The organism is Allobosea sp., assembly GCF_030695125.1.
GTDB lineage: Bacteria > Pseudomonadota > Alphaproteobacteria > Rhizobiales > Beijerinckiaceae > Allobosea.
This window is the reverse complement of the sequence record NZ_JAUYTP010000032.1, coordinates 1-112,956: the sequence shown is the minus strand read 5'-3', so window position 1 is coordinate 112,956 and position 112,956 is coordinate 1. Positions and strand designations below refer to the sequence as shown.

Below are 112,956 nucleotides of genomic sequence, written 5' to 3'. Positions count from 1 at the left end.
TGCCGGCATGGGGAAAGGGCGAGGCGTCGTCGCGCGTCTCGGCGATGATGGCCGACAGCCGCGCCACGGTCTCGGCGCGCGCCGCGGCGACCGCGACGCCGAGCTCGGCGATCTCGCGCTCGATGGCGTCGAGCCATTGGGTCTGGCCCGGATTCTCCTCGAGGATGCGGTTGCGCGAGCGCAGCGCCTTTTCGAGCGCGTTGGAGCGCGTGCCATGCACGGGGTCGACCGCCAGAACCAGCCGGTCGAGGAAGCGGCGGCGGTCGCCGGCGGCGCCCCGAAACAGACCGTCGAGATCGGGCGTCAGCCAGACGACGCGTAAGTGCTCGCTGAAGGCAAGCGCCGAGCCGGCGGGCGCACCGTCGATCCGGGCGAGGCGGGCGCGCTTGCCGTCTGCGTCCGCAGGGCCCAGGCCGACACCGAGGCGGGCTCCGTCATCGTCCAGCGCGATCGAGACCGCGAAGGCGCCGTCGCCATCCTGCCTGGCCATCTCCGCCAGATCCGCGCGTCGCAGGCCGCGGCCAGGCGAGAACAGCGACAGCGCTTCGAGGATATTGGTCTTGCCGGCGCCGTTTTCGCCGACAAGCGCAATGATTTGGCCCCCGATCGGCAGATCGAGGGCCTGATAGGAGCGGAAATCCTGCAGGATCAGGCGCGCGACGGCGGCCACGGCGCGATGGCGCCTAGACGCGCATCGGCATCAGCACATAGAGCGCAGAGGCCCCCTCGCGATCCTGGATCACCGTCGGCGAACCCGGATCGGCCAGCTTGAGCAGGGCGGTGTCGCCGTCGAGCTGCTGGGCGATGTCCATCAGGTAGCGGGCGTTGAAGCCGATATCGAGCGGGCTCGATTCGTAGTCGACCTCGATCTCCTCGGTCGCCGAGCCGGAATCGGGATTGGTGACCGAGAGCGTCATCCGGCCATCGGCCATGGAGAGCTTCACGGCGCGGCCGCGCTCCGACGAGATCGTCGAGACGCGGTCGACGGACGCCGCAAAATCACCCTTGTCGACCGTCAGGCGCTTGTCGTTGCCGCTCGGGATGACGCGCTGATAGTCCGGGAAGGTGCCGTCGATCAGCTTCGAGGTCAAAACGACATCGGCAGTGGCGACACGGATCTTGGTGGCGGAGAGCTCGACCACGACCTCGCTCTGGCCATCCTCCAGCAGCTTCTGGATCTCGGCGACGGCCTTGCGGGGCACGATCACGCCGGGCATGCCGACCGAGCCCTGCGGCGCGGCAGTGTCGACGCGCGCAAGCCGGTGACCGTCGGTCGCCACGGCACGCAGCATCGGGCGGCCGTCGACATCGATGGTGTGGAGATAGATGCCGTTGAGATAGTAGCGCGTCTCCTCGGTCGAGATCGCGAACTGGGTCTTGTCGATCAGGCGCTTGAGTTCGCCGGCCGGCAGCTTGAAGCTGTGGGCCATCTCGCCGGCGGTGATGTCGGGAAAATCGCTCTCGGGCAGGGTCTGGAGCTGGAAGCGCGAACGCCCCGAGCGCAGCACGAGCCCGGTGTCGCCGGTCGTCTCGAGCGAAACCTGCGCGCCGTCGGGCAGTTTGCGCACGATGTCGTAGAGCGTATGCGCCGGAACGGTGGTCGCGCCAGGCTCGGCCACATCAGCCGCCACCGTCTCGACGACCTCGATGTCGAGATCGGTCGCCTTCAGCTTCAGCCCGGCATCGGTGCCGCTGAGCAACAGGTTCGACAGGATCGGGATCGTGTTGCGGCGCTCCACCACGCGATGGACGTGGCCCAGCGACTTCAGCAGGGTGGAGCGTTCGACAGTGACCTTCATCTTCAAGTCTTCTGGCGTGTCTGCGCCCGCAGCGAATGCACGGGCCTCATGAATGGCCGCCGACATTGCCGGAGGCCAGCGCGAGGCGCAAGGGCACCTTGGCTGCAACCACAACCAAAATGCCGCGCTGCGAAATGCGCCCGGCCGAACGCCGGCCGAGCACGCTCCCGCATGTCTTCACCGATCCCGCATGCCTTCACTCCTGCAGCATGCGCTTCAGGAGATCGACCTCGTCATGCAGCGAGCGATCCTCGGTGATCGCCTTTTCGATCTTGCGCACGGCGTGAAGCACCGTGGTGTGGTCGCGACCGCCGAAGCGCCGGCCGATCTCGGGCAGGGAACGCGGCGTCAGCGCCTTGGCGAGATACATCGCGATCTGGCGCGGCTTGACCACGGCTGCGGTGCGACGCTCCGAGAGGATGTCGGCGCGGCTGACATTGTAGCGGGTCGCGACCAGCTTCTGGATGTCCTCGATCTTGACGCGGCGCGGCTCGCGGGTGCGAACGAGGTCGCGAATGGCGGCTTCCGCCGTCTCCAGCGAGACGGGCTGGCCCGACAGCGTCGCGTGGGCGAGCAGACGGTTGGCGGCGCCGTCGAGATCGCGCCCATTGGTGGCGACGACGCGGGCGACATAGGTCACGACATCGGGATTGACCTGGAAATTCGGATGGGCCGCCTGCAGCGTCTCCAGCCGGTTGCCCAGGATCGTCGCCCGCAGCGCCTCGTCGAGATCGCCGACCTCGACCACGAGCCCGCCGCCGAGGCGCGAGCGGATGCGCTCGTCGAGCGCCTCCAGATCATTGGCCATGCGGTCGCCGGCAACGACGATCTGCTTGCCCGCGTCGATCAGCGCGTTGATCGTATGGCCGAACTCCTGCTGGATCGACTTGCCCTGGATGAACTGGACATCGTCGACGACGAGGAGATCGATGCCGCGCAGCTTCTCCTTGAAGGCCAGCGCCGTCTGCGACTTCAGCGCGGCGACGAAGCCGTACATGAAGCGGTCGGCGGTGAAATAGGCGACGCGCTTGCCCTGGCTGCGCGCCTCCTGCGCGATCGCCTGGAGCAGATGCGTCTTGCCCAGCCCAACCCCGGCATGGATGTAGAGCGGGTTATAGGGGGTGGTGCCGGCCGGCGCCGCCGCGATGCGCTCGGCGGCGGCGAAGGCGAGCTGGTTCGACTTGCCGACAATGAAGGCCTGGAAATTCATCCGCCGGTCGAGCAGCGTGCCGCAGGCATCGACCAGGTCGCGCTCGCCAAGCTCGGCGGCCGCGATGCCGGTCGCGGGGGCCGGCCTTGGCTCCGTGGGGGCGGCGACCGTCGCGCGGCCGCGAAGCGGCACGATCTCGGCGGGCGGCTGGCTCATGTCGCGCGAGACCTGGCGGACCGAGAGCATGACGCCGTTCAGGCCCGCCAGTTCGGCCATGCAGTTGACCCGCAGCCGCTCGGCATAGTGCGACTCGAGCCAGCTCTTCAGAAAGCGGGTCGGCACCGTCAGATAGGCGACGCCGTCGACGATGCTGCCGAGTTCGACACGGGCAAACCAGCTCGAGAACACATCCTCGCCGAGTTCCGCCCGCAGGCGCCGCCGCACACGGTCCCAGGCCTCTCCTGCCGAGGCCTGAATGACCACCGGCGCCTCATCGATCTGGCGAGCCTGCTCTGCGAAACCCTTTCCCACCGACGCCGACACAACCTCCACCGTATCGTCCATCCGCCGCCGTTCGAACATCATTTGCCCCATTTCTTCGACACTTCGCGCGCCAGATCCGGCCGCCTCCGAGAGGCTGCCGAACCGGTGCTGTTTTGACCGGTCATAGGACAGGGGTTCCTGCGGATGATGGCCCGCGGGTTTTCCGGTCCGTTCTGATCGATTACGCTGGAAAGGCTCGTCGCAGGACGAAGCCGCACTTCATCTCACGCTAGAAAAAGATAAAGAGCGTCATCCTCCAACCCCCGGGTTGCGAGCCAAGAACCGATAATCCTGTGGAAAGGCCGGGCGTCCATCGCTGTCCAACCGGCGTTGAAAAAGACCTTACAGGGCGCTCTCGAAGGCCTGCAATACGCCCATTGTTCGCTACCCGAGAGTCACCCCCCGGAAGGCCCGTCGTGACCCACCGGCAGCCGGCTCGCAATTGGTTGTGGGACTTAAGATTTTCTTCATGAAGGCGATGCCGGGGAGGGCGCGAATCTTTTTTTTCGCGCCGCGAGGCGCGGTGCCCCAGAGTCGCCGGGATTCCCCGCGGTCGAATCCTTTGCCCGCTAATGGCCTGAAAAATATGAGCTTTTGCTGCGCGGTCGCGGGGGCTCCGGAGAGCGTTTTTCCGCCCCGAAAGCCCTGGGGGAGTCAAGCCCGTAAAGGGTCGGAAAGATTGCGGAATCGCGCTTCGGGACGATCGTTTTCGATCATGTTTTCACTGTGGCGCAACGGCCACGAGCAGGCCCGGAACGACAAAAAGCCCGGCGTGAAGCCGGGCTTTTCAAACGTCTGATATACGATGCCGCAGCTGGCGATCAGGAGGCGAGAGCGCCGATCCGATGGGCCAGGCGCGAGACCTTCCGCGAGGCGGTGTTCTTGTGCACGATGCCCTTCTGAGCGGCGCGCATGATCTCGGGCTGGGCGGCCTTCAGGGCGTCGGAAGCGGCGCCCTTGTCGCCGGAGGCGATCGCCTCTTCGACCTTGCGCAGGAAAGTGCGCATCCGCGAACGGCGCGCCTTGTTGACCTCGGTGCGGCGCTCGATCTTGCGCGTCGCCTTTTTGGCCGACGTCGTATTGGCCATCGGATACGTCCTCGTCTTCTGCATCGCGACCGGGCGCCTGGCAATTGCCTGGCGGGACACGACCGCTACCGTGATGGAAATGCTGGAGCGACGACCGATGCTTTCGCGGGCCGTCGCGAGTGGGTGGCGTATAGTCTCAAGCCAGGTTCGCGTCAACGAGGAATTGCCGGCGCCACCGAAGAATCGCGCCGGGACCGACGCTCGATCAGCCAGCCGGCGCCAGGAAGCGGGCGAAGCTGCCCAGATCGACATTGCCGCCGCTGATGATCACGCCGACGCGCTTGCCTTCGACGGGCACGGCGCCGGTGAAGGCGGCCGCGGCGGCGAGGCAGCCGGTGGGCTCGACGACGAGCTTCATCCGCTCGGCGAAAAAGCGCATCGCCGAGACCAGGGCCTCGTCGCTGACGGTGACGATGTCCTCGACCAGCGCCTGGATGATCGGGAAGGTGTAGTCGCCCAGGAAGGGCGTCTGGGCGCCGTCGGCGATGGTCTTGGGCACGGCGATCTTGACGATCTTTCCCGAGCGCAGCGATTGCTGGCCATCATTGCCGGCCTCCGGCTCGACGCCGAAGACCCGGCAGGCGGGATTGAGCGCCTTGGCGGCGAGCGCGCAGCCGGCGAGCAGCCCGCCGCCGCCCAGGCAGACCAGCAGGATGTCGAGGGGCCCGGCATCCTCGATCAACTCCTTGGCCGCCGTGCCCTGCCCGGCGATGACGTCGGGATGGTCGTAAGGAGGGATCAGCGCAAGGCCGCGCGTCTGCGCAAGCTCGGCGCCGATCGCGAGCCGGTCCTGGGTGTAGCGGTCATAGGTGATGACTTCGGCGCCATAGCCGCGGGTGGCGGCGACCTTGGCCGCGGGAGCGTCGAGCGGCATGATGATGGTCGTCGGCACGCCGAGCAGCCGGCCAGCATAGGCGATCGCCTGGGCATGGTTGCCGGAGGAGAAGCTGACGACGCCGGCCTTCTTCTGCGCCGGCGACAGCGCCGCGATGGCGTTGTAGCCGCCGCGGAACTTGAAGGCGCCCATGCGCTGCAGGTTCTCGGGCTTGAAGACGAGATTGGCGCGCGTGCGCTCATTGGCGGTGCGCGAGGTCAGGGCCGGGGTGCGGTGGGCGACGCCCTGGAGGCGGCCAGCCGCGATTTCGACATCGGCATAGGTCGGGAGGACGAGACCGGTCTCGGTCGGCTTGAGGGCGGCGGTCATGGGCGATCCTGTGTGAGGGCTTCGGGCCATCGTGCGGCCGGCGCGATCCCGGCTCCAATCAAACTCTGTGACGCCAACCATGCCCGCGACAGGGCTGGACGGCTCGGGCGGTCAGCGGTTCTTGAAGTCGGGCTTCCGCTTCTCGGCGAAGGCACTCATGCCTTCCTTCTGGTCCTGCGTGGCGAAAAGCGACGAGAACAGCCGGCGCTCGAAGCGGACGCCTTCGGCCAGCGTGACCTCGAAAGCGCGGTTGACGCTCTCCTTGACCATCAGGGCCGAGGGCAGCGATTTGGCGGCGATGGCGTCGGCGGCCTTCATGACCTCGGTCATCAGATCAGCGAGCGGCACGATGCGGGCCACCAGCCCGGCGCGTTCGGCCTCGGCTGCATCCATCATCCGGCCGGTGAGGCAGAGATCCATCGCCTTGGCCTTGCCGATCGCGCGGGTCAGCCGCTGCGTGCCGCCGGCGCCGGGGATGACGCCGAGATTGATCTCGGGTTGGCCGAATTTCGCGTTGTCGGCGGCGATGATGAAATCGCACATCATGGCGAGCTCGCAGCCGCCGCCGAGCGCGAAGCCCGCGACACCGGCGATGATCGGCTTGCGGCGCTGGCCGACGCGGTCCCAATCGGCGAATTTGTCGTCGAGATAGGTCTCGGGGTAGGTTCGGCCCTGCATCTCCTTGATGTCGGCGCCGGCGGCGAAGGCCTTCTCCGAGCCGGTCAGCACGATGCAGCCGATGCCGGGGTCGCGCTCGAAGCCGTCGAGCGCCATGTTGATCTCGGCGATGAGCTGTCCGTTCAGCGCGTTCAGCGCCTGGGGCCGGTTCAGCGTGATGACGCCGACCTTGCCCTTCGTCTCGACGAGAATGGTCTCATAAGCCATGGCAGCCTCCCGGGATGGTCTCTTGCCGTCGAGCTTTAACGGGGCGGACTGCGGTGGTCCATGCGCGCCGGTGCAAGGCGGGCTGTGCTGCGACGGGGAGATGCAGCGGGACCGAATGGATCCGGCACAGGGGTCAGCGCGTATCCTCCACACGACCGCAAACCCCGCCGGAGGATATCCCTGATGCGCGCGCCGATCATCGCCCTCCTCGCCGGGCTCCTGCTCGCCGGCTGTGCCTCGGCCGGGCTCCAGAGCAGCAATGCGCCGCAGCCCGCCAAGCCGGTCGCGGTCGAGCGGCTCTATACCGGGCTCTGGCACGAATTCGCCCGGCGTCCGATGGCCATCACCGATGGCTGCGTCGCCGGCGCGACCGAGTACAAGCGCGACGCGCAGGGGCGGATCGAGGTGCTCGATTCCTGCCGGATGGGGACGCCCTCGGGCGAACTCAAGACGATCGGCGGGCCGGGCGAGATTCTCGATCCCGGCACCAATGCGAAGCTGCGCGTGACCTACACGCTCTTCGGCGTCGTGCCGATCGTGCGCGACTACTGGATCCTCGACCGCGCCCCGGACTACAGCTGGTTCATCTCGGCCGATCCGACCTTCACCGATCTCTATATCTTCGTGCGCGACCCGAAGATGAGCCCGGCGCTGCGCCGCCAGCTCGTCCAGCGCGCCGCCGCGCTCGGCTACGACGTGTCGAAGCTGGAATATCCGGAGCTGCCGCGGCGCTAAGGCAGGCCCCCACGCCCGGCGCGTCAGCGCCGCGGCGCGCGGGGCTGGCAGGTCTCGCAATAGAAGGTCGAGCGGCCGGACTGGACGAGCCTGCTGACGAGGTTGCCGCAGCCCGGTGCCGTGCAGGGCTGCCCCTCGCGGTCATAGACCTTGAAGCGGTGCTGGAAATAGCCGAGCGAGCCGTCGGCATGGGCGAAGTCGCGCAAGGTCGAGCCGCCCGACAGGATCGCCTCCTCCAGGACGTCGCGGATGATCTGCGCCAGCGCATGCGCCGCGGGGCGCGGCCGGCCGGTCGGCGTGGCGATCGAGCCGGCCTCGGCCTCGGGATGGAGGCCGGCGCGGAACAGCGCCTCGCAGACATAGATGTTGCCCAAGCCCGCCACGAGGCGCTGGTCGAGCAGCGCCGCCTTCAGCGGCGCGAATTTGCCCGCGAAGAGCCGCGCCAGCGTCTCGCCGGAGAGTTCGTTGCCGAGCGGCTCGATGCCCATGCCGGCAAAATGCTTGGAGGTCGCGAGCTCGGCACGCGGCACGAGGTCCATGAAGCCGAAGCGGCGGACGTCGTTATAGGTGATGCGGGCGCCCGACCCCATGTGGAAGACGACATGGTCGTGGATCAGGTGCCGGCCGATCTCGTTGTAATAGGCCCCCGGCTCCACGGAAGGGGTGCCGGGGGCCTCGACCACGAAGCGCCCGCTCATGCCGAGATGCATGATCAGCGCCTGGCCGTCGTCGAGATCGGCGATCAGATATTTCGCACGCCGCGACAGGGCCTCGACGCGCCGGCCGGTCAGGCGGGCGGCGAAGCGCTCCGGCAATGGAAAGCGCAAATCCGGCCGGTTCTGCTCGACCCGCTGCAGCGTCTCGCCCAGCATGGCCGGCTCCAGCCCGCGCCGCACCGTCTCGACCTCGGGAAGCTCGGGCATCTCACATACTCTCCGGTCGGCCTGCGTCGAGAGGGGCCGCGACAAGCCCTGCTGGTTTGGCTATGCATCGCCCCAGGCAAAGACAAGACAGATTGCACAGGATCGGACCGATCGTGACAGCAGCTTCGGACACCACCCATTTCGGTTTCGAGACCGTGCCGCTCGCCGAGAAGCAGGCCAAGGTCGACGACGTCTTCCACAAGGTCGCCGCCCGCTACGATGTGATGAACGATCTCATGTCGGCGGGCCTGCATCGGGCCTGGAAGAGTGCGCTGCTGACGGCGATCAACCCGCCGAAGGACCGGCCCTTCCGGCATCTCGACGTGGCCGGCGGCACGGGCGACATCGCCTTCTCGGTGCTGGAGGCGGGCGGACCGCAGACGCAGGTGACGGTGCTCGACATCAACGCGGAGATGCTGAGCGTCGGGCGCGATCGGGCGGCCAAGCGCTTCCCCGACGACGACCGCATCGCCTTCGTCCAGGGCAATGCCGAGGAACTCGGCCTGCCCGACAACCATTTCGACGCCTATACGATCGCCTTCGGCATCCGCAACGTGCCGCGCATCGACAAGGCCCTGTCGGAAGCCTACCGGGTGCTCAAGCGGGGCGGGCGGTTCCTGTGCCTCGAATTCAGCCATGTCGACGTGCCCCTACTGGACAAGGTCTACGAGGCCTATTCCTTCAACGTCATCCCGCCGATGGGGCGGATGGTGACCGGCGAGGCCGAGCCCTACCAGTATCTGGTCGAATCGATCCGCAAATTCCCGCGCCCGCAGGCCTTCGCCGGCATGATCGAGGCCGCCGGTTTCCGCCGCGCGAAGTTCACGCCGATGACCGGCGGCGTCGTGGCGCTGCATTCGGGCTGGAAGCTGTGAGGCGTACCTTTCATCGCGCCGTCGTCCCGGGCGACCGGAGGGAGACCCGGGACCCATTCCAGTACCGGTCCGGCATGGGTCCCGGGTCTGCGCGTCGCTCCGCCCGGGACGACGGCGCGCTTGGGTTCACAGATGAAGCCGAAGCGCCGACGGGCGTTCTCCCATGATCTCCTCCCTCTTCCATCTCGCACGCACCGCCCGCGTCGGCTTCGTGCTGGCGCGCGAGGGTGCGCTCGCCCTGGTCGACCCGTCCGTGCTGCCGCCGCTGGCGCGCGGACTGATCCGGCTTGGACGGCTGATCGAGCGGCGCGGCGCCGGGACGTCCGCGACGCGGCTGGCGGCGGCGCTGACGCGGCTCGGCCCTTCTTATGTCAAGTTCGGGCAGTTCCTGGCGACGCGGCCGGACGTGGTCGGCATGAAGATCGCCTCCGATCTCTCGGCCCTACAGGACCGGATGCCGCCCTTCCCCGTCGCCCAGGCGCGCGCCATCATTGAGGCGGCTCATGGCCGGCCGGTGGAGCAGGTCTTCGCGTCATTCGGCGAGCCCGTGGCTGCGGCCTCGATCGCGCAGGTGCACCGCGCCCGGCTGAACGACGGCCGCGAGGTCGCCGTGAAGATCCTGCGGCCGGGCATTCGCGACCGTTTCCAGCGCGATCTCGGCGCGATGCGCTTCGGCGCGGAACTCGCCGAGCGACGCTCCGCAGAGGCGCGCCGCCTGCGCATGACCGGCGTGGTCGAGACGCTGGCGCGCTCGGTGACGATGGAGATGGATCTGCGGCTGGAGGCCGCCGCGCTGTCGGAATTCGCCGAGAACACCAAGGACGACGCCGATTTCCGCGTGCCCCAGCCCGACTGGCAGCTGACCGCGCGCGAGATGCTGGTCGACGAGTGGATCGACGGGGTCCGCCTGTCGGACATCGAGGGCCTGCGTGCGGCCGGCCACGATTTGCCGACGCTGGGGCGCATCGTCATCCAGTCCTTCCTGAAGCACGCGATCCGCGACGGCTTCTTCCATGCCGACATGCATCCGGGAAACCTGTTCGTGGATGCGCAGGGCCGGCTGGTGGCGGTCGATGGCGGCATCATGGGGCGGCTCGGCCTGAAGGAACGGCGCTTCCTCGCCGAGATCCTGCTCGGCTTCATCACCCGCAACTATACCCGCGTCGCGGAGGTGCATTTCGAGGCCGGCTATGTACCGGTTCATCACGACGTCGCCGATTTCGCGCAGGCGATCCGCGCTGTCGGCGAGCCGATCCATGACAAGAGCGCCGACCAGATCTCGATGGCGAAGGTGCTGACGCTGCTCTTCGAGATCACCGGCATGTTCGACATGGCGACGCGCACCGAGCTCGTCATGCTGCAGAAGACCATGGTGGTGGTCGAGGGCGTGGCGCGCACGCTCGATCCGCATCTCGACATGTGGAGCACGGCCGAGCCGGTGGTGCGCGACTGGATCACGCAGAATCTCGGCCCGCTCGGCCGGGTTCAGGAGGCCGGGCGCGGGGCAGGGTCGCTGCTGGGCAGCCTGTCGCGCCTGCCCGAGACGGTCGCCCGCGCCGAACGCGTGCTCGGGCAGCTCGAGGACGCCTCGCGCCACGGTTTCTCGCTCGACGAGCGCAGCGTCGCCGCGATCGGCCGCGCCGAGGCGCAGCGCAACCGCTGGGGCAACTGGGCGCTCTGGGTGATCGCAGGCCTGCTCGCCTGGGCGGTGCTGGGGTAACCCTGTCATTCCGGGGCTTCGCGGAGCGAAGAACCCGGAATCCACGGCTTGGCGCAGCCCACCCAGCTTCCCGATCCGGAATTTCGAGAATGTATGCCCCTCGCCCGGTCGTGGGTTCCGGGTTCGCCGCTGTCGCGGCGCCCCGGAATGACAGGCGGCTCAGCCGCAATTGGCCCTGTCGGCCGGCATCTCGGCGCCGATCATCCAGTTCGTGCCGAAGCGGTCGCGCAGCATGCCGAAGCGGGGCGCCCAGAAGGTTTCCTCCATCGGCATCTGGGTGGTCGCGCCCTCGGAGAGGGCCGCGAAGAGGCGCTCGGCCTCGGCGATCTCCGGCACGTTGACCGACACCGAGACGCTGCGCATCGGGCCATCGCTGCGCTCGGGCGGGGCGTCGGAGGCCATTAGCATCTGGCCGTCGAGCTCGAGGCAGGCATGCATGATCTTGTCCAGCCATTCGGGCGGGACATGGGCTTCGGCCGGCGTGCCGCGATGGTCCATCATGGCGACGATCCGGCCGCCGAAGACGGTCTCATAGGTGGTGAAGGCCTCGCGGCAGTTGCCGTCGAACATCAGATAGGGGGCGATCTTCATCGGTCTCTCCTTCGGACGGACGCGGGTGATCAGGCCACGCGGCGGTATTGAGCCGTCATGAATTCGCTCCAGCCGCCTTTGCCGTCGGGCATGTAGGACGCCAGGATGCGGTGATCGGGCGAGCGGAGGGTGACGACGTCGCGATAGGGGATGATGGCGCCGTCGCCCATCATGTTCGGGCCCGAGGATTCGAGCGTCAGCACGTTGGCGGCTTCGTCGAGGGTACCCTCGTAGAGCCAGTGATGCGTCATCATCGAACCGATGAAGCTGCCGACGAAACGACCCTTCACGGGGTCGAAGCCCAGCGTCATCAGCGTCCTGCCGGTCGTGCCGTCGGGCAGCTCGCCCTCGCCTTCGCCGAGCGTCCAGAGCCCGCCGAGCGATCGCACGGTTTCCCTGCCCTTGGATTTCTGCCGCGGTTGGTCCGGCCCCATGGCGCAGTCCATTTCCGAGGTCCACTCGCCGACGAGCTGCTGCAGCCAGTCGTGTTCCTTCTGCGGTTTGGCGAACATCGGCATCTCCTCCTCGTAGTCTCGTTCTCGGGCTCAGCCTAAGTTAACTGATTGGTTTAGTAATTAGCGATGGTCATCGAGTCAAGGCGAGGCCCCTGTCAGCCGCCGGCAGTTGTCACGCGCGCGCGGCCGGGGCTAAAGCTCGTGCGAACGAAAGGACGCCCCCGCCCATGACGTTCGAGACAGCCGCAAATCCCGCCGCCGCGATCGACCGGCTCGAACGTCTCTATGGCGAGGCGCGGGCGGCGCTGCGCCGGGACCTGCAGCGCTTCTTCGACACAGGGCAGGCGCCGACGCCCGGCGAGCGCGCGGCTTATCGCTACCCGCTGCTGCGCGTGACCTATGAGCCGTCGAGGCTGCCGACGGCCACCCGGCGCGGCTATGCGAAGTTCGCGGCGCCGGGCATCTACTCGACCACCGTGACGCAACCGGCGGAGTTTCGTGCCTATCTGCTCGACCAGCTTCAGCCGCTGGTCGAGGAGTATGGCGCGACGATCGAGACCGGCGTCAGCGACCAGGAGATTCCCTACCCCTATGCGCTCGACGGCGGCGACGAGCTGGGGCGCGGCAAGATCACGGCGGCCGAGCTGGCGCGGTATTTCCCGACACCGCTGCTCTCGCTGGTCGGCGACGAGATCGCCGACGGCACCTTCGACATCGTCGAGGGGCAGCCACGGCCGCTCTCGCTGTTCGACGCGGTGCGGGTGGATTATTCGCTGCGCCGGCTGGTGCACTACACCGGCACCGACTGGCGCGCGGTGCAGCCCTGGGTGCTGCTGACCAACTACCACCGCTATGTCGACCAGTTCGTCCGGCTGGGGCTGGCCGAGATTGAAGCCGGCACGGCACAGGCGCTGGTGACGCCGGGCGGGGTGCGGATCGAGCGCGACGGTGTCGATGTCAGCGCGGCGGAACGGGTGATGTCGGCGCCCTGGCACCGCTTCCAGATGCCGGCCTATCACCTGCTGCGCAAGAACGGGCAGGGCGTGACCCTGATCAACATCGGCGTCGGCCCCTCCAACGCCAAGAACATCACCGACCATCTGGCCGTGCTGCGCCCGCATTGCTGGCTGATGGTCGGCCATTGCGGCGGCCTGCGGCAGACGCAGATCATCGGCGATTATGTCCTCGCCCATGCCTATCTCAGGCAGGACGGAATCCTCGACGAGCTGGTGCCGCCGGACGTGCCGGTGCCTGCGCTGGCGGAGGTGCAGGTGGCGTTGCAAGAGGCCGCCGCCGAGGTGACCGGCGAGAAGGGCGACCAGCTCAAGAACCGCCTGCGCACCGGAACCGTGGTGACGCAGGACGACCGCAACTGGGAGCTGCGCTGGACCAAGGAGCGTCGACGGATCAACCTGTCGCGCGCCATCGCTGTCGACATGGAGTCAGGCACGATCGCGGCGCAGGGCTACCGGCTGCGTGTGCCCTATGGCACGCTGCTCTGCGTTTCCGACAAGCCGCTGCATGGCGAGATCAAGCTGCCGGGTGCGGCGAACGCCTTTTACGAGCGCGCCGTCAGCGAGCATCTGCGGATCGGGCTCGCGGCGCTGGAGAAGCTCAAGAAAGCCGGCTCGACGATCCATTCGCGCAAGCTGCGCAGCTTCGACGAGCCGCCCTTCCGGTGAGCGGGCCGCGGAGCTCGCGCACCGTCATGCGGTGATGCGGTCGATCCCGGCGAGGTCGTCGGCGGTCAGCGCCCAGTCGGCCGCCTTCACATTGGCAGCGATCTGCTCCGGCTTGGTCGCGCCGGCGATGACGCTGGAGACGACCGGCTGGGCGGCAAGCCAGGAGAAGGCGAGCTCGACCAGCGTCTTGCCGCGCGCCTCACAGAAATCGGTCAGCGCCTCGATCTTCGTCCAGTTCGCGTCGCTGAAGATCTGGCCGGCGCGCTCGGGCAGCTTGGTCAGGCGTGCGCCGTCGGGCATCGGCGCGTTGCGCTTGTATTTGCCGGTGAGGGCGCCGTTGGCGAGCGGGAAATAGGGCAGCAGCCCCATGCCGTAATGGCTGAGCGCGGGGATCAAGTCCTTCTCGGCGCCGCGCTTGAGCAGGCTGTACTCGTCCTGCGCCGAGGCGAAGCCGGCGAGACGCAGATCGCGCGCAGTCCATTGCGCGTCCGCGACCTGCCAAGCCGGCATGTTGGAGCAGCCGGTGTAGCGGACCTTGCCCTGCGTCACGAGATCCTCGAGCGCGCGCAGCGTCTCGTCGATCGGGGTCAGCGGGTCGGGCGTGTGGAACTGATAGAGGTCGATCCAGTCGGTCTTCAGCCGCGAAAGCGACTCCTCGACGGCGCTGATGATGTAGCGGCGTGAACCGCCCTGCCCGCCATGGAACATCTTCATGCCGAACTTGGACGCCAGCACGATGTCCTTGCGGCGCGCGCCGAGCAACTCGCCGAGCACCCGTTCCGAACCCGCCTTCTCGCCATAGATGTCGGCGGTGTCGAACAGGGTGATGCCATGGTCGATCGCCGCATCGACGACCCTGGCCGCCGCCGCATCATCGATGCGTCCGCCAAAATTGTTGCAGCCGAGGCCGACAAGGGAGACGCGCAGGCCGGAGCGGCCGAGATTGCGGAACTGCATGGAAGAGGTCCTTCTGCCGGAAGGCCCACAGGACCAGAGCCGGGCCGCCGTCACAAGCACGGCAAGCGGCCAGCGCCGCTGCGCAGGACGCAAGGCGGATGGACGCAGCGCAGCCAGCCGTAATGAGCCGGCCCGCGCCTCAGTGCGACATCAGGCAGCAGACGGGCGTGGTCTCGATCAGATCCTGCGTGACGCCGCCGAAGATCCATTCGCGCAGGCGGCTGTGGCCATAGGCGCCGGCAACGATGAGGTCGGCTCCCTGCTGCGCGACCTGTCGGGTGATCTCGTCGACGATGTATTCGCCGCTGTCGGGGCGCAGCACCGCGCGCGCCGCGATCCCGAACTGGGCGAGATAGCCGCAGACATCCTGCGCGCCGTCGTCCTCGGGATCGGCCCCGACCGCAAGCACGCTGACCAGTTCGGCCCGGACCAGAAACGGCAGCGCATCCTGGACGGCGCGCCGCGCCTCGCGCGTGTCCTTCCATGCGACGATCACGCTCTTGGCGGTCAAGGTTTCGACGCCCGGCGGAACCAGCAGGATCGGTCGCCCGAGCTCCATGACGATGTCGCCCGGCGCGACGCCCATGCGCCCCAGCGCCTGATCGTCTGGCCCCTGCCTTGCCATCACCACCAGATCGGCCGCACGCGACTGCGTCAGCGCGAAGGCGCGGGGTTGCTCGATCGCGCAGCGCCAGTCGAGCGCGACGCCCTGCGCCGCCTGGCGAAACAGGGCCTCAGCCCTGGCGAGATCCTCGATGACCACGCCGCGGGCGTTCTCGACGAGGACGGCGTCGACCATGCCGGTGCCGTCGCCATAATAGGGCAGATCGATCTGATCGGCGCCGATGCCGATCAGCCGGCAGGACAGGGCCCTGGCCAGCCCAGCGGCGAAACGGATCGTCGCCTGCGCACCGGTGCCGAGATGAACGGGCGTGAGCAGCGCGCCAAAACCCAGAGGCTGGGCGGCGGATCGGGCAGTCGGCATGGCCATCGTCTCCGTCGGAGAGGGTTGCTATGGCGGTGGGGGTCAGGCCGCAGCCGGCTTGCCCACGGGATGAATGGCCACGACCTTGTAGGGCAGGAAGTCGCCATCCTGCTCGCGGATCGAGACATATTCGCCGATCGTGAAGCGGTGGCGGTCGAGCTTGTAGCCGACCTCGTCGTCGTCGCTGGAGGCATCGTTGTAATCGATTCCCCAATTCGCGCCGCCCTCGCCGCCGGCCCGGTGCAGCAGCCAGCCATAGCGGTCAGACTCACCGGGGCTGAAACGGCGAACGCGGCATTTGTCCCGCGCCGCCTGCCATTCCGCGGCCACCAGCCGGCCTTCGGCATCGAGCGGCGCGGTGATCTCGTAGCCGTCCCGGCTGTCGCCTTCAGGATGGGTGGGCGTGCGCCCCAGATGAAGCGAGATGCGCTGTAACATGGTGCCGTTCCTTCGGTCTTCCGTTCGCCGATCTACTGTTTCATCGATCGCCACAGGGTGGATTGATCCAGCGCAAGATGCCGCCTGCGCCTTCGGGGCAAGCTGCCGCAACAGAACAACAGCCTGGAGGCTCGCCATGCTCGCATCGATCAAGAGTGTTTTCATCGCCTTCACGGAAGAAGGGCGCGGGGAGCAGAGCTCGGCCCTCGCTTACGCGATGTCCCTGTCGCAGCAGGCGGGCGCGCATCTGACCCTGCAGGCCGCCTCGATGCGCTATGGCGTGCCCGGCTCTCTGGTCGGCGCCTTCGGGGCCGAACTGATCAACCGCGAGAACCGCCGCATCACCGAACTGGCCGATGCCTTCGCGGAGAAGGCCAGGGGCCGCGCCGATCTCGCCGGGGTGACCTGCACGATCGAGACGCCGTCGCTGATCTACGCCAATCTCTGCGACCAGCTGCTCGCCCATGCGCGGGTCCACGATGTCAGCATCCTCGATCTCGAGAAGGACCCGGTGCAGCGCGACCGCGGGTTGATCGAGGCGGCGTTGTTCGACAGCGGGCGGCCCGTCCTGATCGTTCCGCCCGGCTGCGAGACGTTTTCGGCGAAGCGGATCCTGATCGCCTGGGATGGCGGCGCCTCGGCGGCGCGGGCCGTCGGCGATGCGATGCCCTTCCTGAGCGAAGCCGACGAGGTCGAGATTCTCACGGTCAGCGGCGAAAAAGATCTGTCGAGCAGCCTCGGCGGCACCGATCTCGCGCCGCATCTGTCGCGGCACGGCATCAAGGTCACGGTTCGCAACGTGGCGTTGACGCAGCCCGACGTCGCCAGCGAGATCGCGCAGGCGGCGAAAGCCTTCGGCGCGGATCTGATCGTCTGCGGCGCTTACAAGCATTCCCGGCTGCGCGAGTGGCTGCTCGGCGGTGTGACGCAGTCGCTGCTGAAGGACAGCACGCTGCCGATCCTGATGAGCCACTGAGAGCCGCCGCGGCGCGCCGACCAGGCAACGCTCAGAACAATAAAAAAGGGCGCGCCGCGAGGCTCGCCCTTTTTGATTTCAATGGCTCGGAAGGAAGCCGATCAGGCCACTTCGGCCTTCATCTTCTGCGAGCGCTTGCGCTCGTTGGGGTCGAGAACGCCCTTGCGCAGGCGGATCGACTTCGGGGTGACCTCGACCAACTCGTCATCGTCGATCCAGGCCAGCGACCGCTCCAGCGTCATGCGGATCGGCGGGGTCAGGCGCACGGCCTCGTCCTTCGAGGTGGTACGGATGTTGGTGAGCTTCTTGCCCTTGAGCACGTTCACCTCGAGATCGTTCTCGCGGGTGTGCTCGCCGACGATCATGCCCTGATAGACCTTCCAGCCGGGCTCGATCATCATCGGGCCGCGATCCTCGAGGTTCCAGAGCGCATAGGCCACGGCCTCGCCGGTCTCCATCGCGATCAGCACGCCGTTACGGCGGCCGCCGATCTCGCCCTTGTAGGGGAGATAGGCATGGAACAGCCGGTTCATGATCGCGGTGCCGCGCGTGTCGGTCAGCAATTCGCCCTGGTAGCCGATCAGGCCGCGCGTCGGGGCATGGAAGACCAGGCGCAGGCGATTGCCGCCGGAGGGCCGCATCTCCAGCATGTCGGCCTTGCGCTCGGACATCTTCTGCACGACGACGCCGGAATGCTCCTCGTCGACGTCGATGATGACCTCCTCGATCGGCTCGAGCAGCTGGCCAGCCTCGTCGCGCTTGAGCACGACGCGGGGACGCGAAACGCCGAGCTCGAAGCCCTCGCGGCGCATCTGCTCGATCAGGATCGCGAGCTGGAGTTCGCCGCGGCCCGAGACGATGTAGCTGTCCTTGTCCTTGGCTTCCTCGATCTTCAGCGCGACATTGCCCTCGGCCTCCTTGAACAGGCGGTCGCGGATGACGCGGGTGGTGACCTTGTCGCCTTCCGTGCCGGCCAGCGGCGAATCGTTGACCATGAAGGTCATCGAGACGGTCGGCGGGTCGATCGGCTGGGCCTTGATCGGGGTCTCGACGGACGGGTCGCAGAAGGTGTCGGCGACGGAGCCCTTCACCAGACCCGCGATGGAGACGATATCGCCGGGGATGGCCTCTTCGATCGGCGTGCGCTCGAGGCCACGGAAGGCCAGGATCTTGGTGATGCGGCCGCTCTCGACCAGCGTGCCGTCGCCCGACAGCACCTTGATCTGCTGGTTGGGCTTGGCCGAGCCGGAGACGACGCGACCGGTGATGATGCGGCCGAGATAGGGGTTGGCCTCGAGCAGCGTGCCGAGCATCCGGAACGGACCCTCCTCGATGCGCGGCTCGGGCACATGGCTGAGGATGAGGTCGTACATCGGGGCCAGGCCCTGGTCCTGCGGACCGGCGGGGTCATGGGCCATCCAGCCCTGCTTGCCCGAACCGTAGAGGATCGGGAAATCGAGCTGCTCGTCATTGGCGTCGAGCGCGGCGAAGAGGTCGAAGACCTCGTTGATCACCTCGGTGACGCGGGCGTCGGGCTTGTCGACCTTGTTGATCGCCACGATCGGCTTGAGGCCCAGCTTCAGGGCCTTCGACACCACGAACTTGGTCTGGGGCATCGGGCCCTCGGCGGCATCGACCAGCACGATGGCCGAATCGACCATGTTCAGGATGCGCTCGACCTCGCCGCCGAAATCGGCGTGGCCGGGGGTATCGACGATGTTGATGCGGACATCCTTCCAGACGACCGAGGTCGCCTTGGCGAGAATGGTGATGCCGCGCTCCTTCTCGAGCTCGTTGGAATCCATCACGCGCTCGATCACGCGCTGATTGTCGCGGTAAGTACCCGACTGCTGCAGGAGCTTGTCGACGAGCGTAGTCTTGCCGTGGTCGACGTGGGCGATGATGGCGATATTGCGCATGGACATGCGGGAAGGGCCTTTGTCATGGCCACAAGCCGGCGAGGATCGATGCCCTGCCGGCGCAGCCCGTTCACGAGGAAACTGGAATTCGCTGCGCTGCACATAACCCTTGACGGGCGTTTGGGCAACCACGAACGGCCCGCTCGCCGGGCGCAGGGTGAATCGCGTGCCGGCCCGGAGCCGCTTTGCCGCTGCGTTCGGTCCTCGGAAGGCCGTCAGCTGGCCAGCCTGTCGCCGTCACGACATCAGATCTGGATGGCTGCGGCCCTGATCTTGGCCTCGACCACCGCGCGGCTAACCTGATCGAAGACCAGGCGGTAGGCCGCAATGGCCGAGGAATCGAGGTTGCCCTGGCCGAAATCGCCGAGAACCTCGAGCAGGATCGCATCGGCTTCGCTGCGGTAGCGGTCGAGCCTGTCCAGATCGGTCGTGCTGCGGATCTGCGGCAGGAGCGCCAGCAGGCGGTCGAGCCCCAGCATCGCCTGCCGCCGTCTTGCGGCGCTTTCGCGGCCGAGCAGGCCGGCCGCGCCGGTGCCAAACAGCGACAGCGCCATGACGCCGAGATAGAACCAGTCGCCATAGCGCTCGAAGAACGTCTTCTGTTCGCCGTCGATGAAGGCGGCGGCACCGGGATGGACGGGCAGCGGCGCGTCCTTGTCGGTCGCGGGCGCCTCGAGCCCCTGGATCTGCGGCAGTTCTGCGGCCAGCGTCACCCGCAGCGCCAGAAGCGCGCTGACGAGGTTTCCGACGACGTCCTCGTCGAGATCCTGCGAGGCGACCAGCCGCGAGGTGATCGCGATCGTCGGCAGGTTCTCCGACGGGCGCGGCGGATCGCCCCCGAGCGCGCCCCTGACGATCTCGCCGGTCTCGATGGCGCGCACCCGCGCCGCCAGCGCGTCGGCCTCGCGGATCGGGATCAGGACGGGGTCCTCGCCCCAGGCCGAGCGCAGCCGGGCGGTGCCGTCGCCATTGGCGCGTGCCCCCACCGCATTGACGGAAAAGAAGGCGTCGACGCGCCGTTCCCTGGCCGCGGGGACGATCTCGTCGGGCGTCAGGCCGATGATCGTCACCTCGGTGGGATCGACCTCGTACTGCGCCAGCACGAGCTTCAACAGCACGATATTGCCGGCGGGATTGCGCACCACCCCGACCCTGCGACCGCGCAGATCGGCAATGCGGCCGATCGCGCTGTCCTTGTCAGTGATCAGGAAGGGAAAGGACCGACGCGTGATCAGCGCCGTATCGGCCTTGGCCGGCAGCGCGATATCAGGCCGCACGATGGCGAGATCGGCGTCGCCGCCATCGACCTTGCGGGCGCTCTCCTCCGAGCCTTCCGTCAGGATGAGCCTGAGGCGAATCTGGGATTTCTCTCGGTTGAGCCCCTGCACGAAGCCTGCCGCCATCCGGGCATCCTCGGAACCGAGCGGGCCGACGGCCAGTTTGAGCGTGCGCGGCTGATTGGCGACGTAGAAGATCGCGGCCGTCAAACCGGCCATCGCCAGCAGCCCCGCCAGGATCGTGAAACCGCGCCGTCCCTTGCCGAACACCCGTATCTGCCCGCCCTGCCGCGCCTCGACCCACCGTCCGGGCTCGTCGAGCATTGCTTCGTCTGTCATCATGTCGCAAGTGCGGCGCCGTTCACCTTCATGCTAGAGCCGTGCGATGGAACGTCCCGTGCCTCCCTTCGCGATCAAGATCTGCGGTCTGTCGACGCCGCAGACGCTGGATGCTGCCCTGACCGCCGGCGTCGAGATGATCGGCCTCGTGTTTCACCCTAGGAGCCCGCGCTTCGTCTCGGACATCCAGGCCCTCGAACTCGCCGCGATGGCGCGCGGCCGCGCCGAGATCGTGGCGCTGATCGTCGATCACGAGCCCGACGAGGCCCGCCACCTCGTCGAATGGCTGCGGCCCGACTGGCTGCAACTGCATGGGCAGGAAACGCCTGAGCGGGTCGGCGCCATCAAGGATGCGACCGGCTTGTGCGTCATGAAGGCGTTGGGCATCGCCACGCAGCATGATCTCGCCGCGATCGCGTCCTATCAGGAGGTCGCCGACCGCATCCTGCTCGACGCCAAGGCGCCGAAAGACGCCGCCTATCCGGGCGGGCATGGCAGACCGTTCGACTGGTCGATCCTGGCGGCGCTCGACCCCGCTTTGCGCTTCATGCTATCGGGCGGGCTCGATCCGGCGAATGTGGCGCAGGCCATCACCGTCACAAGGCCATCGGGCGTCGACGTCTCGTCGGGCGTGGAAAGCGCACCCGGCGTCAAGGACATCGATCGGATCACGGATTTCGTCGTTGCGGCACGGGCCGCGGCGGCAGCAGCGACACAAGAGGCAGGCCGGACATGAACGCGCCCCAGAACCCCAACACCTATCGCTCCGGCCCCGATGAGAACGGGCGCTTCGGCCTGTTCGGCGGGCGCTTCGTCGCCGAGACGCTGATGCCGCTCGTGCTGTCGCTGGAGCAGGCCTATGAGGCCGCCAAGGTCGATCCCGGCTTCCAGGCCGACATGGCCAACTATCTGAAGCACTATGTCGGCCGGCCCTCGCCGCTCTATTTCGCAGAGCGCATGACGGACCATCTCGGCGGCGCGAAGATCTATTTCAAGCGCGACGAACTCAACCACACCGGCGCGCACAAGGTGAACAACGTGCTCGGCCAGATTCTGCTGGCGCGGCGCATGGGCAAGAAGCGCATCATCGCCGAGACCGGCGCCGGCCAGCATGGCGTCGCCACAGCGACGCTCTGCGCCCGCTTCGGCCTGGAGTGCATCGTCTATATGGGCGCCGTCGATGTCGCGCGGCAGGCGAGCAACGTCTTCCGCATGAAGATCCTGGGCGCCAGCGTGGTGCCCGTGCAGTCGGGCACCAAGACGCTCAAGGACGCGATGAACGAGGCCCTGCGCGACTGGGTCACCAATGTCGACACCACCTTCTACTGCATCGGCACGGCGGCGGGCCCGCACCCCTATCCGGCCATGGTGCGCGACTTCCAGTCGGTGATCGGCAACGAGACCCGCGAGCAGATGCAGGAAATGGAAGGCCGCCTGCCGGATTCGCTGATCGCGGCGATCGGCGGCGGTTCGAACGCGATCGGCCTGTTCCACCCCTTCCTCGACGACCCCACGGTCAAGATGTGGGGCGTGGAAGCAGCCGGCCATGGTCTTTCGACAGCGCAGCATGCGGCCTCGCTGACCGGCGGACGGCCCGGCGTGCTGCACGGCAACCGCACCTATCTGCTGATGGACGATGATGGACAGATCAAGGACGCGCATTCGATCTCGGCCGGCCTGGATTACCCCGGCATCGGCCCCGAGCATGCCTGGCTGCACGATACCGGCCGCGTCTCCTACATCTCCGCGACCGATGACGAGGCGCTTTCGGCCTTCCAGCTCTGCTCGAAGCTCGAGGGCATCATCCCCGCGCTGGAGCCGGCTCATGCGCTGGCCAAGGTGATCGAGCTCGCCCCGACCCTGCCGAAGGATCATCTGATGGTGATGAATCTCTGCGGCCGCGGCGACAAGGACATCCCGCAGGTTGCCGAAATCCTCGGCGGGATGTGACAAAAATCGCGGCTGAGCCGCGATAAGCGGCAAGACCTCTCGACTCGCACCGTCAAACCGGCAACCATGGGTTGTCCTGGCCAGAAGCGCCGGGACCTGCGGCGTTGCGTGGAGCGGAACCGGGCCAGTGGGGGGCAGCGGTCACGACGGGCGTTCGGCTGGACATGCGGAGGCCTCAGCCGGCCTGCCGGTCGAGATCGCTTTTCTGGCGCGCCATGGCATAGCCCCCGCCGACCTCGCGATGGCGGCGCGACGGGCCGAGCGATGGCGAACCGAGCCGGCGCGGGAGATCTTCGCGCTCGGGTTGATCGACGAGGAGGGCTTCTATCGCGCGCTGGCCGCCGAAATGGCCCTGCCTTTTCACCGTGGCGGCTTTGCGCTCCGGCCGGGCGGCGAGCATGGCGCGATCCTGCGCGGCGGCATCGCGCCGGTGGCGGACGTCACGGGCCGGCTGCGCTTCGTGCTCGCCCCCGAGGGACCGGCGCTGCGGCGCATGCTGGAAGCGGGGCCACGCGACCGGCGCGACATCGCCGTGGTCACGCCGCGGCGCTTCGCCGAGGCGCTTCGCCTGGCCAATGGCACGACGCTCGCCGCCCGCGCCGCCAATCTGGACGAAGCGGGGCTGGCCCGCGACAGCGCGCGCACCGGCTCCAGCCGGGGCCAGCGGATCGCGACGGCGCTTGGCGCCGCCGCCCTGGCAGCCGGCGGCGTGCTGGCTCCGCTGCAGACCTTCTTTGCCGTCGCGCTGCTGCTCGGGCCGGTGTTTCTCGGGTTGATCCTGCTGCGGCTGGCCGCGGCGATCGAGCAGCCCGCTCCCGATCTCTGGCGCCAGCAGCGCTGGCGCGTCGATGACGGCCGGCTGCCGGTCTACACCGTCGCGATCCCGCTCTTTCGGGAGGAAGCGGTGCTGCGGCAGATGCTGCGAGCCCTGGCGTCTCTCGATTATCCGCCTGCCAAGCTCGATATCCGGCTCCTGATCGAAGCCGACGACGACGGCATGCGAGCGGCGCTGTCGCAGTGGGCCCTGCCGGCCCATATCGTCGTCATCATCGTGCCGCCGGGCCTGCCGCGCACCAAGCCCCGCGCGCTCAACCTCGCCCTGCTGGAGGCGCGCGGCGACCTGTTCACGATCTTCGACGCCGAGGACATTCCCGAGCCGCAGCAATTGCGCATGGCGGCCGCGCGCTTCCTGCGGGCACCTGACGACCTGGCCTGCCTGCAGGCGCGGCTCGTGATCGACCACGCCGACGAAGGGCTAATGCCGGCGTTGTTTGCGCTGGAATATGCCGGATTGTTCGAGGTGCTCAATCCGGGCCTGCTGCGCGCGGGGCTGCCGATCATGCTCGGCGGCACCTCCAACCATTTCCGGACGGACGCCTTGCGGGCGATCGGGGGCTGGGACGCCTGGAACGTGACGGAGGATGCCGATCTGGGCCTGAGGCTGGTGCGGGCGGGCTATCGCATGGGCGATCTGCCGTCCGCCACGCGCGAAGAGGCGCCGCTGGCGCTGCACGCCTGGCTGAAGCAGCGCTCGCGCTGGATCAAGGGCTACATGCAGACGCTGGTGACGCATTCGCGCGCGCCTCTGCTGCTCCTGCGCGAAGCCGGACTGCCTGCGACGCTCGCCTTCCTGTCATTGTGCCTGGGGACGGTGCTGACCGCGCTGGCCTATCCGGTCTTCGCCATCGCGGCCGTCCTAGCCTATCGCGAGGGCTCGCTGCTTAGCCCCGCAGGCGCCTTCGCCAACGTGGCCTCGACGCTGGCGCTGACGATCTCGCTCCTCGGCGCCTTCGCGCTCTTCCTGCCGCCCGCCATCGGGGCCATCCGGCGGGCGACGCCACGACGCCTGCTGCTGCTTCCGCTGCTGCCGGTCTATTACGGGCTGGTCTGCATCGCGGCCTGGATGGCGCTGTACGAGTACCACGCCCGCCGCTTCACCTGGAACAAGACGACGCATGGCCTTGCCCGCCAGCGCGCGCCGCTCGAGCGTGGCGCCGCCGTCACAGATGGCGCAGCCATTCCTGCGCCGCCTGCGCCGGTGGCTGCTCGACATTGAACGCGCCGACGAACCCGCCATCCTTGCCCATCAGATAGGCCAGGGAGGTGTGGTCCATGGTGTAGTCGTTGTCCTTGAGCGGCACCTTGCGGGAATAGGCCCGGTACGCCTTGATCATGGCGTCGATTGCTGGTCGATCGCCGCTGAGGCCGACGATCCGCGGATCGAAGGAGCCGAGATAGCTCTTCATGATTTCGGGGGTGTCGCGCTCGGGATCGACCGTGACGAAGAGCGCCCGCAGCTTCTCGCCCTTGGGGCCAGCGGCGCGCAGCACCTCGGAAATCTCGAACAGCTTGGTCGGGCAGATGTCGGGGCAATGGGTGAAGCCGAAGAAGACCAGGAAGGGCGCGCCGCGCAGGTCCTTGTCGGTCAGCGTCTTGCCATCCTGTGCCGTCAGCGCAAACGGCCCGCCGACGCTGGCCGTCCCGGACTGCGACTGGCGCGCTGGCGAGAAGGTCAGGATGGCGGCGGCGGCAAGGGCCAGCGCGCCGACGAGAAAGACGACGAGGGGCAGGACGAGGCGGCGGTTCACGGGACGGTTTCCTGATTGCGGCCCGGGAACGATCCGGGACCTGCGGGCGCCTTCAAAAACAGGCGACGATGGCGGCGATGAGGCCGTCGGTGAAGAGACGGTCGCCCTCGCGCCACCAGAGCAGCAGGCCGGCCAGGACCAGCGTCATCCCGCCGCCCGCCAGAAGCGCGATGCCCAGGCGCGACGGCGCGGGGTCGGCCTCGCCGGCATCGTCGAGCGGGTGGGTGGGATCGGCCTGGCTCATGGTGGGCAACCATAGCGCTCCGGCGCGCTCGCCGGAAGCTTCATCCGTGACGCAGGCGGGGTGCGGAGCGGCTTGATGCGACAAGGCCCGCCGCGTGACACGCGGCGGGCCTTTCCTGGTACGCGATGAAAGCCTGGATCAGGCGGTCTGGATCAAGCGGCCTTGGCGACGGCGGCGGAATTGGCCGGGCCGCCCAGCTTGGTCAGCGCCTTGTCGGTCGCGGTTTCCTCGGCGAGCGTCTCGTCGAGGAGCTTGACGGCGTCCGCGTGGCCGAGCTGGGTCGCCCAGGCCTTCAGCGTGCCATAGCGGGCGATCTCGTAATGCTCGACCGCCTGGGCGGAGGCGACGAGGCCGGCATCGAGCGCAGGGCTGTCGGCGTAATCCTCCATCACGGCCTTGCCCTCTTCGAGGATGCCGAGGATGGCGTCGCAGGTCTTGCCGCGGGGGGCCTTGCCGATCAGCTCGAAGACCTCGCTGAGACGCTCGACCTGCGCCGCCGTCTCGGTCTTGTGGGTCTCGAAGGCCTTCTTCAGCTCGGGGGAGGTCGCCGCCTTCGCCATCTTCGGCAGCGCCTTGAGGATCTGCTTCTCGGCGTAATAGACGTCCTTGAGCATGTCGTGGAACAGCTCGTCGAGCGGCTTGGGTGTCGTGGCCATGGGTGTTCTCCAAAATGTTGCCTTGCTCGCCCAACGACGAAACATGACCTCGGTTCCACGCTGCGGCCGCGGTTTATTTCTGGAACAGTTTTGAGCAGATGGCCGTTTCCTTGGGCATCAGCGGCCTCGCCGCGAGCCTTTGGAGATCATCCCATGAAGACGCTGCTTTTCGCCTCGATGCTTGTCGCCGCGACATCCTTCGGCGCCGTCGCGCAGACCGCAACGACCGCCCCGACCCCGGCTCCCAACGCTGAAGCCGACAAGAACGCCCCGCTGCCGGGCGCCAACAGCTTCACCGAGGGCCAGGCCAAGAGCCGCCTCGAAGCCAATGGCTACTCCAACGTCACCGAGCTCAAGAAGGACGAGAACGGTGTCTGGCGTGGTTCGGCCATGCACACCGGCGCAACTGTCAACGTCTCGGTCGATTACCGCGGCAACATCGTCCGCAACTGATCGATCCTGCTTTTTCGCATTCGTTTTGAGGAGATTGCCATGACCCGTACCATCACCCGTTCCTACGATAGCTACGAGACCGCCGCCGCCGTCGTCGAGAAGCTCGAAGTCGCCGGCCTTCCCGCCGACGACATCAGCGTTGTCGGCCGCGATGAGCGCGCCGAGGGCAATAACGCCGCCGAAGGCGCGGGCATCGGCGCCGGCGTCGGCGGGGCGGCCGGTCTGCTCGCTGGCCTCGGCATGCTGGCGATCCCGGGCGTCGGCCCGGTCGTCGCCGCGGGTTGGCTCGCCGCGACCGCGGCAGGCGCCGTTGCCGGCGCTGCTGCTGGTGGCCTGGTCGGCTCGTTCACCAATGCCGGCGTCAGCGAGGACGACGCGCATTACTATGCCGAAACCGTCCGTCGCGGCGGCACCGTGGTGTCCGTGAAGGCGTCGGACGCACATGCGGCGACGGCCGAAACGATCATGGACGGCGCGACCCCGATCGATCGCGACACCCGCCTGGCGCAGTATCGCCAGGAAGGCTGGTCGCGCTTCGACGAGAAGGCTGAGCCGTACAAGGGCTCGACGGCGTCGACGACGACGATCATCTGACGTCCGTCACGCAGTCGACAAGACAGCCTCCGGGGTCCGCCCCGGAGGTTTTTTGTTGTCTAGGGAGGCCCAGCAAGCGCTTGGGCGGGATGGCGCAGGACTGACGACGGCTCTTCCTCAACCGTCGCATGTTGAAGGACGCCCGCGGATCATCTACCCCACCGCAAGGCAGCGTGACGTGATCCGGCATGCTGCGGCAGGGCCATCAGGGCCGTCAGAGGCGCCCTCATTCAATGTCGATCGACGCATTCGACACTGTCATCCTCGGCGCCGGAGCCGCCGGCATGATGTGCGCGATCCACGCCGCGCGCGGCGGGCGGGTACTCGTCATCGACCACGCCAAGGCCCCAGGCGAGAAGATCCGGATCTCTGGCGGCGGTCGCTGCAATTTCACCAACACCGGCACGACCGCCCGCAATTTCCTCTCGAACAACCCGCATTTCGCCAAATCCGCGCTGGGCCGCTACACGCCACAGGATTTCGTCGCGCTGGTCGAGAAACACGGCATCGCCTACCACGAGAAGACGCTCGGGCAGCTGTTCTGCGACCATTCGGCCAAAGACATCATCGCGATGCTGACGGGCGAGATGGCCCGCGCCGGCTGCGCGCTGCGGCTTTCGACCACGCTGGAGAGCCTTGAGCGGGTCGATGACGGCTTTGCCGTCGTTCTCGGCGGCGAGGGGGCCGGCTCGCTCCGCTGCCGGCACTTCGTCGTGGCCTCGGGCGGCAAATCGATCCCCAAAATGGGCGCGTCCGGCCTCGGCTACCAGATCGCCGGCCAGTTCGGCCTGGCGGTGACGGAGACACGGCCCGCTCTGGTGCCGCTGACCTTCGGCGAAGATGTCCTCGCCGGGTTTCGCGAGCTGGCCGGCGTCGCGGCCGAGGCACGCGTGTCCTGCGGCAAGGCGAGCTTCGACGAGGCGCTGCTGTTCACGCATCGGGGCCTGTCGGGGCCCGCGATCCTGCAGATCTCGTCCTACTGGCGGGAGAAGGAGCCGGTCACCATCGCGCTTTTGCCGGGGCGCGACCTCTTTGCCGCCCTGCGGGCCTCGCGGCAGGAGAACGGCCGCCGGAGCCTGCCCAACGCGCTCGGCGAAATCCTGCCCAAGCGCCTGGCAGCCTTTCTCGCGGAAAGCCATGGCTGGGCCGGGCCGATCGGCGACGCCGGCGACAAGAAACTCGCCGCGATCGCGGCGACGATCCAGGGTTTTGACGTGCAGCCGATCGGCTCGGAAGGCTACCGCACGGCGGAGGTGACGCTCGGCGGCGTCGATACCGCCGGCCTGAACTCGAAGACGATGGCGGCGAGGGCCGTCGAAGGCCTGTATTTCATCGGCGAAGTCGTCGACGTCACCGGCTGGCTCGGCGGCTACAATTTCCAATGGGCCTGGTCGTCGGGCTGGGCGGCGGGAACGGCCATCGCCGAGCGCAGCGCCTGACGGGGCCGGCGAAAGCCGCGGCCAAGCTCAAAGTCTCGCGCTGGTTGGAAAGTTGGAGCGGGCGATCGGGATCGAACCGACGACATTCAGCTTGGGAAGCTGACGTTCTACCACTGAACTACGCCCGCATGCGTCCGGCCTGTGCAATCGCATCGCGCCGAAGCAGCACGTTCATAGCGGCTTGCGGGGTGGGTGTCATCCGAGAATCGCGCGGCACGGGTGCGTGCCGGCGGCGGAGTCGTTCAGTCGTGGAAATGCTTGGAGAGCTTCAGCGCCTGGCCCTGATAGTTCGACTTCAGCCCGGCGCCGTAGAGCGCGGCCGGGCGGCTCGCCATCGCCTCATAGACGAGGCGGCCGACGATCTGGCCGTCCTCGATGATGAAGGGCACGTCGCGCGAACGCACCTCGAGCACGGCGCGCGCGCCCTGGCCGCCGGCCGCGCTGTGGCCAAATCCGGGATCGAAGAAACCGGCGTAATGGACGCGGAATTCGCCGACCAGCGCGTCGAACGGCGTCATCTCGGCGGCGTAGTCCGGAGGGACATGGACGGCTTCCTTCGAGGCCAGGATGTAGAACTGGCCGGGATCGAGGATCATCGCGCGCGAGCCGTCGGAGGGAATCGGCTCCCAGAACTCGGAAGCCCGGTAGGCGCCGACGCGGTCGACATCGATCAGCGCGGTGTGGTGCTTGCCGCGATAGCCGATCAGCCCGTCGAAACCCGCCAGGTCGACGCTGACGGCGACACCGCCCTGGAAGGAGGGCGTGGCGGCGGTGACGAGCGTCTCGCGCTCATGCAGTTCGCCGAGCGCGCGGTCGTCGAGCTTGGTCTCGCCGGCGCGGAAGCGGATCTGCGAGAGGCGCGAGCCGGAGCGCACCAGCACGGGGAAGGTGCGCGGCGAAATCTCGATGAAGAGCGGGCCCTCATAGCCGTCCTCGACGAGATCGAACTCGCGGGCGCGGTCGGTGATGACGCGGGTGAAGACGTCGAGACGCCCCGTGGAGCTCTTGGGATTGGCGGCGGCGCGCAGGCCCGGCGGCAGGTTCAGACCTTCCATCAGCTGCGCGATGTAGACGCAGCCGGTTTCGAGCACCGCGCCGCGCGTCAGATCGATCTCGTGCAGGGCGAGCTGTTCGAGCCGGCTTTCGACCGTGCGCTCCGGCCCCGGCAGGAAGCTGGCGCGGACGCGATAGGCCTTGTCACCCAGCCGCAGATCGAGGCTGGCGGGCTGGATCTGGCCTTCCGCCGGCGGATGCGCGAGCCTGATCGCCCCGCCCTCGATGAAGGTGCGGATGCAGTGGTCGGGCTGGATGCCGGGCTGGAAGGGCAGCATGCGATGTCCGCAACAACAATCGGCTACAGCTAGCGAAGCGCGGCGCAAAGGCCAAGCGCGGCAAGCGGGCGGGAGCCGCCCCGCCCCGGGTTGTCCACGCCGGAATCGGGGGCTCCGGCATTGACCCTGCCGCCCGCGCCTCGATAACAAAGGGACTGCGCCGGCTCGGCCGGCGCATCAGGAGCAGGACCGTCGCGATGTATCAAGCGGAGACGCAGGGCGTGCGCGTGACCGCCGTGCCGAGCTTCATGGAGGGCGAGTCCTCGCCTGCGCAGGGCCGCTATTTCTGGGCCTACACCATCGAGATCCTCAACCTCTCGGGACGGACCATCCAGCTGATGAGCCGGCACTGGTTCATCACCGACGGCCGCGGAGAGGTGCATGAGGTGCGCGGCGACGGTGTCGTCGGCCAGCAGCCGGTGCTGCGCCCGGGCGAAAGCTACAGCTACACCTCCGGCTGCCCGCTGATGACGCCCGACGGCGCGATGCGCGGCTTCTATGCGATGCTGCGCGAGGACGGCGTGATCTTCGACGTCGAGGTCCCGCTGTTCCCGCTCGATTCCCCTTATGTGAAGAAGGTCCTGCATTGACTGGCCATCCCCCCAGCGGGCAGCGCTTCGCGCCCCTCGACATGCTCGCCCGGCTCGTCGCCTTCGACACGGTGAGCCACAAATCCAACCTGCCGCTGATCGCCTTCGTCGAGGACTATCTCGCGGGCTGGGGCGTCTCCTCGATCCGCATCCCCAACGCGACGGGCGACAAGGCGGCGCTGTTTGCCACGATCGGCCCGCAGGACCATGGCGGCGTGCTGCTCTCGGGCCATACCGATGTCGTGCCGGTGGAGGGACAGGCCTGGAGCCGCGACCCGTTCACGCTGCACATCGAGGACGGGCGCGCCTATGGCCGCGGCGCGGTCGACATGAAGGGCTTCATCGCGCTGGCGCTTTCGCTGGTGCCGGATTTCGTGGCAGCCGATCTCAAGACGCCGATCCACCTGTTCTTCTCCTATGACGAGGAGGTGACCTGCCTCGGAGTCGTCGACGGCATCGCGCGGATGGGTGTGGATCTGCCGAAGCCGCGCGCCGTGATCGTCGGCGAGCCGACCTCGCTGGAACTCGCCGACGCGCATAAGGGCATCCGCACCTTCTTCACCACCATCACCGGCGCCGCCGCGCATTCCTCCAAGCCGCATCTGGGGGCAAGCGCCGTGCATGGCGGCATCCGGCTCTCCGCCGGGCTCGTCGCCTTCGCCGATGCGTTGGAAGCGAAACCCGATACGAGCGGGCGCTTCGATCCGCCCTATGACACCGTGCATGTCGGCAAATTCCATGGCGGCATCGCCCGCAACATCCTGGCCGATCGCTGCGATCTGTCCTGGGAGGTCCGCACGCTGCCGGGCTCGGACCCCGAAGACGTGCCGGCGCGTTTCGCGGCGCTGTCGCAGGAGGTTCTCGCCCGGATGCGCAAGACCGCGCCCTCGGCGACGATCGAGACGGTGATGAGCTCGGACGTGCCCGGCCTCGCGCCCGATCCGGGTTCGGAGGCCGAGACGCTGGTGATGCGGCTGGCGGGCCGCAACCGCACGATCGCGGTGGCCTATGCGACGGAGGCCGGGCATTTCCAGCGGGCGGGTTTGCCGACGATCGTCTGCGGTCCCGGCTCGATCGACCAGGCGCATCAGCCCGACGAGTACATCACGCTGGAGCAGTTTGCCGCCGGCGAGGCGTTCATGCGCCGGCTGATGGCGGAGTGCCGGGGGTAGCTTTCACCTCCGTCAGGCTCGGGCTTGACCCGAGCATCTCCGGCTAGCGATTCTCGGGTCGGCGCGAGCGCCGCCCGAGAATGACGGCGGACTGCCTCACTCCGCCGCCAAGCCCTCTTCAACCTCGGCCGGCGTGAACACATAGCGCCGCGAGCAGAATTCGCAGGTGATCGCGACCTGGCCGTCATCGGCGACCATCGCCTTGCGGTCCTCGCCCGAAAAGCCGCGCAGCATGCCAAGCACGCGCTCGCGCGAGCAGCGGCAATCCTCATGCACCAGCACCGGCTCGAACACGCGCGCGCCGCGCTCATGGAACAGCCGGTACAGCAGGCGCTCGCTTTCGAGCAGCGGGTCGAGCAGTTCGTGATCCTCGACCGTCTCGACCAGCGAGCGGGCCTCGGCCCAGGCATCGTCGCTGACGCCGTCGGGGTCCGCGCTCGTCAGGATCTCGTGGCCTTCGGGCGCATCGCCGGGGTGGATGTCGGCGGCGCGCAGCCGATCGACCGAATGCGGCATGAACTGCACGAGCAGGCCGCCGGCGCGCCATTGGCGGCCCTCACCGGTGACGATCGACCCGACGCCGAGGCGGATCCGGCTCGGGATCTGCTCGGACTGGCGGAAATACTGATGCGCGGCCTCCTCGAGGCTCTGGCGTGTCAGCGCCACGACGCCCTGATAGCGCGTCGTCGCCGTGCCCTGGTCGACGGTCATGGCGAGGTGGCCCTCGCCGAGGAGGTCGCCCGTCGACAGCAGACCCGAGGCTTCCGCCTCCGCCAGCCGATCGGCGTCGAAATGGGCGACGGCGCGGTAGACGTCCGGCGCATTGAAATCGACGACCATCATCGAGATCGGCCCGTCGCTCTTGGTCTGGAGCTGAAAGCGGCCCTCGAATTTGAGCGCCGTGCCGAGCAGAACGGTCAGCGCCGCCGCCTCCCCCAGCACCCGCGCCACGGGTTCGGGATAGTCATGGCGGGCAAGGATCGTGTCGATCGAGGCGCCCAGCCGCACGACGCGGCCGCGCACATCGAGTTCGGGCACGGCAAAGGGCACGACGCGGTCGTCGAGCGCGGCGATCGTCGCCCCGGTGTCAGCATCGGCCATCAGGCGGCGACCCCGCCGAAGCACCAGGCCAGAATGCCCTTCTGCGCATGAAGCCGGTTCTCGGCCTCGTCGAAGACGGCCGATTGCGGCCCATCCATCACTCCGTCGGTGACTTCCTCGCCCCGGCTGGCAGGCAGGCAATGCATGAAGATCGCGTCCTTCTCGGCGCGGCCGAGCAGGCGCTCGTCGACCTGGTAGGGCCGCAGCAGGTTGTGACGCGTGCCCTCCTCGTCGCCCATCGAGACCCAGCAATCGGTGATGACGCAATCGGCACCCTCGACCGCCGCTTCCGGCCGTGTCGTCAGAGTCAGCTTCGCGCCCTGCGTCTTCGCCCAATCGAGGATGGCCTGCTGGGGCGCCAGTTCCTCAGGCGTCGCAATGGCGAGTTCGAAATCGAGCCGGCCGGCGGCGTGAATCCAGGAGGTCAGGACATTGTTGGTGTCGCCGGTCCAGGCGATGCGCTTGCCCTGGATCGAGCCCTTGCGCTCCTCGAAGGTCATGACGTCGGCCATGACCTGGCAGGGATGCTGGCGCTTGGTCAGCCCGTTGATGACTGGCACGGTGGCGTATTTCGCCATCTCCACCACGGCGTCATGGTCGAGCATGCGGATCATGATCGCATCGACATAGCGCGACAGCACGCGGGCGGTATCGGCAATGGTCTCGCGCTCGCCGAGCTCGATCTCGCGGCCGGTCACCATCATCGGCGAGCCGCCGAGTTCCCGGATGCCGACATCGAAGGACACGCGCGTGCGCAGGCTCGGCTGCTCGAAGACCATGGCGACGACCTTGCCCTCGAGCAGGCGGTCGCCGGCGGCCGCCGGGGTGCGGCGGCGCGACTTGATCTCCTCGCCGGCGCGCAGGATCGCGCGCAGCTGGGCTTCGGAAAAATCGGAGAGATCGAGGAAATGGCGCGTCACGGGCGCGTCCTTCGCTTGCCTGGAATGAACCGACCGGACGAACAGCCCGGCCGCAATGAGCCGGCGCTATTCCGCCGCGGGGCGCTTCAGCGCGGCTTCGGTGGCGGAGGCCGCGCGGTCGAGACGGGCGACCGCCTCGGCGACCTCGGCCTCGCCGATGATCAGCGGTGGCAGCAGGCGCACGACATTGTCGCCGGCCGCGACGACGAGCAGCCCGGCGGCGCGAGCCTCGGCGACGAAATCGGTGTTGAGCGTGTGGAGCTTGAGGCCGAGCATCAGCCCCTCGCCGCGGATCTCGGCGATGACCTGCGGGTGCTTGTCCTTGAGCTCGGCCAGCGACTGCTTCAGCCGCAGGGCGATCTGGGCGACATGGTCGATGAAGCCCGGCGCCAGGATGACGTCCAGAACCGCATTGCCGACCGCCATGGCCAGCGGATTGCCGCCGAAGGTGGTGCCGTGGGTGCCCAGCGTCATGCCCGAGGCGGCTTCTTCCGTGGCGAGGCAGGCACCCATCGGGAAACCGCCGCCAATGCCCTTGGCGACCGACATGATGTCGGGCGTCACGCCCGAAAGTTCATGAGCGAAGAACTTGCCGGTGCGGCCGACGCCGGTCTGGATCTCGTCGAAGATCAGCATCAGCCCGTGCTCGTCGCACAATTCGCGCAGGCCGCGCAGGCATTGCGGCGGCACCGAGCGCAAGCCGCCCTCGCCCTGGATCGGCTCGATCATGATGCCGGCGGTTTCGCTGGTGATCGCCGCCTTCAGCGCGTCATGGTCGCCGAAGGGGACCTGGTCGAAGCCGTCGACCTTGGGGCCGAAGCCGTCGATGTATTTCTGCTGGCCGCCGGCCGCGATGGTCGCCAGCGTGCGGCCATGGAAGGCGCCCTCGAAGGTGATGATGCGGAAGCGCTCGGGATGGCCCTTCGCGGCATGGTACTTCCGCGCCATCTTGATGGCCGCCTCGTTCGCCTCGGCGCCCGAATTGGTGAAGAAGACGCGCTGCGCGAAGGTCGCATCGCAGAGCCGGCGCGCCAGCCTCTCGCCCTCGGGCATCGTGTAGAGGTTGGAGGTGTGCCAGATCTTGCCGGCCTGCGCCGTCAGCGCGGCGACCAGATGCGGATGCGCATGACCGAGCGCATTGACGGCGATGCCGGCGCCGAAATCGAGATAGCGCGTGCCGTCAGCCGTGATCGACCAGGCGCCCTCGCCACGCTCGAAAGCAACGGGGGCGCGGGCATAGGTCGGCAGCAGGAGGGATGGCGATGCGGAAACAGGGGCGGAAGCCATGGGATGCGATCCTTGCAACGGGCAATGGGGAACAGATGGGCGCTGGACTGAAAACGGTGGCCCGGGCTGGCCGGCACAGACGCTGAGGCTGTGCAGCCGATTACGACCCGGCGACGACGTTATCGTCGCAGTCCGGTTCCGACCTCTCGTCGCGCCGTCATCCGCATGGATTGAAAGATCCTGATCCGCAAAACATAAGCGCCGCCCGAAAGGGCGGCGGTCTCTGGTTGGAACTATGCAAAAGGGCATGGCTGCTGTCAATTCTGAGACGCGGCCGCGCGAAGGCGGGACGTCGCAACGGCAGTGTTGCCGAAAGGATTCGCTTGACGGGCGATTGACGAATCGTCTGGGGAAAAAGCGTTTTCCGATTCGGCGACTCTTGTGGCCGAGTCATCGCATCTTGTAGGGTCGCCCTCGTCAGATACGACATCTCGTGCGGCGACCCCTGTACCTGTCAGTTTCGGCTGTAACGGCCCCCGTCCTGCGACGGGCGCCGCGGTATCGGATTCCGCCATGATCCGCCCCTAGGACGGCCCCGCCAGGAGCCGTCCGGACAAGACAGGTGAGCCCGATGAACGAAGCCGGAGCATGGACTGAGGAGCGCGTCGAGCTTTTGAAGAAGCTCTGGAGCGACGGCCTGAGCGCCAGCCAGATCGCCGCCGAACTCGGCAGCGTGACCCGCAACGCCGTCATCGGGAAGGTGCATCGGCTCGGCCTGTCGGGCCGCGCCAAGAACCCCGCCGCAGCCAGCGCGCCGCGCAGTGCCGCGCCGCGAAAGACGCCGACCCGTTCGCCCAGCCACCCGATGACCGGCGGCCAGGCTACCGTGCAGGGCGGCATGACCCGCGGCGCCAATGCGCTTGCGGCGCAGTATGCCCCCGAGGCGCAGGCCGAGGTCGAGCCCGCCCCCGCACCGTCCGAGGATGTGGTGATCCCGTTCTCCGAGCGCGTCACGATCATGGAGCTGCGCGAGTATATGTGCCGCTGGCCGATGGGCGACCCGACGACGGCGGAGTTCCGCTTCTGCGGCGGCCGTTCGCAGACCGGCATGCCCTATTGCACCTACCACTCCCGCATCGCCTACCAGCCGGCTTCCGACCGCCGGCGCGATCGCGGCAAGGTGGCCCGCGCCTGACACGCGACACTTTGAGATGATCGACAAAGCCGGCCGCGAGGTCGGCTTTTTCTTTGGGTCTCGTCCGCCCAGCCCGCTCAGCGATGCTGGCGCCGGCCGAGCGTCTCCAGATGCCGGCTCCAGCGCGAGAGGGCAAAGCAGATCAGCCAGTAGATCGAGCCCGAGAAGACATAAGCCTCCATGCTCATGCCGACCCAGGCGGGGTCGGCGAGCGAGGCCTGGGCGATGCCGAGCAGGTCGAGGATCGAGACCACCAGGACGAGCGTCGTGTTCTTCACCAGCGCGATGAACTCGTTGGTCATCGCCGGCAGCGAGATCCGCAGCGCCTGGGGCAGGATGATCAGCCCCGTCGCCTTCCAGTAGCTCAGGCCGAGCGCGGTCGCGGCTTCGCGCTGGCCCGGCGGCAGCGCCTGCAGGCCGCCGCGGACGGCCTCCGCCATATAGGCGGCGATGACGAGGCCGAGCCCGATCACGGCGCGCGCCAGGCGGTCGATGCCGATACCGCCGGGCAGGATCAGCGGCAGCAGCAGCGAGGCCAGGAAGATCACGGCGATAATCGGCACGCCGCGCCAGAACTCGATGAACAGCACGCTGATCAGCCGGACGATCTTGAGCTGCGACTGGCGCCCGAGTGCGAGCAGGATGCCGAGCGGGATCGCGATCAGGCTGGCATAGACCGAGATGAACAGGGTCAGCATCAGCCCGCCCCATTCGCGCGTCTCGATCCAGCGCAGGCCGAAACCACCCGCGAGCAGCCAGATGCCGAGCGGCGGCAGCACGACCAGCGCCGCGACCGCCAGCTTCAGTCTTAAGCGCGGCGGCGCGAAGACGACGGCCGCGGTGGCGAGGACAAAGATTATCCCAGCGAGATCGGCGCGCCAGCGCTCGTCCTGCGGGTAGAGCCCGTACATGAACTGGCCGAAGCGGGCCTTGACGAAGACCCAGCAGGCGCCGCCCGCTGAGCAGTCGGCCCGTGTCGTGCCGCTCCAGCTCGCATCGATCAGCGCCCAACGGATGATCGGGATCGCGAACCAGGCGATCGCCGCCGCCAGCAGGACGGTGACGACGCCGGTCGCAGGCGTCCCGAACAGGCGCCGGCGCCAGAGAGAGGTCGATGCCGCGGTCATCGCGTCACCAGGGCGATGCGGGCGTTGTACCAGTTCATGAAGGCCGAGACGGCGAGGCCGATGACGAGATAGACGGCGAGCGTCATCGCGATGATCTCGATCGCCTGGCCGGTGTTGTTAAGCGCCGAGCCCATGAACAGGCTGACCACGTCGGGATAGGCGATCGCGGCGCCGAAGGACGAGTTCTTGAGCACGTTGAGATACTGGTTGGTCAGCGGCGGGATCATCACCCGCAGCGCCTGCGGGATGGTGACGAGGCGCAACGTCTGGAACGGCCGCAGGCCGAGCGCGGAGGCGGCCTCGACCTGGCCATGGGGCACCGCCTGGATGCCACCGCGCACGATCTCGGCGATGAATCCGGCCGTGTAGGTCACCAGCGCCGCCAGAAGCGCGACGAATTCGGGGATGATGACGAAGCCGCCGCGGTAGTTGAAGCCGCGCAGGACCGGAATGTCCCAGCCTGTCGTCAGGCTCGCCCAGGTCACCGCCAGCGCCGGGACGAGCAGGATCAACGTGAGGCCGATCGCCAGCATCGGCGCATCCTGTCCCGTGCGGTCCTTGCGGCGGCGGGCCCAGACCGAGACCAGGGCCTGCGCCAGCCATGACAGCAGGATCGCGGCCAGAGCCCAGCGGAAATTCGCCGGCACCTCCGGCAGCGGAATGGTCAGGCCGCGATTGTTGAGGAAGGCGACGCCGAAGACGCTGACGCTGTCGCGCGGCGCGGGCAGGGCCGCGATGACGCCGAAATACCAGAACAGCACGAAAAACAGCAGCGGGATGTTGCGGACGAACTCGATATAGGCGCCGGCGATGGTCGAGAGCAGCCAGTGCGAGGACAGGCGCGCGATGCCGATGACGAAGCCGAGCCCCGTCGCGAGGACCAGGGCCACGACCGTCACCAGCAGCGTGTTGACCACGCCGACCCAGAACAGGTCGATGATCGGGCTGGCGCGGGTGTAGTTCGTCAGCACGAAGGGCACGTCGATGCCCGAATTGCGCCAGAGGAAATCGAATCCCGAGGCGATGCCGGCCTTGACCATGTTCTCCGAGGCGTTGCGCACGAAGAAGACGGTCAGGGCCACGAGCCCGAGCAGCAGCGCCGCCTGGTAGATCCAGTCGCGGACGCGCTTGTCGTTGAAGAGGGCGAGGGCTTTGGTCACGATGGCGACGTCATCCTGGCAGGGGATGTCATTCCGGGGCTTCGCGAAGCGAAGAACCCGGAACCCACGACCGGGTGATCGCTTGACGCCACCGGCCGTCGAACAACCCCGTCGTGGGTTCCGGGTTCATGCCTGCGGCATGCCCCGGAACGACAGCCCTACTCTCTCACTGGAAGGGCGGGGTGAAGAGCAGGCCGCCCTTGGTCCAGAGCTGGTTCTGGCCACGCTCGAGCTTCAGGCCCGAGCCCATGCCGACGGTGCGCTCGAAGCTCTCGCCGTAATTCCCGACCTGCTTGATGGCGTTGTACATCCAGTCGTTGGACAGCCCCATCATCGCGCCGAAATTGCCCTCGGCGCCGAGCAGGCGGCGGACTTCCGAGTTCTTGGAGCTCGCCTTCATCTGGTCGACATTGGCGGAGGTCACGCCCAGCATCTCGGCGGCGATCGTGCCGTTCAGCACCCAGCGCACGACGAGCTGCCAGCGCTCGTCGCCCCAGCGGGTGACGGGACCCTGCGGATCGTTGGAGATCGGCTGGGTCAGGATGATGTGGTCGGCGGGGACCTTGAGCTTGGCGCGCTGGCCGGCGAGCGCGCCGACGCCGGCGGTGTAGGCGTCGCAGCGACCGGCGTCATAGGCGGCGATGGCGTCGTCGTTCTTCTGGAAATTGGTGATGGTGACCTTGAGATTGCGCTCGAGGAACCAATCGGAGGCGTTCTTCTCTTCGGTCGAGCCGGCGGCGACGCAGACCGAGGCGCCGTCGAGATCAGCCGCGCTCTTGGCGTTGGTCGCCTTGCGGACGATGAAGGTCTGGCCTTCGTAGAAATTGATGCCCTGGAAGTTCAGGCCCAGCGAGGCGTTGCGCGAGAAGGTGATGGTCGAGTTGCGCGAGAGCAGGTCGACCTGGCCCGACTGCAGGATCGGCCAGCGCTGCTGCACCGAGGTCGGCGTGAACTTGACCTTCTTGGCGTCGCCGAGCACGGCGGCGGCCAGCGCCTTGCAGTAATCGACGTCGAGGCCGGTCCACTCGCCCTTGTCGTCGGCGAAGGAGAAGCCCGGCAGGCCGAGATGCACGCCGCATTCGATATGGCCGCGCGCCTTGATCGCATCGAGTGTCGGGCTCGGGGCGAGTTGCTGGGCGCTCGCCAGTGACGCGCCCATGGCGACCGTTGCGGCCGCCGTCAAAATCATTGTCTTCATGGTCGGTTCTCCCGGAGCCGTTGGCGGCTCTCTACGTTCCGGGCGCGACTATGCAACAGTCGAGCCGCGAGCGGTAGCGGGTCGATGTCGCTCAAGGCACGGCGTCCAATCGATCTCCGGCAAGCGGACCCCGGATGCCGATGCAGTTGCCCCATGGGTCGCGTAGCTGACACATCCAAAGCTCATGGTCGATCTTCAATGGGCCGCGGTAAAGGACCGCGCCGGCCGCCTTCAAGCCGGCCAGCGACCTCTCGAAGTCATCCGTCCACCAATACACGACCGAACCGGCGGCGCCGCTGCCGACCTTTTCGTCGGCGGGAACGATCTCGAGCTGGGTCGTCCCGATCTTCAGGAAGGCGAAGCCGGACGGGTAGCTGACCTCGAGCGCAGCATGAGGAAAAGCGTTTCGATACCACGACATACCTTCGTCCATGTCGGATACGTGGACGAGAACGGCGCATACGCCAGCCTGCAAGAGCTATCCTCCGAAGACGGTGTTCAGCTGGCTGCCGACCATGATGAAGGTGGTGCGCTTGGGCACCTCCTTGAGCCGGACGGCGCCGATATAGGTCATCGCCGAGCGCACGCCGCCCATCAGCTCCTGCATCGTGCCCTCGACCGGGCCGCGATAGGGAACCTCGACCGTCTTGCCCTCGGAGGCGCGGTACTTCGCGACGCCGCCGGAATAGCGCTTCATCGCGGTGTCGGAAGACATGCCGTAGAAGGTCATCGCGACGGGGACCTTCTCACCCCCGCGCTCCTCGTAGCGGATGTCGCCCTCGCATTCGTCATGGCCCGCCAGCATGCCGCCGAGCATCATGAAATCGGCGCCGGCGCCATAGCCCTTGGCGAGGTCGCCCGGCACGGTGACGCCGCCATCGCCGCAGACCAGGCCTTTCAGCCCATGGGCGGCATCAGCGCATTCGATGATGGCCGACAGCTGCGGATAGCCGACGCCGGTCATCTTCCGGGTGGTGCAGACCGAGCCCGGCCCGATCCCGACCTTGACGATGTCGGCCCCGGCCAGGATCAGCGCCTCGGTCATGTCGCCGGTGACGACATTGCCGGCCATGATCACGGCATCGGGATACTCGTCCCGGGTCGCCTTGACCGTCTCGACGAACTTCTCGGTGTAGCCATTGGCGACGTCGAGGCAGATCTTGCTGATCGGCGACTGCGCGTGGACGCGGGCGAGCTTGTCGTGGTCGGCCTGCGTCGTGCCCAGCGAGAAGAAGGCGTTGGCCGATTCCGGTTCGCGGAAGAAGGCGGCGAGCTCCTCGGCGCCGTAATGCTTGTGCAGCGCCACCATCGCGCCATGGCGAAACAGGGCGCGGGCCATCGCCATGGTGCCGACCACATCCATGTTCGCGGCGATCAGCGGAAAGCCGGTCCAGTCCCGCCCGGTATGGGCGAAGCGGAAGGAGCGGTGGACGTCGACCTCGGCGCGGCTGCCCAGCGTCGAGCGCTTGGGGCGAATCAGAACGTCGCGGAAATCGAGCTTGGGGTCGTTCTCGATGCGCATGATCGGGCCTTCGCGTCTGGGTTGGAGCACGCGCGGCGGAATTGTCAGTGAGGCTTGCGTGCGCCGATTCATAACCGCAGGCGGTCGGTAAGGGCAATCGGCCTCCCCGTCTCGCTCAGACCGAGGCCGGCTCTCGCGGGAAGGGACGCGCGTTCTTGCGGATGGTGTAGAGCGTCGCCCCGACCACGATTCCCGCGCCGATCCAGGTCGAGAGGGCCGGAATCTCCGCGAAGAAGACAAAGCCGGTCAGGCTTGCCAGGATCAGGCGGCTGAAATCGAGCGGGGCGAGCGCCGCCGCCTCTCCGACCTGGTAGGCCCGGGTGATCAGCCATTGGCCGGCGGTGCCGAACAGGCTGAGCACGATCAACCAGCCCCATTGCGCGGCATCGGGCGGGACCCACCAGAGCCAGGCCGGCAGGGCCAGCGCGGCGATCATCACCATGCCCTGCCAGATCAGGATCGTGTCGGTGCGCTCGGTCGAGGCCAGCATCCGCACGCTGACGGTGATGCCGGCATTGAGCAGCGCGCCTGCGACCGCCAGCAGGGCAAAGGCGTCGAGGCCATCGCCGCTGGGCTTGAGCATCACGAGCACGCCGACGAAGCCAATCACGGTCGCGGCCCAGCGCCGCGCATCGACCACCTCCTTGAGGATGATGACGGCGGCGATGGTGACGAACAGGACCTGGCTGAAGCCGATGGCGGTGGCCTGGGCGAGGGGAATCTGGATCACCGCGGTGAAGCCGCAGAGCATGGCGGCGAGCGTGAGCAGGCTGCGGATGATCTGCAGTCCCGGCCGCCGCGTGCGCAGCATCGGCCCGACGCCGCCACCAGACAGGCCGAGGATCACCATACTCATGATGATCTGGCGGATCAGCAGGATCTGGACGAGCGGAATGACCCCGCCGACATGCTTGATGGCGCCGACCATCACCGCATAGACCAGGAGCGCGCTGAGCATGTAGACCGAGCCCCGCAGATTGGGGCTGGCTCCTGCCCACCAGTGACGCAGACGCTGGCCGCCGCGATCGACCGGCCCGCTCGGTTGGACCGCCGGGGGCCGGGCCACAGGCTCAAGCAGCGGCTGCGGCGCTTCCGTCTCGGCCGCACCGTCTTCCTCGGCCGTGCGGCCCTGCCGCCCGGTCTGGCGTTCTTCGCTCATCGCCCTCGATCATCGGCCTGCGGTTTTTTCACGCCTGGCCCGCTCGTTTCGTCCGTATCTGGAAACTGTTCGGCCAAACCGGGCGCGCGCGCCAGAGCCGGGCGGACATGCCCGGGTTGTGCCGGCGCGATAGGCCGACCTGGCAGAAGCGGCATGCCCTGCGGGGGCTTTGCGGGGTTCGCCGCGCGGTCTAGGAGAACGCGCATCGCCACGACCCGGACCGCGTATGACCCAGCCCGCTTCCCCGCCCGCCCCCGCAGGATCGCCCCCCGGCGCCGCAGGGTGGGCCCGTTTTCGGGCGGGCGCAGGCCGGTGAAGGCGCTGCTGGTCGATTTTGCGGAGGGCGTGAGGGCGTTCGCGCCGGCGCGCTTCCCCTATCGGCGTTTTGCCCTCGCGCTGCTGCTCGGCGGCCTGGGCGGCTGGCTCTTCCTGCAGGCGAGGCTGCCGCTGCCCTGGATGCTGGGCTCAATGGTGATCTGCACGGCGGCGGCGCTGCTGCGCTGGCCGGTCGCGGCGCCGTCGGTGATCCGCCCGCCGATGACCATGGTGATCGGCGTGATGCTCGGCGCCGGCTTCAAGCCCGACATCGTGGCGCAGTTGCCCAACTGGCTGCCGACGATCATCGGCCTGATGCTGTTCATGATCGCCTGCGCCGTCGCCTGCGTCGGCTATTTCCGCAAGGTCGCCGGCTTCGATCCGGTGACGGCCTTCTTCGCAGGCATGCCCGGCGGCCTGCTCGAAATGGTGACGCTGGGCGAGGAGAAGGGCGGCGATGCCCGCATCATCGCGCTGATCCATTCCGCCCGCATCCTGCTGGTGGTGATGACGCTGCCCTTCATCGTGCAGTGGATCGGCGGGGTGCCGATCGGCGGCAACCGCGTCAGCGGGCCCTCGGTGATGGACACACCGCTGCTGGCCGAGCTGGCGCTGCTCGCCTGCGGCGTCGCCGGGATCGTTCTCGGGCACTGGCTGCGGCTGCCGGCGAAATACCTGCTCGGGCCGATGCTGGTCAGCGCCGTCGTTCATGTCTTTGGCCTGAGCGACTCGGTGCCACCCTTCGAGATCGTCAATGCCGCCCAGCTCATCCTCGGCATCACCATCGGCTGCCGCTTCGTCGGCACGCCGCCCCGCAGCATCCTGCGCGTGCTGGCGCTGTCGGTCGGCTCGACGGCGATCCTGCTCTCGCTGACGCTTCTCTTCGCCTGGCTGGTCGCGAAGGTTTCGGTCCACGGCCATGTGCCGCTGATTCTGGCCTATTCGCCCGGTGGGCTCGCGGAGATGAGCCTGATCGCGCTGGCGCTGCACACGGAGGTCGCCTTCGTGGCGGCGCACCACATCATCCGCGTCTTCCTGGTGATGATCAGCGCCGGGCCGCTTTTCGGGTTGATCGCCGGGCGACGCCAGGCCCCGAAGCCCGGACCTGGCGAATAGGCCCAAAGAGCGCGCTTTGCCTTGCGCGGCCGTCCCCCGCCTCGCGAGGTGAGACCGCCGGGCGACGCGCGTCAGGCCTCGTTGACGACGAAGCCGCGGAGCTTTTCGGCATCGCCGCCCAGCGCCGCCGTGGCATGCGCCAGGTCGCCATCGCCGATCGCGCCTTCGCGCAGGATCAGGACGATGTCGTCGGCGAGTTCGACGAAGCGCTGGGCCAGGCCCTGCGCGCCGACGGCCCCGCCATCGATGATGATCGGCCCGAAGCGATGCGCCTTGTCGAGGAAGCCGCTTTCGATCTGCGCTTTCGCGACCTCGTCGGCACGGCCGGCGCGCGGCAGGAAGAACAGGCCGGTGCCCTCGTCCTGCAGCGCCGCCCGCACCAGCCCGACCTTGCCGTCGACGATCTCGCACAAGCCGACCGCGGCTTCGGGCGCAAACACCCGCGTCAGGCTGTCGTCGCCGGCGCCGGCATCGACCAGCATGGCCGGCAGGCCCGCCAGCGCGGCATCGAGCGCGAGATTGAGCGCCAGGGTCGAGGCGCCGGCATCGCCCTTGAGGCCCAGCACCAGGATGCGACGGTGGCTGGCGCCCTGGGTCTGGTCGGCGAGCGTGGCGCGCACCAGCCTGACCGCCTTGGCGAAGGCGGCGTGGGGTTTGTCGATCGTATCGACGAGATGCGACTTGGCCTGGAAGACGGAGCGCGCCTGGCCGTCGTCACGCCGCCAGCGGCGGTGGCGGACGGAGGGCAGCGTCGCCAGCAGCGGCGCGGCGGCCAGCCGCAGCGGATCGGGCAGGCGCTCGGCCTGCCCGCCTTGAATCGAGACGAGGCGCCGCCAACCGGCCTTCGCAGCCGGTGGGGCCGCCGCGCTTGGGCCGGCGGCCGCCGCGGCCGGCACAAGCGGTCCTGCCACAGGCGCCGCAACGGGTTCGGGCGCAACCATGGCGGGCGCCGCAACGGGGTCGGTCTCCTCCACGCGCGGTCGGGGCGCGGGGCGCAAGGCGACACCAAACAGGGCGAGCCCGAGCGCCAGCGCGACGCCCGCACCGCCGCCGAAGACCGCGCCGACCATGACGATCACGCGCCGGCTGATGCCGCTCTTCTCGAGCGGCGGCATGGCGGCGCTGATGACACGGGCGTTGGTCGTGTCGATGCCGGCGAGTTCGCCGGTTTCGCGGGCGCGGCGCAGGAAGGCGTCGTAGACGACGCGCGAGGATTCGACCTCGCGCTCCAGTTCGCGCAATTCGACTGAGGCGCGACCGGCCGCGTACTGATTGGCGGTGAGTTGATCGACGCGCCGCGAGATCTGGCGCTCGGCCTCGACGGCGCGGTCGAGTTCCACCTTGGCCGAACGGGCGATGCGCGACAATTCGTCGGCGATCTGGCGGCGGGCGTCGCGGGTCTGGGCCTGGGCCGCGACGAGCGCGGGGTGGCGGGCGCCCAGCGACGCCAGGAGATCGGCCTCCCTCGCCAGGGCGGCGCCAAGCTGGGCGCGCAGCGCCGTCATGGTCTGGGACGCGACCGCCTCGGGAATCGCGCCGGCCTCGATGCCGGCCGGGCGCGTCGCCAGCGTCTGCTCGTATTTCGCCCGGGCCTCGGTGACGCGGGTGCGCAGGGCGACGAGCTGGCTGTTGTTGAGCGCGAGCTGCTCCTCGCTCATCGATCGGCCGGCGCCGACGCCGACGATGTTGTTGGCTTCCTTGTAGCGCTCGGCCTTCTCCTCGGCGACGCGCAGGCGGTTGCGCAGCTCCTCGAGGCGCGCGGTCAGCGCCGCCGTGGCGCGCTGGGCGGCATCGGCGCGCACCGAAGCCTGGTTTTCGAGATAGGTCATGGCCAGCGCATTGGCGATGCGGGCGGCTTTCGCCGCCTCGCGCGCCGTGACCGAGATGTCGATGACGAAGGTGCGCTCGCCGCGCCGGACCGTGACGTTCTTGTCGAGAGCCGCCAGCGCATAGACCATGCCGTCATGGGGCGTTGCGCCCCCGCCCGGCAGCAGAGCGGCGATGATCTGCCCCAGCCCCGATTTCGCAGCCTCACCGCCGAACTCGGGATCCTTGTCCAATCCCTCGCTCAGGACCACGGGAGACTTGATGCTGTCGGAGGCGATGATCCGCGCCTGACTTTCGAGAAAGCTCGTGATCGAGGTCGGGTCGCCGCCGGTGACGTTGGGCGAGACCTCGTTCTGGAGCACGCGCAGATCACGCGGATCGATGAAGAGCTGCGCGGTCGAGACGTATTTCGGCGGGATCAGCAGGCTCGCCAGCGCCGCCAGTACCGCGCCGGCGATGGTCGCCAGCACGATCAGGCCCTTGCGCGCCCAGAGTGTCCGGACCAGCCAGGCGGGATCCGTCAACCGGGCGACGACGGCCGGGGCCGCGACGGAGGCGGCGCGGCGCTCGCGCGGCTCCTGCCTCGGTTCCGGCTCGCTGACGGCGGTCTCGGTGGTGAACATGACGCTACGCTTCACTCTTCAAGGCCTCGCCCGGGCCCTGCGCCGCAAAGGGCGCCTCCCAGGCATGATCGTCAGCGCCGTCCAGCCCGCCGCAGAGACCGGCGCGATCCCGGTCCTCGGCGCGAAAGCCCGCCTCGGCCTCAGCAACCGGACTCGCGCCGCCGCGCCGCCGCGGGGCACCGATGGGTCGATCCGGTTCATGAAGACGCATGGGCAGGACGGTTCCGTTTCGTTTAGGGTCGCTCAACGCCTCTGGTCTACATGACGGGGATCAGGCGATCGCGGGCAGGCACGAGCCGGGCCAGACGGCCTGCGAGACCTCGCCTCGCGTGGCGAAACGGACCCCATGCTGCCAGACCGCGCCGCCATCCTCGCCTACCTCACCATCCTGAGCGGCTCCGCCGGCCGGCTCGTCATCTCCCTTGTCTACTTCCTCATCGTTGCGAATACGTTGACTCTCGGCGAATTCGGTCTCTTCGCCACGGCGTCGGCGGCCGGGCTGATCCTGTCGCGATTGCTGGCCTTCGGCTTCGTCTCGCCGGTCTACCGGGTCGCGACAGTCAAGCCGCGTCTGCTGGGGGCGTATCTCGCCGGTTTCGCCGGGCTCGGCCTGCTCTCCCTGCCCGCGATCGGGCTCGCCGCGGCGCTGGTCTACCTGCTGCTGTTCGCCGACCGGCTGGCGATCCTGCCATTCGCGCTCATCCTGATGGCCGAGATCCTGTGCTGGCGGCTCGTCGAGGTGGTCGCGATCGTCAATAACGGGCTGCGGCGTTTCCGGCAGTCGGCCCTGCTGGTCATCATCGGCTCGTCGCTGCGGACCCTTGCGGCCCTGCTGTTTGCCGGGTTCGGGCAGCGCAGCCTCGAGATCTGGGCCTGGGCCTATCTCGCGGCGACGCTGGCGACGCTGATCGTGGCGCTGGTGTTTTTCCTGCCGCCGATGCGCCTGCGCTTCGTGCGGCGGCTTTATCCGCGCCGGATGGCGGATGCGATCTATGCCAGTGCGGCGGAGATCGTGTTCTACGTCCAGGCCGAGCTCGACAAACTGCTGATGCTGGCGCTGGCCGGCGAACGCACGGCCGGGCTCTATGTCATTGCGATGCGCGTCATCGACCTGACCGCCATGCCGGTGCGCAGTTTCACGCAGATGCTCGTCCAGAAGATCATGACCGAGCGCGGCCTCGCCGGCGGGCCGGGCCGGCTTGCCCTGGTCGAATTCGGCATCGCGACGATTTCGATCGGCGGCCTCGCGGCTGTGATCCTGGCGCTGCTGCCCTTCCCGGGCCTGCTCGGACGCAATGTCTCGGAGGCGTCCTACCTGTTCCTGCCGATGCTGCTGGTGCCGGCCTTCCGCAACCTCGTCGAATATCACGCCGAGCTGCTCTATGCGCGCGAGCGCACCGGCTCGCGCATCGCGCTGCTCTGCGCCATCACGGCGCTGAAGGCGGCCCTGCTGTCCTGGGTGGTGCTGGCGTTTTCCGCGGGCGATGGCTGGGCGCCCTGGCTCAATCTGGTGTTCGGACTGGTCTATGTGCTGTCGGCGGCGGTGACCTACCGGTTGCTGGGGCAGGCGCCGAACCGTCCAGTGCGACCTGGGCCGTCGTCTTGACGAGACGGGTGGGATCGCCGGCACCAGGGCCGGGCCGGGCTCATCCGGGCCCTTGTTGGACATCCCCCGCAGCCTCTAGGGTGCGCGTCCAACGAGTCAGGGGCCGACAATGAACCAGATCGATCTGCAGGGAAGAACCGCCATCGTCACCGGAGGGGCGCAGGGCATCGGCCGCGCCGTGGCCGAACGCTTCGCCGCCAGCGGCGCCCATGTTGCGATCTGGGATCTCGACGCCGACCTCGCCGCGAAGACGGCCGCCGAGATCGGCGGAACCGCGACCGGGCTCGGCATCGACGTCACCGACGCCAAGGCCGTGAAGGCCGCCGCGGATGCGCTGGATGCCCGGCAGGGCAGCGTCGACATCCTCGTCACCAGCGCCGGCATCGCGGGCGCCAATCTCAAGACCTGGGAATACCCGCTCGAGGAATGGGCACGGGTGATGCGGCTCAATGTCGACGGCACGCTGCATTGCTGCCAGGCGGTGATCCCCGGCATGATCAAGCGCAATTACGGGCGGCTCGTGCTGGTCGCCTCGATCGCCGGCAAGGAGGGCAACCCCAACGCCTCGGCCTATTCGGCCTCGAAGGCGGCGGTGATCGCGCTGACCAAGTCGCTCGGCAAGGAACTGGCGACGCAGGACATCGCGGTGAACTGCATCACGCCGGCCGCCGCTCGTACCCGGATCTTCGACCAGATGAGCGAGGAGCATATCGGCTACATGCTGGCCAAGATCCCGCGCGGGCGCTTCCTCCTGCCCGACGAGGTCGCATCCATGGTCGCCTTCCTGGCCTCGGCCGAAAACAGCTTCACCACCGGCGGCGTCTTCGACCTGTCGGGCGGCCGGGCGACCTATTGAGGCGTGACCATTACAACCGGAAATGCGCCGTCATCCTGGACGACCGAAGGTCGCCTGGGATCCATCCTCGGGCTCTACAGAGCAACATGATGGATCCCGGATCTGCGCGGCTTCGCCGCTTGTCCAGGATGACGGCGCGCTTCACCGTGCCAATGTCAGGTTCCAGGATTCACCGATGACCGCCTCTCTCCCCTCCGCCGCGGTATTGGGCGCGCGCGCCTTCGCGGCGCTCCAGGGCCTCAACCGCTTCACCGACGAGCCGGGCAAGCTGACGCGGCTTTATCTGTCCCCGTCCCATCGCCAGGCAGCGGAATGGACCAGGGGAGCGATGGAGGTCGCGGGACTGGCCGCCTTCATCGATGCGGCGGGATCGGTGCAAGGCCGGCGGGACGGACCTGTGCCGGGGGGGCCGAGCGTGATCATCGGCTCCCATATCGACACGGTGAAGGATGGCGGGCGGTTCGACGGCAATCTCGGCGTCGTCGCCGGCATCCTGGTGGCGCAAGCCCTGCGCGACGCCGGCATCGCGCTGCCTTTCGCGCTCGAGGTCGTCGCCTTCGGCGACGAGGAGAATGTCCGGTATCCGACGCATCTGTCCACGTCGGCGGCGCTCGCGGGCGTTTATGACCCGGCCTGGCTGGAGACACGCGATGCGGAGGGCATCCGACTCGCCGACGCCCTCGTCGCCTTCGGCGGCGATCCGTCCGGGGTCGCCGGTCTGGCGCGCAAGCGCGGCGCGGTGAAGGCCTATATCGAGCTGCATATCGAGCAGGGGCCGGTGCTCGAGGTCGAGAACGAGCCCGTCGGCATCGTCACCGCCATCAACGCCCAGCGGCGGGCCCGCGTATGCGTGACGGGCGAGGCCGGACATGCCGGCACCGTTCCGATGAGCCTGCGCAAGGACGCGCTGACCGCGAGCGCCGAGATGGCGCTGGCGCTGGAGACGATCGCGGCCGCGCACCACCAGGCCGTCGCCACGGTTGGCACCTTCCAGGTCAGCCCCGGCGCGGCCAATGTCGTGCCGGGCAGCGTGGCCTTCACCGTCGATTTTCGCTGCCCCTCCGACGACACGCTCGCAAGCATGGATGCCGCGATCCGCAGCCGGTTCGGCGAGATCGCGGCGCGGCGCGGCGTCGGCCTCGATTTCGCGCTCTATACCAATGCGCGGGCGGTGCCGATGGATGCCGGCCTTCAGGACGCGCTCGCGGCGGGCGTGGCGCGCGCCGGGGGCAATGTCGCGGCGCGGCGCCTGCCCTCGGGCGCGGCGCATGACGCCATGGCGATGGCGGCGCTCTGCCCGTCCGCGATGCTGTTCGTGCGCAACGAGAGGGGCATCAGCCATTCCCCGCTGGAAAACATGACCGAGGCCGATGCCGGCATCGCCATCCGCGTCCTGCTCGAAGCCGTCCTCGAGCTGGCGAGGCGCGAAGGCTGATCGCGATCAAGGCCGGGCGCGACACCGCGTGCCATTTCCCCTATCCGGCTACGGGCCTAGAAAGCGCGCGCCGCAGGAGGCTGGCGATGGACCACGAGACATTCTTCCGCACCGAACTGGACGGCCTGCGCCAGGAAGGTCGCTACCGCGTCTTTGCCGATCTGGAGCGCAAGGCGGGCCGTTTCCCGCGCGCCACCTATCATGGCGAAGGCGGACCGCGCGAGATCACCGTCTGGTGCTCCAACGACTATCTCGGCATGGGCCAGCACCCGGCCGTGCTGGCGGCGATGCATGAGGCGCTCGATTCCTGCGGCGCCGGCGCGGGCGGCACCCGCAACATCGGCGGCACGAACCACTACCATGTGCTGCTGGAGCAGGAGCTTGCCGATCTGCACGGCAAGGAATCAGCGCTTCTGTTCAACTCCGGCTACATGTCGAACTGGGCTTCGCTGGGCACACTGGCCTCGCGGATCCCTGGCTGCGTCGTGCTGACGGATGCGCTCAACCACGCCTCGATGATCGAGGGCATCCGCCATTCGCGGGCCGAGCGGCACATCTTCGCCCACAACGACCCCGACGACCTGCGCCGCAAGCTTGCCGCGCTCGATCCCGCCCGGCCCAAGCTGATCGCCTTCGAATCGGTCTATTCGATGGATGGCGACATCGCCCCGATCGAGACCTTCTGCGACATCGCCGAGGAATTCGGCGCCATGACCTATATCGACGAGGTTCATGCGGTGGGCCTCTACGGGCCGCGCGGCGGCGGCGTCAGCGAGCGTGACGGGCTGACCTCGCGGCTGACCGTGATCGAGGGCACGCTCGCCAAGGCCTTCGGCGTGATGGGCGGCTATATCGCGGGCTCGGCGGCGCTGTGCGACTATGTCCGCAGCTTCGCCTCGGGCTTCATCTTCTCCAGCTCGCTGCCGCCGCCGGTCGCGGCGGGCGCGCTCGCTGCGATCCGCCATCTCAAGGCCAGCACGGTGGAGCGCGCGCGCCATCAGGATCGCGTCGCCACGCTGCGCCAGCGCCTCGACGCCGCCGGCATTCCGCATCTGTCCAACCCCAGTCACATCGTGCCGGTGATGGTCGGCGACCCCGTGCTGTGCAAGGCGGTGAGCGACGAACTGCTCGAACGCTTCGACATCTATGTCCAGCCGATCAACTACCCCACCGTGCCGCGCGGCACGGAGCGGCTGCGGATCACCCCCTCACCGCTGCATTCGGACGCCGATATCGACCATCTGGTGGCGGGACTGAGCGCGATCTGGGGTCGGGTGGGGCTGCAGCGGGCGGCGTGACGTCAGCACGGCGGTGGAGCAAAGCGCGCCAGGAACGCCTGCGCGCGCGGCATGGCGTCGTGGAGAAACTGGCCCGGCTCGCGCAGCCAGAGCCCGTCATAGGTCTTCGACTTCGCCTCGGAGATCAGCACGTCCTGCGGCAATGGCACTAGCGTTCCGTCCCAGCCGGGCCACCAGAGCCGGCCCTTCGCCCAGTGATGGGCGACCAGCGCCCGCTCGCAGCGATAGCCATGGAAGTCGAACGCCGTCTCGCCATTACTGACAAAGACATGGTTTCCCGTGAAACCCTCCTTGGGCCTGATCCAGACGGCGCGGAAATTCCGATCCGGATAGGCTTCGAGAAACGCATAGGCGAGGATGTGACAGGCGCCGCAGGCGAAGAAGACGCGTTCCGGAAGATTCCAGCGTTTCACCGGGTCGCTCTTGATACCGGGCTTAAGCCTGAACATGTTGGCGGCTCCTGTTCACTTAAAGGCCGGGCCCGAATCGCAATGCCAGAGACTAGCAACGCCCCCCTGATGCACGCGACCACCATCCTGATGGTGCGCAAGAGCGGGCGGGTCGTGATCGGCGGCGACGGGCAGGTCTCGCTCGGCCAGACCATCATGAAGGGCAATGCCCGCAAGGTGCGCCGCCTCGCCAAGGGCGCGGTCATCGCGGGCTTCGCCGGCGCCACCGCCGACGCCTTCACGCTGTTCGAGCGACTTGAGACCAAGCTCGAGCAGTACCCCACCCAATTGCTGAGGGCCTGCGTCGAGCTCGCCAAGGACTGGCGCACCGACCGCTATCTGCGCCGGCTGGAGGCGATGCTGCTCGTCGCCGACAAGGAGGTTTCGCTCCTGATTTCAGGCACGGGCGACGTGCTGGAGCCGGAGACCAGCGAGCATGGTTCGGTGATGGCGATCGGCTCGGGCGGCAATTACGCATTGTCGGCGGCGCGCGCGCTGATCGATATCGATGATGACGCCGAGGCGATCGTCCGCAAGGCGATGAAGATCGCCGGCGATATCTGCGTCTACACCAACCATTCCCTCGTGATCGAGACATTGGAAACGCCATGATCGCCGAGCAGGATCTGCAGGCCGCGGTCGCGGAGCGCATCATCGACCAGGCTCAGGCCGTGCGCATCGCGCATCTGGCGCGGCTGCGGCTGGACGCGCAGGGTTCGACCCCGCCACGCCTGGGCGACAGCGTCACGGCCGAGGCCGGCCGCGCCATCGACCCCGATGACGAACGCTTCCGGCTGATCGGCGGCTTCAACGACGTCTTCGTGGCGATCGGCGTCGGCCTGCTTGCGGGTGCGCTGCTCGGTCTGTCGCGTGTGGTCGGCTTCGGCGATGCGTTTGCAGCGATCGCGCTCGTCGCCGCCTGGGGGCTGAGCGAGGTCTTCGCCCGGCGCATGCGGCTGGCCCTGCCCTCGATCCTGCTGGCGGCGATGTTTTGCGCGTCGGCTGCGCTGCTCGTGGCGCAACTCACCGCCGATCGTGGCCTGCCCTCCATCCTCTATGGCGGCTGGGTGCTCGCCGCGGCTGCGTTTTCCGGCGCGGCCCTGCTGCACCACTGGCGGTTTCGCGTCCCCATCGACATGGCGCTGGTGGCCTGTGGCGGGATCGGCCTGGTTCTGGCGGGAGTCTCGGCGCTCGCGCCGGCCCTGGCGCAGGACTATCTCAACCTGATCCTGGCCCTCTGCGGCCTGACGGTCTTCGCGCTCGCGCTGCGGCTCGACATGCGCGACCCGCGCCGGCTCACCCGGCGGTCGGACGCGGCCTTCTGGCTGCATCTGCTGGCAGCCGGGCTGATCGTTCATCCCATCTTCCGGGGCATGGTTAGCGCCGCAGGCAGCTTCACCACCACGACCTCGCTCATCGTGCTCAGCGCCTTCGCCGTGCTCGGCATCATCGCGCTCGTCATCGACCGGCGCGCGCTCCTGGTCTCGGCGCTGAGCTATGCCGGCATCGCCGTGGCCTATCTGATCTCGCAGAGCGTGTCGGGCGATCTCAGCCTGCCGCTGGCGCTGCTGGGGCTGGCGGCACTGGTGCTGGCGCTCTCGGCGGGCTGGCGCAGCTTGCGGCGGGTCCTGCTCCCGGCGTTGCCGCTCGGCCGCTGGCGCGACAGGCTGCCGCCGATCGACGCGACTCCGGCATGAGCGCCACGAGACCGGCCGGCTCCCCACACGCGACAGGACCAGCGGATAGCATGACCTCTTTCTCCCCCCGCGAGATCGTCTCCGAACTCGACCGCTTCATCGTCGGCCAGAACGACGCCAAGCGCGCCGTCGCGATCGCGCTGCGCAACCGCTGGCGGCGTCAGCAGCTCGAAGGGCCGCTGCGCGAGGAGGTTTCGCCGAAGAACATCCTGATGATCGGGCCGACCGGCTGCGGCAAGACCGAGATCGCGCGCCGCCTCGCCAAGCTGGCGAATGCACCCTTCCTCAAGGTCGAGGCGACGAAGTTCACCGAGGTCGGCTATGTCGGCCGCGACGTCGAGTCGATCGTGCGCGACCTCGTCGAGATCGCGATCGCGCTGGTGCGCGAGAACCGCCGCAAGGACGTGCAGGCCAAGGCCCATGTCGCTGCGGAAGAGCGCGTGCTCGATGCGCTGGTCGGCGTCACCGCCAGCCCCGCCACCCGCGATTCCTTCCGCCGGAAGCTGCGCGCCAACGAGCTCGACGACAAGGAGATCGAGGTCGAGATCGCGGCGGGCTCCGGCTCATCGGCGCCGATGTTCGAGGTTCCCGGCATGCCCGGCGCCTCGATCGGCGCGATCAACCTCTCCGACATGTTCGGAAAAGCCTTCGGCCAGAAGGGCAAGCCGCGGCGCATCCTGGTAAAGGACGCCTATGGGCCGCTGCTGACGGAGGAAAGCGACAAGCTGATCGACCAGGAGGCGATCGTGCAGGCCGCGATCCGCGAGGTCGAGAACAACGGCATCGTCTTCCTCGACGAGATCGACAAGATCTGCGCCCGCGAGGGCAAGGGCGGCGCGGATGTCTCGCGCGAGGGCGTGCAGCGCGACCTGCTGCCGCTGATCGAGGGCACGACGGTCGCCACCAAGCATGGCGCGGTGAAGAGCGACCATATCCTGTTCATCGCGTCGGGCGCGTTCCATGTCTCGCGCCCCTCCGACCTTTTGCCCGAGCTGCAGGGCCGCCTACCGATCCGCGTCGAGCTGTCGCCGCTCGATGTCGACGATTTCCGGCGCATCCTGACCGAGACTGAGGCCAGCCTGATCAAGCAGACGGTGGCGCTGATGGCGACGGAGGAGGTCACAGTCGATTTCACGCCGGACGCGATCGACGCGATCGCGCGCATCGCGGTGGATGTGAATTCCACCGTCGAGAACATCGGTGCGCGGCGGCTGCAGACCGTGATCGAGCGCATTCTCGACGACATCTCCTTCACCGCTCCTGACCGCTCGGGCGAGACGGTGACGATCGATGGCGCTTACGTGCAGTCGCGCATCGGCGATCTCGCGAAGAACGCCGATCTGAGCCGGTTCATTCTGTAGCCGACAGCTAAGGGGAAGGGCGGCGATGCCGGCCGAACCAGCAAAGCTCGCCCGCAACTCGCTCGTCGTCGGGCTGGCGACGGTGCTGTCGCGCCTGCTCGGCTTTGCGCGCGACATGCTGATCGCGCGGATGCTGGGCGCCGGGCCGGTGGCGGACGCTTTTCTCGTCGCCTTCCGCCTGCCCAATCTGATGCGCCGCGTGCTGGGCGAGGGCGGGCTGAATGCGCCCTTCGTGCCGGTCTATCTCGATTTGCGGACCGAAGCGGGCGTCGAGGCGGCCAAGCGCTTCGCCGGGCAGGCCTTCGCCTGGCTCGCGCTCGCGCTGAGCCTCGTCACCGCGCTCGGGCTCTTGCTGGCGCCCTGGCTGGTGCTGGGCATCGCGGGCGGTTTTCACGACGCGCCGGCGACGCTCGCCATGGCGACGAGCTACACCCGAATCGCGCTGCCTTTCCTCGCCTTCACGACGCTGGCCTCGCTATTGGCAGCGGTTCTGAACTCCGAGGGGCGCTTCCTGGTGGCCGCACTCGCGCCCTCCCTGCTCAATCTCGTGCTGATCGCGGCCCTAATGGTGGCACTGGTCACGGAGATGCCGTCGCCGCAAGGGGCGGCGCTGATCGCGGCGGCAGTCAGCCTCGGCGGAGCGCTGCATCTGTTGATGGTCGCGGTCGCGCTCTGGCGCGGCGAAACCGGGCTGGCGCGCCCGCGGCTGCAATGGTCGCCCGCAATGACACGGCTGGTGAAGCTCGGCGGGCCGGCGCTGCTGGCGGCCTCGACCTCGCAGCTCGTGCTGCTGGTGGCGACGCAGATTGCCTCGGTCCAGCCGGGCGCGGTGTCCTGGCTGTATTATGCCGACCGTGTCTTCCAGCTTCCGCTCGGTTTCGTGGCGGTGGCGATGGGCGTGGTGCTGTTGCCGGCCATCGCCGTCCAGGAAAGCCAGGGCGACGCGGCGGGGCGGCGGCAGACGATCGACCGTGCGCTGCTGCTGGGGCTCGCCTTGGCCATACCCGCCGCGACGGCCCTGGCCTGGCTCGCCGACCCGATCATCTCCGTCCTGTTCGAACGCGGCCGGTTCACCGAAATCGACCGCATTCGCACCGCCGCAGCGATGCGCGCCTTCGCCTTCGGCCTGCCCTTCGCCGTGATGGCGAAGGTGTTCGCGCAGGTCTATTTCGCCCGCCAGACGCCGCGCCTGCCGCTTTACGCCGGCCTCACCGCTCTGCTGGTCGCGATCCTCGCCGGCCAGACCGCAACCTTGACCATGCCGGCGACCAATGCGGCCGCCGCCGCCAGCCTCGCCTTCGTGACGCAGGCCGGCGTGCTCGGGGCCTTCCTGCTGCGGGACCGGCTCTGGTGGCCGCAGCGGCGGATGCTGCGGCCGCTGCTTGCCATGCTCGCGGCCAATCTGGTCATGCTGGTGGGGATCGAGGCGATCATGCCCCGGCTCGTCGCCAGCCTCGCGGTCGAAGCGTCGCTGCCCTGGCGGATCGCGGCGCTGACCCTACTCTGCGGCCTTGGCGGCGTGCTCTATGCCGTCGTCGGCCGCGGGCTCGGCGCCTTCCGCCTGCGCGAACTCGGGCGGCTGGGAAAGACCGCCTGAACCCATGCCCCGCGACGCTGCTTCGTCAGCGCCCCTTGCGCCCCGTGCGGGCTTCGGCCAGAACGCGGCACTCCAGACGACCCCTATTTTGCGGGAGCGCCCGATGGCGACCTTTCACCAGCGCGTCTTCTCCGGCATGCAGCCGACCGCGACGCTGCATCTCGGCAATTATCTGGGCGCGCTGACCAACTGGGTGGCGATGCAGGAGACGCATGAGTGCATCTATTGCGTCGTCGACATGCACGCGATCACCGTCTGGCAGGACCCCGTCGAACTGACCCGCGCGATCCGCGAGGTCACCGCGGCCTATGTCGCGGCCGGTGTCGATCCCAAGCGCAGCATCATCTTCAACCAGAGCCAGGTTTCGCAGCATGCGGAGCTCGCCTGGGTGTTCAACTGCGTGGCGCGGCTGGGCTGGCTCAACCGCATGACCCAGTTTAAGGAAAAGGCCGGCAAGGACAAGGAAAACGCCTCGATCGGGCTCTATGCCTATCCGGCGCTGATGGCGGCCGACATCCTGCTCTACAAGGCCACCCATGTGCCTGTCGGCGAGGACCAGAAACAGCATCTCGAGCTGGCGCGCGACATCGCGCAGAAGTTCAACAACGATTTCGGCGCGCAGATCGCGGAACGCGGGCTGGGCACGGGTGATCTCGGCTTCTTTCCTCAGCCCGAGCCGATGATCCAGGGCCCGGCGCCGCGCGTGATGAGCCTGCGCGACGGCACCAAGAAGATGTCGAAGTCGGACGCCTCCGACAATTCGCGCATCAACCTGACCGACGATGCCGAGACCATCGCCCAGAAGATCCGCAAGGCGAAGACCGATCCCGACGCGCTGCCGTCGGAAGAGAAGGGGCTGGACGGCCGGCCCGAGGCGGAAAACCTCGTCGGCATCTATGCCGGGCTCAACGGCCAGACCAAGGCGCAGGTGCTGGGCGAATTCGGCGGCGGGCAGTTCTCGGGCTTCAAGGCCGCGCTGGTCGATCTCGCGGTGGAGAAGCTGTCGCCGATCGCCGGCGAGATGCGCCGCCTGCTCGCCGATGTCAGCCATATCGACGCGATCCTGGGCGAAGGCGCGGGGCGGGCCGAGGCGATCGCCGCGCCGATCATGCGCGACGTCAAGGACATCGTCGGCTTCGTCTCGCGGCGTTGAGGCTCCCGACCCGACAGTGGACTTGCGCTGACGTTGCGGCGCGGGCCACCATGCCGCTTCCTGAAGCGGCGGCAGGACAAGCGACATGGTGAAGCGACGGCGGTCCTATGAAACGGGCCATCGCCCGAAATTTCTCGCGGTGGTGGACGACAGCGTCGAATGCGCCAAGGCGGTGCGCTTCGCGGCGCGTCGCTGCGCCCGAATCGGCGCGGCGATGGTGCTGCTGGGGGTGGTGACCCCGCCCGAGCACGAGACCTGGCTCGGCGTCGGCGAGGTCATGCAGGCCGAGGCCGAGGCCGAAGCGGAAAAGCTGATCGAGGCGGCCGCCGCCGCCGTGCGGGCCTTCGCCGGAATCGAGCCCGAGCGCGTGGTGCGCACCGGCGACAAGGCCGACGAGGTGGTCAAGCTGATCGAGGCCGACGAGGACATCTCGCTGCTCGTTCTGGCCGCGGGCGCGGGCCGCGAGGGGCCTGGCCCCTTGGTCAGCGCGCTCGCCGGCAAATCGGCGGCGAGCTTCCCGATCCCCGTCGCGATCGTGCCCGGCCATCTCGAGGACGAGGAAATCGACGCGCTGGCGTAAGCCAACCGGCCTTCGTTCCGGAGCCCCGCTTTCAAGGGCGTCTGCTTCGCGCTGGAATGATTCCCTCCAGGCGCCTATATCTGTGTGATGGAACGGCGGCCTTGAACCGTCCGGGACCGGAGAGTTTCAACGATGTTCATCCAGACCGAAGCCACCCCCAATCCCGCGACGCTGAAGTTCCTGCCCGGCCGGACCGTGATGTCCGACGGCACGCTCGAATTGCGCGACGGCGACCAGGCCGAGCGCTCGCCGCTGGCGCAGCGCCTGTTCAGCGTCAATGGCGTGTCGGGCGTATTTCTCGGGTCCGACTTCATCACCGTGACGAAATCGGGCGGCGAGTGGCCGCATCTGAAGCCCGCCATCCTGGGCGCGATCATGGAGCATTTCATGTCGGGCGCGCCGGTCCTGGCGAGCGGTTCGCAGGCCGATGTGATCGAGGAGGGCGAGTTCTTCGCCCCCGAGGACGCAAAGACGGTCGAGACGATCAAGGATCTGCTGGAGACGCGCATCCGGCCGGCGGTGGCGGGCGATGGCGGCGACATCACCTTCCGCGGCTTCAAGGACGGCACGGTCTATCTGGCGATGAAGGGCTCCTGCTCGGGATGCCCCTCCTCGACCGCGACGCTGAAGCACGGCATCCAGAACCTGCTGCGCCACTTCCTGCCGGATGTGCGCGAGGTGGAAGCGATTTGAGCGTCGTCTGTCACAGCCCTCCCCGTCATCCGGGGCTTCGCGAAGCGAAGTCCCGGGATCCATCATAGGGCCGGCGCTCGCCCGATGATGGATCCCGGACTGCGCGGCTTTGCCGCTTGTCCAGGATGACGTTCCGCTTTTCGAGATCACCAGACAGGCGAATCCAAAGCTGATGCGCATTCTCGCCATCGATACCGCGCTCGGCGCCTGTTCGGCCTGCGTGCTGGAGGCCGGCGCATCGGAGTCGCTCGCCATCGAGCAGATCGCGATGGAGCGGGGCCATGCCGAGGCGCTGATGCCGCTGATCGAGCGCGTGATGAACGCCGTCGAGGGCGGTTTTGCCTCGCTCGACCGGGTTGCGGTCACCGTCGGGCCCGGCAGCTATACTGGGCTCCGGGTCGGTGTCAGCGCGGCACGCGCCATTGCACTGGCGGCCGGCATTCCCGCCGTCGGCGTCACCACGCTGGCGGCCTGCGCGGCGCCGCTGGTCGGGCGCGAGCCCGGCCGCGTGATCGCCGCCGCGCTCGACGCCAAGCATGGCCAGGTCTGGTTCCAGGCACTCAGTTCGGAAGGCCGCCAGATCGTCGCCCTGCGCCAGGTGAGCTACCGCGATGCGGCGCGCGCCATCGGCGCCGGGCCGGTCAGCCTCGTGGGATCGGCCTCGCTGGCGGTTGCCAACGAGGCCTGGGCAATCGGGCTCGATGCGCTGGTTCTCGACGATGCGCGCGCGCCCGACGTGATCTGGGTGGCGCGACTAGGCCTGATCGCCGATCCCGAAAGCGCGCCGCCGCGGCCGCTTTATCTGAAGGCGCCCGAGACGACGCCGCAGGACCGCGCCCGTCTGCCGCGGCGCTGAGACGGTGGACATCGCGCTCCCGGCGCCGCTGGCCGCGGCCCGATCTCGCCCGTAATGGCGCGGGGGGACTTGTCAGGCCGCGCCGCTGTGCCATCAAGCGCCATGGACTGGTTGCGCCGCCTGCTTCACCCCCATGCCTGCCCGGTCCGGACCGGCCATCTCGACTCGCGCCATGCCCGCGACGTCGCGGCCCTGCACCAGCAGGGCGGCTTCGCGCGCGGCTGGGAGCCCGGCGAATGCGCCGCGCTGCTGGCCGACGCCAGCGTGGCGGCCGATGGCGTCTTTCCGGGGCAGTCGGTGCAGCCGGCGGGGTTCGTGATGTCGCGCCAGGCCGCGGACGAGGCGGAGATCCTGTCGATCGTGATCGCGCCGGCCCAGCGCCGCCATCGATTGGCGGCGAACCTGCTCGGGGCGCATCTGTCGCGGCTCGCGGGCAGCGGCGTGGCGCAGGTCTTCCTCGAGGTCGAAGAGGGCAATATCGCCGCCGAGCGGCTCTACCGGCATCTGGGTTTCCGCGAGGTCGGCCGGCGCAAGGGCTATTACCCCAAATCGGACGGCAGCCGGGCCACCGCGGTCGCGATGCGGCTCGACCTGACATGAGCGGGCGCTTGCCATGACACGGCTGGCGCCCGGCGCGATCCTGCGGGTGTCGGCACTGGCTCTGGGCACACTCGCCCTGCTGCCGGCGCAGTTGCTGGTGGTGCGCCTGATGCCCTCGCGCGGCGCCGCGATCCCGCGCCTGTTTCACCGCCTGACCTGCCGCATGCTGGGTGTGCGGCGGCGCGTCCGCGGCACACCGCCACCGCCCGGCAGCACCGGGCTGATCGTCGCCAACCATGTCTCCTGGCTCGATATCTCCGTGCTGGGCGCGGAGCGGCCGGTCTGCTTCGTGGCCAAGAGCGAGGTCGCCGGCTGGCCGTTGATCGGCTTTCTCGCCAAGCTGCAGCGCACCGTCTTCATCGATCGCTCGCGCCGCAAGGCGACCGCCGCTGTCACCGCGCAGATGGGCGAGCGGCTGTCGGCCGGTGAGGCCGTGGTGCTCTTCGCCGAGGGGACCACCGGCGACGGCACGCGCATCCTGCCGCTGCGCTCCTCGCTGCTGGGCGCCGCGCATGAGGCGCTGGGCCAGAACGGCGGCGAGCCGGAGGACGGGGCCGACATCGCCGTCTATCCGCTGACGATCAGCTATACCGGCTATCACGGCATGGCGGGCGGGCGGGCCGATCGGGCGGCGCTGGCCTGGTATGGCGACACCGAACTCGCGCCGCATCTGCGCGCGATCCTGCGCGCCGGCGCCATCGATGTCGAGATCACCTGGGGCGAGCCGATCGCCATGGGCCGCAACACCACGCGCAAGGACGCGACGCGGCGGGCGGAGACGGCGATCCGCAAGGCCCGGCAGGAGACGGTCAGCGGGCGGCCGCTGCCGCCAGAGCCATGACAGGCAGACCGACGACAGCCGGACCCATGACCGACTGGCCCGGCCATTGCTTGACCGCAATCATGGTCGCAGGATCCTGCCGGGGGACGTTTCCTCAGGCCGTGATCCGGAGTAAGGAGACGGTTTGGAGTCCAGACCCGGCGCGATGAAGAAAGTCCATATCAAGTCCTTCGGCTGCCAGATGAACGTCTATGACGGGCAGCGCATGGCCGACATCCTGGGCGAGCAGGGCTTCGAGGAAACGGCGACGCCCGAGGGCGCGGACCTGATCCTCCTGAACACCTGCCACATCCGCGAGCGGGCCGTGCAGAAGGTCTACACCGAGCTCGGCAAGCTGCGCGACATCAAGACCGCCCAGAAGGCGCAGGGCCAGGATACGCGCATCGTCGTCGCCGGCTGCGTCGCTCAGGCCGAGGGCGCCGAGATCCAGCGCCGCCAGCCCGCGGTCGATCTCGTCGTCGGTCCGCAGGCCTATCACCGGCTGCCGGAGCTGCTCGAACAGGCGCAGCGCAGGCGCACGGTCGACACCGATCTGCCGATCGACGACAAGTTCGGCCATCTGCCGACCCCCCGGCCCGCGGCGATCCGGGCGCGCGGCATCTCCGCCTTCGTCACGGTCCAGGAGGGCTGCGACAAGTTCTGCGCCTTCTGCGTCGTGCCCTATACGCGCGGCGCCGAGTTCTCGCGGCCGGTCGCCCAGATCATGACCGAGATCGAGCGCCTGGCGGCCTCGGGCGTGCAGGACGTCACGCTGATCGGCCAGAACGTCAACGCCTATCATGGCGAGGGGCAAGATGGCGGGGTCTGGGGGCTGGCGCGGCTGATGCACCGGGTCGCCGCGGTGCCGGGCATCGCCCGCATCCGCTACAGCACGAGCCACCCCAACGACATGGACGAGGATCTGATCGCCGCCCATCGCGATCTGCCGCAGGTGATGCCGTTCCTGCATCTGCCGGTGCAGGCGGGCTCGGACCGCATTCTGGCGGCGATGAACCGCAAGCACACCGCCGACGAATACCGCCGGCTGATCGAGAAGGTCCGCCGGGCGCGGCCCGACATCGCGCTGTCGTCGGACTTCATCGTCGGCTTTCCGGGCGAGAGCGACGCCGATTTCGAGGAGACGATCGCGCTCGTCGACGAGATCGGCTTCGCCTCGAGCTATTCCTTCAAATATTCGCCCCGCCCCGGCACGCCGGCCGCGGACCTGCGCACGCAGGTTCCCGCCGCCGTGATGGATGAGCGGCTCTACCGCCTGCAGGCGCGCATCGAGCATCACCGCCAGGCCTTCAACCACGCGATGGTCGGGCGCACCGTGTCCGTGCTGCTGGAGCGCGCCGGGCGCCACCCCGGACAGCTTGCGGGGAAATCGCCCTACCTGCAGGCTGTGCAGATCGAGACGGAGACGAATCAGATCGGCGACACGGTGCAAGTGGTGATCGAACGGGCAGGCTCCAATTCGCTCTTCGGCCGCAAGGCCGAGGACCAGGCGCCTGCGGCGTCCGCGGAGATGGCCGCTTGACCGCCACGCGCCTTCCAGCCGCGCCTCGAATGGGCGCCGTCATGACGAGCTGTCATCAGGCTGCCACCGTCGCGCCCGCTGATACGGCCGATTCATGGGATCGATCACCGCGAACACCCGGCCTCACGCTCCTGTCCGGCCGGACCTGGCGCCAGGGAGACGACGCTGTTGGCACAAGCTGACTCGACGACACCGAGACCCGACCGCAACGCGCGCCGCGACGCGGCGCCGGCCCGCGTGGAAAGCCTGACCCGCGACGGGCTGCCCGTCACCGAGGTCGTCCTGTCTTTCGACGACAACCGCCTGGCGAGCCTGGTTTTCGGCCATTACGACCAGAATCTGGCGCATCTGGAGCGCCGCCTCGGCGTCGTCATCAGCCCCAACGGCAACCATGCGACGATCAAGGGCCCGCGCGAGACCGCCGAGCAGGCCGGGCGCGTGCTGAAGACGCTCTATACGCGCGCCAAGGCCGGCGCCTCGGTGACGCTGGGCGAAGTCGACGGCGCGATCGAGGAGAGCAACATCCAGCGCTCGCTGTTTCCGGCCGCCGATGCGGGCAAGACCTCGTTCGATGCCATCGTGACGCGCAAGCGCGGGCCGGTCAGGGCGCGCAACGCAGCGCAGGACGCCTATCTGCGCCAGCTCAAACGCAACGAACTCGTCCTCGCCGAGGGCCCGGCCGGCACCGGCAAGACCTGGCTCGCCGTCGGACACGCCGTCTCGCTGATCGAGCAGGGCGTGGTCGAGCGCATGGTGCTGTCGCGGCCAGCGGTGGAGGCCGGCGAGCGTCTCGGCTTCCTGCCCGGCGACATGCGCGAGAAGGTCGATCCCTATCTGCGGCCGATCTACGACGCGCTGAACGACTTCATGGAGGCGCGCCATGTCGAGCGCGCGCTGCAGACCGGCATGATCGAGATCGCGCCGCTCGCCTTCATGCGTGGCCGGACGCTGACCAACGCCGTGGTCTTGCTCGACGAGGCGCAGAATGCGACCTCGGTGCAGATGAAGATGTTCCTGACCCGCCTCGGCGAGGGCTCGCGCATGATCATCACCGGCGACCCGACGCAGATCGACCTGCCGCCGGGCCAGCGCTCGGGGCTGATCGAGGCGGTGAGGCTCTTGTCGGGCGTCGAGGGCGTCGGCTATGCCAAGTTCGAAGAGGGCGACGTCGTCCGCCACGATCTCGTGCGCCGGATCGTCATGGCCTATGAGGGCGCGGCCCGGCGCGAGCGCGAGGAACGCGAAGAACGGATGCGCACGCCCATGCCCGATACGCCCATCGAGAGCGAAACCGAGGGGCTGAAGCGCACGCTCTCGCGGGAGCGGCCGCGATGACCGACCGACCTCGCGCGCGGCGTTCGGCGCCGCGACCCGAGACTTCACCCGCACCGCCCGCGATGACGCTGCGGGCCCAGTCGCGCCAGTGGCGCGCGCTCGGCGACAGCGCCGCGCTGCGCCTGCGCGCCACGCAAGCGGTCCAGGCCGCTCTGGCGGTCGCCCCCGTGAAGCCCTGCGGCGGGGCCGAACTCAGCCTGCTCCTGACCGACGACAAGCGCATCCGCATCGTCAACCGCGACTGGCGCGGCTTCGACAAGGCGACGAATGTGCTCTCCTTCCCGGCCGCTCCGGCCGGGCAGATCGCCACGAGCCCGGTGCTCGGCGACATCGTCATCGCCTATGAGACCGTGGCGCGCGAAGCGCAGGACGAAAACAAGAGCCTGAGCGACCATTTCAGTCATCTCGTGATCCATGGCCTGCTGCATCTGCTCGGCGAGGACCACGAGACCGACGAACAGGCGCAGCGCATGGAGGGGCTCGAAATCGCAGCCCTCGCCACGCTCGGCATTGCCGACCCTTATGCCGACGGCGAGCTCCTCGATGCGCCCGAAGCGCCCCAAGCGTTCCCTTCGCCAGCCCCAACCCCGGACCGACCTCCACGATCATGAGCGACGACAGTCGACAGACCCAAACCGAAGCCGCAGGTCGCGGCCTCTCCCACTGGCTCGGCCAGTTCCTCGACCGGCTCGGCCTGCGCGGCGGCGGAACGATCCGCGAGGACATCACCGAAGCGCTGGCGCAGGGCAGCGGGCAACTCGCCGATCTCAGCGCGCAGGAGCGCGCCATGCTCTCCAATGTGCTGAGCCTGAGGGAACGGCGCGTCGGCGACGTGATGGTCCCGCGGGCCGACATCATCGCCGTACCTGCCGATGCGACGCTCGACGAACTCCTGGCGCTGTTTCGGACGGCCGGGCATTCCCGGCTGCCGGTGTTCGACGATTCGCTCGACGACCCGCGCGGCATGGTCCACATCCGCGACTTCCTCGAATTCATCGCCGGCCAGGCCAAGGCGGAGCCCACCGCCGGCCTGTCGGAACCGGCCTTCCACGATCTCTCCGCCGTGGATCTCGCGATGACGCTGGGCGAGACCAAAATCATGCGCCCGGTGCTCTACGTGCCGCCATCGATGCCGGCCGTCGAGCTTCTGGTGCGGATGCAGGCGACGCGGACCCATATCGCGCTGGTGATCGACGAATATGGCGGCACCGACGGGCTGGTGACGATCGAGGACCTGATCGAAATCGTCGTCGGCGACATCGAGGACGAGCACGATACCGAGGAAGCGCCGACGATCACGCCGGCCGGCGAAGGCCGCTTCACCGCCGATGCGCGCGCGACACTCGATGAACTGCGGGAGGCGACGGGGATCGATCTGTCGCAGACCCCGATCGCGGAAGAGGTCGATACGCTGGGCGGGCTGATCGTGACGCTCGCCGGCCATATCCCGGCACAAGGCGAGATCGTCGAGGGACCTGAAGGACTCTCCTTCGAGATCATCGAAGCCGATACGCGACGCGTGAAGCGCCTCAGCATCCACCGGCGCGCCACCACCGACCCCGAGCCCGGCTCCCCGGCGGACCAGGGCTGATGCGCCTCGCAGCCCTGGCCGACGGCGTCATCCTCGCCTGGGGTTGGCGCAGACGATTGATCGCGCTCGGCGCGGGCGCCAGTGGTGCGCTGGCCCTGCCGCCGCTCGACCTGTGGCCCTTGATCGTCGTGCCGATGACCGTCGCGGTGTGGCTGATCGACGGCGCCGTCGGCCGGAGCGCTGCGGGCCGGTTCCGCGCCGCCGCCGCGGTCGGCTGGTGGTGGGGCTTCGGCTTCTTCCTCGCGGGTCTGTGGTGGCTGGGCGCGGCGTTCCTGGTCGAGGCCGACAAGTTCGCATGGGCGATGCCGCTCGGTGTCGTCGCGCTGCCGGCCCTGCTGGCGTTCTTCCCGGCCCTGGGCTTCGGCTGCGCCCGGCTGGTCTGGTCATCGGGAGCCGGGCGCATCCTGACGCTGGCGGTCATGCTCTCGCTCAGCGAATGGCTGCGTGGGCACGTGCTGACGGGATTTCCGTGGAACGTCTACGGCATGATGCTCGCCGGGCAGGCGCAGATCGCGCAGATCGCCTCGGTCGTCGGTCTCTACGGATTGACGCTCCTCGCGATCGCGATCGGCGCGGCGCCGGCGACGCTCGGGACAGCGGAAACCCGCCCCGCGCGCTGGCGCGCGCCGGGCGCAGGGCTCGTCGTCCTCGCAGGCCTGATCGGCTTTGGCCTGTGGCGCGTTCCGGCGGAGCCATCCCCGCTCGTCGCCGGTGTCCAGTTGCGGCTGATGCAGCCCAACCTGCCGCAGGACGCCAAGTTCAATGCCCGCAATGGCGAGGCGATCCTCAACCAGTATCTGGCGCTGAGCGACCGGGCGACCAGCCCAACCACGCCGGGCGTCCAGGCGGTCACCCATCTGATCTGGCCGGAATCGGCCTTCCCCTTCCTGCTCGGGCGCACGCCGCAAGCGCTGTCGCGCATCGCGGCGCTGCTGCCGCCCAACACCACGCTGATCACCGGCGCGGCACGGGCCGGCGAGCCGCTGCCCGGCGACAGCCGGCCGCCGATCTTCAATTCCATCCAGGTGGTCGACGACGAAGGCACGATCGTCTCCAGCTACGACAAGGTGCATCTGGTTCCGTTCGGAGAATACCTGCCGGCGGTTCTGGAGACGCTGATCCGCCGCGTCGGGCTGTCGGAATTCGTCGCCGTGCCTGGGGGCTTCGCCGCGGGCACGCGCCGGTTGCCGCTTTCCATCCGGGGCCTGCCGCCGGCGGCCCCGCTGATCTGTTACGAGGTGGTCTTTCCCGGCGAGGTCGCGCCGCAGGGGCCGCGCGTCGGCTTCATGCTCAACCTGACCAATGACGGCTGGTTCGGCCAGACCAGCGGACCCTACCAGCATTTCGCCCAGGCGCAGTTGCGGGCGATCGAGGAGGGACTGCCGCTGGTGCGCGTCGCCAACACCGGCATCTCCGCGGTGACGGACGGCTATGGCCGGATCCTCGCTCGCCTGCCGCTGGGTCGCGAAGGCGTTTTGGATTCAGGGCTGCCGCGCGCCGGGCCTGCCACGCTTTACGCGCGTTTCGGTGACATGATCTATGTGCTGCTGTTGGGCGGGTTGATGCTCGTGTCCCGGATCGCGCCGCGCGATTAATCCCATTTGGAACTTATTTACCGATGGGCTAAGGAGTTGGTACACCGCCGTCCCAATGAGTTGACTATGCCTTCCCCAGAGGCAATGCATCTGGCGAAGGTACACTGACCTAAGGCTGTCGTTCATGTTGAAGAAAGTCCCCAATCCGATCGACCGCCATGTAGGCAGTCGTGTGCGTATGCAGCGGATGCTCGCTGGCGTCAGCCAGGAAAAGCTCGGCGACGCACTCGGACTGACCTTCCAGCAGGTTCAGAAATACGAAAAGGGCTCCAATCGAATCAGTGCGAGCCGCTTGCAGCAGATCGCCAAGATGCTCGACGTGCCGGTGTCGTTTTTCTTCGAGGGCGCACCGACGGGCGACATGCCCACCGGCGGCTTCTCCGACTCCGCGGCCAATGCCTATGTCTCCGACTTCATGTCGAGCAGCGAAGGCGTGCAGCTGACCAAGGCTTTCGTGCGCATCAAGAACGCAAAGGTCAGACGCCGGATCATCGACCTCGTCGAGTCGCTGGCCGACGAAGACGTCGCAACCGCGTAAATCATCCTGTTTTCGTTCGCCCTGACGAACGAAGCGCCCGATTAACGGATTGCCGTGCTTGACGGCGAACGCGTCCGCTGCAAAGAGGATGGCCGTTTTCGTCGATCGGCTCGTTTTCCGTGCCGGTTACCCGTCCCACCCCTGAGCAAGGGCTGTCCGACCGTGTCACGCCAGAATTACCTGTTCACCAGCGAATCCGTCGGCGAGGGCCATCCCGACAAGATCTGTGACCGGATTTCGGACGAGGTCGTCGATCTGTTCTTCAAAGAAGCCGCCAAGGCGGGCATGGACGCCGCCCAGGTGCGCGTCGCCTGCGAGACGCTGGCCACGACCAACCGCGTCGTGATCGCCGGCGAGGTCCGCACCTCGCTCGACGAGAAGGCGATGAAGAGCAAGGTCAAGTCGGCGGCTCGCCGCGCGATCAAGGCGATCGGCTACGAGCAGGACGGCTTCCACTGGAAGAAGTGCAAGATCGACGTGCTGCTGCACGCCCAGTCGGCCGATATCGCCCAGGGCGTCGATGCGTCGGGCAACAAGGACGAGGGCGCCGGCGACCAGGGCATCATGTTCGGCTATGCCTGCCGCGAGACGCCCGAGCTGATGCCGGCGCCGATCTATTACGCCCACAAGATCCTCGAAGTGCTCGCCAAGGCCCGTCATGCCAAGGAAGGCGGCGCCGCCAAGCTCGGCCCCGACGCCAAGAGCCAGGTCACGGTCCAGTACGAGAACGGCAAGCCGGTCGGCGTGACGCAGATCGTGCTCTCGACCCAGCACACCGATGAGAGCCTGACCTCGGCGGACGTCCGCAAGATCGTCGAGCCCTATATCCGCGCGACCCTGCCCGAGGGCTGGATCTCCAAGGAGACCGTCTGGCACGTCAACCCGACCGGCAAGTTCGTCATCGGCGGCCCCGACGGCGATGCCGGCCTGACCGGCCGCAAGATCATCGTCGACACCTATGGTGGTGCTGCGCCCCATGGCGGCGGCGCCTTCTCCGGCAAGGACCCGACCAAGGTCGACCGTTCGGCGGCCTATGCGGCCCGCTACCTCGCCAAGAACGTCGTCGCGGCCAAGCTCGCCGAGCGCTGCACGATCCAGCTCTCCTACGCCATCGGCGTCGCCAAGCCGCTGTCGATCTATGTCGACCTGCATGGCACCGGCAAGGTCGACGAGGCCAAGCTGGAGAAGGTCCTCGGCGAGGTCATGGACCTGACCCCGCGCGGCATCCGCACCCATCTCCAGCTCAACAAGCCGATCTACGCCAAGTCCGCGGCGTACGGCCATTTCGGCCGCAAGGCCGGCCGCGACGGCAGCTTCTCCTGGGAGAAGACCGATCTGGTCGACGCGCTGAAGAAGGCCGTGGCCTGAGCGCAGGCTTCAATCTGACATCGATGAAGGCCGGGCTCAGTCCCGGCCTTTTTCTTTTGGCGGATTGCGCTAGAAACGCGCCGTCATCCTGGCCGTAGCGAAGCGGAGCGCCGGGATCCATCATCGGGCAGCCTCGGCGCCCTATGATGGATCCCGGATCGGCGCGGCTTCGCCGCTTGTCCAGGATGACGCGCGTTTCCCTGAGACATTTTCAAAGACCGCTCATGACAAACGACTACGATCCCGACCGGGCCTTCTTCGGCCGGCGCAAGGGCAAGGCGCTGCGCGACGGGCAGAGCGCGATGATCGACAGTGTGCTGCCGCGGCTGCGGCTGCCCGAAGGCGAGATTCCCGATCTGGCGGCCCTGTTTCCGCGGCCGGTCGAGGCCGTGCGGCTGGAAATCGGTTTCGGCGGCGGCGAGCATCTGCTGCACCGGATGCGCGAGAGCCCGCAGATCGGGTTCATCGGCGTCGAGCCGTTCATCAACGGCATGGCCAAGTTCCTGGCCATCATCGAACGCGAAGGCCTGACCAACATCAGGATCTGGGACGGCGATGCGGCGTTGATGCTACCGCGCCTTCCGGAGGGTTCGCTCGACGCGATCGACCTGCTCTACCCCGATCCCTGGCCGAAGCGGCGCCAGCGCAAGCGCCGTTTCGTCTCCGAGCGGACGCTGGAGCTGTTCGCGCGGACCTTGCGTCGTGGCGGACGCTTCCGCTTCGCCAGCGACATCGACGATTATGTCGGCTGGACGCTGGCCCGGCTGGCGCGCTCGCCGGATTTCGACTGGACCGACGAAAGGGCCGACGACTGGCGCCGGCCCTATCCCGGCTGGATCCGCACCCGCTACGAGGCCAAGGCGGTCGCGGCCGGGCGCGTGCCGAGCTATCTCACGGCTGTGCGTCGCGCATCCTGAGGAAGCCCAGCACACGCTGAGCGGTCGGCTGGGCGAGCGTGCGGAAATGCTGGCGCGCCCGTTCGACCGCCGCGTCCGATTTGCCGAAATCCTTGCGCAGCCCGATCAGCGCGGCCGCCGTGTCCCAGGACCAGCCGAGTCCGCGGGCCACCAGCAGAACGGCGTCGCGATCCACCCCAAGAACGACCTGCTCGGCAGCGGGCAGGCTCAGCTGGGCGAGCACGGCCACAGCACAGATGGCCTGCTCTGTCGCGCCAGCGGCGGCGAAGCGCGCGACCGCCTGCTCGTCGAGCTGGCCGGCGTCGTTGAGCCGGTTGATCTCGGCCAGCGCCTCGTTGACGGCGCCGAGATTGCCATGGATCTGCGCCTGCGCGGCGACGGCCTGGGCCCCGCGCTCGACCGCCCCGTCGATCTCCCCGGCCATGTCGGGGTCGAGGCTCGCCGTGATGCGGCGGCGGGCCGAGTTCTTGGCGGCCACCATGAGCTGGGCGCCCAGATCGGCGGGAAGATCGCTCCTGTCGCCGAGCGCCGTCTGCAGCACCTCGTCCTGGACAGCGCGCATGACCAGAACGCCCATGCCGTGATGGGAGAAGCGGGCCGTCTGATTGGCGGCGATGGCATGGGTCACGATCCGGCCGCCGCGTAGGATCAGGAAATCGGTAACGGGTTCGCCCAGATCGGTGCGCTGCGTGATGGCGACCATGTGGTCACGCCCCTTGGCGGCCGCGATGGCGACGAGGTCCTGGTCGGTCAGCCGCTTGGACTCGACGAGGACCGGACGCGCGACGGCGATCTCGTCGAGCGCGAGCTGGCGCACCACGCCGGCTGGCGCGTTGGGGACGGGGGCAAGCCGCTCCGAAAGCTCGATGCGGGCCCTGAGTTCGATGGCACGCGAGAGGCGTCCGATGACGACGTCGAAAATGCCGACCTGGTCTTCGTCCATCACGGCGGCGGTGCTGAGAAACAGGTCCGTCAGCCGCGACAAAATCTGCGTGCGGTCATCGGTCGAGCCGCGCACCATCGTCGTCTCGAGGTCGCGCAACAGCGTACTGACAGAACTCATACCGCAACCCCAAACAACGCCTAGCGCGCCACCATGCCGCAGAAGGATGACCAGCCGGTTAGCGCAGCGCGCGAAACAGCCGCTCGGCCGCGAGGGCCCGCGAAGACGGAAACTGCCGAGGACGCTTGCATGCGCGGTCGATGCAGACTAAATAGCAGCCAACAGCTCTGGTTTCGGTATCAGCCGATGATCAAGAGCGGGCCGGAAGGCCCGCTCTTTTTTGTTGGCTTCAGCCCAGCCCGGGCCGGACCATGACGCCGACACGCGGCCGCCTTCGAAACGGACCGTGACGGACGGCGCCATGTGCCATCCTTCGGTCGGAGCCGGACCTTTTCCGGGTGACAGGCAGGCAGCCAGGGCATGAACGAGCCGACAGCAACGGACCAGGACAACGACAAGCGCATCGTCGTCGAGAGCGGCGTGGCCGCGCGCGTGGCGGCGATCATCGAGCCGGCGATCGTCGATCTCGGCTATCGGCTGGTGCGCGTGCGCGTTACCGGCCAGAACGGCTGCACCGTCCAGATCATGGCCGAGCGGCCCGATGGCACGATGAATGTCGAGGGCTGCGAAGCGGTCAGCCAGGCGGTTTCGCCGGCGCTCGACGTCGATGATCCGATCCAGGTCGCCTATCATCTCGAGGTCTCGTCGCCGGGCATCGACCGTCCGCTGGTGCGGGCGGGCGACTTCGAGCGCTGGGCCGGGCATCTCGCCAAGATCGATACCGAGACGGTCGTTCTCGGTCGCAAGCGCTTCCGCGGCATCCTGCTCGGCGTCTCAGGCGGCAATGCGCTTCTGTCGCGCGACGACGCCAAATCCGAAGAGGAGCGCGACGTCGCGATCCCGATGTCGCTGATCGCCGACGCTCGCCTGGTGCTGACGGACGCGCTCGTCACCGAATCGCTCCGGCGCGGCAAGGCGGGCCTGCCGCCGGAAATGCCGACCGCCGACGAGATCGCCGCCCCGCCCAAGGGCCGCAAGAAATCGCTGGGCCCGCGCCCCGACAAGGCCCCGGCCTCGAAGGACTCGGCGTCGAAGAACAAGCGCGGACCTGCTCCGCAAGACACAAACCCGGAAGAGGAGTGAGCGTCATGGTCGTCAGCGCCAACAGGCTCGAACTGCTGCAGATCGCCGATGCGGTCGCCCGCGAAAAGTCGATCGACCGGCAGATCGTCGTCGATGCGATGCAGGACGCGATCGCCAAGGCCGCCCGCTCGCGCTACGGCGCCGAGACGGATGTTCATGCCGAGATCAACACCAAGACCGGCGAGCTCAGGCTGGCCCGCCACCTCCAGGTGGTCGAGCAGGTCGAGAACGGCGCCATCGAGATCACCGTCGACGAAGCCAAGCGCCACAATCCGGCCGCCCAGGTCGGCGACGTCATCGCCGATCCGCTGCCGCCCTTCGATTTCGGCCGTATCGCCGCCCAGTCGGCCAAGCAGGTCATCGTGCAGAAGGTGCGCGAGGCCGAGCGCGACCGGCAGTACGACGAATACAAGGATCGCATCGGCGAGATCGTCAACGGCGCGGTCAAGCGCGTCGAATACGGCAATGTCTTCGTCGATCTCGGCCGCGGCGAGGCGATCATCCGCCGCGACGAGATGATCCCGCGCGAGACCTTCAAGGTCGGCGACCGCGCCCGCGCCTATGTCTACGACGTGCGCCGCGAGCCGCGCGGCCCGCAGATCTTCCTGTCGCGCACGCATCCGCAGTTCATGGCCAAGCTGTTCGGCCAGGAAGTGCCCGAGATCTATGACGGGATCGTCGAGGTCAAGGCGGTCGCCCGCGATCCCGGTTCGCGCGCCAAGATCGCCGTGATCAGCCGCGACTCCTCGATCGACCCCGTCGGCGCCTGCGTCGGCATGAGGGGTTCGCGCGTCCAGGCCGTCGTCGGCGAACTGCAGGGCGAGAAGATCGACATCATCCCGTGGTCGCCCGACATCGCGACCTTCGTCGTCAACGCGCTGCAGCCGGCGGAAGTCGCCAAGGTCGTGCTCGACGAGGAGGCCGACAAGATCGAGGTGGTGGTGCCCGACGAGCAGCTCTCGCTCGCCATCGGCCGCCGCGGCCAGAACGTCCGCCTCGCCTCGCAGCTCACCGGCTGGGATATCGACATCCTGACCGAGGCTGAGGAATCGGAGCGCCGCCAGAAGGAGTTCCTGAGCCGCACCGAGATCTTCATGAACGCGCTGAACGTCGACGAGACGGTCGGCCAGCTGCTCGCCTCGGAAGGCTTCCGCACGGTCGAGGAGGTCGCCTATGTCGATCCCTCCGAGCTCGCCTCGATCGAGGGCTTCGACGAGGACACCGGCGCCGAGATTCAGGCCCGTGCGCAGGAATACCTGGCCGCCGTCGAGGCCGAATTCGACGAAAAGCGCCTGGCGCTGGGCGTCGAGGACGGTCTGCGCGAGGTTTCGGGCATCACCACCGCCATGATGGTCGCGCTGGGCGAGAACGACGTGAAGAGCGTCGAGGATCTCGCCGGCTGCGCGACCGACGATCTCGTCGGCTGGACCGAGCGCAAGGACGGCGAGAGCACCCGCCATTCCGGCTATCTCGACGGGTTCGACCTGTCGCGGCAGGATGCAGAGGCGATCGTGATGGCCGCGCGTGTCCTCGCCGGCTGGGTCGAAGCGCCGGCTGAAGAGCCCGCCGAAGAGACCGAACTCGCCGCCGACGAGACGGCGGAGGCCTGAGCCGGACGCCCACGATGACAGCAACCGCTGCGCGCGGCGCACGCGAGACGCGCCAGGACCGCAAGGACGGGCCGGAGCGGAGCTGTGTCGTGACGCGGGCGGTGAAGTCGCCCGACGACATGATCCGTTTCGTCGTCGGGCCCGACAACACGCTGGTCCCCGATCTGCGGCGCAAGCTGCCGGGTCGCGGCGTCTGGGCGAGCCTCAGCGCCGCGACCGTGGCGGAAGCGCTCAAGCGCCGCTCCTTCGAGCGTTCGCTGAAGACCAAGGTCGTCGTACCGCCCGATCTGGTGGCGATGATCGACGGGCTGATGCTGAAGGATGCGTTGCAGGCGCTGGCCATGTCGAACAAGGCCGGGCTGGTGCAAGCCGGCTTCGCCAAGGTCGAGGCGGTGATCGGCTCGGGGCGCTGCGCGGCCGTGATCGAGGCCAGCGACGGCGCCGAGGATGGCCGCCGGAAGATCGGCCAGGCGTTGCGACGAGCGGAAATCGCCCGCGAGGAGGCCCGGCTCAAGCCGCGCAAGGTGCCGGTCGTGGCAATTTTCGCAGGCGAAGATTTGGAATTGGCGTTGGGCCGCCCACATGTGATACATGCGGCGCTTGCTCCGGGACCGGCGGCCGAGGGTTTCCTCTCCCGCTGGCGTCGGCTCGTTCGCTATCGGACGGACGATGCCGGTGCAATCGACCCGGAGGAGCCGACAAGCTCCGACTCCGCAGACGATGATTCCGTAGACCAACGAACGACCGAACCGGCTGGACCGAACGCGGCAGGACCGAGCACAGAATGAGTGATACCAAGACCCCGGGCGACAAGACTTTGACCGTCGGCCCCCCGAAGACCCTGACGATCAAGCGTCCTGTCGAACAGAGCACTGTCCGGCAGAGCTTCTCGCATGGGCGCTCCAAGCAGGTGGTCGTCGAGGTCAAGCGTCGTGTCGCCGGCCCCGAGGTCAAGGAGCAGCCGGTCGCCCCGCGCGCCCCGGCCCCACAGGTCCAGCAGGCCGCGCCCCGCCCGGTGCCGCCCGCGCCGACGCCGCCGTCCCGGCCTTCGTCGGGCATGCTGCTGCGTACGCTCTCCGAGGACGAGAAGGATGCGCGTCAGCGCGCCCTGTCGGATTCGCGCGGCCGTGAGGCCGAGGCCCGCCGCATCGCCGAGGAAGAGGCCCGCGCCCGGGCGCTCGCCGCCGAGCGCGAACGCCAGGAGCGGGAAGCCGCTCTTGCTCGCCAGCGCGAGGAAGAAGAGCGCCGCCGCCAGGAAGAAGACCGCAAGCGCCGCGCCGAAAGCGCCGCGCGCCAGCGCATGGACGAGCCGCAGGCCCCGCGCCCGCCGCAGCCGCCGCGCGAATTCACACCCGCTGCACCGTCGCAGCCCGAGACCGGCGCTGCGCCGGCTGCCGGCTTTGCCGCGTCGCCGCGCCCGGCTCCGTCGGGCCCGCGTCCCGATTTCGCGCCGCGCACCCCGATGCGCGATGTCGGCGCCCGTCCGCCGCGGCTGGATTCGCGTCCGCCGCGCCTCGACACGCCGCGTCCGCCGCGCCCGGTCGATGCGACGGCTCCCGCCGAGCCCGCCATCACCCGCCCGACGCGCCAGGCGCCGTCGACGGCGGCTCCCCGCAGCCGCCCCGACGATGGCGAGGCGCGTCCCGCGTTCCGCCGCCCCGGTGGCTTCGCCGGCGGTCCGCCGCGCGGCGCCCCCGTGCCTGCGCCCAAGACCCCCAAGGTCGGCGAAAAGGTGCGTGGCCGCCTGACGCTGTCGACCGCCACCGGTGGTGACGACGAGCGCACGCGTTCGGTCGCAGCCTTCCGCCGCCGCGTCCAGCGCATGACGGGGCACCGCGCCTCGGACGTCGCCAAGGAGCGCGTGATGCGCGAGGTGATCGTCCCCGAGACGATCACCATCCAGGAACTCGCCAACCGAATGACGGAGCGGGGCGTCGATGTCATCCGCCTGCTGATGAAGCAGGGCGCGATGCACAAGATCACCGACGTGATCGACGCCGACACCGCCCAGCTCGTGGCCGAGGAAATGGGCCACACCGTCAAGCGCGTCGCCGATTCCGACGTCGAGGGCGGCCTGTTCGACACGCCCGATACCGACGACACCCAGGTCACGCGCCCGGCCGTCGTCACCATCATGGGCCATGTCGACCACGGCAAGACCTCGCTGCTCGACGCGATCCGCCAGACTCATGTCGTCACCGGCGAGGCCGGCGGCATCACCCAGCATATCGGCGCCTATCAGGTGATGACGCCGTCGGGTGCCAAGGTGACCTTCATCGACACGCCCGGCCACGCCGCCTTCACGGCGATGCGCGCCCGCGGCGCCAAGGTGACGGACGTGGTCGTGCTGGTCGTCGCGGCCGATGACGGCGTCATGCCGCAGACGATCGAGGCCATCAACCACGCCAAGGCGGCCGGTGTTCCACTGATCGTGGCGATCAACAAGATCGACAAGACCGACGCCAGCCCCGAGCGGGTCCGTGCCGAGCTGCTGCAATACGAGATCCAGGTCGAGACGCTGGGCGGCGAGACGCTCGAAATCGAGGTCTCGGCCAAGACCGGCAAGAACCTCGACAAGCTGCTCGAGGCCATTGCTCTGCAGGCCGAACTGCTCGACCTGAAGGCCAACCCGGATCGTCCGGCCGAAGGCACCGTGATCGAGGCCAAGCTCGACCGTGGCCGCGGCCCCGTTGCCACCGTGCTCGTCCAGCGCGGCACGCTGCGCACCGGCGATATCGTCGTGGCGGGCTCCGAATGGGGCCGCGTGCGCGCCCTGATCGGCGACACCGGTGCCCATATCAAGGAAGCACCGCCCTCGCTTCCGGTCGAGGTGCTCGGCTTCAACGGCACGCCCGAGGCCGGCGACCGCGTCGCGGTGGTCGAGTCCGAGGCCCGCGCCCGCGAGATCACCGATTACCGCGAGCGCCAGAAGCGCGACCGGATCGCGGCGCGTGGCGGCGGATCGGCTGCCGGCCGTTCGCTCGCCGACATGATGCGCGACCTCAAGGAGGGCGCCGGCCGCAAGGAATTCCCGCTCGTCATCAAGGGTGACGTGCAGGGTTCGGTCGAAGCCATCGTCGGCACGCTCGAGAAGGTCGGCAATGATGAGGTGCGCGCGCGCGTGCTTCAGTCGGGCGTCGGCGGCATCACCGAATCCGACATCACGCTGGCCCAGGCTTCGGGCGCGGCGGTGATCGGCTTCAACGTGCGTGCCCACAAGGAAGCGCGCGAGGCGGCCGAACGCTCCGGCGTCGAAATCCGCTACTACAACATCATCTACAACCTCGTGGACGATGTGAAGGCGGCGATGTCGGGCCTGCTGGCGCCGACGCTGCGCGAAACCATGCTCGGCAACGCGCAGATCCTCGAGATCTTCGCGGTCTCCAAGGTCGGCAAGATCGCCGGCTGCCGCGTCACCGACGGCACGATCGAGCGTGGCGCCAATGTCCGCCTGATCCGCGACAACGTCGTGGTTCATGAGGGCAAGCTTGCGCAGCTCAAGCGCTTCAAGGACGACGCCAAGGAAGTGGTGGCGGGCCAGGAGTGCGGCATGTCCTTCGAGAACTACCAGGACATGCGCGCCGGCGACGTCATCGAGTGCTACCGCGTCGAGGAGATCAAGCGCACGCTGTAAGGCGTCCGCTTCGACCCAGGCTGATCATGGCCGGGCTTGCCCGGCCATGATGCTTTTTTCGACCGTCATCCGGTCCGACCCCGGAGAACGAGAACCATGGCAAAACCCGCAAAACCTTCCGGTCCCAACCAGCGCCAGCTGCGCATCGGCGAACTGATCCGCCACGCGCTTTCGGATCTGCTGGCGCGTGGCGACATTCATGACGAGGTGCTGTCCAAGCACGTCATCACGGTCCCGGAGGTGCGGCTATCGACCGACCTCAAGCTCGCCACCTGCTATGTGATGCCGCTCGGCGGTGGTGATGTCGCGCCCGTGCTGAAGGCGTTGAATACGCACAAGAAGTACATCCGCGGCGAGATCGCCCATCGGGTGAACCTCAAATTCGCGCCCGACATCCGCTTTTTGCAGGATGAGAGCTTCGCCGAGGCCGAGCGTGTCGACGCCATCCTCTACTCGGACAAGGTGCGCCAGGACATCCTGAAGCAGCCGCTGCGAATCCAGACGGACGACCATGACGATGACTGATCCGCTCTCTCCGGACGTGATCGAGCCGCAGGGCCAGAGCTTCGCCCCCCGTCCGAAGAAGCGCGACGTCCATGGCTGGGTCGTGCTCGACAAGCCGGTCGGCATGACCTCGACCCATGCGGTCGCCGTGGTCAAGCGCGCCTTTTCGGCGAAGAAGGCGGGCCATGCCGGCACGCTCGACCCGCTGGCGTCAGGCCTGCTGCCGATCGCGCTCGGCGAAGCGACCAAGACGGTTCCGTTCGTCATGGACGGGCGCAAGGCCTATCAGTTCACGGTGTCATGGGGCAGCCAGACCGATACCGACGACACCGAGGGCAAGGTGATCGCAACCTCGGACGACCGCCCCGAAGCCACCGCCATTGCGGCGCTGCTGCCGCGCTTCACCGGCACGATCAGCCAAGTGCCGCCGAAATTTTCGGCCATCAAGATTGCCGGCGAGCGCGCCTATGATCTCGCCCGCGAGGGCGAGGAGGTCGTGCTCGAGCCTCGACCCGTCGAGATCGACAGCTTGCGCATCGTTTCCCATGACGGCGCGACCACGACGTTCGAGGCCGAATGCGGCAAGGGCACCTATGTCCGCGCGATCGCCCGCGATCTCGGCCTCGCGCTGGGCTGTCTGGGCCATGTCGCGCATCTGCGGCGCACCCGTGTCGGGCCATTCGACATCACTGACGCGGCCAGTGTCGAGATCCTGCGCGAAAGCCCCGAGAGCGCAGCCGCTGCGCTTCTGCCGGTCATGGCGGCGCTGTCGCTGATCCCGGACATGGCGGTCAATCGGGATGCGGCGATGCGGCTCAAGCGCGGCCAGAGCGTGCTGCTGCGCGGGCGCGATGCCCCCGTCGAGAGCCAGGTCATGTACGCGACCAGCGGCGGCGTCCTGATCGCCATCGGAGCGATCGCGCAGGGCGAATTCGTGCCGCATCGCGTCTTCAACCTCTGATTTCATCAATGCCCGCACGCGTCGAAAGGCCGCGTTAACGGCCGGCTCGCTATGTCTCCCTCACAACGCTCCAGCCGTTTTGAGGCCTCGCCGCGCGAATTCGGCATGGCCACGGCTCGGATTTCGAGGCGGCGGCCGTGGGAGACTCATCGCCATGCGCGTGACGCATTTTCTGATCTGCACCATCGCTGCCGGCGGCGCCGCGATCCTGGCCAGCGGCTTCGTCGCCTATCAGCAGATGCAGGCGCTCTCGACAGCGCGCGAGACACACAACCTGATCCTGGCCTCGGAGGCCGTCAGCCGCGTGATCGAGCGGGCGGCCATCGAACGCGGCGCCAATACGCAAGTGATTCTCGCCGCCGATCCTGACGGCAAGATTGCGGCGGCAGCCACCGCAGCGGCGCGGGAGACCGACCTGCGCGTCGCGCAGATGCAGGAGACCTTCGCTGCAACACCCTTGGCAAAGCGCTCGGACCTCGCCGGCCCCGTCGCCCAGATCGGCCAGCGTCTGGCAGAGGCCCGCAAGACCGCGGTGGCGGAGGGCGCCAAGCCGCTGCCCCAGCGCGATCCCAAGGCGGCGCAAACCTTCAGCGGCACCGTGCTGGAGCTGTTGAACCAGCAGGCCGCGCTGCAGCGCTATCTCGGCGCGCGGATCGGCGATCTCAACCCCGAGGTCAGCAACACGGTCTCGCTCGGTGAATTCGCCACGACGCTGCGCGAAGCGGCCGGCAGCCGCTCGGTCCATTTCACGCAATATATCGGAAGCGGCGTGAAGCTGACGCCCGCCGCTCTTTCGCAGGTCGACCGGCTGAGCGGGCGCATCGAGCAGCTCTGGATTCTGGCCGACCAGACCCTGGCGCAGATGGAGACGACGCCGCCGCTGAAGACCGCCCTCGCCGCCGTACAGGGCGGGTTCCGCGACGAGGAGAACAAGACCTACCGTGCCATGTACGAAGTGGCCCGCGACGGCCAGCCCGCGGCCATGAGCCTGCCCGAGTGGCGCGCCTGGACGCAAGCCTCGCTCGCGACGATCCTGCAGATGCGCGACGCCGCCTTCGAGCAGGCGCGCCGCGAGGTCAATGAGGGCCTGACGCGGGCTGGCTGGCAGCTGGCCTTGTCGCTGCTCGCAATTCTCGTCGTCACCTGCGTCGTGGTCGGAGTGGTGGTTCTTTTCAATCGAGGCGTGGTTCAGCCGCTCGGCAAGCTCGCTGAGTCCGTCGGGCTGATGTTGTCGGGCGCCGACGACGCGCGGATCCCGGCCAGGGTTGGCATGATCGAGATCGATGCGATCAGCCATGCGCTCGGCGATTTCCAAAGCAACATCCAGCGGATCCGCGCCCTCGAACAGCAGGAGCATGCCGCCGCCGCGGCGCGTCTCGCCCGGGCCCAGTCGATGGAGGCCGTGGTCTCCGATGTCGGCGAGGTCGTGGCTGCGGCAGCGAACGGGGATTTCTCGGCCCGGCTGCAGATCGACCAGGCCGACGAGCAGATGCAGAAGCTCGTCGCCGGCATCAACGAGATCAATGCGGTGGTCGATTCGGCCACGACGGAATTCGCCACTGCATTGTCGGCGGTCGCCGGCGGAGACCTGACGGTCCGGGTGGATTCGGCCTATCGCGGCAAGTTCGCGGACCTGAAGAGCGCGATCAACGACACGGTCGAGCGGCTCTCCTCGACGGTGAAGACGATCCAGGTCACCTCGGCCGATGTCGGGCTCGCCGCTCGCGAGATCAATATGGGCGCCGACGACCTGTCGAAGCGGACGGAAGAGCAGGCGTCGAGCCTGGAGGAAACCGCCGCCACGACCGAAGAGCTCGCGGCTTCGGTCAAGGCCTCGGCGCAGGCCTCGCGCGACGCCGCCGCCATCGCAAACGACGCAATGCAGGCCGCACAGAGCGGCGGCGCGATCGCCGGTCAGGCCGTCGAGGCGATGGCCCGGATCGAGACAGCGTCCCAAAAGATCTCGGACATCATCCGGGTGATCGACGACATCGCCTTCCAGACCAACCTGCTGGCCTTGAACGCGGCGGTGGAAGCCGCCCGCGCCGGCGATGCCGGCAAGGGCTTCGCCGTCGTCGCCTCGGAAGTCCGGACCCTGGCGCAGCGCTCCAGCGCGGCCGCCAAGGACATCTCGGGCCTGATCTCCTCGTCCAATGTCGAGGTCGGCGAGGGCGTCAAGCTCGTCCGCCTGGCCGGCGAACAGCTCAGCCAGATCCTGGCCTCGTCACAGAAGGTCGCCGCCACCATCGCCGATATCTCGGCGGCCTCGGGCGAACAGGCCAACGGCATCGACGAGATGAGCCAGGCGGTCGCGCATCTCGACGAGATGACGCAGCAGAACGCCGCCCTGTCGGAGCAGAGCGCCGCCTCGGCCGCCTCGCTGTCCTCGCGCATCGGCCAGCTCAACGACCTGGTGGCTGCCTTCAAGACCGGTCCCGAAAGCACCGCCACAGCGGCTGTGGCGTCCGCTCCCCAAAGGTTGCGCCAGATCGCAGAGGCGGCTTTCGTCCAGCCGCGAGCGCAAGCGGCCAAGGCCGGCGCACCCCGGGTCGCGACGGCCAAGACGCCCGTCGCGGCTCCAGCCCGATTGGTCGCCACGGCCCCGGCGCCCGCGCGCAGGGTCGCCAATGGACGCGTCAACGACGCCGGCTGGGAAGAGTTCTAAGAGGACTTGGATCGACCGACAACCGCCCGGTCCCCGGCCTGAACCGCATTGTGTTCAGGTCGAGGACCGGCCGGTCTCCGGAATTTGCGTCATTCGCCGTCAAGAGGGTCGCGGCCACGCAAGCGTCGGCCAGACAGTCAATGGCACCGCCAGGCAGCCCTCGCCCGTGGCCGATGTGACTCCGCCGCCAGCGCGTCGGCCCTCAGGAGATCCCGGTGCGTGACGCCCTGCTGCGCGCCATCGGCCTGCGACGCCGGAATCGGATCCTCCAGGATCGCCAGCAGCACCTCGCGGTCGAGTTGGCCATTGCCGATGACGGCGGCGAGCGCCTCGCGGGTCTGGCGTTCGGCCCGCAACTGGGCGGCGAGCGCGAGGATGAGGCGATCCTTGTCCGAATTGCGCATGACGCGACACCTGCTGCTGCTGGACCTGACGAATGCGGTGCTCGTCCAACCGCCAGCCCGGCGGCAGGTTCCGCCACGGCCGCTGGCGTTTCCCGCCATTTCGTGTATATGGCCGTCATCCGGCCGCCATGGCTGGCTGCGCGGCCCCTCCTCGATGAGGCGGTTCGCGGACTTCGGACCCTGCTGGACGACATCCCGGCTGGCGCCCGCCAGATCAACACCCAACCGAAGGATCACACGATGTCGATCACTGCCGAGCGCAAGACCGCGCTCATGAAAGAGCATGCCACCAAGCCGAACGACACCGGCTCGCCGGAAGTCCAGGTCGCGATCCTCACCGAGCGCATCAACAACCTGACCGGCCACTTCAAGTCGCACACCAAGGACAACCACTCCCGTCGCGGCCTGCTCAAGATGGTCTCGCAGCGCCGTTCGCTGCTCGACTACCTGAAGAGCAAGAGCGAGCCGCGCTACCGCTCGCTGATCGAGAAGCTCGGCATCCGCCGCTGATCGACCGCTGACGCCAACGCCCGGTGCGGTTCCGCTCCGGGCGCTTTCGTAAAAGGGGTCTGCCGCAATGGTGCGGCATCGGCCCCGCTACAACGCGGCACCCGCATGGGCGGCCTGCCGCATGACCCGCCGGGCGCCCCTCGCCCATGGCAGGATCGCCAAGCGCTCGGGCGCGACCATCGCACCGACATCGAGCGCTTCGCCGTCTTGCCCATGGGCTTGGGGCACCGGATTGGTCGCATCCGATCCGAAAGAAAATCCATGTTCGATGTCCAGACCGAAGAACTGATGTGGGGCGGGCGCAAGCTCGTGCTCGAAACCGGCAAGATCGCCCGGCAGGCCGACGCCGCCGTGCTCGCCACCTATGGCGAGACCGTCGTGCTCGCGACCGTCGTCTCCGCCAAGACGCCCAAGGCCGGGATCGATTTCTTCCCGCTGACCGTGAACTACCAGGAAAAGACCTTCGCAGCCGGCCGCATTCCCGGCGGCTATTTCAAGCGCGAAGGCCGCCCGACCGAGAAGGAGACGCTGGTCTCGCGCCTGATCGACCGGCCGATCCGCCCGCTCTTCGTCGAGGGCTACCGCAACGAGACGCAGATCGTCTGCACCGTGCTGCAGCATGACCTCGAGAACGATCCCGATATCGTCGCCATGGTCGCCACCTCGGCTGCGCTGACCCTGTCGGGCGTGCCCTTCATGGGCCCGATCGGTGCGGCCCGCGTCGGCTATGCCGACGGCGCCTACAAGCTCAACCCGCTCGTCGACGAGATCAAGGACTCGCAGCTCGATCTGGTCGTCGCCGGCACGCCCGACGCCGTGCTGATGGTCGAGTCGGAGGCCAAGCAGCTCTCCGAGGAGATCATGCTCGGCGCCGTGATGTTCGGCCACAAGCACTTCCAGCCGGTGATCGACGCGATCATCCGCCTGGCCGAGAAGGCCGCCAAGGAGCCGCGCGACTATCAGCCGGCCGACAACTCCGTCGTGCTCGACGCCGTGCTCAAGCTGGTCGACGCCGACATCCGCGCCGCCTACCAGATCCGCACCAAGGCCGAGCGCTACAAGGCCCTCGACGCCGCCAAGGCGAAGGTCGCCTCGCTGATCTCGGAGACGCCGGACGGCAAGACCACCTTCTCCAAGGAGCAGGTCGGCGGCCAGTTCAAGGAAGCCCAGGCCAAGGTCGTCCGCTGGATGATCCTGGACGATGGCGTCCGCATCGACGGCCGCGACCTCAAGACGGTCCGCAAGATCGTCTCGGAAGCCGGCATCCTGCCGCGCACCCATGGTTCGGCGCTGTTCACCCGCGGCGAGACGCAGGCGCTGGTCGTGACCACGCTGGGCACCGGCGACGACGAGCAGTACATCGACTCGCTGGAAGGCACCTACAAGGAGACCTTCCTGCTGCACTACAACTTCCCTCCCTATTCGGTGGGTGAAGCCGGCCGCATGGGTTCGCCCGGCCGCCGCGAAATCGGCCATGGCAAGCTCGCCTGGCGCGCGATCCGGCCGATGCTGCCGGCGAAGTCGGAATTCCCCTACACGATCCGCGTCGTCTCGGAGATCACCGAGTCGAATGGCTCCTCCTCGATGGCCACCGTCTGCGGCACCTCGCTGGCGCTGATGGATGCCGGCGTGCCGCTCAAGGCACCGGTGGCGGGCATCGCCATGGGCCTGATCCTGGAAGGCGAGCGCTTCGCGGTGCTCTCCGACATCCTTGGTGACGAGGACCATCTCGGCGACATGGACTTCAAGGTCGCCGGAACGGCCGAGGGCATCACCTCGCTGCAGATGGACATCAAGATCGCCGGCATCACCGAGGAGATCATGAAGGTCGCCCTCGACCAGGCCAAGGGCGGTCGCGACCACATCCTCGACGAGATGAACAAGGCGCTCTCGACCTCGCGCGGCCAGCTCGGCGAATATGCCCCGCGCATCGAGACGATGAAGATCCCGGTCGACAAGATCCGTGAAGTCATCGGTTCGGGCGGCAAGGTCATCCGCGAAATCGTCGAGAAGACCGGCGCGAAGGTCAACATCGAGGACGACGGCACCATCAAGATCGCCTCGGCCGACGGCAAGTCGATCGAAGCCGCGATCAAGTGGATCAAGTCGATCGTTTCCGAGGCCGAAGTCGGCATGATCTATGACGGCACCGTCGTGAAGATCATGGAGTTCGGCGCCTTCGTGAACTTCTTCGGCGCCAAGGACGGCCTCGTCCATATCTCCGAACTCGCCGCCGCCCGGGTCCAGAAGGTCTCGGACGTCGTCAAGGAAGGCGACAAGGTCAAGGTCAAGTTCCTCGGCCAGGACGACCGCGGCAAGATCCGCCTCTCGATGAAGGTCGTCGACCAGGAGACCGGCGAAGACCTGACCGAGAAGCTCAAGGCCCAGCGCGACGGCGAGAAGAGCCGCGAGAAGCAGTCGGCCGAGTGATCGACCGCCTGTGAGGCAGTGAGCTTCACGTGAAACATGGAAACGCCCCGCATCGAAGGATGCGGGGCGTTTTTTCGTTTCGGAGGCCTTGCGTCATTGCGAGCGGAGCGAAGCAATCCAGCGGCTGCCCTGTGTCTTCTGGATTGCCTCGCTCCGCTCGCAGTGACGATGAGGCTGGCGTCCCGATCAGGATCCAAATAGTCTAGACTTATTGATCTAGGAGCTCGACATGCCTTCCCACACCCTCACCTCCCTCGACGACCTCGCCGCGCTCTATCCCAACCCGATCGCGCCGGCGTCGATCGCCAAGGAGATCGACCATGTCGATGCAAACTATGCCGCGCTGATCGCCGCCTCGCCGTTTTTCGTGCTCGCGACCAACGGTCCGGATGGGCTGGATTGTTCGCCGCGCGGGGATCAGCCGGGCTTTGTCACGGTCCGGGACGCGAAAACGCTCCTGATTCCCGACCGAAGAGGCAATAACCGTCTGGATTCATTGAAGAATATCCTGTTCGATCCAAGAATCGGAATGCTCTTCCTCGTGCCCGGTTACGGGGAGACGCTACGCGTCAACGGAGTCGCGGTGCTCTCCAGCGACCCTGGGTTGTGCGCGGGCTTCGCGGTCGCCGGAAAGGCCCCGGCCTGCGTCATCGTGGTCACGGTCGAGAGCGTCTACTTCCAGTGCTCGCGCGCGATCGTCCGGGCCGGCCTGTGGAACGCGGAGACGCATGTCGCCAAGGGCGCGGTGCCGAGCGCAGGCACGATCCTGCGCGACATCACGGCGCGCGATGCGGCGGTCGAGACGTTCGACGGCGAGGCTTACGACCGGGCGCTGCCGGAACGGGTGAAGGCAACGCTGTATTGAGGGGGCGACCGAGCCGCCACCCTTTCATTCCGGGGCTTCGCATAGCGAAGAACCCGGAACCCACGACTGGGTGATTGCCCCAATCGCGATCACCCTCGCGCTTTGTGAACCCGTCGTCTCACCCGGTCGTGGGTTCCGGGTTCGGCCCGAAGGGCCGCCCCGGAATGACAGACGTAGCGCCCTTCAAAGCAGCCCTTCGTTCCCCGCGAGCAACTTGAGGTTCACGTCCGGCCGCGCGCCGACATGGCTGATGATCTCGGCTGCGGCGAGCGCGCCCAGCCGCAGCGAGTCGCGGACCTCACGGCCCGAGGTCAGGCCGAAGAGGAAGCCGGCGGCGAAGAGATCGCCCGCGCCGGTGGCGTCGACGAGGCGCTCGATCGGGAACACCGGCTCCTCGATCACGCCCTCGGGCGTCACCGCCAGCGCGCCCTTCTCGGAGCGGGTGACGACGGCGAGGATGTTTTCGGCCCGCAGCGCCGCCAGCGCGTCCTCGAAGGCAGGCGCCTGATAAAGGCTCTTCAGCTCGTGCTCGTTGGCGAAGACGATGTCGACCATGCGGTTGCGGATCAGCCCGACGAACTCGTCGCGGTAGCGGTCGACGCAGAAGGAATCCGACAGGGTGATCGCGACCTTGCCGCCGGCCTTGTGGGCGATCTCGGAAGCCTTGCGGAAGGCGTCCTTGGCCGCCGGCGGATCCCAGAGATAGCCCTCGAGATAGATGATGTCGGCGTTCTCGACCGCCCTGGCATCGACATCGGCCACCGTCAGGCCCTGGCAGGCGCCGAGATAGGTGTTCATCGTGCGCTCGCCATCGGGCGTGACGATGATGAAGGAGCGTGCCGTCGCGGGGCCCTCGCTGGCGGCGGGCGTGTCGAAGGCGACGCCGAGCGAGGTCAGGTCGTGACGGTAGAGCTTGCCGAGTTCGTCGGCCTTGACCTTGCCGATGAAGGCGCCCTTGCCGCCGAAGGAGGCAAGCCCGGCGATGGTGTTGGCGGCGGAGCCGCCCGAGATCACCTTGCCGGGACCCATCGCGGCATAGAGCGATTCCGCCCGGGCCTCGTCGATCAGCGCCATGGCGCCCTTGGTCAGGCCATGCGTCGCCAGGAAATCCTCCTCGGCGGCGGCGATGACGTCGACGATGGCATTGCCGAGGGCGAGGACGTCGGTGCGCGTGCTGGTCATGGGAAGCCCGATGCTGTGCGGAAGGGGAATGTCGGAAGGTCAAGGCAAGCCGTGGCGCGGCGTGTCGCATCCATGGCCATGCGGGTCAAGCGGGACCGCCCGGCCGGTTGCGGCGCGCGGCGGCCTCGTCCAGCACGGCGCTGAGCCGGGCAAGATCGGGCGGCTCGAGCTCGCCAATGTCGCGGGCCAGCCGATTGGCGAGCAGCGTCGCCTCCGGGTCGAGCCCGGCGGTGTCGACCGTGACCCGGGGATGGGAGAGATCGGCCAGCCGCACGAGTTCGTCCGCCTCGTCCCAGATGACACCGAGCACATGGATCACCCCCTGGATCAGGGTGAAGGTCGGGCGGCCGCGCTTTCCGTGCTCGAGGGCAGAGAGATAGGCCGGGGTGACGCCGAGCACGCCGGCCATCTCGGCGAGCGTCATGCCGCGCTTGTCCCGGTGGTCGCGCACGCGCTGCCCGAACGGCGTCATGGACCGGCCTCGCGGGCGCGGCGCAGCCGGACATAGAGCGCGCCGGAGCCGCCATGGCGCGCCTGCGCCTCCTCGAAACCGACCACCAGCGGCCGCAGATCCGGCAGGCGCAGCCAATGCGGGACGACCCGGCGCAGCACGCCGCGCTCGTCGCCGAACAGGCCCGCGCTAGCCGCGCCCTTGCCGGTGACGATGAGCGCCAGCCTGGTGCCGCGCGCCTGTTCGCGGCGCAGAAAGGCCCGCAGCGCCAGATGCGCCTCGTCCTGGCGCATGCCGTGAAGGTCGATGACCGCCTCGACGCCCTGCTGCCCGCGCCGCAGCTGCGTGCGCAGGCGGTTTTCGAGCGGCGCGAGCGGAGGGGGCGCCGGCTTCACCGGCGCCGGCCGGCCAGCGGCGGCGGCAGGCACAGTTCGGGTGTCCTCGACCGCCACGACGACGGGTGGGTCCACTGGCTCGGGCTCGACCGGCGCGCGTCCGGGCAGCGGCTTGACCGAGCGCGCGACCTGGCGCCAGAGCGCGAGATCGGCCTCCGACAATGTCCGCCCCCGCCGCACACGCATCGCTAGCGCCCGGCGTCGCGGGGCCAGAGCACGATGAAGTCGACCGGATGGCGGATCAGCCCGGCGCGGTGCCCGGCGGCTGCGCCCGATCCGACGAAGAGGTCGAGCCGGGCCGGGCCGAGGATGGCCGAGCCGGTATCCTGCGCGATCATGAGACGAGCAAGCCGCTCGTCGCCGCCCGCCGCGCCTGGGACGGTCGCGTCGATCCAGACCGGCAGCCCGTAGGGCCATTGCGTGCGGTCGATCGCGATGCTGCGCAGCGGTGTCAGGGGCAGGCCCGCCCCGCCGATCGGCCCCGACCCGGGCGGAAGGTCGTCGCGGCGGGCGAAGAAGACGAAGGAGCGGTTCAGCCTGATCAGCTCGCGGGCGAAATCCGCATCGGCCTTCAGCCGCGCGATCAGGCGGTCCATCGTCATCTGCGCGGGAGGAATGCCCTCGCGCTCGCTCAGGACCCGGCCGAGCGAGGTATAGGCGTGACCATTGCGGCCGGCATAGACCAGCCTGGTGACCGAACCGTCGGGCAGGCGGATGCGGCCCGAACCCTGGACCTGCAGCACGAAGCGATCGACGGGATCGCGCATCCAGAGGATTTCGAGATTGCGGCCATCGAGGGTCCCCGTCTCGATCGCAGCGCGATCGGGAAAGGGCTCGAGGCCGGCATCGGTTCGGCGCGCGGCCGCGAGCTCGGGGTCCAGGCCCGGCCAGGCATCCCCCGGCATCCGCGTCACCAGCTCCGGCGGGCGCCCATAGAGCGGTGTCGGGTAGGCATCCGAACGGGTCAGCGAGCCTTCGAATTCGGGTTCGAAATATCCGGTCATGAAGCCGGCCCGGTCGGGAGCGGGCCGGATGCGCCAGAAGGTGAAATGGGTCTCGAAGAAGCTCTTGGCCGCTTCGGGAGAAACCTCTCCCCTCGCCTGCAGGCGACCGGCCTGCTCACAGGCCTTGGCGAGGCCGGGCCGCACGACCACGGCGGCGCGAAGCGGCGGTTGCGCCTCGCAGCCGCGGGCGAAGATCGAGAGCGCCGCGCGATGATCGTCCTGCGCCCAGCCGGGCAGCTGGGACGGCGCCAGGGCCTGCGCGCTGGCGCCGGCGGGAAGGGGTGGGGAAGGAGCGGCCATGCCGGTCACCGGCGTCCCGCAGGCCGCGAGCAGCGCCAGTGCGACACCGGCGCCACGGATCACGCGGCGGATTCGGTGGCGACCAGGAGCCAGTTGGGGTCGCGGCTGCCGAGCTGGCGCGAGAAGGTCCAGATGTCGTTGACCTCGGATACGGCCTCGGCGCTGCCATCGACGACCACGCCCTGCGCGTCGCGGGTCGCGCTGATCAGTTGCGAAACAAAGGCGATGGTCACCTGTGCGGTCTTGCCCTTGACGTCGACGGCGGTGATCTCGGCCTTGTCGATCGAGACAAAATTCGACTCGGCCTTCTCGCCGCGCTTCTCGCGGTCGGTGATCGCCTGCTCGAAGCCGTCATAGACCTCCTTGGCGAGCAGACCCTTCAGCATCTTACGGTCGCCGCGGGCGAAAGCGGTCACGATCGTCTCGTAGGCGGCCTTGGCGCCGCCGAGGAATTCGCGCGGGTCGAAAGACGATTCCTGGCGGATGATGCCTTCAATGCCGGCGATGATCGGCGAATCCGGGGGCGCGATGTCCTTCCACCGTTCGGCGGCAGGCGCCATCGCGGCGGGATCGTTGGCCGCGCCCGGCAGGCGGATGACGTTGTCGCGCTTGGCATCGACGGCGCCGCCCTGGTCGGGTCGGGCGGGCGGAGCCTCGCGGCGGGCGAAGGGATCGGCCGGTGGCTGCTCGCTGCCGGTCTTCTGGCCGAGCACCGAGCGCAGCTTCCAGGCGACGAAAACGGCCAGAGCCAGGAAGACCAGAGTCGTCATGTCGAAGGAATTTTGCATCGAAAACTGACCCGAGGCTCCAATCGCGGTGAAGAACCGGCGTCGCCGCAAAGGGGAGCCGTCTCACGTATATGGTGAGCTAGGCTCGTAACATCCACCCCCCTGCTTGTGAAGGCGGCTTCTTGTGCGGCGCTTTGGTCCATGATAGCCGACGCCCGCGTCAGGCCTTCACAGGCGAACGCAGTCCAGGGCCTCGGACGGGTGCGGACTTCCCGAGACATTCAGCCAGAAGCGATGGGACCGATGGCCAACGAACTCCCCAACGGCAACGGCGCCGCAGATGCGGCACCGAGCATGAGCGCTCTGATCCAGTACACGAAGGACTTCTCCTTCGAGAACCCGAAGGCGCCCCGCGCGCTCGGCCAGCAGCAGGCGCAGGAAGGCCCGCAGATGTCGCTGCAGGTCAATGTGTCGAGCAGCGCGCTCGGCGAGAACGATTACGAGACCGTGCTCCAGCTCGAGGGCAAGGCCGAGATGAATGGCGAGACGCTGTTTGCCTTCGACCTGAGCTATGGCGGCGTGTTCCGCCTGCTCAATGTTCCCCAGGAGCATATCCACCCGGTTCTGGTGATCGACTGCGCCCGCCTGCTTTTCCCGTTCGCGCGCCAGATCATCGCCGAGGCGGTCCAGAACGGCGGCTTCCCGCCCTTCTATGTGCCGCCGATCGATTTTGCGGCCCTCTTCCAGCAGCGCATGCAGGAATTCCAGGGCCAGCCCTCCTGAACCGGGGCTGGATCCGCCATGACGACCAAAGGGCCCCGCGGGGCCCTTTTTCGTATTCGGTCACGGCCTGAAGGATATGGCCCGGGCCTGAGGCGGTACGGGAGCGTGTCAGGCGTCCTCGGTCAGGCCGAGATAGCCGCGCCAGAGCTGCGTCTTGCCGAGCGAGCGGATATAGGCCTCATGCGCCTCCAGAGCCGCCTCGTCGAGGCGGGGCGGCAGTGGGCGCAGCCTTTGCGGCCGCTCGACGACGAGGCCGGCCAGACCGCCCCGGCCGGTCTCCGCCGCGCCCAGGCCGAGCGAGGCCTGCTTGCCGCCGATCAGCTCGATATAGACCTCGGCCAGGATCTCGGCGTCGAGCAGCGCGCCGTGCCGAGTCCGGCGGCTGTTGTCGATGCCGTAGCGCGTGCAGAGGGCGTCGAGGCTGTTGGAGGCGCCGGGGTGCTTGCGCCGCGCCATCGACAGGGTGTCGACCACGAGCGCAGGCTGGATCGGTCCACGGCCGACCTTCTGCAGCTCCATGTTGAGAAAGCCGACATCGAAGGCGGCGTTGTGGATCACCAGGCGGGCGCCCTCGATGAAGCCGATGAACTCGTCGGCGACCGCCGCGAAGACGGGCTGCGGCGCCAGAAACGCATCCGACAGGCCGTGGACCTTGAACGCGCCCTCCGACATCGGCCGCTCGGGATTGATGTAGCGGTGGAAGCTGCGGCCGGTCGGGCAATGGTTGAGCAGTTCGACGCAGCCGATCTCGACGATGCGGTCGCCGCTATGGGCCTCCACGCCGGTGGTCTCGGTGTCGAGAACGATCTCACGCATGGCTGGCTGTCCGCTGCTGCCCGCTATGGCCGGGCCGGCCAGCGAGCGCCCGCAGGATAGAGCCGACCTGCCGGCCCGCCGCCAGAACGCTACGCGACGTGTCCACAATGAAATGGGCGCGGGCGCGCTTTTCAGCATCGGGCATCTGGCGGGCGAGGATCGCCGCGAGCTTGTCCTGCGTCATGCCGGGGCGCGCCAGGACGCGCTCGCGCTGGATCTCGGGCGGAGCGCTGACGACGAGCACGGCGTCGCAGCGGCCCTCGCCCGCGGTCTCGAGCAGGAGCGGCACATCGAGCACCGCGAGCCCTGCCCCTGTCCGGCGGCAGCGCCGCAGGAAGGCCTCCTCCTCCTCGCGCACGAAGGGATGGATGATGGCTTCGAGCCTGTTCAGCGCATCGGGTTTGCCGAGGACGGCCGCCGAGAGACTGGGGCGATCGACCGCGCCCTCCCGGATCGCGGCGGGAAACGCTGCGGCGATCGCCGCGACGGCGCGACCGCGATAGAGCGCATGGACGGCCGCATCGGCATCGTGAACCGGAATGCCCTCGGCGCGAAACAGCTCGGCCGTGGTCGACTTGCCCATGCCGATCGAACCCGTCAGGCCGAGGATGAAAGTCATGCCGTTGCGCCTGTCTTGAGCCGGGCGAAAGTCCGCCGCAGGGAATCAGTGCCCGAGGATATCGGCTTCGAGCCGGGCGCGCAGCGCCGGCGTCACCGTCGGCGTCAGGCCGAACCAGCGCGCGAAGCCCGGCACGGCCTGATGCAGCAGCATCCCGAGGCCATCGACCGCAACGCCGCCATGGCGCTGCGCGTCCCGCAGCAGCGGCGTCTGCAGCGGCACATAGACGATGTCGTCGACGATGGTGCCGGGCTTCAGCCGCGACAGGTCGAGATCGAGCGGAGGTTGGCCCTGCATGCCGAGCGCCGTCGTGTTGACGATGAGATCCGCCTCGCCGACGAGGTGGTCGCGCTGCGCCCAGTCGGCCGCTTCGAGGGGAACGCCGAGCGAGCCGGCGAGATCGTCGGCACGGCCCCTGCTGCGGTTGACCAGGATGATGCGGCCGACGCCCCGCCCTCTCAGGCCGAAGGCGATGCCGCGGGCCGCGCCGCCGGCGCCGAGCACCAGCGCTGTCCTGGTGGTCTTCTCCCAAGCTGGCGCCGAGGCGTCGAGATGGGCGAGGAAACCCGAGACATCGGTGTTGTCGCCGCAGAGGCGGCCACCCTCCAGCCACACCGTATTGACCGCGCCGATGGCGCGCGCAGCCTCGCTCGCCTCGTCGACGAGCGCCAGCATCGCCTCCTTGTGCGGGACCGTGACATTGCCGCCGGTGAACTCGCCGGCTCGCAGGCGGGCGATGAAACCCGGCAGCTCGGGCGGGGCGACATCGATCTTCTCATAGCTGCCGGGCAGGCCATGCTCGGCGAGCCAGGCGCCATGGATCAACGGCGAGCGCGAATGGGCGATGGGGTGGCCGAGGACGAAGCAGCGTGGCGGCATCAGAGTCCGTTTCCTTCAGCGCGCGAGGACATCGAGATCGCGCAAGGCGACGAAGACGGCCAGCAGGGGCAGGCCCAGAATGGTGAAGTGGTCGCCCTCGATCCTGTCAAACAGCTGGGCGCCGAGCCCTTCGATCTGGTAGCCGCCGACGCTCGACAAGGCCGCGGGCCCCGCGCAATCCAGATAGCGCGCGATGATATCGGCAGAGAGCGGGCGCATCGTCAGCCGGGCGATTGCGACGCCTTCGACCAGGGGAGCGCCGTCGCGCGCCAGGACGAAGGCGCTGTGCAGCTCATGCGTCCTGCCCGCCAAGGCGGCGATCTGGTCGGCGGCCTGCGCCAGCGTGGCCGGCTTGTGAAAGGCCTCGCCGTCGCAGGTCAGGGTCTGGTCGGCCCCGAGCACGAGACGGCCGGGATGGTCCTGCGAGACGGCAAGCGCTTTGGCGCAGGCGAGCGCTGCCGCCACCGCATCGGACGGCGAACCTGCTGCCAGCAGCGGCGCCTCGACCGCGCGCTCGTCGATCTGCGGCTTGACCACCTCGACCGGGATCCCGGCGGCGGCGAGCATGTCGCGGCGTGTCGCGCTGCCCGAGGCGAGCAGCAGCGGCGAAGCTGCCAGCCAGAGCGGGGACATCCCGGTCATGTCGCGATGAATTTCATGCGGTGGTCGCGCAGCAGGTCGAGGATCGAGGCGGCGGTTTCCTCGATCGAGCGGCGCGTGACGTCGATCACCGGCCAGCCCTTGCGGGCGCAGAGCCGCCGCGACTGGGCGACCTCGTCGGCGACGGAAGCCGGATCGACATAGGGCGTCTCGTCATCGGCCTTCAACGACAGCAACCGGTTCTGGCGGATCTGGACGATGCGGTCGGGACTCGCCACGAGGCCGACGATCAGCGGTTTCCTGATGTGGTCGAGTTCGGCGGGAAGCGGGACCTGGGGCACGAGCGGGATGTTGGCCGTCTTGATCCCGCGATTGGCGAGATAGATCGAGGTCGGTGTCTTCGAGGTCCGGCTGATGCCGACCAGGATCACGTCGGCGCTTTCGAGGTCACCGCCGAGCTGGCCGTCATCGTGAAGCAGCGTGTAGTTCATCGCGTCGATGCGACGGAAATACTCGGCGTTGAGCACATGCTGGGCGCCGGGCCGCGGCGCGGAGGCCTGGCCGAGATAGGATTGAAACAGGGCCAGTACGGGATTCAGCACCGAGAGGCAGGGGCAACCGAGCTCGCGGCAGAATGTCTCCAGGCGCTGCGACCATTCCGGCTCGACCAGCGTGTAGAGCACGACGCCCGGCGATGCCTCGATCTCGGCGAGCACGCGGGCGAGCTGCGCCTCCGAGCGCACCAGCGGATAGACATGCTCGATCGCCGACACGGTTTCATATTGCGCGGCCGCGGCTCGGCTGACCGCGATCAGGGTCTCGCCGGTGGCGTCGGAGACCAGATGGAGATGGAAATAATTGCGGTGCACGCGGGCTCCCGGGTCGATGGCGGCGTGTTCCACCTCTATCCCGGCCGGCGATCAAAGCAAATTGGGCTGCCGCCGCGCAAAGGTTAGCAGCTCAGGCGGAGGGCTGGGGTGGACGGCAAGGCCTGGGGAGGGCTGTGGACAAACGAACCAATTCAGGTGGCCGCCCGGCGGCTCTGTATAACCTTAAGAATCCGTTAACAGGCCTGGGCCTGTGGGTGGAGCGAGAGTGTTTCACGTGAATCATTTTGGCCCGGCGCAGCCCGTCCGGGATTCGCATGGGTTAATAAACCGTTAACCCCTCGCATCGGGCACGACGCGAACCGCATTGCCATCCCCCATGCCTGTGGACAGATTGTGGATCGATTTGCGGCGGGCTATCTGCCCCCCACCAGAAGAAGAAAAAGAAGATTCTCTCTCTAGAATCCTATTTAAGAGAGATAGGGATGGATTGGCGATGAACACCACGACGCATGACGAACCTGCCTTTCTGCGCGCACTGTCAGGGGAAGTGCTCGCAACGCCACCGATCTGGATGATGCGGCAGGCGGGACGCTATCTGCCCGAATACCGCGAGCTGCGGGCGAAGGCCGGAAGCTTCCTCGGGCTGTGCTACAATCCGGAGTGGGCAGCCGAGGTGACTTTGCAGCCGATCCGGCGCTTCGGCTTTGATGCCGCCATCCTGTTTTCCGATATCCTCGTCGTCCCGCAGGCTTTGGGCCAGAAGCTCTGGTTCGTCGAGGGCGAAGGACCGCGACTCGAGCCGGTCGCAGACGCAGCAAGGCTGGCCGAGATCGATGCGCAGGCCGGCATCGGCGTGCTCGATCCGGTCATCGAAACCGTCCGTCGGGTCAAGGCGTCACTGCCCAGGGAAACGGCCTTCATCGGTTTCTGCGGCGCGCCCTGGACGGTCGCGACCTACATGGTTGCGGGCCGGGGCACGCCGGACCAGGGCCCGGCCAAGGCGCTGTTTGCGCAGGACCCGGCGCTGTTCCAGCAGATCATCGACCGCATCGTCGCGACCTCGATCGATTATCTCTGCGCGCAGCTCGATGCCGGTGTCGATGCTGTCCAGATTTTCGACAGCTGGGCGGGATCGCTTGGCCGCGAGGATTTCGAGCGCTGGTGTATCGCGCCGACCAAGCGGATCGTGGACGGCGTTCGCGCACGGCACCCGCAGGCCCGGATCATCGGTTTCCCGCGTGGCGCGGGCACGTTCATCCCGGACTATGTCAGGGGTACCGGTGTCGATGCCGTAGGCCTCGAATCGGAGATCGACCGGGCCTTCGCGAGGGACGAGATCCAGTCGCTCGTGCCGGTGCAGGGCAATCTCGACCCGCTGATCCTGCGCGCCGGTGGCCCCGAACTCGAACGCGAGATCGCAGCCGTGCGCGAGGCCTTCGGGGCGGGGCCTTACGTTTTCAATCTGGGGCACGGCATCCTGCCGGATACGCCCATTGCCCATGTCGAGCGTCTGCTGGCTGCCGTGCGGTCCTGATCAAGAGCCCAGACTTCGGAGCGCCAGCGCGATGTATGAATGGATCAAGGCCGTCCATATCCTGGCGGTGGTCTCCTGGATGGCCGGCATGCTCTATCTGCCCCGGCTGATGGTCTACCATGTCGATGCGGCGCCGGGCTCGGTCCAGTCCGAGACCTTCAAGATCATGGAGCGGCGGCTGCTCAAGGGGATCATGAACCCCGCGATGATCGTGACCTGGGTGCTGGGGCTTTATCTCGCCTGGGACGCCTTCGGGTTCCGTGGCGGCTGGCTGCACGGCAAGATCCTTCTGGTCGTGCTGCTGTCGGGCATCCATGGCTATCTGGCTGGCCGGGTCCGCCGCTTCGCCGAAGACCGCAACGACAAGTCGGGACGCTTCTACCGCGTCATCAACGAAGTGCCGGCCCTGCTGCTGGTGGGCATCGTCATTCTGGTCGTCGTGAAGCCGTTCTGACGATCTGTCGTTTGCCGCTTGAGCGGAACTGCGATTCCGGTTATCAGGGCTAGCGCTTCTCCAGCGTTCTCCCTGTTGTCGATGGTTCGTGAGCCGACTGCCCCTGCAGCCGCTCGTGGCGCGCAATCTCCGCGCCGTCCGTCCGGGCCTGTCGAACCTTCCCTTGCCGTCCTGCTCCCGGCCTTCTGCGCCGTGACATTTTACGATCCGGGTGCCCCATGCGGGAAATCAAGCTCCAAGACCTCAAGGTCAAGTCACCGACCGAACTTCTCGCCTTTTCCGAGGGCCTCGAGGTCGAGAACGCCAGCACGATGCGCAAGCAGGAGCTGATGTTCGCGATCCTGAAGCAGCTTGCGGCGAAGGACACCGAGATCCTCGGCGAGGGCGTGGTCGAGGTGCTGCCCGATGGCTTCGGCTTCCTGCGCTCGCCCGATTCGAACTATCTTCCGGGCCCCGACGACATCTATGTCTCGCCGACGCAGATCCGGAAATTCGGCCTGCGCACCGGCGACACGGTCGAGGGACCGATCCGCGGACCCAAGGACGGCGAGCGCTACTTCGCGCTGCTCAAGGTCAGCACGATCAATTTCGAAGACCCCGAGAAGATCAAGCACAAGATCAACTTCGACAACCTCACGCCGCTTTATCCCGACGAACGGCTCCGTCTCGAGGTCAGCGAGCCGACCAAGAAGGATTTCTCGGCGCGGGTCATCGACATCGTCGCGCCGATCGGCAAGGGCCAGCGCGCGCTGATCGTGGCGCCGCCTCGTACCGGCAAGACCGTGCTGCTGCAGAACATCGCGCAGTCGATCACGACCAACCATCCGGAATGCTATCTCATCGTGCTGCTCATCGACGAGCGGCCTGAAGAGGTCACCGACATGCAGCGTTCGGTGAAGGGCGAGGTCGTGTCCTCGACCTTCGACGAACCGGCCACGCGTCACGTCCAGGTGGCGGAGATGGTGATCGAGAAGGCCAAGCGCCTTGTCGAGCATGGCCGCGACGTCGTCATTCTGCTCGATTCGATTACGCGTCTGGGCCGTGCCTACAACACGGTCGTGCCGTCGTCCGGCAAAGTGCTGACCGGTGGTGTCGACGCCAATGCGCTGCAGCGCCCCAAGCGCTTCTTCGGCGCCGCGCGCAACATCGAGGAGGGCGGCTCGCTGACGATCGTCGCCACGGCACTGATCGATACCGGCAGCCGCATGGACGAGGTGATCTTCGAGGAGTTCAAGGGCACCGGCAACTGCGAGATCATCCTGGACCGCAAGGTCTCGGACAAGCGCATCTTCCCGGCCATCGACATCCTCAAGTCGGGCACGCGCAAGGAAGAGCTCATCACGCCGAAGGATGTGCTCGCCAAGACCTATGTGCTGCGCCGCATCCTTAACCCGATGGGCCCGCAGGACGCGATCGAGTTCCTGATGGACAAGCTGCGCCAGACCAAACAGAACGCCGATTTCTTCGACTCGATGAACACCTGATCTGGCGCCGGTGCGCGAGCCGTTCGATTCGGCGCCGTGACGAACCAGCGGGTTTAAGCCCTTGAGCGCCAGCGACGCCCTCCCCACGATCGCGGCCTTGTCCTCCGCGCCAGGGCGAGCGGGTGTGTCTCTTGTCCGGCTGTCGGGATCACAGGTTCGATTCGCGCTCGAAACGGTCGCGGGACACCTCCCCGAGCCCCGGCGCGCGGTTCTGCGCGCGCTGCGCGACGACGCTGGCGGCGTCATCGACCAGGCCCTGGTGCTGTTCTTCCCCGGGCCCGCCAGCTTCACCGGCGAGGATGTCGCAGAATTCCACGTTCACGGCGCGCGCGCCGTGCTGGCGAAGCTGATTCAGGTGCTCTGCGCCCTCCCCGGGATCCGTCTCGCCGAACCCGGCGAATTCACCCGCCGAGCCTTCGAGGCCGGCAAGCTCGATCTGGCGGCCGTCGAAGGCCTGGCCGATCTGATCGATTCGGAAACGGAATGGCAGCGCCGCCAGGCCTTGCGGCAGATGGAGGGTGCGCTGGGCGCCTCCGTCGCCGGTTGGCGCCGGCCGTTGATCGACGCGATGGCCCTGCTCGCGGCCGAGATCGATTTTTCCGATGAGGGCGATGTCTCCGGACCGTTGATCGAGCAGGCCATGGCGGGCGTCGCTAACGTCCTGGCGGAGTTGTACGCCGCGCGCGGCAGTTTCGAGCGCGGCGAACGGATCCGAGAGGGTTTTGTGGTCGTCCTGGCGGGTCCGCCCAATGCCGGCAAGTCGAGCCTGCTCAACGCGCTGGCGCGCCGCGATGTCGCGATCGTGTCGCCGGTGGCGGGCACGACGCGCGACGCCATCGAGGTCAGGCTCGACCTCGCAGGCCTGCCGGTGACGCTGATCGACACCGCTGGGCTGCGCGACAGCAGCGATCCCATCGAAGCGGAGGGTGTGCGTCGGGCACGGGCCTTGGCCGACAAGGCCGATCTGGTTTTGAGCCTGCGCGCGGTCGATTCGGAGCCGGATCGACTCCACGATCAAGTCTCGTCGCTGGCGCTGGCTACGAAAGCCGATCTCGATGGCGCTGTCAGGCCCGGCGAACTGGCGATCTCGGTCCATACCGGGGCGGGTATCGAGTCGCTCTTGTCGATGCTTGCGGAACGGCTCGCGGGGTTGGGTGCTACGGAGCCGGCGCTGCTGACGCGTGAGCGGCACCGGGCGGCCGTCTCCGATTCCATCCTGGCGCTGCAGCGGGCGCTCGATGCGCGCCATGGCCAGGCGGAGCTCCTGGCCGAGGATCTGCGGCTGGCCGTGCTTGCACTGGAGCGGCTGCTGGGGCGGATCGATGTCGAAGACGTGCTGGACCAGCTGTTCGCCGGATTCTGCATCGGCAAATAAGTGGCCGGCCGCGCCCGCAACGGCGGTCGCCTCCGATCAGGATTGACCCCCGGACATCGCTTCGCTAGCGATCAGGCATGGTTCAGAACCCCGAAGAACACGCCTATGACGTCATCGTCGTCGGCGGCGGCCATGCCGGCGTCGAGGCGGCGGCGGCTGCGGCCCGCTGCGGTGCGCGGACGGCCCTCGTCACCCACAGGATCGAGACCATCGGGGTGATGTCGTGCAACCCGGCGATCGGTGGCCTGGGCAAAGGCCATCTCGTGCGCGAGATCGACGCGCTCGACGGGATCATGGCGCGCGCCGCCGACCGTGCGGGCATCCAGTTTCGCATGCTCAACCGCCGCAAGGGGCCCGCTGTTCGCGGCCCGCGCGCCCAGGCCGATCGCAAGCTGTATCGGCAGGCGGTGCAGGATCTGCTGGCGGAACAGGGGAACCTCGCGATCGTGGCAGGCGAGGTCTTCGACCTCGATGTCCAGGACGGCCGGGTCAAGGCCGTGATCCTGGCGGATGGTCGTCGATTCGCCACCGGAACGGTCGTGCTGACGACGGGCACGTTCCTGCGCGGGCTGATCCATATCGGCGAGACCCAGATTCCGGCCGGCCGCGTTGACGAGGCGCCGTCGCTGGGGCTGTCGGCGACGTTGGCGCGGCACGGTTTTCCGCTGGGACGGCTGAAGACGGGCACGCCGCCTCGGCTGGATGGCCGCACGATCGACTGGGCGGCGCTCGAGATGCAGGCCGGCGATGACCCTCCAGAGCCGTTCTCGGCACTGACGACCGCGATCACCATACCCCAGATCTCCTGCGGCATCACGCGCACGACGCTGGCGACCCATGAGGTGATCCGCGCCAATCTACATCGGGCGCCGATGTTCTCCGGCCAGATCGAAGGGCGCGGCCCGCGCTATTGCCCGTCAATCGAGGACAAGGTCGGCCGCTTCGGCGACCGCGACGGCCATCAGATCTTCCTGGAGCCGGAAGGCCTCGACGACGATACGGTCTATCCTAACGGGATCTCGACCTCGCTGCCGGAGGATGTACAGCGCGATCTGCTGGCGACGATCCCTGGGCTCGAGCACGCCGCGATGCTGCGGCCCGGCTATGCCATCGAATACGACTTCGTCGATCCGCGGGCTTTGCGGAACACGCTGGAGACGCGCGCCATCGCCGGGTTGTTCCTGGCTGGTCAGATCAATGGTACCACGGGCTATGAAGAGGCCGCTGCCCAGGGCTTGCTGGCCGGTCTCAATGCCGCCCGGCTGGCCGGCGGCGCCGCGCCGGTCGTGCTGGAGCGGACGTCGTCCTATCTGGGCGTCATGGTCGATGACCTCGTGACACGCGGCGTTACGGAGCCGTATCGAATGTTCACGTCACGGGCCGAGTTCCGTCTGTCGCTGCGCGTCGACAACGCCGATGAGCGGCTGACGATGTGGGGCGCAGCGCTCGGCCTCGTGGGCAAGGGCAGGCTCGCGGTCTTTGCGGACCGCAATGCATCGATTGTGGCGTTGACCTCGCATCTGCAGACCTTGTCGGTCACGCCACAGCAAGCGGATGCTGTGGGCCTGCAGGTCAATCGCGACGGGGTGCGGCGCAGCGCCTACCAGATCCTGTCCTATCCCGATATCGGCTTCGAACAGCTCGCAAGGGTCTGGCCGGAGCTGGCCGCCTTCCCGCCTGCCGTCATCGCCCGGGTCACGGCCGATGCGGTCTATTCGGTGTACCTCGAGCGTCAGTCGACGGAGATTGCAGCCTATCAGCGCGACCAGGCGCTGAAAGTGCCCGATGATCTGGATCTCGAGGGCATCTCCGGCCTGTCGAACGAGCTCAAGGCCAAGCTCGCCAGCGAACGTCCGGCTGATCTGGCGCAGGCCGGCCGGATCGAAGGCATGACGCCGGCGGCGCTGACCCTGCTTGCGGCTCATGCGAGGCGGGGCCGGTCTCGCGTGGCTGCGGCACAGTGACTCATGACTGTTGATAATTCCGACCGTGCGCGCGCTTTGCGCTTGACGCCTGTTTCACGTGAAACAGAGGAGCGCCTGGCCCTGCTCGTCTCAGAGCTGGGGCGATGGCAGGCGGCCAAAAACCTCGTATCCGGCGCGACGTTGGCGGAGGTGTGGACGCGTCATATCGCCGATTCCCTGCAGATCTATGGGCTGGCTCCTGACGCCCTCAAATGGCTCGATCTGGGGTCGGGAGGCGGTTTTCCGGGGCTCGTCATCGGGATCTGCCTGGCTGAGCGGGCTGGAGGCCATATCCACCTCGTCGAAAGCAACAGCCGCAAATGCGCCTTTCTGCGGCATGCGGCGCGGCTGACGGGCGCGCCGGTCACCGTCCATGCTGCCCGCATCGAGGACGTCGTCGGCGAGTTCGTCGGTCGGGTCGATGTGGTGACGGCGCGCGCGCTGGCGCCCCTGCCCCAACTGATCGACTGGTGCAAAGACCTGTTGAGAACCGGCACGCTCGGGCTCTTTCCCAAGGGACAACATCTAGATGCGGAATTGACGGACTCGTCCAGATATTGGAAGATTCAGGCCTCAACGGTTTCCTCCGTCACGGATGGCGCCGCCCGGATCCTGGTGGTTCGCGCGGCCGAGAAACAGGCCGATCAATGACCGATCTGACCCCGATTTCCCTGCCGCGCCGCCCGCGCGTGCTGGCGCTCGCGAACCAAAAGGGCGGTGTCGGCAAGACGACGACCGCGATCAATCTCGGTACGGCGCTGGCCGCGATCGGCGAGAAGGTGCTGATCGTCGATCTCGATCCGCAGGGCAACGCCTCGACGGGGCTGGGTGTCGATCGCCGCAGCCGCAAATCCTCCACCTATGACGTGCTCTGCGGCGATGTCGGCCTCGGCCAGGCCATGCAGGAGACCGCCGTTCCCGGATTGTTCCTGGCGCCCTCGACTCTGGACCTGCTGGGCGTCGAATTGGAGATGGCGTCCTCGAAAGACCGGACGCATCGCTTGAAGAATGCGATCGACGAGTTGGTCTACGACCAGCGCTGCTGCGACCTGACCTATGTGCTGATCGATTGCCCGCCCTCACTCAGCCTGATCACGATCAACGCGATGACGGCGGCGGATGCGGTGCTCGTTCCCTTGCAGTGCGAATTCTTCGCGCTGGAGGGCCTGAGCCAGCTGCTGAAGACGGTGGAGCAGGTGCGTGCGGGGCTCAATCCGCGCCTCATCATCCAGGGCGTGGTGCTGACGATGTATGACCCGCGCAACAACCTGTCCGGCCAGGTGATGGCGGATGTGCGCGAATTCCTCGGCGACAAGGTCTACGACACGGTGATTCCGCGCAATGTCCGGGTTTCCGAGGCGCCGTCCTACGGAAAGCCGGTGCTGCTCTATGATCTGCGCTGCTCGGGCTCGCAGGCCTATCTGAAACTTGCGTCCGAAGTGATCCGCCGCGAGCGCGCGCTGCGCGCCGCGGCCTGAGCGAATTTGCGTAGAGGGTGACGGGGATGGCAATGGCCGAAGAACAGGGGCGGTCACGCCTGGGCCGTGGGCTGGCAGCGCTGATCGGCGATGTCGGCGAGGAAATCGGTGCGCTGGAGCGTGCCCGTGGACAGCGTCGCGTCCCGGTCGAGTTCCTGCGGCCGAGCGCGCGCAATCCGCGCCGCAGCTTCGTCGAGAGCGATCTCGAGGAGCTGACGGCTTCGGTCCGCGAGCGCGGCATTCTTCAGCCGATCATCGTCAGGGCGATCGTCGGCATGCTCGACGCCTATGAGATCATCGCCGGCGAACGCCGCTGGCGGGCGGCCCAGCGGGCTGGGCTGCATGACGTCCCAGTCATCCTGGTCGAGGCCGACGACCGCGAGGCGCTCGAAATCGCCATCGTCGAGAACGTCCAGCGCACCGATCTCAACGCGATCGAGGAAGCCGCCGGCTATGAGCAGCTGATCGCCGAGTTCAACTATACGCAAAACGATCTGGCGCGGGTGATCGGCAAGAGCCGCAGCCATGTCGCCAACACGCTGCGTCTGTCGAAACTGCCTGAATCCGTCCGGCGGATGGTCAGCGAGGGCTCCGTATCGGCCGGCCATGCCCGTGCGCTGCTGTCCGTTTCGGACCCGGAATTCATGGCCCGGAAGATCGTCGACGAGGGCTTGAGCGTCCGCGACATCGAGCGGATCGTGCAGGACGAGTCGCGCGGCGAGACCAAGGGCGTGGTTTCGAAGCCCAGGGCCGAGAAGGACCCAGATACCCGCGCCGTCGAGAAGGCGCTGGAGGAGGCGCTGGGGCTGTCGGTGTCGATCGGCCACCGTGCCAATGGCAGCGGCGAGGTCAAGATCAGCTACAAGACGCTGGAGCAGCTCGACGCGCTCTGCCGCCGCCTCAAAGATTGAGGATCGGCGCTATTCGCCGCGAGCGGCGGTGCGGCCGAGGCGCGCCAGCGTCCAGAGCACGCGCGTGGCGCCAGCCTTGCCAATCTCACCGTCGCGCCGGGCGGCCAGCGTAGCGCTGCCCAGCAGGGTGATGGCTTCCATCAGCTTCGGCGTCGTCCAGTTCGCAAGCGCGGCTTCGGTCGCCGCGATGCGCGGATAGGGCAGGCGCATCGCCGCGACCATGTCCCGGGCGCTACGGCCGGCATCGACGCCCTGGCGGGCCTTGAGCATTGCCAGAGTATGGCGCAGCACCGCGCCCAGCATGACGCCGGCGTCGAGACCCTCGCCGGCGAGTTTGGCCTGGGCGAGATCGAGAGCCGGCAGTTTCCCTGAGAATACCGCGTCGATCAGCATCGCCTGCTCGCGCTGGGCGGTGTCGCCGACGACCGCATCGATATGGGCCAGGGCGACGGACGGCTCGCTGCCGACATAGAGGAGCAGCTTCTCGATCTCGCGCCGCGACGTCTGCCGATCGCCGCCGAGCAGGCTGGCGAGGTGGTCGCGGCTGCCGCGGTCGATCGTCTTTCCGGCGGCGCGCACCATCTCGTCGATGATGCCGCCGAGGTCGCGGGCGGCATCGCCGTAGCAGGGCACGACGAGCGCCGTCCGGGCGCGCTCGCAGGCGGTCCTGAGGGGGTTGGTGCGCTGGAGATCGCCAGCCTCGACGATCACGATGGCGTCCTTGGACGGCGTCGCCAGCAGCGGTTCGACGGCCGCCAGCAGCGGTTTGGAGGTGGCCGAAACGCGGATCGCCCGGCGCCCGCCGAAGAGCCCGATCGTGTTGGCCTCGTCGACGAGCTTGAGCGGGTCGGAGGCGATGTCGTCGCCGCTCATCCGGACGAGCTGAAAGGCGTCGGTGGGGTCGTCGACATGGGCGCGGGCCAGCGCCGTGGCGCGCTCGGAAACGAGGCCCGCATCGGGTCCGTAGATCAGGACGAGACGACAGGCGGGGTCGAGCCTGGCCAGCGCGCGATCGGCCTCATGCGCCTTGATGGCGACCATCGTCGCGCCCGGCCCCGCTCAGCCGGCGACGAGATCGGCGGCCATCTGCCCGCGAATCAGGGTCGCGAGGTTCTTGGCGGCGCGAACCTGTGCGTCGCGCGCCGCACGGACCGTGGCAAAGCGCTGCGACGACCGTTCATAAGGCGCCCGAACGATGTTGGTGCCCTGCGACACGACCTTGCCGGTGCCGTTCTCGGTCAGAGTCCAGGTCGCCGTGGCCACGAGAATCGCCGAATCCGCGCGACCATTGGCGTAATCGACCGTCACGACCTCGATGGATTCGGCAATGCTGGCGTTGAACTTCAGCCGCCGGGAGCGATCCGGCTCATTGCCGCCATCCAGCTCGAAGACCAGCTCATTGCGCAGGTAATGGCCGATCAATCCCTTGATCTCGGGGACCTCGACCTCTTTCAGGGTGTCCTTGATGCTCCCGCCGGTAACGCTGCGGGTGTTCTCCGCATAGAGCGGCTGAAAGCAGCCGCCCGCCATCGCGGCGGCAAGCAGCGCGGCCGCCAGCATCAGCCGGCCGGCCGGGCGTGCTGTGGCGCGATGTCCGGTTTCAAACGACGACATTCACGATTCTCCCGGGAACGACGATGATCTTGCGGATCTCGCGGCCATCCAGCGCCTTGGTGACGACGTCGGACGCCCTGACCAGCGCTTCGACGGCGATCGTATCCGCATCGGCCGGCACGGTCACCTCCGCGCGCTTCTTGCCGTTGACCTGGACCGGCAGCGTCAGGCTGTCATCCCTCAGCAAGGCCGCTTCTGCCTCGGGCCATGAGGCCTCGCCGACGAGGCCCGGCTGGCCGAGCGCCTGCCAGCATTCCTCGGCGAGATGGGGCATCATCGGCGCGACGAGTTGGGTCGCGATGACGCCGGCCTCATGCAGCGCAAAGGCGATGTCGGGTGCCAGAGCCGCGTTCTCTGCTGCCGCGTCGAGCGCTTTCCCGATCGCGTTGGTGAGCGTGTAGACATGGGCGATGCAGCGGTTGAAGCCGAGCCGCTCGATATCGTTGCCAACGGCGTCCAGAGCCCTGTGGCTGGCCTTGCGCAGGGTCTCCGCGGGCTCACCCAGGGATGCGGGCCGAGGGGCGGTGTTGCCCGTGCGCTCGGCGATCTCCCCGAGCAGGCGCCAGAAGCGCTGGACGAAACGGGCGGCGCCCTGGACACCCTCGTCGGTCCAGATCACGTCGCGATCGGGCGGGGAATCCGAGAGCATGAACCAGCGTGCGGTGTCGGCGCCGTAGGAGGCGATGATGTCGTCGGGATCGACGACGTTCTTCTTCGACTTCGACATCTTCTCGATCGCGCCGATCTCGATCGGAGCGGCCGTGTCGACATGGAAACCCTTGCGCTCGGCACCAGCGCCCTCGATGCGGACATCGCCGGGCTCGACCCAGTTGCCGTCGGCGTCGCGATAGGTCTCGTGGACGACCATGCCCTGCGTGAACATGCCGGCGAAGGGCTCGTCGAGGCCGGCATGGCCGGTCGCCTTCATGGCGCGCGTGAAGAAGCGCGAATAGAGCAGGTGCAGGATCGCGTGCTCGACGCCGCCGATATACTGGTCGACCGGCAGGAAGCGATCGACGACGGCGCGGTTCGTCGGGCTCTCCGTCCGCCAGGGATCTGTGAAGCGGGCGAAATACCAGGAGGAATCGACGAAGGTGTCCATCGTGTCGGTCTCGCGCCGCGCCGCGCCGCCACATTGCGGGCAGGCGACATGCTTCCAGCTCGGATGGTGATCGAGCGGGTTGCCCGGCTTGTCGAAGGAGACGTCGTCGGGCAGCTGCACCGGCAGGTCGGAATCGGGCACCGGCACCGTTCCGCATTCGGCGCAGTGGATCACCGGGATCGGGCAGCCCCAATAGCGCTGGCGCGAGACGCCCCAGTCCCGCAGACGGAAGTTGACCTTGCGGGCGCCGACCGGACGGTCGCCGCGGATCTCGCTCTCGAGCCGGCGGGCCACCTCTTCTTTCGCTTCCGAAATGGTCAAGCCATCGAGGAAGCGCGAATTGATCATCCGGCCGTCGTCGACATAGGCGGTGTCGGTGATCACGAAGCTCGCCGGATCGACGCCCTCGGGGGCGACGACGGGGGTGTTGCCGAGGCCATATTTGTTGACGAAGTCGAGGTCGCGCTGGTCATGGGCGGGGCAGCCGAAGATCGCGCCCGTGCCGTATTCCATCAGGATGAAGTTGGCGACGTAGACCGGCAAGGTCCATGACGGATCAAGCGGATGGGCGACGCGCAGGCCGGTATCGAAGCCGAGCTTCTCGGCCTTGTCGATGTTCTCCTGGGCCGTGCCGGTGCGCTTGCACTCCTCGATGAAGGCCTGCAGGGCGGGGCTGCGCGCGGCAACCATTCGGGCGACCGGGTGATCGGGGGCGATGCCGAGAAACTTCGCTCCGAACAGGGTATCGGGGCGGGTCGTGTAGACCTCGATCTCGTCGGCCTCGACCGCCTTCGATTCGAGAGCGAAACGAACCAGCAGCCCTTCCGAGCGGCCGATCCAGTTCTTCTGCATCAGGCGGACCTTGTCGGGCCAGCGGGTCAGGCCCTCCAGCGCGTCATGCAGCTCCTGGCCGAAGGCGGTGATCTTGAAGAACCACTGCGTCAGCTCGCGGATCTCGACCGGCGCGCCAGAGCGCCAGCCTTTGCCGTCGATGACCTGCTCGTTGGCGAGCACGGTCTCATCGACCGGGTCCCAGTTGACCTTCGCGGTCTTGCGATCGACCAGCCCGGCCTTCAGGAAGTCGAGGAACATCTTCTGCTGGTGGCGATAATAGGACGGGTCGCAGGTCGCGAGCTCGCGGCTCCAGTCCAGCGAGAGGCCCATCGACTGCAACTGCGTCCGCATCGCCGCGATATTGGCGTAGGTCCATTCCCGCGGATGGACCTTCTTCTGCTTGGCGGCGTTCTCGGCGGGCAGGCCGAAGGCGTCCCAGCCCATCGGGTGCAGCACGGCGAAGCCCTTGGCCCGCTTGTAGCGCGCCACGACGTCGCCCATCGCGTAATTGCGGACATGGCCCATATGGATGCGTCCCGACGGGTAGGGAAACATCTCGAGGACGTAGTAGCTCGGCCGCGGGTCGTCGTTGCTGGTTTCGAAGAGCTTGCGCTCCTCCCAGACGGCGCGCCATTTCGGCTCGGATTCCTTGGGATTGTAGCGTTCGACGGCCATGGCAGCGGGCTATTCTTGCATCATCGGAGGTGCCAGACGAGAGCCAGCTCTCGTCCAAGAGTTAGCGCATGATTGTATCCGAAAACCGGGTCCCACTTTTCGGCATCATGCTCTAGGACACCATTGAGGCGACGCGGTCAACGCCGTGCCGGGTCTGGAAGGGCAGCAGATGAACGATACGGTTACGCGTTTGGCGGAAATCCGGGCGGCGATTGCGCGCACGGCGCGCGATTTCGAGCGCGAGCCCGATTCGGTGACGCTGATCGCGGTGTCCAAGACGATGCCGGCGGAGGTCATCCTTCCCGTTTTGGAGGCAGGGCAGCGCGTCTTCGGCGAAAACTACGTCCAGGAGGCCAAGGCCAAGTGGCCGGGGCTGAAAGCGCGGTTTCCCGATGCGCAGGTGCACATGATCGGGCCGCTCCAGTCCAACAAGGCGAAGGAGGCGGTCGAGCTGTTCGATGCGATCCATTCGCTCGATCGCGAGAGCCTCGCCAAGGAGCTGGCCCGCGAGATCGGCCGCAGCGGCCGGGCGCCGACGCTGTATGTGCAGGTCAACACCGGCGACGAGCCACAGAAGGGCGGCGTCAGCCCTGCCGAGATCGACGCCTTCCTCGAAACCTGCCGGGTCCATCATGGCCTGGTGATCGAGGGGCTGATGTGCATTCCGCCGGCGGAGGATCCGCCCTCGCCGCATTTCGCCCTGCTGGCCAAGATCGCGGCCCGCCACGGCCTGCGGGGCCTGTCGATGGGCATGAGCGCCGATTACGAGGCGGCGATCCAGCTCGGCGCAACGCATGTGCGCGTCGGCAGCGCGATCTTCGGGGCGCGGGGGTAGGGCCTGCGCCCTCCTGCCCGGGCGCTGGCCCGAGCAGGAGAGCTTGCGTCAAATCCGCTCGCCGACGTCGATCCGGTTGCCGTCGGGATCCTCGAAGACGAAGGCGCGCAGGCCGTAGTCCTTGTCGCGCAGGCCCTTTACGATGCGAAGGCCGTGGGCCCGGACAATCGCGTGAAGGGCGTCGATGTCCTCGACCAGCATGTGAGCGACGGCGAACGGCGCCGGCCTGTGGTCTCGCTGCAGCGTCAGATGCAGTTCACCTGCATCGCGCTTCAGGATGACGAAACCGACGGGGTCGCCGTTCTCGAAGGTTTTGCTGAAGCCTATTGCGCCGACATAGAAGTCGCAGGCGCGCGCCATGTCGGCGACGGCGACGGTCGCGGCGATCCGGCCGAAGCGGAGGGTGTCGGAGGGGGAGTCGGTCATGGCAGTCTCGAGCTTGGAAACCGCGACGGGCGCGGGACGGTGCCCGCATGGCCGTCGGCTGGCTCCTGGAGGGGATCGAGACGGTGCTCGCGACCTCCATAATCCGCTCCGATCTATCTGACCAGCATCACGCAGTGCCGCGCCAGCCGCGGCAGCACCTTCGAAAAAACGTGACGCTCGACTGCGACGCAGCCGGCCGTGGGCGTGAAGCCCGGGCGGGCGAGATGCCAGAAGATCGCGCTGCCGCGGCCGCGAATCACCGGTGCGTCGTTCCATCCCAATTCGACGATGACGTCATAGAGGTGGTCGTCGCGGGTCAGCCGCTCCTCCGCCTCGCCCGGAGGGCGGTCGATCAAGCGGTTGTAGCGGCGGTCCGCGACATCGTCGCACCAGGCGTCGCGCGCGGCGATGATGCGCAGCGGCAGCAGGCTGAGTGGGCGGCCGATGCGGTCGGCCCGGAAGAGCACACTGCGTAGCGGCAGATCGGCGCGGGGTGTCCGGCCGTCGCCCTCGCGTTTCAGCATCCCGATGCCCGCGCGGCCAAGCGCACAGGGAAAGGCGGCCCCGCCAGCGATCAGAAAGCCCTTCCGACGGTCGCGGACCGAGGCGAAGACGCGCAAGCGCGTCAGACGGCGAGGGCGCTCGAAAGCCGGGCGCAGCGGGTCTCGATCACGGTTTCTCACGGGAATTCCAATGGGCGTGACTTGCGGTCACGGTGGGGCCGGCTCATGGTGTACTGCCATTTCTCGTGCGAACGATGTTTCATGCCCGCCGTGCATCATATCCTGCTGGTCGACGACGACCAGACCCTGCGAGACGCGCTCGCCGAGCAGCTCGCGCTCTATGACGAATTCAAGCTCTCGACCGCCGGCACCGCGACCGGCGCCGTGAAGGCGGTCCAGGCCGAGCGCATCGATCTCGCGATCATGGATGTCGGCCTGCCCGACATGGATGGCCGCGAGGCGGTGAAGCTGATGCGCAAGAACGGCTTCAAGAGCCCGGTGATCATGCTCACCGGTCAGGGCTCGGACGCCGACACGGTTCTGGGGCTCGAGGCCGGCGCCAACGACTATGTCGTCAAGCCCTTCAAGTTCGCCGTGCTGCTGGCGCGCATCCGTGCGCATCTGCGACAATACGAGGCCAGCGAGGACGCGGTCTTCCAGGTCGGTCCCTATACCTTCCACCCCGGCTCGAAGCTGCTGGTCAGCGAGAAGGGCTCGAAGACCAAGCTCACCGAGAAGGAAACCGCGATCCTGCGCTTCCTTTACCGGGCCGGCCGCAAGCCGATCGCCCGCGAGGTGCTGCTGCAGGAGGTCTGGGGCTATAACAGCCAGGTGACGACGCATACGCTCGAAACCCATATCTACCGGCTGCGCCAGAAGATCGAGCCGGACCCGGGCAACGCCCGGCTGCTCGTCACCGATGCCGGCGGCTACCGGCTGAACCCTTAAGTCCCGATGGCGCTCGACGACGACATTGCCCTGCTGGCCCGGCAGCCGCTGCTGAGCCTGATGGAGCGCGATGCGCTGAGGCTCGTCGCCTTCGCGGCGGAGAGCCGCATCCTGCGCGCCGGAGATGTGCTGTTTCGTGTCGGCGAGCCCTCGGACGGGGCGGTGCTGGTCGTTTCCGGCGCAATCGCCCTCAACAGCCGCGAGGATGGGCAGCCGGCCGAAGAGATCGTCGGATCGGGCGGGCTGATCGGCGAAATCGCGCTGTTCACGGCGGTGGCGCGCCCGGTCACTGCGATTGCGCGCGAGCCCACCCAGGTGATGCGGCTGTCGCGCAGCGTGATGCGGCGGGTGCTGGCCGAATCGCCGGATTCCGCGCAAGCCGTCGCGGCGGCGATCAGCGAGCGGCTGCGGAACTTCGTCGGCGAGCTGACGGCCGTTCAGGACGCGCTGGCGGCGATCGACCGCGCCTGAGGTGCGACCGGGCCGCAATCGCCAGGGCACCCTTCAGACCAGATCAGAGCGCCAGCGTCACCGTCACCGGGACATGGTCGGACGGTCGTTCCCAGCCGCGGGCTTCGCGCAGGAAGGTGACGTCGCGCAGCGCGGGCGTCAGCGCATCCGACAGCCAGATATGATCGAGCCGGCGGCCGCGGTTGGAGGCTTCCCAGTCGGCGGCGCGGTAGCTCCACCAGCTGTAGAGCTTCTCCGGCTCGGGCCGCAGCGTGCGCGCGGCGTCCGTCCAGCCGAGTTCGCTGCGCAGCTTCTCCAGCGTCGTGGTTTCGATCGGCGTGTGGCTGACGACGTCGAGGAGCTGCTTGTGGCTCCAGACATCATGTTCGTACGGCGCGATGTTGAGGTCACCGAGCAGGATCGCCGGCCTGTCGGTCGGCCGCTGGGCGACGCCCCAGGCGCCGATGGCCTCGAGGAAGGCGAGCTTGTGGGCGAACTTCTCGTTCTTGTCGGGATCGGGGATGTCGCCGCCGGCGGGGATGTAGAAATTGTGGATCGCGATGCCGGCAGCCGCGCCGGCGCCGGCGCCCAGCACCGCGGTCATGTGGCGGGCGTCGTTGCGGCCGCACATCGCCATGGCGTCCTTCGCGGCGAAGGGCAGCTTCGAGACGATCGCGACGCCGTTATAGCCCTTCTGGCCGATGAAGGCCTGGTGGACATAGCCGGCCTTCTCGAAGGCCTTGCCCGGAAACTGCTCGTCAGGCGTCTTGGTTTCCTGCAGGCACAGGACATCGGGCGCATGGCGGCTCAGGTAATCGGTGACCATGCCGATGCGAAGCCTGACCGAGTTGATGTTCCAGCTGGTGACGGTGAGTTGCAAGGGCGCGGTTCCGGCGACAAGGGTGCCGGAAACTCATCCGCTGGCGCGCAAAAGGCAAGCCGCCTGACACGGCTTCCGGCCAAGCCTCAGAGCTTGCGCTGGTAGTCGATCACGAAATTCTTGGCGTCGGGCCGGCGCTGGGTGTCGAGATTGTAGAGCGAGACGGTCGTCTCGTAGCCCTGAGGATCGATCACGACCCATTGCCGCAGCACATTGGCCGCCAGATCGAATTTCAGCGCGATCTTCGAGGTGCCGCCGAGCGTCGAGCGGTCCTCGAGGCGCAGCGTCAGCACGTCGCCATCGACGGCCGCGCCGGTGATCGTGCCCTCGCGGGCCAGGTCCATGCGCTCGCGCACCAGGAATTTGAGGGGTGTCTGGCCGAGCGAATAGATGTCCTGGGTCGCCAGCCGCTTGTCGCGGACCGCAACCGACGTGCCGTCCGCGATCACCTCGATCGTGGCCGGCGGTGCATATTCGAAGCGCATTTTGCCGGGGCGCTGGATGTAGATCCGGCCCTCGAGGCGGCGGCCATCGGCCGCGTGCTGGATGAAATTGCCCTGCAGCGACGAGAAGCTGTTGAGATAGGCGTTCAGCCGCTCGATGGCCTCCTCCTGCGTCGCGGGCGCGCCGGCCTTGGCGCGAACTGGGGCAGGGGCCCTCGTGGTCTCCGTTGCGGCGATCACGGCTGCTGCGCCTGTCGCCTGGGTGGACGAGGCCTCCGATACGCGCGGCAGTCCGAGGCCCGGAGGCCGCATCGGCGGCAGCGGCAGGGGTCGGCTCACGGCGGGCCGTGCGGCGGCCGGTTTGGGCGGAAGGATCTGGAGCGGCTGGGCCATCAGCGAGGACGGAAGCACGACGCAGCCGAGCCATGCCAGCATCGCAGCCTTGGCCCGGAGGGTCGGATTCGATGTCATCAGCAGGCCTTGCTCCCCTTCGCGCCGATCCCATCCAGCGGACCCGACACCTGTTCATTTCGTGCCAGGCCTCAGCCCCGCTGAACACCTAACGCAATGTCATGTGTCAGGTTGCAGTGCCCTGATGGCAATTTGAGGACCGGGAGGCGCAACCACAAGGGCCAGACGCCGCGACAAGCCCCCTTTCAGTCCTCGTCTTCCCGTGCCCTGCCGGTTTCGACGAGGATTTCGCGTTTGCCGGCGTGGTTGGCGGGGCCGACGATGCCCTCGTGCTCCATCCGCTCCATGATCGAGGCGGCGCGGTTGTAGCCGATCTGGAGGCGGCG

The 112,956-nt window shown here is 67.9% G+C and carries 106 protein-coding genes, 1 tRNA gene and 1 pseudogene (1 of these 108 only partly in view); 59 read left to right on the top strand and 49 right to left on the bottom strand.

Annotated features, from left to right (window positions below):
• The 6 genes from recF to Q8S38_RS14120 all read right to left on the bottom strand — a co-directional run.
• Positions 1-670, bottom strand: the 5' portion of a protein-coding gene (gene recF, locus Q8S38_RS14145; RefSeq protein ID WP_305681068.1) for a DNA replication/repair protein RecF. Its footprint begins 458 nt before the window's first position; only the first 670 of its 1,128 coding nucleotides appear in the window; it begins with the start codon at positions 668-670; the stop codon falls past the left edge of the window.
• Between the two features lie 13 nt (positions 671-683).
• Complete coding sequence (gene dnaN, locus Q8S38_RS14140; RefSeq protein WP_305681067.1) at positions 684-1,799, bottom strand: DNA polymerase III subunit beta; 1,116 nt, start codon at positions 1,797-1,799, stop codon at positions 684-686.
• A gap of 196 nt (positions 1,800-1,995) precedes the next feature.
• Entirely contained in the window at positions 1,996-3,534 is a 1,539-nt protein-coding gene (gene dnaA / locus Q8S38_RS14135) for a chromosomal replication initiator protein DnaA (protein WP_305681066.1), read from the bottom strand.
• 779 nt (positions 3,535-4,313) lie between these two features.
• Positions 4,314-4,580, bottom strand: a complete 267-nt coding sequence (gene rpsT / locus Q8S38_RS14130; protein WP_054142654.1) for a 30S ribosomal protein S20 — start codon at positions 4,578-4,580, stop codon at positions 4,314-4,316.
• A 205-nt stretch (positions 4,581-4,785) separates the two neighbouring features.
• Entirely contained in the window at positions 4,786-5,784 is a 999-nt protein-coding gene (locus tag Q8S38_RS14125) for a threo-3-hydroxy-L-aspartate ammonia-lyase (protein WP_305681065.1), read from the bottom strand.
• A gap of 111 nt (positions 5,785-5,895) precedes the next feature.
• A complete protein-coding gene (locus Q8S38_RS14120; RefSeq protein WP_305681064.1) occupies positions 5,896-6,669 on the bottom strand; it encodes an enoyl-CoA hydratase in 774 nt (257 codons plus the stop codon).
• 183 nt (positions 6,670-6,852) lie between these two features.
• Between Q8S38_RS14120 and Q8S38_RS14115 the strand changes: the two genes are divergently transcribed.
• The gene (locus Q8S38_RS14115; protein WP_305681063.1) at positions 6,853-7,404 is read left to right on the top strand and encodes a lipocalin family protein; all 552 of its coding nucleotides are present in this window, start codon (positions 6,853-6,855) and stop codon (positions 7,402-7,404) included.
• A gap of 23 nt (positions 7,405-7,427) precedes the next feature.
• Here Q8S38_RS14115 and mutM read toward each other — a convergent pair whose 3' ends face one another.
• Positions 7,428-8,327 carry a bifunctional DNA-formamidopyrimidine glycosylase/DNA-(apurinic or apyrimidinic site) lyase gene (gene mutM, locus Q8S38_RS14110; RefSeq protein ID WP_305681062.1) on the bottom strand — a complete coding sequence of 300 codons (900 nt, stop codon included), beginning with the start codon at positions 8,325-8,327 and terminating at the stop codon, positions 7,428-7,430.
• Positions 8,328-8,389: 62 nt separating this feature from the next.
• Here mutM and ubiE point away from each other — a divergent pair, with 62 nt between their 5' ends.
• A complete protein-coding gene (ubiE, locus tag Q8S38_RS14105) occupies positions 8,390-9,202 on the top strand; it encodes a bifunctional demethylmenaquinone methyltransferase/2-methoxy-6-polyprenyl-1,4-benzoquinol methylase UbiE (RefSeq protein WP_371125885.1) in 813 nt (270 codons plus the stop codon).
• 163 nt (positions 9,203-9,365) lie between these two features.
• Entirely contained in the window at positions 9,366-10,922 is a 1,557-nt protein-coding gene (gene ubiB, locus Q8S38_RS14100; RefSeq protein ID WP_305681060.1) for a 2-polyprenylphenol 6-hydroxylase, read from the top strand.
• A 159-nt stretch (positions 10,923-11,081) separates the two neighbouring features.
• Here ubiB and Q8S38_RS14095 read toward each other — a convergent pair whose 3' ends face one another.
• Both Q8S38_RS14095 and Q8S38_RS14090 read right to left on the bottom strand, forming a co-directional pair.
• Positions 11,082-11,513: a VOC family protein gene (locus tag Q8S38_RS14095; RefSeq protein ID WP_305681059.1), complete on the bottom strand. Its 432-nt coding sequence runs from the start codon at positions 11,511-11,513 to the stop codon at positions 11,082-11,084.
• Between the two features lie 29 nt (positions 11,514-11,542).
• Positions 11,543-12,025 carry a DUF1579 domain-containing protein gene (locus tag Q8S38_RS14090; protein ID WP_305681058.1) on the bottom strand — a complete coding sequence of 161 codons (483 nt, stop codon included), beginning with the start codon at positions 12,023-12,025 and terminating at the stop codon, positions 11,543-11,545.
• A gap of 170 nt (positions 12,026-12,195) precedes the next feature.
• Between Q8S38_RS14090 and Q8S38_RS14085 the strand changes: the two genes are divergently transcribed.
• On the top strand, positions 12,196-13,650 hold the full coding sequence (locus Q8S38_RS14085; RefSeq protein WP_305681057.1) for an AMP nucleosidase: 1,455 nt from the start codon (positions 12,196-12,198) through the stop codon (positions 13,648-13,650).
• A 24-nt stretch (positions 13,651-13,674) separates the two neighbouring features.
• On the opposite strand, the gene Q8S38_RS14080 is transcribed toward Q8S38_RS14085, so the two are convergent.
• From Q8S38_RS14080 to Q8S38_RS14070, 3 genes are all read right to left on the bottom strand, one after another.
• A complete protein-coding gene (locus Q8S38_RS14080) occupies positions 13,675-14,607 on the bottom strand; it encodes an aldo/keto reductase (RefSeq protein WP_305681056.1) in 933 nt (310 codons plus the stop codon).
• Positions 14,608-14,746: 139 nt separating this feature from the next.
• The gene (locus tag Q8S38_RS14075; RefSeq protein WP_305681055.1) at positions 14,747-15,592 is read right to left on the bottom strand and encodes a universal stress protein; all 846 of its coding nucleotides are present in this window, start codon (positions 15,590-15,592) and stop codon (positions 14,747-14,749) included.
• A gap of 42 nt (positions 15,593-15,634) precedes the next feature.
• On the bottom strand, positions 15,635-16,168 hold the full coding sequence (locus Q8S38_RS14070; RefSeq protein WP_305681054.1) for a hypothetical protein: 534 nt from the start codon (positions 16,166-16,168) through the stop codon (positions 15,635-15,637).
• On the opposite strand from Q8S38_RS14070, the gene Q8S38_RS14065 reads away from it, so the two are divergent.
• Positions 16,167-17,006 carry a universal stress protein gene (locus Q8S38_RS14065; protein WP_305681053.1) on the top strand — a complete coding sequence of 280 codons (840 nt, stop codon included), beginning with the start codon at positions 16,167-16,169 and terminating at the stop codon, positions 17,004-17,006. The two genes, Q8S38_RS14070 and Q8S38_RS14065, sit on opposite strands and share 2 nt — an antisense overlap.
• Positions 17,007-17,107: 101 nt before the next feature.
• Here Q8S38_RS14065 and typA read toward each other — a convergent pair whose 3' ends face one another.
• Together typA and Q8S38_RS14055 are read right to left on the bottom strand one after the other, a co-directional pair.
• On the bottom strand, positions 17,108-18,931 hold the full coding sequence (typA, locus tag Q8S38_RS14060; RefSeq protein WP_305681052.1) for a translational GTPase TypA: 1,824 nt from the start codon (positions 18,929-18,931) through the stop codon (positions 17,108-17,110).
• Positions 18,932-19,170: 239 nt separating this feature from the next.
• Positions 19,171-20,544: a TAXI family TRAP transporter solute-binding subunit gene (locus Q8S38_RS14055; protein ID WP_305681051.1), complete on the bottom strand. Its 1,374-nt coding sequence runs from the start codon at positions 20,542-20,544 to the stop codon at positions 19,171-19,173.
• Positions 20,545-20,587: 43 nt separating this feature from the next.
• On the opposite strand from Q8S38_RS14055, the gene Q8S38_RS14050 reads away from it, so the two are divergent.
• The 3 genes from Q8S38_RS14050 (at position 20,588) to Q8S38_RS14040 (ending at position 24,547) form a co-directional block, all read left to right on the top strand.
• Positions 20,588-21,277, top strand: coding sequence for a phosphoribosylanthranilate isomerase (locus tag Q8S38_RS14050; protein ID WP_305681050.1), 690 nt, complete (start codon positions 20,588-20,590; stop codon positions 21,275-21,277).
• Positions 21,274-22,491, top strand: a complete 1,218-nt coding sequence (trpB, locus tag Q8S38_RS14045; protein ID WP_305681049.1) for a tryptophan synthase subunit beta — start codon at positions 21,274-21,276, stop codon at positions 22,489-22,491. Before Q8S38_RS14050 ends, trpB begins: the two co-directional genes overlap by 4 nt.
• A gap of 127 nt (positions 22,492-22,618) precedes the next feature.
• Positions 22,619-24,547 carry a glycosyltransferase gene (locus Q8S38_RS14040; RefSeq protein ID WP_305681048.1) on the top strand — a complete coding sequence of 643 codons (1,929 nt, stop codon included), beginning with the start codon at positions 22,619-22,621 and terminating at the stop codon, positions 24,545-24,547.
• Here the strand turns inward: Q8S38_RS14040 and Q8S38_RS14035 are convergent.
• The 3 genes from Q8S38_RS14035 to Q8S38_RS14025 form a co-directional block, all read right to left on the bottom strand.
• Entirely contained in the window at positions 24,492-25,079 is a 588-nt protein-coding gene (locus Q8S38_RS14035) for an SCO family protein (protein ID WP_305681047.1), read from the bottom strand. The two genes, Q8S38_RS14040 and Q8S38_RS14035, sit on opposite strands and share 56 nt — an antisense overlap.
• Positions 25,080-25,131: 52 nt before the next feature.
• Positions 25,132-25,323 (bottom strand): hypothetical protein, encoded by a 192-nt coding sequence (locus tag Q8S38_RS14030; protein WP_305681046.1) that lies wholly within the window; start codon positions 25,321-25,323, stop codon positions 25,132-25,134.
• Positions 25,324-25,475: 152 nt separating this feature from the next.
• The gene (locus tag Q8S38_RS14025) at positions 25,476-25,979 is read right to left on the bottom strand and encodes a YciE/YciF ferroxidase family protein (protein WP_305681045.1); all 504 of its coding nucleotides are present in this window, start codon (positions 25,977-25,979) and stop codon (positions 25,476-25,478) included.
• 153 nt (positions 25,980-26,132) lie between these two features.
• Between Q8S38_RS14025 and Q8S38_RS14020 the strand changes: the two genes are divergently transcribed.
• The 3 genes from Q8S38_RS14020 to Q8S38_RS14010 all read left to right on the top strand — a co-directional run bounded on the left by Q8S38_RS14020 (position 26,133) and on the right by Q8S38_RS14010 (position 28,465).
• Positions 26,133-26,432 carry a PepSY domain-containing protein gene (locus Q8S38_RS14020; RefSeq protein WP_305681044.1) on the top strand — a complete coding sequence of 100 codons (300 nt, stop codon included), beginning with the start codon at positions 26,133-26,135 and terminating at the stop codon, positions 26,430-26,432.
• Positions 26,433-26,471: 39 nt separating this feature from the next.
• Complete coding sequence (locus Q8S38_RS14015) at positions 26,472-27,026, top strand: general stress protein (RefSeq protein WP_305681043.1); 555 nt, start codon at positions 26,472-26,474, stop codon at positions 27,024-27,026.
• Positions 27,027-27,259: 233 nt separating this feature from the next.
• On the top strand, positions 27,260-28,465 hold the full coding sequence (locus Q8S38_RS14010) for a BaiN/RdsA family NAD(P)/FAD-dependent oxidoreductase (protein ID WP_305681042.1): 1,206 nt from the start codon (positions 27,260-27,262) through the stop codon (positions 28,463-28,465).
• A gap of 53 nt (positions 28,466-28,518) precedes the next feature.
• Here the strand turns inward: Q8S38_RS14010 and Q8S38_RS14005 are convergent.
• Together Q8S38_RS14005 and Q8S38_RS14000 are read right to left on the bottom strand one after the other, a co-directional pair.
• Positions 28,519-28,593, bottom strand: a tRNA-Gly gene (locus Q8S38_RS14005).
• Between the two features lie 114 nt (positions 28,594-28,707).
• The gene (locus Q8S38_RS14000; RefSeq protein WP_305681041.1) at positions 28,708-29,796 is read right to left on the bottom strand and encodes a 2'-deoxycytidine 5'-triphosphate deaminase; all 1,089 of its coding nucleotides are present in this window, start codon (positions 29,794-29,796) and stop codon (positions 28,708-28,710) included.
• Between the two features lie 197 nt (positions 29,797-29,993).
• On the opposite strand from Q8S38_RS14000, the gene apaG reads away from it, so the two are divergent.
• Positions 29,994-30,386, top strand: a complete 393-nt coding sequence (gene apaG / locus Q8S38_RS13995; protein WP_305681040.1) for a Co2+/Mg2+ efflux protein ApaG — start codon at positions 29,994-29,996, stop codon at positions 30,384-30,386.
• A gap of 41 nt (positions 30,387-30,427) precedes the next feature.
• Entirely contained in the window at positions 30,428-31,558 is a 1,131-nt protein-coding gene (gene argE / locus Q8S38_RS13990; RefSeq protein WP_305681150.1) for an acetylornithine deacetylase, read from the top strand.
• 96 nt (positions 31,559-31,654) lie between these two features.
• Here argE and Q8S38_RS13985 read toward each other — a convergent pair whose 3' ends face one another.
• From Q8S38_RS13985 to Q8S38_RS13975, 3 genes are all read right to left on the bottom strand, one after another.
• Positions 31,655-32,659, bottom strand: a complete 1,005-nt coding sequence (locus tag Q8S38_RS13985; protein ID WP_305681039.1) for an Hsp33 family molecular chaperone — start codon at positions 32,657-32,659, stop codon at positions 31,655-31,657.
• Positions 32,659-33,579, bottom strand: coding sequence for an ornithine carbamoyltransferase (gene argF, locus Q8S38_RS13980; RefSeq protein ID WP_305681038.1), 921 nt, complete (start codon positions 33,577-33,579; stop codon positions 32,659-32,661). Before argF ends, Q8S38_RS13985 begins: the two co-directional genes overlap by 1 nt.
• Positions 33,580-33,645: 66 nt before the next feature.
• A complete protein-coding gene (locus tag Q8S38_RS13975; protein WP_305681037.1) occupies positions 33,646-34,866 on the bottom strand; it encodes an aspartate aminotransferase family protein in 1,221 nt (406 codons plus the stop codon).
• A 571-nt stretch (positions 34,867-35,437) separates the two neighbouring features.
• Between Q8S38_RS13975 and Q8S38_RS13970 the strand changes: the two genes are divergently transcribed.
• The gene (locus Q8S38_RS13970; protein ID WP_305681149.1) at positions 35,438-36,001 is read left to right on the top strand and encodes a GcrA family cell cycle regulator; all 564 of its coding nucleotides are present in this window, start codon (positions 35,438-35,440) and stop codon (positions 35,999-36,001) included.
• Positions 36,002-36,078: 77 nt separating this feature from the next.
• Here the strand turns inward: Q8S38_RS13970 and Q8S38_RS13965 are convergent, their stop codons facing one another.
• The 6 genes from Q8S38_RS13965 to Q8S38_RS13940 form a co-directional block, all read right to left on the bottom strand.
• A complete protein-coding gene (locus Q8S38_RS13965) occupies positions 36,079-37,128 on the bottom strand; it encodes an amino acid ABC transporter permease (protein WP_305681036.1) in 1,050 nt (349 codons plus the stop codon).
• Positions 37,125-38,288: an amino acid ABC transporter permease gene (locus Q8S38_RS13960; RefSeq protein ID WP_305681035.1), complete on the bottom strand. Its 1,164-nt coding sequence runs from the start codon at positions 38,286-38,288 to the stop codon at positions 37,125-37,127. Before Q8S38_RS13960 ends, Q8S38_RS13965 begins: the two co-directional genes overlap by 4 nt.
• A 166-nt stretch (positions 38,289-38,454) precedes the next feature.
• Positions 38,455-39,486: an amino acid ABC transporter substrate-binding protein gene (locus tag Q8S38_RS13955; RefSeq protein WP_305681034.1), complete on the bottom strand. Its 1,032-nt coding sequence runs from the start codon at positions 39,484-39,486 to the stop codon at positions 38,455-38,457.
• A 91-nt stretch (positions 39,487-39,577) separates the two neighbouring features.
• On the bottom strand, positions 39,578-39,961 hold the full coding sequence (locus Q8S38_RS13950; protein WP_371125884.1) for a VOC family protein: 384 nt from the start codon (positions 39,959-39,961) through the stop codon (positions 39,578-39,580).
• Positions 39,962-39,964: 3 nt separating this feature from the next.
• On the bottom strand, positions 39,965-41,008 hold the full coding sequence (locus Q8S38_RS13945; protein ID WP_305681032.1) for a GMP reductase: 1,044 nt from the start codon (positions 41,006-41,008) through the stop codon (positions 39,965-39,967).
• Between the two features lie 115 nt (positions 41,009-41,123).
• Positions 41,124-42,167: a DMT family transporter gene (locus tag Q8S38_RS13940; protein ID WP_305681031.1), complete on the bottom strand. Its 1,044-nt coding sequence runs from the start codon at positions 42,165-42,167 to the stop codon at positions 41,124-41,126.
• Between the two features lie 282 nt (positions 42,168-42,449).
• On the opposite strand from Q8S38_RS13940, the gene Q8S38_RS13935 reads away from it, so the two are divergent.
• On the top strand, positions 42,450-43,598 hold the full coding sequence (locus Q8S38_RS13935; protein ID WP_305681030.1) for an AbrB family transcriptional regulator: 1,149 nt from the start codon (positions 42,450-42,452) through the stop codon (positions 43,596-43,598).
• Positions 43,599-43,669: 71 nt separating this feature from the next.
• Here the strand turns inward: Q8S38_RS13935 and Q8S38_RS13930 are convergent, their stop codons facing one another.
• Positions 43,670-46,063 carry an exopolysaccharide transport family protein gene (locus Q8S38_RS13930; protein ID WP_305681029.1) on the bottom strand — a complete coding sequence of 798 codons (2,394 nt, stop codon included), beginning with the start codon at positions 46,061-46,063 and terminating at the stop codon, positions 43,670-43,672.
• Positions 46,064-46,394: 331 nt separating this feature from the next.
• Here Q8S38_RS13930 and Q8S38_RS13925 point away from each other — a divergent pair, with 331 nt between their 5' ends.
• The 4 genes from Q8S38_RS13925 (at position 46,395) to hemA (ending at position 51,243) form a co-directional block, all read left to right on the top strand.
• Entirely contained in the window at positions 46,395-47,654 is a 1,260-nt protein-coding gene (locus Q8S38_RS13925; protein ID WP_305681028.1) for a lipopolysaccharide biosynthesis protein, read from the top strand.
• Between the two features lie 109 nt (positions 47,655-47,763).
• Entirely contained in the window at positions 47,764-48,510 is a 747-nt protein-coding gene (locus tag Q8S38_RS13920) for an SDR family NAD(P)-dependent oxidoreductase (protein ID WP_305681027.1), read from the top strand.
• A 175-nt stretch (positions 48,511-48,685) separates the two neighbouring features.
• Positions 48,686-49,945: a Zn-dependent hydrolase gene (locus Q8S38_RS13915; protein WP_305681026.1), complete on the top strand. Its 1,260-nt coding sequence runs from the start codon at positions 48,686-48,688 to the stop codon at positions 49,943-49,945.
• Positions 49,946-50,031: 86 nt separating this feature from the next.
• Positions 50,032-51,243 carry a 5-aminolevulinate synthase gene (gene hemA, locus Q8S38_RS13910; protein WP_305681025.1) on the top strand — a complete coding sequence of 404 codons (1,212 nt, stop codon included), beginning with the start codon at positions 50,032-50,034 and terminating at the stop codon, positions 51,241-51,243.
• Positions 51,244-51,245: 2 nt separating this feature from the next.
• Here hemA and Q8S38_RS13905 read toward each other — a convergent pair whose 3' ends face one another.
• The gene (locus tag Q8S38_RS13905) at positions 51,246-51,692 is read right to left on the bottom strand and encodes a hypothetical protein (RefSeq protein ID WP_305681024.1); all 447 of its coding nucleotides are present in this window, start codon (positions 51,690-51,692) and stop codon (positions 51,246-51,248) included.
• Positions 51,693-51,734: 42 nt separating this feature from the next.
• Between Q8S38_RS13905 and hslV the strand changes: the two genes are divergently transcribed.
• From hslV to trmB, 18 genes are all read left to right on the top strand, one after another.
• Positions 51,735-52,304 (top strand): ATP-dependent protease subunit HslV, encoded by a 570-nt coding sequence (hslV, locus tag Q8S38_RS13900; RefSeq protein ID WP_305681023.1) that lies wholly within the window; start codon positions 51,735-51,737, stop codon positions 52,302-52,304.
• The gene (locus Q8S38_RS13895) at positions 52,301-53,389 is read left to right on the top strand and encodes a hypothetical protein (RefSeq protein WP_305681022.1); all 1,089 of its coding nucleotides are present in this window, start codon (positions 52,301-52,303) and stop codon (positions 53,387-53,389) included. Before hslV ends, Q8S38_RS13895 begins: the two co-directional genes overlap by 4 nt.
• A 50-nt stretch (positions 53,390-53,439) precedes the next feature.
• Positions 53,440-54,750, top strand: a complete 1,311-nt coding sequence (hslU, locus tag Q8S38_RS13890) for an ATP-dependent protease ATPase subunit HslU (protein ID WP_305681021.1) — start codon at positions 53,440-53,442, stop codon at positions 54,748-54,750.
• Between the two features lie 25 nt (positions 54,751-54,775).
• On the top strand, positions 54,776-56,347 hold the full coding sequence (murJ, locus tag Q8S38_RS13885; protein ID WP_305681020.1) for a murein biosynthesis integral membrane protein MurJ: 1,572 nt from the start codon (positions 54,776-54,778) through the stop codon (positions 56,345-56,347).
• 103 nt (positions 56,348-56,450) lie between these two features.
• Positions 56,451-57,500 (top strand): tryptophan--tRNA ligase, encoded by a 1,050-nt coding sequence (gene trpS, locus Q8S38_RS13880; RefSeq protein ID WP_305681019.1) that lies wholly within the window; start codon positions 56,451-56,453, stop codon positions 57,498-57,500.
• A gap of 85 nt (positions 57,501-57,585) precedes the next feature.
• The gene (locus tag Q8S38_RS13875; protein ID WP_305681018.1) at positions 57,586-58,080 is read left to right on the top strand and encodes a universal stress protein; all 495 of its coding nucleotides are present in this window, start codon (positions 57,586-57,588) and stop codon (positions 58,078-58,080) included.
• A gap of 132 nt (positions 58,081-58,212) precedes the next feature.
• Positions 58,213-58,773, top strand: a complete 561-nt coding sequence (locus Q8S38_RS13870; RefSeq protein WP_305681017.1) for a NifU family protein — start codon at positions 58,213-58,215, stop codon at positions 58,771-58,773.
• 172 nt (positions 58,774-58,945) lie between these two features.
• Complete coding sequence (gene tsaB / locus Q8S38_RS13865) at positions 58,946-59,629, top strand: tRNA (adenosine(37)-N6)-threonylcarbamoyltransferase complex dimerization subunit type 1 TsaB (RefSeq protein WP_305681016.1); 684 nt, start codon at positions 58,946-58,948, stop codon at positions 59,627-59,629.
• 102 nt (positions 59,630-59,731) lie between these two features.
• Entirely contained in the window at positions 59,732-60,229 is a 498-nt protein-coding gene (locus Q8S38_RS13860; RefSeq protein ID WP_305681015.1) for a GNAT family N-acetyltransferase, read from the top strand.
• A 13-nt stretch (positions 60,230-60,242) separates the two neighbouring features.
• Positions 60,243-61,070: a lysophospholipid acyltransferase family protein gene (locus Q8S38_RS13855; protein WP_305681014.1), complete on the top strand. Its 828-nt coding sequence runs from the start codon at positions 60,243-60,245 to the stop codon at positions 61,068-61,070.
• A 145-nt stretch (positions 61,071-61,215) separates the two neighbouring features.
• Complete coding sequence (gene miaB, locus Q8S38_RS13850; protein WP_305681013.1) at positions 61,216-62,589, top strand: tRNA (N6-isopentenyl adenosine(37)-C2)-methylthiotransferase MiaB; 1,374 nt, start codon at positions 61,216-61,218, stop codon at positions 62,587-62,589.
• A 168-nt stretch (positions 62,590-62,757) separates the two neighbouring features.
• Positions 62,758-63,924, top strand: coding sequence for a PhoH family protein (locus tag Q8S38_RS13845; RefSeq protein WP_371125883.1), 1,167 nt, complete (start codon positions 62,758-62,760; stop codon positions 63,922-63,924).
• Entirely contained in the window at positions 63,921-64,535 is a 615-nt protein-coding gene (ybeY, locus tag Q8S38_RS13840) for an rRNA maturation RNase YbeY (protein WP_305681012.1), read from the top strand. The genes Q8S38_RS13845 and ybeY overlap by 4 nt, the downstream gene beginning before the upstream one ends.
• Complete coding sequence (locus Q8S38_RS13835; RefSeq protein WP_305681011.1) at positions 64,532-65,515, top strand: hemolysin family protein; 984 nt, start codon at positions 64,532-64,534, stop codon at positions 65,513-65,515. The genes ybeY and Q8S38_RS13835 overlap by 4 nt, the downstream gene beginning before the upstream one ends.
• Complete coding sequence (gene lnt, locus Q8S38_RS13830; RefSeq protein ID WP_305681010.1) at positions 65,515-67,110, top strand: apolipoprotein N-acyltransferase; 1,596 nt, start codon at positions 65,515-65,517, stop codon at positions 67,108-67,110. The genes Q8S38_RS13835 and lnt overlap by 1 nt, the downstream gene beginning before the upstream one ends.
• 124 nt (positions 67,111-67,234) lie before the next feature.
• Complete coding sequence (locus tag Q8S38_RS13825; protein ID WP_305681009.1) at positions 67,235-67,648, top strand: helix-turn-helix domain-containing protein; 414 nt, start codon at positions 67,235-67,237, stop codon at positions 67,646-67,648.
• A gap of 162 nt (positions 67,649-67,810) precedes the next feature.
• Positions 67,811-69,016, top strand: coding sequence for a methionine adenosyltransferase (metK, locus tag Q8S38_RS13820; RefSeq protein WP_305681008.1), 1,206 nt, complete (start codon positions 67,811-67,813; stop codon positions 69,014-69,016).
• Positions 69,017-69,240: 224 nt separating this feature from the next.
• Positions 69,241-69,933 (top strand): tRNA (guanine(46)-N(7))-methyltransferase TrmB, encoded by a 693-nt coding sequence (gene trmB / locus Q8S38_RS13815; protein ID WP_305681007.1) that lies wholly within the window; start codon positions 69,241-69,243, stop codon positions 69,931-69,933.
• Here trmB and Q8S38_RS13810 read toward each other — a convergent pair.
• A complete protein-coding gene (locus Q8S38_RS13810) occupies positions 69,908-70,996 on the bottom strand; it encodes a DUF2336 domain-containing protein (protein WP_305681006.1) in 1,089 nt (362 codons plus the stop codon). The two genes, trmB and Q8S38_RS13810, sit on opposite strands and share 26 nt — an antisense overlap.
• A 360-nt stretch (positions 70,997-71,356) precedes the next feature.
• Here Q8S38_RS13810 and rimP point away from each other — a divergent pair, with 360 nt between their 5' ends.
• The 10 genes from rimP to Q8S38_RS13755 all read left to right on the top strand — a co-directional run bounded on the left by rimP (position 71,357) and on the right by Q8S38_RS13755 (position 85,662).
• On the top strand, positions 71,357-72,079 hold the full coding sequence (gene rimP, locus Q8S38_RS13805; protein WP_305681005.1) for a ribosome maturation factor RimP: 723 nt from the start codon (positions 71,357-71,359) through the stop codon (positions 72,077-72,079).
• A 5-nt stretch (positions 72,080-72,084) separates the two neighbouring features.
• Positions 72,085-73,689, top strand: a complete 1,605-nt coding sequence (gene nusA / locus Q8S38_RS13800) for a transcription termination factor NusA (RefSeq protein WP_305681004.1) — start codon at positions 72,085-72,087, stop codon at positions 73,687-73,689.
• A gap of 14 nt (positions 73,690-73,703) precedes the next feature.
• Positions 73,704-74,477 (top strand): RNA-binding protein, encoded by a 774-nt coding sequence (locus tag Q8S38_RS13795; RefSeq protein WP_305681003.1) that lies wholly within the window; start codon positions 73,704-73,706, stop codon positions 74,475-74,477.
• Positions 74,474-77,323, top strand: a complete 2,850-nt coding sequence (infB, locus tag Q8S38_RS13790; RefSeq protein ID WP_305681002.1) for a translation initiation factor IF-2 — start codon at positions 74,474-74,476, stop codon at positions 77,321-77,323. Before Q8S38_RS13795 ends, infB begins: the two co-directional genes overlap by 4 nt.
• 96 nt (positions 77,324-77,419) lie before the next feature.
• Positions 77,420-77,848, top strand: coding sequence for a 30S ribosome-binding factor RbfA (gene rbfA, locus Q8S38_RS13785; protein ID WP_305681001.1), 429 nt, complete (start codon positions 77,420-77,422; stop codon positions 77,846-77,848).
• Positions 77,841-78,788, top strand: a complete 948-nt coding sequence (truB, locus tag Q8S38_RS13780; RefSeq protein ID WP_305681000.1) for a tRNA pseudouridine(55) synthase TruB — start codon at positions 77,841-77,843, stop codon at positions 78,786-78,788. The genes rbfA and truB overlap by 8 nt, the downstream gene beginning before the upstream one ends.
• Before the next feature lie 154 nt (positions 78,789-78,942).
• Positions 78,943-81,453 carry a methyl-accepting chemotaxis protein gene (locus Q8S38_RS13775; RefSeq protein ID WP_305680999.1) on the top strand — a complete coding sequence of 837 codons (2,511 nt, stop codon included), beginning with the start codon at positions 78,943-78,945 and terminating at the stop codon, positions 81,451-81,453.
• Between the two features lie 644 nt (positions 81,454-82,097).
• Entirely contained in the window at positions 82,098-82,367 is a 270-nt protein-coding gene (rpsO, locus tag Q8S38_RS13765) for a 30S ribosomal protein S15 (RefSeq protein ID WP_069053202.1), read from the top strand.
• 261 nt (positions 82,368-82,628) lie between these two features.
• Entirely contained in the window at positions 82,629-84,797 is a 2,169-nt protein-coding gene (gene pnp / locus Q8S38_RS13760) for a polyribonucleotide nucleotidyltransferase (RefSeq protein ID WP_305680998.1), read from the top strand.
• Positions 84,798-85,026: 229 nt separating this feature from the next.
• Positions 85,027-85,662, top strand: a complete 636-nt coding sequence (locus Q8S38_RS13755) for a pyridoxamine 5'-phosphate oxidase family protein (protein WP_305680997.1) — start codon at positions 85,027-85,029, stop codon at positions 85,660-85,662.
• Positions 85,663-85,845: 183 nt separating this feature from the next.
• Here Q8S38_RS13755 and Q8S38_RS13750 read toward each other — a convergent pair whose 3' ends face one another.
• From Q8S38_RS13750 to Q8S38_RS13730, 5 genes are all read right to left on the bottom strand, one after another.
• Positions 85,846-86,844 carry an adenosine kinase gene (locus Q8S38_RS13750; protein WP_305680996.1) on the bottom strand — a complete coding sequence of 333 codons (999 nt, stop codon included), beginning with the start codon at positions 86,842-86,844 and terminating at the stop codon, positions 85,846-85,848.
• 85 nt (positions 86,845-86,929) lie between these two features.
• Positions 86,930-87,316: a helix-turn-helix domain-containing protein gene (locus Q8S38_RS13745; protein ID WP_305680995.1), complete on the bottom strand. Its 387-nt coding sequence runs from the start codon at positions 87,314-87,316 to the stop codon at positions 86,930-86,932.
• Positions 87,313-87,876 (bottom strand): Smr/MutS family protein, encoded by a 564-nt coding sequence (locus Q8S38_RS13740; RefSeq protein ID WP_305680994.1) that lies wholly within the window; start codon positions 87,874-87,876, stop codon positions 87,313-87,315. Before Q8S38_RS13740 ends, Q8S38_RS13745 begins: the two co-directional genes overlap by 4 nt.
• Positions 87,877-87,878: 2 nt before the next feature.
• Complete coding sequence (gene mltA, locus Q8S38_RS13735) at positions 87,879-89,057, bottom strand: murein transglycosylase A (RefSeq protein WP_305680993.1); 1,179 nt, start codon at positions 89,055-89,057, stop codon at positions 87,879-87,881.
• Positions 89,054-89,782: a Tim44/TimA family putative adaptor protein gene (locus Q8S38_RS13730; protein WP_305680992.1), complete on the bottom strand. Its 729-nt coding sequence runs from the start codon at positions 89,780-89,782 to the stop codon at positions 89,054-89,056. The genes mltA and Q8S38_RS13730 overlap by 4 nt, the downstream gene beginning before the upstream one ends.
• A 243-nt stretch (positions 89,783-90,025) precedes the next feature.
• Between Q8S38_RS13730 and secB the strand changes: the two genes are divergently transcribed.
• Positions 90,026-90,505, top strand: a complete 480-nt coding sequence (gene secB / locus Q8S38_RS13725) for a protein-export chaperone SecB (RefSeq protein WP_305680991.1) — start codon at positions 90,026-90,028, stop codon at positions 90,503-90,505.
• A gap of 108 nt (positions 90,506-90,613) precedes the next feature.
• On the opposite strand, the gene dnaQ is transcribed toward secB, so the two are convergent.
• Genes dnaQ through Q8S38_RS13700 form a run of 5 tightly spaced genes read right to left on the bottom strand, consistent with a single transcriptional unit; the run spans position 90,614 to position 94,288 of the window.
• Positions 90,614-91,321 carry a DNA polymerase III subunit epsilon gene (gene dnaQ / locus Q8S38_RS13720; RefSeq protein WP_305680990.1) on the bottom strand — a complete coding sequence of 236 codons (708 nt, stop codon included), beginning with the start codon at positions 91,319-91,321 and terminating at the stop codon, positions 90,614-90,616.
• On the bottom strand, positions 91,314-91,940 hold the full coding sequence (gene coaE, locus Q8S38_RS13715) for a dephospho-CoA kinase (RefSeq protein ID WP_305680989.1): 627 nt from the start codon (positions 91,938-91,940) through the stop codon (positions 91,314-91,316). The genes dnaQ and coaE overlap by 8 nt, the downstream gene beginning before the upstream one ends.
• Before the next feature lie 45 nt (positions 91,941-91,985).
• Positions 91,986-92,819, bottom strand: coding sequence for a shikimate dehydrogenase (locus tag Q8S38_RS13710; RefSeq protein WP_305680988.1), 834 nt, complete (start codon positions 92,817-92,819; stop codon positions 91,986-91,988).
• A 15-nt stretch (positions 92,820-92,834) separates the two neighbouring features.
• Complete coding sequence (locus Q8S38_RS13705) at positions 92,835-93,452, bottom strand: Maf family protein (protein ID WP_305681146.1); 618 nt, start codon at positions 93,450-93,452, stop codon at positions 92,835-92,837.
• A 5-nt stretch (positions 93,453-93,457) separates the two neighbouring features.
• Entirely contained in the window at positions 93,458-94,288 is an 831-nt protein-coding gene (locus Q8S38_RS13700) for a pyruvate, water dikinase regulatory protein (RefSeq protein ID WP_305680987.1), read from the bottom strand.
• Between the two features lie 454 nt (positions 94,289-94,742).
• Here Q8S38_RS13700 and hemE point away from each other — a divergent pair, with 454 nt between their 5' ends.
• From hemE to Q8S38_RS13660, 8 genes and pseudogenes are all read left to right on the top strand, one after another.
• Entirely contained in the window at positions 94,743-95,783 is a 1,041-nt protein-coding gene (gene hemE / locus Q8S38_RS13695) for a uroporphyrinogen decarboxylase (RefSeq protein WP_305680986.1), read from the top strand.
• A gap of 28 nt (positions 95,784-95,811) precedes the next feature.
• Positions 95,812-96,237 (top strand): annotated as a pseudogene (gene hemJ, locus Q8S38_RS13690) (protoporphyrinogen oxidase HemJ); the annotation flags it as partial.
• A gap of 218 nt (positions 96,238-96,455) precedes the next feature.
• Complete coding sequence (rho, locus tag Q8S38_RS13685) at positions 96,456-97,721, top strand: transcription termination factor Rho (RefSeq protein ID WP_305680984.1); 1,266 nt, start codon at positions 96,456-96,458, stop codon at positions 97,719-97,721.
• 124 nt (positions 97,722-97,845) lie between these two features.
• Positions 97,846-99,096 (top strand): tRNA uridine-5-carboxymethylaminomethyl(34) synthesis GTPase MnmE, encoded by a 1,251-nt coding sequence (mnmE, locus tag Q8S38_RS13680; protein WP_371125881.1) that lies wholly within the window; start codon positions 97,846-97,848, stop codon positions 99,094-99,096.
• Positions 99,097-99,173: 77 nt separating this feature from the next.
• Entirely contained in the window at positions 99,174-101,060 is a 1,887-nt protein-coding gene (gene mnmG, locus Q8S38_RS13675) for a tRNA uridine-5-carboxymethylaminomethyl(34) synthesis enzyme MnmG (protein WP_305680982.1), read from the top strand.
• Between the two features lie 3 nt (positions 101,061-101,063).
• Positions 101,064-101,711: a 16S rRNA (guanine(527)-N(7))-methyltransferase RsmG gene (rsmG, locus tag Q8S38_RS13670; RefSeq protein WP_305680981.1), complete on the top strand. Its 648-nt coding sequence runs from the start codon at positions 101,064-101,066 to the stop codon at positions 101,709-101,711.
• On the top strand, positions 101,708-102,538 hold the full coding sequence (locus Q8S38_RS13665; protein WP_305680980.1) for a ParA family protein: 831 nt from the start codon (positions 101,708-101,710) through the stop codon (positions 102,536-102,538). Before rsmG ends, Q8S38_RS13665 begins: the two co-directional genes overlap by 4 nt.
• A gap of 32 nt (positions 102,539-102,570) precedes the next feature.
• Positions 102,571-103,449, top strand: coding sequence for a ParB/RepB/Spo0J family partition protein (locus tag Q8S38_RS13660; protein ID WP_305680979.1), 879 nt, complete (start codon positions 102,571-102,573; stop codon positions 103,447-103,449).
• Positions 103,450-103,458: 9 nt separating this feature from the next.
• On the opposite strand, the gene holA is transcribed toward Q8S38_RS13660, so the two are convergent.
• From holA to leuS, 3 genes are read right to left on the bottom strand one after another with little or no spacing between them, the layout of a single operon-like run.
• The gene (holA, locus tag Q8S38_RS13655) at positions 103,459-104,490 is read right to left on the bottom strand and encodes a DNA polymerase III subunit delta (RefSeq protein WP_305680978.1); all 1,032 of its coding nucleotides are present in this window, start codon (positions 104,488-104,490) and stop codon (positions 103,459-103,461) included.
• Positions 104,491-104,508: 18 nt separating this feature from the next.
• The gene (gene lptE / locus Q8S38_RS13650) at positions 104,509-105,009 is read right to left on the bottom strand and encodes an LPS assembly lipoprotein LptE (protein WP_305680977.1); all 501 of its coding nucleotides are present in this window, start codon (positions 105,007-105,009) and stop codon (positions 104,509-104,511) included.
• Positions 105,010-105,049: 40 nt separating this feature from the next.
• Positions 105,050-107,674, bottom strand: a complete 2,625-nt coding sequence (gene leuS / locus Q8S38_RS13645) for a leucine--tRNA ligase (protein WP_305680976.1) — start codon at positions 107,672-107,674, stop codon at positions 105,050-105,052.
• 169 nt (positions 107,675-107,843) lie between these two features.
• Here leuS and Q8S38_RS13640 point away from each other — a divergent pair, with 169 nt between their 5' ends.
• Positions 107,844-108,509 carry a YggS family pyridoxal phosphate-dependent enzyme gene (locus Q8S38_RS13640; protein WP_305680975.1) on the top strand — a complete coding sequence of 222 codons (666 nt, stop codon included), beginning with the start codon at positions 107,844-107,846 and terminating at the stop codon, positions 108,507-108,509.
• 48 nt (positions 108,510-108,557) lie between these two features.
• Here Q8S38_RS13640 and Q8S38_RS13635 read toward each other — a convergent pair whose 3' ends face one another.
• Positions 108,558-108,935, bottom strand: a complete 378-nt coding sequence (locus Q8S38_RS13635) for a glyoxalase superfamily protein (RefSeq protein WP_305680974.1) — start codon at positions 108,933-108,935, stop codon at positions 108,558-108,560.
• 113 nt (positions 108,936-109,048) lie between these two features.
• On the bottom strand, positions 109,049-109,618 hold the full coding sequence (locus Q8S38_RS13630; protein ID WP_305680973.1) for a L,D-transpeptidase family protein: 570 nt from the start codon (positions 109,616-109,618) through the stop codon (positions 109,049-109,051).
• Positions 109,619-109,699: 81 nt separating this feature from the next.
• Here Q8S38_RS13630 and Q8S38_RS13625 point away from each other — a divergent pair, with 81 nt between their 5' ends.
• Entirely contained in the window at positions 109,700-110,386 is a 687-nt protein-coding gene (locus Q8S38_RS13625) for a response regulator transcription factor (RefSeq protein WP_066733763.1), read from the top strand.
• Positions 110,387-110,392: 6 nt separating this feature from the next.
• Positions 110,393-110,857, top strand: a complete 465-nt coding sequence (locus Q8S38_RS13620; RefSeq protein ID WP_305680972.1) for a cyclic nucleotide-binding domain-containing protein — start codon at positions 110,393-110,395, stop codon at positions 110,855-110,857.
• 43 nt (positions 110,858-110,900) lie between these two features.
• On the opposite strand, the gene xth is transcribed toward Q8S38_RS13620, so the two are convergent.
• From xth to Q8S38_RS13605, 3 genes are all read right to left on the bottom strand, one after another.
• Complete coding sequence (gene xth / locus Q8S38_RS13615) at positions 110,901-111,716, bottom strand: exodeoxyribonuclease III (RefSeq protein WP_305680971.1); 816 nt, start codon at positions 111,714-111,716, stop codon at positions 110,901-110,903.
• Positions 111,717-111,802: 86 nt separating this feature from the next.
• The gene (locus Q8S38_RS13610) at positions 111,803-112,630 is read right to left on the bottom strand and encodes a LolA family protein (RefSeq protein WP_305680970.1); all 828 of its coding nucleotides are present in this window, start codon (positions 112,628-112,630) and stop codon (positions 111,803-111,805) included.
• Between the two features lie 185 nt (positions 112,631-112,815).
• Positions 112,816-112,956, bottom strand: a 141-nt coding sequence (locus tag Q8S38_RS13605) for a DNA translocase FtsK (protein WP_371125807.1), incomplete at its 5' end; no start/stop codon positions are given.

Bases quoted from the DNA above. Each gene is read 5' to 3' on its own strand.
- mnmG (WP_305680982.1), top strand. From the start codon at position 99,174: ATGGTTCAGAACCCCGAAGAACACGCCTATGACGTCATCGTCGTCGGC.
- Q8S38_RS13875 (WP_305681018.1), top strand. From the start codon at position 57,586: ATGGTGAAGCGACGGCGGTCCTATGAAACGGGCCATCGCCCGAAATTT.
- trpB (WP_305681049.1), top strand. From the start codon at position 21,274: ATGAACGCGCCCCAGAACCCCAACACCTATCGCTCCGGCCCCGATGAG.
- Q8S38_RS13660 (WP_305680979.1), top strand. From the start codon at position 102,571: ATGGCCGAAGAACAGGGGCGGTCACGCCTGGGCCGTGGGCTGGCAGCG.
- ubiB (WP_305681060.1), top strand. From the start codon at position 9,366: ATGATCTCCTCCCTCTTCCATCTCGCACGCACCGCCCGCGTCGGCTTC.
- Q8S38_RS13740 (WP_305680994.1), bottom strand. From the start codon at position 87,876: ATGCGTGTGCGGCGGGGGCGGACATTGTCGGAGGCCGATCTCGCGCTC.
- rsmG (WP_305680981.1), top strand. From the start codon at position 101,064: ATGACTGTTGATAATTCCGACCGTGCGCGCGCTTTGCGCTTGACGCCT.
- Q8S38_RS13870 (WP_305681017.1), top strand. From the start codon at position 58,213: ATGTTCATCCAGACCGAAGCCACCCCCAATCCCGCGACGCTGAAGTTC.
- ubiE (WP_371125885.1), top strand. From the start codon at position 8,390: ATGCATCGCCCCAGGCAAAGACAAGACAGATTGCACAGGATCGGACCG.
- Q8S38_RS13860 (WP_305681015.1), top strand. From the start codon at position 59,732: ATGGACTGGTTGCGCCGCCTGCTTCACCCCCATGCCTGCCCGGTCCGG.
- Q8S38_RS14020 (WP_305681044.1), top strand. From the start codon at position 26,133: ATGAAGACGCTGCTTTTCGCCTCGATGCTTGTCGCCGCGACATCCTTC.
- argE (WP_305681150.1), top strand. From the start codon at position 30,428: ATGCTCGCCCGGCTCGTCGCCTTCGACACGGTGAGCCACAAATCCAAC.
- Q8S38_RS14015 (WP_305681043.1), top strand. From the start codon at position 26,472: ATGACCCGTACCATCACCCGTTCCTACGATAGCTACGAGACCGCCGCC.
- Q8S38_RS13640 (WP_305680975.1), top strand. From the start codon at position 107,844: ATGAACGATACGGTTACGCGTTTGGCGGAAATCCGGGCGGCGATTGCG.
- Q8S38_RS13915 (WP_305681026.1), top strand. From the start codon at position 48,686: ATGACCGCCTCTCTCCCCTCCGCCGCGGTATTGGGCGCGCGCGCCTTC.
- Q8S38_RS13835 (WP_305681011.1), top strand. From the start codon at position 64,532: ATGAGCGACGACAGTCGACAGACCCAAACCGAAGCCGCAGGTCGCGGC.
- Q8S38_RS13975 (WP_305681037.1), bottom strand. From the start codon at position 34,866: ATGGCTTCCGCCCCTGTTTCCGCATCGCCATCCCTCCTGCTGCCGACC.
- holA (WP_305680978.1), bottom strand. From the start codon at position 104,490: ATGGTCGCCATCAAGGCGCATGAGGCCGATCGCGCGCTGGCCAGGCTC.
- dnaQ (WP_305680990.1), bottom strand. From the start codon at position 91,321: ATGCGTGAGATCGTTCTCGACACCGAGACCACCGGCGTGGAGGCCCAT.
- rho (WP_305680984.1), top strand. From the start codon at position 96,456: ATGCGGGAAATCAAGCTCCAAGACCTCAAGGTCAAGTCACCGACCGAA.
- Q8S38_RS14050 (WP_305681050.1), top strand. From the start codon at position 20,588: ATGGAACGTCCCGTGCCTCCCTTCGCGATCAAGATCTGCGGTCTGTCG.
- Q8S38_RS13825 (WP_305681009.1), top strand. From the start codon at position 67,235: ATGTTGAAGAAAGTCCCCAATCCGATCGACCGCCATGTAGGCAGTCGT.
- coaE (WP_305680989.1), bottom strand. From the start codon at position 91,940: ATGACTTTCATCCTCGGCCTGACGGGTTCGATCGGCATGGGCAAGTCG.
- Q8S38_RS13925 (WP_305681028.1), top strand. From the start codon at position 46,395: ATGCTGCCAGACCGCGCCGCCATCCTCGCCTACCTCACCATCCTGAGC.
- secB (WP_305680991.1), top strand. From the start codon at position 90,026: ATGGCCAACGAACTCCCCAACGGCAACGGCGCCGCAGATGCGGCACCG.
- rpsT (WP_054142654.1), bottom strand. From the start codon at position 4,580: ATGGCCAATACGACGTCGGCCAAAAAGGCGACGCGCAAGATCGAGCGC.
- Q8S38_RS13750 (WP_305680996.1), bottom strand. From the start codon at position 86,844: ATGACCAGCACGCGCACCGACGTCCTCGCCCTCGGCAATGCCATCGTC.
- trmB (WP_305681007.1), top strand. From the start codon at position 69,241: ATGACAAACGACTACGATCCCGACCGGGCCTTCTTCGGCCGGCGCAAG.
- Q8S38_RS14085 (WP_305681057.1), top strand. From the start codon at position 12,196: ATGACGTTCGAGACAGCCGCAAATCCCGCCGCCGCGATCGACCGGCTC.
- nusA (WP_305681004.1), top strand. From the start codon at position 72,085: ATGGTCGTCAGCGCCAACAGGCTCGAACTGCTGCAGATCGCCGATGCG.
- hslV (WP_305681023.1), top strand. From the start codon at position 51,735: ATGCCAGAGACTAGCAACGCCCCCCTGATGCACGCGACCACCATCCTG.
- Q8S38_RS14010 (WP_305681042.1), top strand. From the start codon at position 27,260: ATGTCGATCGACGCATTCGACACTGTCATCCTCGGCGCCGGAGCCGCC.
- rbfA (WP_305681001.1), top strand. From the start codon at position 77,420: ATGGCAAAACCCGCAAAACCTTCCGGTCCCAACCAGCGCCAGCTGCGC.
- Q8S38_RS14075 (WP_305681055.1), bottom strand. From the start codon at position 15,592: ATGCCGACTGCCCGATCCGCCGCCCAGCCTCTGGGTTTTGGCGCGCTG.
- Q8S38_RS13745 (WP_305680995.1), bottom strand. From the start codon at position 87,316: ATGACGCCGTTCGGGCAGCGCGTGCGCGACCACCGGGACAAGCGCGGC.
- Q8S38_RS13755 (WP_305680997.1), top strand. From the start codon at position 85,027: ATGCCTTCCCACACCCTCACCTCCCTCGACGACCTCGCCGCGCTCTAT.
- Q8S38_RS14080 (WP_305681056.1), bottom strand. From the start codon at position 14,607: ATGCAGTTCCGCAATCTCGGCCGCTCCGGCCTGCGCGTCTCCCTTGTC.
- murJ (WP_305681020.1), top strand. From the start codon at position 54,776: ATGCCGGCCGAACCAGCAAAGCTCGCCCGCAACTCGCTCGTCGTCGGG.
- ybeY (WP_305681012.1), top strand. From the start codon at position 63,921: ATGACCGACCGACCTCGCGCGCGGCGTTCGGCGCCGCGACCCGAGACT.
- Q8S38_RS14120 (WP_305681064.1), bottom strand. From the start codon at position 6,669: ATGGCTTATGAGACCATTCTCGTCGAGACGAAGGGCAAGGTCGGCGTC.
- Q8S38_RS14115 (WP_305681063.1), top strand. From the start codon at position 6,853: ATGCGCGCGCCGATCATCGCCCTCCTCGCCGGGCTCCTGCTCGCCGGC.
- Q8S38_RS14000 (WP_305681041.1), bottom strand. From the start codon at position 29,796: ATGCTGCCCTTCCAGCCCGGCATCCAGCCCGACCACTGCATCCGCACC.
- typA (WP_305681052.1), bottom strand. From the start codon at position 18,931: ATGTCCATGCGCAATATCGCCATCATCGCCCACGTCGACCACGGCAAG.
- Q8S38_RS13775 (WP_305680999.1), top strand. From the start codon at position 78,943: ATGCGCGTGACGCATTTTCTGATCTGCACCATCGCTGCCGGCGGCGCC.
- Q8S38_RS13940 (WP_305681031.1), bottom strand. From the start codon at position 42,167: ATGAGCGAAGAACGCCAGACCGGGCGGCAGGGCCGCACGGCCGAGGAA.
- lnt (WP_305681010.1), top strand. From the start codon at position 65,515: ATGCGCCTCGCAGCCCTGGCCGACGGCGTCATCCTCGCCTGGGGTTGG.
- miaB (WP_305681013.1), top strand. From the start codon at position 61,216: ATGAAGAAAGTCCATATCAAGTCCTTCGGCTGCCAGATGAACGTCTAT.
- Q8S38_RS13620 (WP_305680972.1), top strand. From the start codon at position 110,393: ATGGCGCTCGACGACGACATTGCCCTGCTGGCCCGGCAGCCGCTGCTG.
- Q8S38_RS13610 (WP_305680970.1), bottom strand. From the start codon at position 112,630: ATGACATCGAATCCGACCCTCCGGGCCAAGGCTGCGATGCTGGCATGG.
- Q8S38_RS13965 (WP_305681036.1), bottom strand. From the start codon at position 37,128: ATGACCGCGGCATCGACCTCTCTCTGGCGCCGGCGCCTGTTCGGGACG.
- Q8S38_RS14125 (WP_305681065.1), bottom strand. From the start codon at position 5,784: ATGACCGCCGCCCTCAAGCCGACCGAGACCGGTCTCGTCCTCCCGACC.
- Q8S38_RS13710 (WP_305680988.1), bottom strand. From the start codon at position 92,819: ATGCCGCCACGCTGCTTCGTCCTCGGCCACCCCATCGCCCATTCGCGC.
- hslU (WP_305681021.1), top strand. From the start codon at position 53,440: ATGACCTCTTTCTCCCCCCGCGAGATCGTCTCCGAACTCGACCGCTTC.
- Q8S38_RS14065 (WP_305681053.1), top strand. From the start codon at position 16,167: ATGCTCGCATCGATCAAGAGTGTTTTCATCGCCTTCACGGAAGAAGGG.
- Q8S38_RS13895 (WP_305681022.1), top strand. From the start codon at position 52,301: ATGATCGCCGAGCAGGATCTGCAGGCCGCGGTCGCGGAGCGCATCATC.
- Q8S38_RS14030 (WP_305681046.1), bottom strand. From the start codon at position 25,323: ATGAGCCAGGCCGATCCCACCCACCCGCTCGACGATGCCGGCGAGGCC.
- rimP (WP_305681005.1), top strand. From the start codon at position 71,357: ATGAACGAGCCGACAGCAACGGACCAGGACAACGACAAGCGCATCGTC.
- Q8S38_RS14055 (WP_305681051.1), bottom strand. From the start codon at position 20,544: ATGATGACAGACGAAGCAATGCTCGACGAGCCCGGACGGTGGGTCGAG.
- Q8S38_RS13945 (WP_305681032.1), bottom strand. From the start codon at position 41,008: ATGCGCATCGAGAACGACCCCAAGCTCGATTTCCGCGACGTTCTGATT.
- Q8S38_RS13905 (WP_305681024.1), bottom strand. From the start codon at position 51,692: ATGTTCAGGCTTAAGCCCGGTATCAAGAGCGACCCGGTGAAACGCTGG.
- tsaB (WP_305681016.1), top strand. From the start codon at position 58,946: ATGCGCATTCTCGCCATCGATACCGCGCTCGGCGCCTGTTCGGCCTGC.
- Q8S38_RS14070 (WP_305681054.1), bottom strand. From the start codon at position 16,168: ATGGCGAGCCTCCAGGCTGTTGTTCTGTTGCGGCAGCTTGCCCCGAAG.
- Q8S38_RS14095 (WP_305681059.1), bottom strand. From the start codon at position 11,513: ATGAAGATCGCCCCCTATCTGATGTTCGACGGCAACTGCCGCGAGGCC.
- dnaA (WP_305681066.1), bottom strand. From the start codon at position 3,534: ATGATGTTCGAACGGCGGCGGATGGACGATACGGTGGAGGTTGTGTCG.
- Q8S38_RS13635 (WP_305680974.1), bottom strand. From the start codon at position 108,935: ATGACCGACTCCCCCTCCGACACCCTCCGCTTCGGCCGGATCGCCGCG.
- Q8S38_RS13795 (WP_305681003.1), top strand. From the start codon at position 73,704: ATGACAGCAACCGCTGCGCGCGGCGCACGCGAGACGCGCCAGGACCGC.
- truB (WP_305681000.1), top strand. From the start codon at position 77,841: ATGACTGATCCGCTCTCTCCGGACGTGATCGAGCCGCAGGGCCAGAGC.
- pnp (WP_305680998.1), top strand. From the start codon at position 82,629: ATGTTCGATGTCCAGACCGAAGAACTGATGTGGGGCGGGCGCAAGCTC.
- Q8S38_RS13920 (WP_305681027.1), top strand. From the start codon at position 47,764: ATGAACCAGATCGATCTGCAGGGAAGAACCGCCATCGTCACCGGAGGG.
- leuS (WP_305680976.1), bottom strand. From the start codon at position 107,674: ATGGCCGTCGAACGCTACAATCCCAAGGAATCCGAGCCGAAATGGCGC.
- Q8S38_RS13665 (WP_305680980.1), top strand. From the start codon at position 101,708: ATGACCGATCTGACCCCGATTTCCCTGCCGCGCCGCCCGCGCGTGCTG.
- hemE (WP_305680986.1), top strand. From the start codon at position 94,743: ATGAACACCACGACGCATGACGAACCTGCCTTTCTGCGCGCACTGTCA.
- Q8S38_RS13985 (WP_305681039.1), bottom strand. From the start codon at position 32,659: ATGGCCGATGCTGACACCGGGGCGACGATCGCCGCGCTCGACGACCGC.
- Q8S38_RS13955 (WP_305681034.1), bottom strand. From the start codon at position 39,486: ATGAAGACAATGATTTTGACGGCGGCCGCAACGGTCGCCATGGGCGCG.
- mutM (WP_305681062.1), bottom strand. From the start codon at position 8,327: ATGCCCGAGCTTCCCGAGGTCGAGACGGTGCGGCGCGGGCTGGAGCCG.
- lptE (WP_305680977.1), bottom strand. From the start codon at position 105,009: ATGCTGGCGGCCGCGCTGCTTGCCGCCGCGATGGCGGGCGGCTGCTTT.
- dnaN (WP_305681067.1), bottom strand. From the start codon at position 1,799: ATGAAGGTCACTGTCGAACGCTCCACCCTGCTGAAGTCGCTGGGCCAC.
- Q8S38_RS14025 (WP_305681045.1), bottom strand. From the start codon at position 25,979: ATGGCCACGACACCCAAGCCGCTCGACGAGCTGTTCCACGACATGCTC.
- Q8S38_RS13810 (WP_305681006.1), bottom strand. From the start codon at position 70,996: ATGAGTTCTGTCAGTACGCTGTTGCGCGACCTCGAGACGACGATGGTG.
- Q8S38_RS13625 (WP_066733763.1), top strand. From the start codon at position 109,700: ATGCCCGCCGTGCATCATATCCTGCTGGTCGACGACGACCAGACCCTG.
- rpsO (WP_069053202.1), top strand. From the start codon at position 82,098: ATGTCGATCACTGCCGAGCGCAAGACCGCGCTCATGAAAGAGCATGCC.
- apaG (WP_305681040.1), top strand. From the start codon at position 29,994: ATGTATCAAGCGGAGACGCAGGGCGTGCGCGTGACCGCCGTGCCGAGC.
- Q8S38_RS13970 (WP_305681149.1), top strand. From the start codon at position 35,438: ATGAACGAAGCCGGAGCATGGACTGAGGAGCGCGTCGAGCTTTTGAAG.
- Q8S38_RS13855 (WP_305681014.1), top strand. From the start codon at position 60,243: ATGACACGGCTGGCGCCCGGCGCGATCCTGCGGGTGTCGGCACTGGCT.
- hemA (WP_305681025.1), top strand. From the start codon at position 50,032: ATGGACCACGAGACATTCTTCCGCACCGAACTGGACGGCCTGCGCCAG.
- Q8S38_RS13705 (WP_305681146.1), bottom strand. From the start codon at position 93,452: ATGTCCCCGCTCTGGCTGGCAGCTTCGCCGCTGCTGCTCGCCTCGGGC.
- trpS (WP_305681019.1), top strand. From the start codon at position 56,451: ATGGCGACCTTTCACCAGCGCGTCTTCTCCGGCATGCAGCCGACCGCG.
- infB (WP_305681002.1), top strand. From the start codon at position 74,474: ATGAGTGATACCAAGACCCCGGGCGACAAGACTTTGACCGTCGGCCCC.
- Q8S38_RS13730 (WP_305680992.1), bottom strand. From the start codon at position 89,782: ATGCAAAATTCCTTCGACATGACGACTCTGGTCTTCCTGGCTCTGGCC.
- Q8S38_RS14090 (WP_305681058.1), bottom strand. From the start codon at position 12,025: ATGTTCGCCAAACCGCAGAAGGAACACGACTGGCTGCAGCAGCTCGTC.